This is a genomic window from Hymenobacter cavernae (assembly GCF_014641455.1).
Lineage (GTDB): Bacteria > Bacteroidota > Bacteroidia > Cytophagales > Hymenobacteraceae > Hymenobacter > Hymenobacter cavernae.
This window is the reverse complement of sequence record NZ_BMHT01000003.1, coordinates 181921-295127: the sequence shown is the minus strand read 5'-3', so window position 1 is coordinate 295127 and position 113207 is coordinate 181921. Positions and strand designations below refer to the sequence as shown.

Below are 113207 nucleotides of genomic sequence, written 5' to 3'. Positions count from 1 at the left end.
TGCTTTGGCAGCGCCGACGCATAAAGAATAGGGCTAGCATCCTGGGGCGTTTTCAGGGAAAGATTAGGGAGCAGTAAGCTGGCGAAAAAACATGAAATTTCCCACAACAAGTCAGGCCCCGCACCTAGGTCCGCTCACGCTATAACTTCTCTCGTTTTATGGGCATGGCGGCGGGCACCTGTTTCTACGCCTTCGGCAACCGGGTGGGCGGCCATTTCCGGAGCCGCAGTGCTGTATGCGGCCAGCCAGTTTCGCCGTACTCAGCCAGTGCCCGTAGGCTAGGTTTTGAGGGAGTATTTAGGCCATTGAACCTAATGATCCTCTTACCTTAATCTGCTTTCCTGCACCACTTCAGCAGGCATCTTTCCACTAGTCACGACTAATGCGTGGCGTTTACGCCAGAACAGAACGGCCAGGACCAGGCACACCACGGGCAAGGCGATGCCGAATTCATCAATAAAATACTTGGTGGGTCCGGTGTCACGGGTGAGGGGCGTAAAAACGGTTTGCACGAAGAGATTGTGACTGGCGTGCAGCAATACCCCCGTCCACAAGCTACCAGTTTTGAGCCGAAACCAGGTATACACAAAGCTAATGCTCACGACCAGCAGCGTAAAGCAACTGAGCCCATACCAGGCGGGCGCCCCGTTGTTGTAGTCACCGTAGAGCAGAATCGGAAAATGCCAGACGGCCCAGATAATGCCCGTAATCAGCGAAACCTGGGTGTAACCAGCGCCCCGGGCTAGCTCCGGCACCAACAACCCGCGCCAGCCAATTTCCTCTCCCAGCGCCGTGGCCATGCCGGGGATCATGCCCCAAATGGCATTGAACAGAAAAAGGCAAGGCACGAACAGCCAAGCTGGCAGCTTCCCCCAGCCCAGAGCCACGGAGGCCTGGGCCACAAAATCCTGGTTGGGAAAGCCGCCCCAGCCCCCGAACCAGACGAGCAGGTAGGCCGCAAGTGTATAAAACAGCGGGATGAGATAACACCAGGCCACAATCGGGGTGCGGGGCCAGCTCCAGCCCAGGCCCGACACGTCGCGCCGGAATAACCTGGCCGTCAGCAGCGCCGCCACTCCGGGGCTCCACATCACGCCGTAGTTGTAGAGCCGCCCGGCCGACGGGGCTATTCCATGCGTCAGGAAATAGTAAAAGAAGGCGCTGAGTAGCCCTGTCAGGAAAAAAAATGTGAGCAGAACCGCGTAGCGCGGCTTTGTTGTGGATTCTGGCATTGCGTGCTGATGGGGCTGAAAAGGAGCCTTGATAAAAGGTGCGGGTGGGCTAGTAGATGCGTTCGTGTTGTCAGTGGTTGCCTGCGTGCGCAGGCTTGTGCCAAACTGCCTGGCTAAAACAGAAGGCCGCCCACCAGCCGCTGGTTGAAGCAGGCTAGCTGATCTACCGTTAGACCTAGCTTGCCCGTTCAGGCAATGCTCGTTTACTTGTGCTTGATGGCCTGCAACATAGCTGCTAAATCTTGGCGCGAATAGGCTTTGCCGCGGGAAACTACCGTGTTGATTTTCCGGATGTTCTGAATGTCTGCAAACGGGTTCTGCGCCAGCAGCAGCAAGTCGGCGTTTTTGCCGACGGCAATGGTGCCCGCCGTACTCTCCACGCCCATAAACCTAGCCCCGTTTATGGTCGCCGCCCGCAATGCCTGCGCCGGCGTGAGGCCCGCCTGCACGAGCATTTCCACCTCCCCAACCAGCGAAGCACCGGGGTACGTAAACGAGTTGAACGCGCCGCTGTCGGAGCCGGCCAGCACCACTACGCCCGCCGCTTGCAGCTGCGGCACGAGGCTCATGAAGCGCGTTTCCAGCTTCTTGCGGAACTGGTTGGCTTCCGTCGACTGGCCTTTGGCGCTGCTCAGGCGGCGCGTATAGGTCCTCCGGATCTTCGGGTCGATGTAGGCGAGCATTGTGTCGCGGGAGTGGTCGGTGTCGGGTAGCTCGGCCAGTGTTTTGCCGATGAACAGCGTGGGTACGGCGGCCGTTTTGCGGGTGGCCATCAGCTTGAAAATGCGGTTTGCGGCAGCTTGACTGTAGGTGGCATCTACCGCCGGCAGCATGGCAAATAGCCCCAGGGGCTTGCTCGTCGTCAGGCTTTTCTTAACCAAAGCGGTGAGGCTGTCTTCCTTGCTGGAACAGGCTTTGAACACGTAATACAAGTGCTCGGTGGCATCCAGACCCCGCTCCACGGCCTCACTCAGCTTCACGGAGTACGGCATGTGACCCGTGGTTTTCATGCCGCGTTTTTCGGCTGCCGCAATGACATTCAGGTACGCATCGCCCGATATTTTACTATCGTAAATCTTAACGTAATCAACCTTCAAGGCCTGCAACGAATCGAGAGCCTTGGCAATCTGGGCGGGCGTTTCCACTTCCAATGAGCCCGGCCAGTACGCCTGCGGACCGTCGATTTTGGGCCCCGAGGTGAAAATGCGTGGCCCGGCCAGCGTGCCGGCCTGCATCTGGCGGCGCCAGCTGAAAAGTGCCGGCGTCATGTCGCCGCCCGCGTCGCGCACCGTCGTAATGCCGTGGGCCAGGTATAGCGGCAGCAAGTTCTTATTCACCTGAATCAGACTGTCCCCGCCGCGGAAGTGTACGTGCATGTCCCACAGGCCGGGCATCAGGTATTTGCCTTTGGCATCGAGGTAGCGCTTGGCTGCATATTTTTTCGAGCTGGCTTTTTCGACCAGTTTGATAACGTCGCCGCGTACAGCCACTACCTGATCGGGGCGTACGTTGCCGGCCACGACATCAATTACGTTAGCGTGGGTGATTACCAAGTCATAGGGTGCCTCTTCCACCCTGCCTCCGTTCGCCATGAGCAGGCCCGCCGTAAGCAGACCTAGGATACTGCCTACAAGGCCACTACGAAATTTCATACGTGCAAAGTAAAAGCTAGCTGGGTGCAGCGTTTCAGGCAAACTACCGGCAGGCTGCTCCAAAAAAAATCCCGTTGTAAATACGGGATTTACAACGGGATTTGCACGTTTCCGCACCTAGGTTGGCGCGCTGTACCTAGGTCAGCGCTTTTCCAGCATGTAGACGGTTTCGGTGGATGCCCCCACGCCCACGGTGCTTTGGGCAATACTTACCAGTTGCCAGCCTTTGGCGTATAGCCGATTCAGAGCCAGCAGTTCGGCGTGATGCACCTCGATGGCGCCTTCCGGGGTAGGCCCTTCCTTGCCCACCCAGATGTTTTCAAGCTCCTGTACCTGCCGCTTGCCATCCGGATAGATGGTCGTGATTTCCGCCGATCTGGTTTTTCCCGGCCGGCCGCTGCCCACGAGCATCAGATAGCCGCTTGAAGCTGCCGCTTTGGGGTAAAAGGACCAGGAGCCTGCTGCCACCAGCCCGAGTGCGAGGAAAAAAAACAGCTTTTTCATGATGAGAGAAAGAGGAAGAGAAGTTGGTAAAAACCCTTTCAAAGCCGGGTGACTTGGCTGGAACGGCACAACTTATGTTTTAGGCTAGGCAACTGAGCCTTAACTGCTTTTGCCTTGATTATGGTTTATAATACGGCTCGTGCAAGTGCACGGGTCCGGCCTTGCTTTTGCGCCGCATGCGGATATTCACCATTTCCACGATCAGCGAGAAGGCCATGGCGAAGTAGAGGTAGCCTTTCTCAATTTCCTGGTGCGCGGCTTCCATCACCAGCATCACGCCAATCAGAATCAGGAAAGACAGGGCCAGAATTTTGATGGTTGGGTTCCGGTTGACAAAATCCGACACAACGCCACTGAAAGCCAGCATCACGCCCATGGAAACCAACACGGCCACAATCATCACCAGCACGTTGTCGACCAGGCCCACGGCCGTCAGCACGGAGTCGAAGCTGAACACGAGGTCGATCAGCACGATTTGCAGCACCACCTGCGACAAGTTCACGCGGCCGCCCTGGGCTTCCTGCTCTTCCTCGCCTTGCAGCTTGTTGTGGATTTCAGTGGTGCTCTTATAGAGCAAAAACAAGCCGCCCACCAACAGAATCAGGTCGCGCCCGCTCACGGCCAGGGGTTCGCTCAGCCAAGCCAGCGGCAGCTCAAACAACGGCGCGCGCAGCCCCACAATCCAGGAAATACTCAGTAGCAACGCCACCCGAAACACCAGGGCCAGCAGCAACCCGATAGTTCGGCCGCGCGCCTGCTGCTCGCTGGGCAGTCGGCTGACCATAATCGAGATAAAGATGATGTTGTCAATCCCCAGCACAATTTCCATCAGCGTCAGGGTCAATAAGCTAACCCAGGTTGCAAGCTCAGTGAAAGCAGCAAAATCGTACATGAGAAATGGCGTTTGAAAGCGTTATGCAAGCAAAAATGCTCTTAAGCAACTGTGGCCCGACCTAGGTTGAGGTCGGAGCCAGTACAGGCTAGCCGCTCACCGACGTGGCGGCCACTTTACTGGCGGCCTCGGGCTGGTAGAGAATAGCTTCCACGCGGTACGTAACCGTGCCCTGAGGAACCGGCCAGCACACCTCATCGCCCACGCGGCAACCGAGTACGGCGGTAGCCACGGGCGCCAGAATCGAGATTTTGCGCGCCCCTACATCCGCATCTTTCGGGTAAACCAGGGTTACGTCCAGCTCAGTACCGCTTTTCAGCTCCCGGAGCCGCACCCGCGAGTTCATCGTGACGACGTCGGCTGGGATGTCTACCGAGGCTACCAGCTCCGCCCGCTGCAACTCGTGACTGAGAGTTTCTACCGCACGATTTCCGAAGTGCACGCGGTGGGCCATTACGAACAGGTGCAGCTGCGCATAATCAGCATTCGTTAACCAGATGGGCTTCATAGGACGAGAGTAGGTGGGTGAGAATTTCTTTTTTCCTGTTTTCCTGCGCAACTACCGCCAGAACCTAGGTTAAAAGGCGCCGATCGAAAGCTGGTGCGTAGGAAGTCCTGTAAAGAAGCTACTGCGGTATAAGAATGAGATGAGAAGCGTATTAAAAAACATTAAGAACAGCATAACTTACAGATAATTAATCATCTATCTACTTTCTAACAACTTTCTTTTCTGGGCGGTGGTAGGAACGCGCCACAGCGCGTTCGTCGTTGAACGATGCCGCTTAGCATCTTTTGTGGGCAAGTGGTCCGGACCAGAACGCGCCGTGGCGCGTTCCTACTGCACCCGCGCTTAATGCCGCTACAAAGGCGCGGCGGGCAGCCACACCGAGGCCGTTGTGCCCTGCCCCGGCGCGGCCACGATTTCCAGGCGGCCGCCGTGGCGCTGCACAATGCGCTGGGTAAGCGGCAGCCCTAGGCCATAGCCTGGACGGGCCAGCGCACCGGCGGCCCGGTACAACGGCTCGTAGATGTGGCGCAGCTCATCGGCGGAGAGCCCCGGCCCGGTATCGGTCACGCGCACGCACAGGGTATGGTCGTCGGCATAGGCCAGCGCCGTTTGCACCGGGCCGGTAGAGTACTTGCCCGCGTTGTCGAGCAGGTTCAGCAGCGCGGTAGTCAGCAACTCCGCGTTGCCGCTCAGCATAAATAGGTCTGCCTCCGTTTTGGCGGGCAGCGTGCCGAAAGCTAAGCGCCATTCGCGGCCGGGATACTGCATCCGCACGGCCTGTAAGGCTAGGTTCAGGCATTCATCCAGCCGAACCGGGGTGAAAGCGGGCAGAGCGCCATCCACTTTGGCCAGGTTCAGCAACCCGTTGGTGAGGGCTGTCAGGCGCCGCGCCGCCTCCAGGCTCTGGCTCATGCTCTGCCGGGCTTCGGCCAGGGAAGTATCGTATTCCAGCGCCGTTTCCAGGGTACCGGTCAGGGTCGTGAGCGGGGTGCGCAGCTCGTGCGAGGCGTGCGCCAGAAAGCTTTTCTGGGTTTCAAACGCCTGTTCCAGCCCGGCCAGCATGGTATTAAAGATCTGCGCCAGTTGCGCCAGCTCATCACGTCCGTTGCCTTCCGACAGGCGCCGACCTAGGTTGGTGGCCGAAATGCGGCTGGCCTGCCGGCTGATGCGCGCCACCGGCCGCAAGGCCGCCCGCGCAAAAAACCAGCCGGCCAGAATCGTCAGTACCAGCGCCCCCACGTTGCCTAGCACCAGCAGCAAACCTAGCTGCCGCAGCTGCGCCCAGCCCGCCCGGTCTTCCGCCGACACAAAAATGCGGTAGTTGGCATTCGGCGCTTCCGAAAACACCAACCCAACCGTTTCGCGCCGCCCTACCCGCGGAAAGCTTGTGAGCTGGCCCGGCGTCAGGCGCCCGAGTCGCGCCCGGTTAGTGGCCTGGTCAATGTTATCGGAACTGCTGTAGCGCAGCGAGTTGTCGGGCCCGTAGATACTAATTTGCTCCAGCGGCAGCGTGAGCAGGTCGCGTCGGTGCAGGCTCCCGAGCATACCGACTTCCAACTTGTGCGTGCGCACCAGCACCCGCCCGGCCAGCGTAGCACTATTGGCCAGCCGGAACTCGAAGCGCTGCGCCCGCGTGCGGGCATTGAAATAATAAATAAAAGATGAAAAGCCGAGCTGAATGCCGAGCACCAGTAAGGTAAACTGAAGCATCAACTTATTGCGAATCAACACGGAAGAATAACTGAGTAGTTGAGTAACTGAGTAAGGGTGGCTTCGTCGGAGTAACGAAGTAGCTGCGTAGCGGAGTAAGTGTTTCTTGAGCGCAGTTGCTCAATTACTCAGTTACTCTCTAGCCTTCGCGCATTACGTAGCCCATCCCGACCACCGTGTGAATGAGCTTGGGAGAAAAATCACGATCAATTTTCTTCCGCAGGTAGCCGATATACACGTCGATGATGTTGGTCGTGGTGTCGAAATCCACCTCCCACACGCGCTCGGCAATATCTACGCGCGAAACAATGCGGCCTTGGTTGAGCAGCAGGTGCTCCAGCAGCGAATATTCCCGGGTAGTAAGGTCGATGCGCTGCCCGGCCCGCGTTACGATTTTAGCACCTAGGTTTAATTGCAAATCAGCGAGTTGCAGAATCTGCGGGGTGCTGGTTTCGGCGTAGCGCTTGGTCAGGGCCCGCACCCGCAGGAGCAGCTCCCGAAAAGCAAAAGGCTTCACCAGGTAATCGTCGGCACCTGCCTCGAAACCGGCCTCCTTGTCGGCCAGGCTATCCAGGGCCGTAAGCAGCAGCACAGGCACGCGGTGCTGCCCCTGCCGAATGCGCCGGCACAGCTCCACGCCGTTGAGGTAGGGCAGGTTCACGTCGAGCACCACAATGGCGTAGGGCTGCTGCTGGTAGAGCCCCCAGCCAGCGCGGCCATCATAGGCGACCGTCAGCTCATAGCCTTCATGCTCAAACCCTTTCTTCACAAAGGACGCTACCTGCGGATCATCTTCAACGAGTAAAATCTTCATGTGCGTGGGCGGCTGAGGCCATTTGCCTGCTGAGCTTACCAGGCCGGGCAAAAGTAAGCACGGTTTGATCAGCACCGCGGCATCCGGCCCGGCGAAAACCTAGGTCTGCAAGCCGGATCACTGCTAGTAATACAGGAAGCAATGAATTATCCTACTTCTGCGTTAGCATACATATGAGAAAGCTGCTGTTGATCCTGGTGCTGCCAGCCCTGCTACTAACCGATTGCACGAACCGCTACCGTCAACTTAATACCGGCGGTGGTCGCCACACCCGGAGTAATTTTCACCGCCATCCGTAGTGCTTTTAAGTCATGCTAAGCTGGTCGAAGCATCTCTACCGCTTCGTTGCGCTGGTAGTAGGATTTACTTTGGCAGTAGAGATGCTTCGACCAGTTCAGCATGACCGGAACAGCTTCTAGGTAAACTAGAGCAAAGCACCTAAGACAGCTTATCTGTCTTAGCAGACTAATAAAAAAACGCGCTGCAAACGAAGTGTTTGCAGCGCGTTCTAAGGCAATGAGCCCCCAGCCGGGATCGAACCAGCGACCTACTGATTACAAGTCAGTTGCTCTACCAGCTGAGCTATGGAGGCGAATTGGTGATGCAAAACTAGCTAAGGAATCGTATTTCGCAATCTAAGCAAACGAATTTCTCCCGATTTTTTAATTAAAAAGGAGCCATACTCCTGATTTTAAAAAGATTAAAATTCAGGCTACGTCGTAGAAATATTCATCAGGAGGTTGCACAGCAGCCGAAATTAGCGCAAAAAAGGCACTTGACCGTAAGCCAAGTGCCTTTTTTGTCAGTAGAACAACAGGCAACTACCCTAGCTACGCACGACTTTCAACTGCCTTTTCAGCCCTTCAATTCGGGTTTTGGCTTCATCGATGCGGCCCTGGTACTCAGCGCGGAGCTGATCGGCGTTCTTCGAGCGGGCGAAGAAGTCGAGGTTGGTTTGCAGGGTAGCAATGTCGTTTTCGAGCTCGTTGATCTCGCGGCGCAAGCCTTGTTCTTTCCGGTAAAGCTGCTGCTGGGCATCAGGGCTGGCTTTCAGGCGCTCTACTTGCAGCTGGAATAGCAAATCATTGCGCTCGGCGTACGACAGGCCCGGAACCGTATCCAGGTACTTACCCATCAGGGTCTGGAACTTCTCCTCAGCCCGCTCGGCTGCACCACGCGGGCCCGCGGCCGCACCTTCGAAGGTGCGCCACTCGGCTACGTGCTGGCGGAAGGCCTCAAGCGTGCCGGGGTTGTCCACATTCAGCCCGGCCACGGCATCAGCCAGGCGGTCGAGGTGGGCAGCCTGCTCGCTGGAAACCTGCTGGGCTTGCTGCTCGCGCTGCTTGACCTCCTGGTTTTTACGATCGAAGAACGCGTCGCAGGCGGTGCGGAAGCGGTTCCACACTTTGTCGGACTGCTTTTCGGGTACGCGGCCGATGAGCTTCCACTCCTTCTGCAACCGAATCACAATTTCGCGGCCTTCTTCCCAGTTCGGGTTGTGCAGCGCTGCTTCGGCTTGTTCGCACAGCTCCAGCTTGCGCTTCAGGTTGGCGTTTTTCTCTTCGTCCAGCGCTTTGAAGAACTGGTTTTTATGCTGGAAGAAGCCTTTGTAAGCCGCCCAGAACTGCTTGTTCATCTGCTCGGCCTTGTCGCGGGGCACCAAGCCGGCGGCATCCCAGTCATTCTTCAGCTTTTGCAGCTCATCGGTCTTAGAGCGCCACTCGTTTACGCGCTCCGTATGGAAGTCGGCGTAGGGCTTGATCTGCTCCAATAACTCGGACTTGCGGGCTAGGTTGGCATTCTCCTGCGCCGAGCGCACATCCACAAACTCCTTCTTGCGGTTGTGTACTTTTTCCGAAGCCTGCAAAAAGCGGTTCCAGATGGGCTCGCGTTGCTCATTGGGCACCGGACCAACATGCTTCCACTCCTCATGCAGCTGACGCAGCTCCTGCAGGGCTTTGTTGATGCTGCTTTGCTGACCTAGGGCCTCAGCGCGCTGAATCAGCACTTCCTTGGCTTCGAGGTTGCGGCGGCGGTCCAGTTCCTTCATTTCGAAGAACAGACCGCGGTTGTTATAGAAGATATCGAGCAGGGCGTGGTAACTGTTCCACAGTTCCTGCGCATCCTTTTGCGGCACGGGGCCGGTCACCTTCCAGTCGTTTTGCAGGGCTTTGATGCGGGCCGAGCTGTCCTTGGTTTCGGAGGACTCTACCAACTGTCGAAGCTGCGAAAGCAGATGCTGCTTATGGGCTAGGTTGCGGGCGCGCTGCTCATCCTCCGCCTTGGCATCGCGGGCGCGGCTTTCGCGGAACTCCTGCAAGGCTTTGGCAACTTCCTGGTAACCAACGGGACTCTGAAAAACAAATGCCTCTGCCTCTCCACCCTCGGCCGTGAAGCGCTGACGAGCGGCATTGCGCTCCGCGGCTACTGCCTGCTCATACTGACGGTTCAGGTCAAAGATCTGCTTACGGTTCTGGCGCGCATCGGGGCGACGCAGCAGGTCGAGCAGGTAGGCACCCTGAGCACCTAGGTCGAGCTGCGAGAAATCGGGGCCGCTCGTTTCGGGTACGTAGTCGTCTTCGTCGCCGCTGGCTTGCAGGTCGTGTAGTTCCGCGGCAGCCTCGGCGGCGCCTTCATTATCGGAAGTAGGAAGCGCAGCCAGCTCCATCGGCGCATTGTCGATGTCTTCGGCCGAAGCCAGCGGGAAAGCGGGCAATGTAGTGGTAGCCGGCGCATCGGGAGCCGTAGCAGGCGTTTCTGCTCCTGCCACGCCGGACAGGGCTTCCGGGTCGGGTGTAGTAGCGGGTTCCAGCGAGCTTGCCTCAGCGTCCGAGTTCCCCGACAGGGATTCAGGCTCCGGCGTGACCGCCACATCCGAAGCAGTTGGCTCGGCAGCCAGGGCATTCACTACACCAGGGTTTTGGGTGCCATAATGCTCTTCCGCCCGAGCCAGTGGAGCAGAAGCTTCTGCGCTGGGGCTCGGCGCCGGCACTTCGCCGACAACCGCGTTAGAAGGCTCAGCATGCGCCTCGGCCGTACCGGCACCTAGGGGCTGCCCGGCTGCGGGAGCCGGGGCACCTTGCGCCGGCAACTCCGTAATGTCTTCGGGCGCGGTGGGCACGGCAGCAGTTGTTTCGGCCGGCACATTGGCGGGAGCAGATCCCTGAGCAGAAGGCGCAGGCTCTTCCGCCTGACTTTGTTTAGATTGGATTTCCGCCAGACGGCGTTCCAGAATGCTCATCGGCGACTCCGACGCGGCGTCGGAGTGGTTGGGGGCGGTGTTTTCGTTTTCAGGTACCATGATTCAGCGGAAAGGCCCGCAAGGTAGGCAGCGGGCAGTGGAAAGCAGGGCGGCGGGGCAGATTAGTTCAGGCGTGGGTCCACGGGGTAATTGGACAAGACGCGGAAGCGGCCGCCTTTTTCGCGCAGGATGGATTGCCAAAAGGCATCATTATCCAAAGTAAATACTTTCCCGGCAGCATTCGGGTGCACAATCCAAACATTTTCCCCCACTTCGCCCGTCAGCTGCCCGGCCGTCCAGCCCGAGTAGCCGACATACAGGCGCACATCGTCGGCACCTAGCTCGCCGCTTAGCAGCAAGCCGAGCAGCACCTGAAAGTCGCCACCCCAGTACACATCCTGGCCCAGGGCTACCGCGTCGGGAATATCGGGGCGCTTGTGCAGATAGTGCAGAGTATCAGGCTGTACGGGTCCGCCCAGCCCAAGTGGCACGTGCGCGGCGGGCGAAGCTTCGCCATACGGCAGCTCCAGCACGTCGCCGAGTTGGAGGTTGGTCTGGCGGTTGAGCACCAGGCCAAAAGACCCTTCTTCTTCCGAATGCCGGCACAGTAAAATAACGGTGCGCTCGAAATTGGGGTCGCCCAGGAAGGGCTGCGAGATGAGGAGGCTACCTGGTTTCATTGCTCAATTATTAGTTCTTTTTATTGACAAACACCACTGATTCAGGCGAATCACGGCACTTGTGCCTGCTACAAAACAGGTGGGCAGCGGGGCGTGAAGCACAACCTAGGTTCTCTCCCCACTCACTGTTTGCGCAGCCTCTTTATTTGTCTTACGTCGGTTCGCGGGCTACAGGTTCCCGGCGCGGCCACATTTGCTACCTTGCGCCTTTTCCAGCGTCAGTACCAGTACCGGTTGGTGGTGTGCCAGCATAGGCTTAGCACGATGACAACCGGATCGACCAGCTGCTGGTTAACTGTCAAACGCACCTGACTTGATGACAAACGATCAATACCTAGCCGACCTGCGCAGGACGTACGCCCAACGCACCCTCACCGAAAACGACGTCGCGCCGGATGCCGTGCAGCAGTTTCGCACCTGGCTGGATGAAGCCCTGGCCGCCCAGCTCGACGAACCCACGGCCATGACCCTGGCTACTGTTGGCTCTGATGGTCAGCCTTCTACCCGCGTAGTGCTGCTCAAAGGTCTGCCCGAAGACGCAGGCTTTCTTTTCTATACAAATTATGACAGCCGCAAAGGCCAGGAGCTAGCCCACGAGGCCCTGGCGGCTATCAACTTCTTTTGGCCCGGCCTGGAACGGCAGGTTCGGGTGGAAGGCAGAGTCGAAAAAGCGCCCGCCACTATGTCGAACGCCTACTTTCAAAGTCGGCCGCGGGGCAGTCAACTGGGCGCCTGGGCTTCACCGCAGAGCCAGGTAATCGGCAGCCGGGAGGAGCTGGAGCAGCGCGAAAAGGAGGTGGAAGCACAGTTTGCCGACCAGAACCCCTTGCCCCGCCCGCCGCACTGGGGTGGCTACATCGTGCGCCCCACCCGCATCGAGTTCTGGCAGGGCCGCCCCAGCCGCCTCCACGACCGAATCTTATACGAAAAAGAGGGTGAGGGCTGGAAGCGCAGCCGCCTGGCACCATAAAAGAAATTTTGAGTGTTGAGTTTTGAATGTTGAATGATCGTGCTTAGAAGCCAGTCATACAATTATTCAACACCTGACACTTTCAGCCTTTTCATTCAAAACTCAACATTCAAAACTCAACATTTCCGAGTGGCTGAAATTCGACCCGTGCGCGGCTGGCGCTACAATCCGGAGCTAGGTGCTGCCATCGACGCGTATGTTTCGCCGTTGTTTGATGTGGTGTCGCGGAAGCAGCGCGAGGCGCTGTATCACAACCCGTTGAATAGCATCCACCTTTCGGTGCCGCGCGGCGAGGATGCGGCGGGTGAAGCCGTGCGCACCTTGGCCGACTGGCAAAAGACCGGCGTGCTGCGCCAGGATGAGTTGCCGGGCGTGTACGTGTACTACCAGTATTTCCGGCTGCCGGGCAGCGCGCGCGAGTATTGCCGCAAGGGTTTCATGTGCCACATCCGGGCGTATGATTGGAGCGAAAACGTGGTGCTGAGGCACGAGAACACACTGCCGGTTTCGGTGAACGACCGCGCCGAGCTGCTGGCCCGTACGCAGTTGCAAAGCAGCGCCACGCACGGCCTCTACCGCGACGACACGTTCGAGCTGGAGCGCTACATGGACGAGGCCATCCAGGACCCGCTCTACCAAACCGAGGAGGACTACCAGGGCGCCCGCGACGTGCTGGCCATGATTCAGGACCGCGACATAATTCACCGCTTCCTGGCGTTGCTCGCCGATAAGCAGGTGATTCTGGCCGATGGGCACCATCGCTACGAAGCTTCCCTGGTGTATCGTCAGGCGCGGCAAGTAGCTGATCCAAAAGCGACTGGCTTTGAACTCTGGAACTATCACTTGATGTACCTCACCAACGCCGCGGCCGACGACCTGCGCATTCTGCCGACGCACCGCTTGCTGCTGGAATTTCCTGGTGAGCTTTCCAATGAGGAATTTCTGAAGCGACTTGCTCAGTTCTTTACCGTGCTCGGGCAGGATGATGCGTATGACTTGCCGGAAATTATTGCTGGCAAGCGCTGGGCCTTCGGGCTGTACCTAGGTGGGCAGGCCTACAAAATCCGGCTGAAGCCCGAGGTGCACGCGCAGCTCGCCTGGGATACCACGACAGAAGTTAAAGCGTTGGATCTGACGGTGTTGCACTACTTCGTACTGGAGCGGGTGCTTGACGTGGTTGGGCCAGATGCGCAGCGCAACTGGCCGGGTGTGGCCTACGTGCGCAGCTTCTCCGAGTGCTTGGCGCAAGTAGACCGCGGCACGGCCCGCGCGGCGTTCATTACCAACGAAGTAACGATGGATGAGGTGGAGCGCGTGTGCCACTCCGGCGCCGTGATGCCGCCCAAGTCCACGTTTTTTTACCCCAAAACCATCGTGGGCTTCCTGTTCACCAGCATTCGCGACCAGGAAGCCGACAACCCATTTCTGCAATGCGTTTAGTATTAGCCTCCAACTCCCCGCGCCGCCGCCAGCTTCTCACCGACCTAGGTTTGCGCTACGAAATTCGTTTGCTGGAAGTAGACGAAAGCTTCCCGGCTCACCTGGTGCGCGCCGAGGTGGCAGAATACCTGGCCGCCCACAAAGCGGAAGCCTACCGCGCGACCCTGGCCCCCGACGAAGTGGTGCTCACCGCCGATACCATCGTGTGCCTCGACGATGACGTGCTGAACAAGCCCGCCGACGAAGCCGAAGCCAAGCAGATGCTTACGCGCCTGCAAGGCCGCGCCCACGACGTGTACACCGGCGTGTGTCTCCTCACCGGCGACGGTCGCCGCATCGTGTTTTCCGACCAGACGCGCGTGTATTTCCGCACCCTCTCGCCTGCCGAAATCGAGTTTTACGTCCGGAACTACAAGCCTTTCGACAAAGCCGGCGCCTACGGCGCGCAGGATTGGATCGGCATGGTGGCCGTAACCCGCTTAGAAGGCTCTTACTTCAACGTAATGGGCCTGCCGGTGCACCGGGTTTGGGAGGAGCTGGAAAAGCTAGGTGTCAGCATTAGCTGACTAAGAACGTCATTTCGACCAACGGGAGAAGCGTGCTGATGTTGAACGTCATGCTGAGCTTGTCGAAGCATCTTGCAGGCTGTCGTTGTGGTAGTAATCCTGACGATTGGACTTACCATTGCACGCGAGATGCTTCGACAAGCTCAGCATGACGTTCTGGTATTACGGATTTGGCTCCGCGTCTAACCTGGCTAACAAATCCTTTTGGGCGGCTTCCCACACGTCAAGCTGCTTGTTCTCCGTCCACATATTGCGCGGCTCTGAGTCTTTGAGCACGGCTTCCACGGCTTGCTGGGCCAGCTCTATTAGCTCATCTTCGTCGCTTATATCGAGGCGCTGCACCACAGGCAGCAAGCCGGGCAGAAAATCGGTGCCGGGGTGCCCGCGCCAGGCGGCCACAATTTCGGCAGCGGCCAGCGCGGGCAAAGCCACTTCGGCTTCTACAAATTCTTCCTCGTCGGCAGCAGTAACCAACGTTTCGAGCAGCAGCACTTCGCTGCCATTGTTCATGAACTCGCCGGCAAAATCGGTGGCGTCGTCGTTATCAAAGTTGTAAGGTCCCCAGGCGGCCATAGTCGTGGTTCAGTTTGCGGTTTGAACTCTGATACGTTTGTAGCCGCAGAACGAACAACCTAGCCTTAAAATTAGGCTAGCTACTTGGCCTTTTCGCGCGGCCCTTGTCCTGCTCTTGCGTACTGATAGGCAGCGAGTTCCTGCACCGTATGATAAGCATCGAGCCCGGAAATAGCCACGTCGCCGGCGCCGTTCAGATCCACCGTTCCATCGGGGCGCAGCAGGTTTTCGGGCAGATACAAGTCGATAACTTTGCCCACCAGCATGATCGTGCCGGTCGCCTGCACGGGCACTTCTTCCACCAACTCCAAGCCCATCTTGATCTGGCTTTCTTGCACATACGGCGCTGAGAAGTCATTCAGATACTCCGGCGTCAGGCCGCAGGCGGCAAACTCTGATTCCTCGCGCGGGAAATCGGCGGAGGTGTAGTGCGCCTGCGCCACAAAGCTCGCCTGCACGTGGTTGATGGTGTAGCGGCCGCTGGCTTTGATGTTCTCGTAGGTGTGGCGCGGCACCGTCGTGGGGCGCGTGAACATGCCGATAAACGCCGGATTAGAACCTAGGTGCACTACCGAGCTGAAGATGGCCAGGTTCGTTGCGCCGTCGTTCCCAGCCGTGCCGATCAGGTTGGCCGGCTTATAGCCCGTAATGGAGTTAATCAAATTCAGGCGGAATACTTTTTCCATGCCCTGAATGTCCTGCTCGGTAATATGCTTCATGTAGAGATTTGATAAACATCTGTCATCCTGAGCGCAGCAACGCGGAGCGAAGGACCTGCCTCTAATGTGCGAAAAGCTCATCTATTATACCCCGAGCCTTCTTTCGTACTGCACCAAAGCTAGCTTGAGAGCTTGAAGGTATTGGGTGTTTGGTAGAGCTTTTCGCTTCTCAGAGGTAGGTCCTTCGCTCCGCGTTGCTACGCTCAGGATGACAGACAAGAATAGCGGCGGATTGTTATTGTTATTGCTACAGCTTCGCCTTCGTTGCAACCGTGGCCGTGGCCATGCCCATGATGGCCACGATAATGAACGACACGCGCAGGCTCGTTGCGCCGGCAACCAGCCCAATCATCGGCGGACCTAGCAGAAAGCCCAGAAAACCAATAGTGGAGACGGCAGCCAGGGCCGAACCGGGCGACATCGTTTTGGACTTGCCCGCCGCGCTGTACACCAGCGGCACCACCGAAGACACCCCAAAGCCCACCAGGAAAAAACCGAGCACCGCCGTGGCAAACAGGGGAATCACCACCGCCAGCAACAAGCCGCCAGCCGTGAGGGCACCACTAAGCTGCAAGGTGCGGCGCAGTCCGAAGCGGTCTTTAAACCAATCGGCCCCGAACCGGCCGAGCGCCATCGTGCTCATGAACGCGGTGAAGCCGGCTCCCACCAACGACGGTGCAGGCTGTACGATTTTCTTGAAATACACGCCGCTCCAGTCGAACATCGCCCCTTCACAGATCAGCGAGAAGAAGGCAATCAGCCCTAGGGTAAGCAGCTCTTTATCGGGCTTGACGAAGATCGGCTGATCAGGATTAACGTTATGATCTTCAACTAGTAAGTAGCGCGAGCAGATAGCCGCGCCGGCTACTCCGGTCGCCATAATAAACAGAAAGTGCTGCCCCGGCACAATACCTAGCCCAATCATGAACGTGCCGATGGCCGCGCCCGCAAAGCCCGCCAAACTCCACAGTCCGTGAAAAGAGGCCATGATGGATTTGCCATACAGCGCCTCCACTCCCACGGCTTGCGTGTTAACGGAGATATTGGCCGTGTTGCTGGCAAAGCCAAACACGAACAGGCACAAAGCCAGTTGCATGATGTTCTGGGCCCAACCTAGCCCTACCAGCGTGACCGAGTAAAGCAGCAGCGCCGCGACAATCACCTTCCGGCTGCCTTCCTTGGCAATCAGCCAGCCGGCTATCGGCAGCGAAATCATCAGCCCGACGGGCATGGCGAAGAGCACCAAACCAAGCACCGCGTCGGAGAAACCTAGCTTCTGCTGAATGCTCGGAATGCGCGACGCCCAGCTGGCAAAACACAAGCCCAACAGAAAAAACATGGCGCCCACGGCAAGCCTGTGGGTGCGCTTCGGAACGTACGCGGGTGCTGAAACGGAAAGCATAAGATCGGGTATTTTGCCAGATGCACAGACATCCAAAGTTGGAAGTTTGTTGCGCCGGGCACATAAAATCGGCAGAACCTAGGTTCCCGCAGAGGTATGTGGGAACCTAGGTTCTGCTCAGTAAGAAAGAGCTAGTGCCCACGCGCCAGCAACACGATGCCGCCCACAATCAGCAACAGACCTAGGCCTTGCGGCAACGTGAGCGTTTCGCGCGCCACCACCAGCCCCAGCACGGCCGTGAGTAGCACCGAGCCGCCCACAATCACCGGCGTGCCCACCGACGACGGCACGCCCCGGCTGAACACCACAAAGGTCAGAATCTCGGCTAGCCCCACTCCTAGCCCTGCCAATGTTGCCAGCAGCAAGCCTTTGCCGGTGACAGGTAGCGGCTGCCCTTGCAGCTTGAGCTTCAGCAGCCACGCGGCACCTAGGCCAGCGGCCACAAGTTGCAGCACTACCGCGCCCACTGCCGCTGGCAACTGATCAGAAGCTAGCTTGATGAAGAAGTTGTAGAGCGCCAGGCAGAAGGCGGTGAGCAGAGCGAGGAGAAGCCAGGGCATAGTCTAATATATTTGTGATATGAACTGGTTTTTTACTATTTGGGCGCTGGTCATCATAGGAATGGCAACTCGACATATTTTCAAAGAGAAGTTGCGAACCAAGAACTTACGCTTGCATGGTATTCGGGCGCAGGGAGTTGTTATCCGGAACAAGTTTCACTTAAGTCGTATCTCCGTATTTCGACCAGTTATTCAGTTTCAAACTCAGCAGGGAGAGGTTATCGAAGCAGACGATTTACACGGATGGGCAATGGCTATTCCTAGGTTTTCCAAAGGGGAAAAAGTGACGGTTCTGTACGAAGAAGGTAATCCAACTAATTTTGAGTTGGTGTAGGGAGCGTGGGTTCCTACGATACCCGATTTTGATTACTCGATATTCCTACCGAAACTTCTCCTTCAACAGCTCAATTTCTACGGCCGGCGCTACCTTCTCGTACAGCACCCGATACGCGGCGTCGGTGATGGGCATAAACTCCTTAAGCTTCTTGTTCAGCTCGTGAATGCTCTTGACGGCGTAGTAGCCCTCGGCCACCATGTTCATCTCCATCTGCGCCGATTTCACCGAGTAGCCCCGGCCCACCATGTTGCCGAAGGTGCGGTTGCGCGAAAACTGCGAGTAGGCCGTCACCAGCAAATCACCTAGGTAGGCCGAGGCCGACAGGTCGCGCTGGCAGGGGCTGAGCGCGTGCAGGAAGCGGCGGATTTCCTGCACCGCATTGCTCACCATCACCGCCTGGAAGTTGTCGCCGTAGCCGAGGCCGTGGGCGATACCGCAGGTCAGGGCGATGATGTTTTTCATCACGGCGCAGTACTCAATACCGTCGAGGTCGGCGCTGGCGTGGGCCTTCACGTAGCGGTTGCGCAGCAGCGCGCAGAAGTCCTCGGCCAAAGCGAGGTCGGGGCCGCCGATGGTGAGGTAGCTTTGCTTTTCCAGGGCTACTTCTTCGGCGTGGCACGGGCCGGCCACTACGCCCAGTTGCTCGGGCGCGAGGCGAAAGCGCTGCGCCACGTAGTCGGTCACTAGCACATTTTTGGCCGGAATCATGCCCTTAATGGCCGAAATGATACGCTTGTTTTTCAAAGCGTCGCGGTCGAGCTTGTCCAGTACAGGCTGCACGAAGGCGGCGGGCACGGCCAGCACCAGCCAGTCGGCCTCAGCTACCACTTCGGCCAAGTCGGTGGCGGGAAACACATGACCTAGGTCGAAGGCCACGGAGGACAAATAGCGCGGATTATGGCGCGTGCGCTGCAAGTGCTGCACGTCGTCTTTGTGGCGCAGCCACCAGCCCACGCGGCTACCGTTTTCCGATAAGATTTTGGTGAGTGCCGTGGCCCAGGAGCCACCACCGATCATGGCAATTTTGTGCATTGGAGTTGATAGCAGGGCGTATGCGGGCGGGAATGAGCGGCTAAAGTACGATTTCCCTTGTCATCCTGAACGCACCAGAGCGGAGTGAAGGGCCTGCCTCTAAGAAGCGAAAAGCCTAATTCGAAGCTCCAAGCTATTGCCCAACCTAGGCTGTAGCGCAGAACGGATTTCCGAGCTACAGCTCCCAAATTAAGACTTCTCAGGCTACATATACGTGTGATGCGCGCAATAGCAAAACCTGCTAAGCAGCAGTAATTCAGCAGATGCAATCACATATTCATGTCCGAGTAAATAAATGATAGTGAGAATGTTGCGGCGTAAACTTGCATCACATTTACACAACGCCACAACATTTCAACCTCTCATACTTCCTCCATCATGAACAAGTTTTCCTTCACCCTCTGCGCCATCCTAGCCACCACCCTCTCGCTGTCTTCCTGCGACACCAACAAAGACAAAGAAGAAGCCAAGCCCGCCACCAAAACCGAAATGCTGACCGATAAAACCTGGATGCTGTCCGCCCTGACTACCAACCCGGCCCGCACCATGAATGGCAAGCAGGTAACCGATCTGTTCCCCTACGTGGAAGACTGCACCCTCGACGATGTACTGAGCTTTTCCAAGCCGAACGTGTACCACTTCGAAGAAGGCGCGACCAAGTGCAGCACCAACGACCCGCAGTCGCTCACGGGCAGCTGGGCTTTCCAGGAAGACGAGACCGTGCTGGCCACCACCTTCCCCGGCTACACCGGAAACACTTATAACATCGTGAGCCTCGACAATAGTACGCTCAAGCTCAAGGCCATCACGACGATCAATGGCACCAAGTACACCCAGACCTTCACGTACACGAAAAAGTAACCTAGCCTGACGCTCTGGCAAAAAGCAAAACCGCCTTTCTCCTGGAGAGAAAGGCGGTTTTGCTTTTTGTAATGTAGGAGAACCTAGCTCCAGAGCGCTACTTACTGTCGTCGTCAGCGTCTTCTTTCAGCGCGGCTTTGTTGATGGTTTTGGCGTCTTTTACCACCACGGCGCCACCATCTTTTAGGGTCTTGGCTACGGCCCGGAACGGCCCACTCACTACCTGTTCGTCCGCCTGTAAGCCGCTGCGAATCTCGATGTTAGCAAAATCGCTGATGCCGGTTTTCACGGGTACCATCATCGCTTTGCCGTTGCGCACCACGAAGACTACTTCCTGCACTTCCACCTTCGGAGCGGGCTTGTCGCTGGCGGCTGTGGGCGCAGGACCACCACCTTCCGGCTTAGCAGCTTTCGTAGCGGCGCTGTCGGAGCGGGTCGTGACGGAAGCCAGCGGCACGCTCAGCACTTGGCTTTTACGGTCGGTGATGATGTCGACCGAAGCCGTCATGCCAGGGCGGAACGGAACCACCGTGCGGCCGTTCACGGTGCGCAGCAGGTGGCGGTACGACTCCGGCAGCAGGCGAATGCGCACCTCAAATTCTGTCACAGCTTCGGCCGTAAGCGCATCTTTGGCCGTGTTGGCAATGCTGGTCACGAGCCCGCGGAACTTCTCGTCCTGGTTCGCATAGCTGTCCACTTCCACGTCGGCCGAGTCACCTAGGTGCACGTTGATGATGTCGTTCTCGTTCACGTTCACGCGCACCTCCATCGAGTTGAGGTTGGCAATGCGCATGATTTCGGTACCCGCCATCTGCGACGTACCCACTACCCGCTCGCCCTTCTCCACGTTCAGCTTGCTGACAGTACCGCTTACGGGCGCGTAGATCGTGGTCTTATTCAGGTTCTTACGAGCTTCCTCCAGAGCGGCCTGGGCGCTGGTTACGCTGCTCTGCGCCGCCCGGATGCTGGCGCGGGCGCTATTCAGCTCCTCCTGCGAGGCATTGTAAGCCGCCTGGCTAGCCTCGTAGTCTGCCTGCGAAATCACCTTTTGCTTGTAAAGCGAGGCGTTGCGCCGATAGGTCAGCTCGGTTTGCTTGGCATTGGCAATGAGCTGCTGCAACCTAGCCTGGGCCTGGCCCACGTTGGCGCGTTGTGTGCCCACCACAGCCGACTGCTGGCTCACCATTGCCTGGTAGTTATCGGGGCGGATGCGCAGCAACAACTGGCCTTTCTTCACGGAGTCGCCTTCGGCCACGTACAGCTCAATGATTTCACCCGACACGTCCGGCGAAATCTTCACTTCTGTTTCGGGCTGCACCTTGCCCGAGGCACTCACCTTCTCTACGATGTTGGCCGGCGTAGCCTTCGCCACAATCACTTCCGTGCCGGCCGGCTTCCCGACGAGGCCCTTCTTCTTGGCCACGACAAAGCCCCCTAGCCCCACAATGATAATCCCCAGCAGAATGTAGAGTAAGCGGTTGTTTTTCATACTTCGTCGAGTGACTGAGTGACTGTGTGACTGTTTGAGCAGAACACTACGTCACGGAGCTTTTTAATAGTTAAGTATCGGAGAGAAGAATGACTGAGTGGCTTCCCACTGAGTAAGGTCGTTGAACAACACTCAGTGCGAAGCCATTCAGCCGCTCTATAAAGTGAGTGGCTTGCCCTGGTAGAAATCCAGCACTTTGCGCCGGAAGATGAAGCTGTATTTCGCCTGAATCATGCTGGACTCGGCCGCGGTGAGGTTGTTCTTGGCAATGTTGAACTCCGTGCCGTTGAGCAGACCGTTGTTGAAGCGGATTTCCGAGTTGCGGTAGGATAAGGTCAGGGCGTCTACCTGCTGCCGTGCGGCAATGTACTGCCGTTGAGCCGCCAACGCATCGGCGTAAGCTTGCTGAATGCTCTGACGCAAGGTGAGGCGAGCCTGATCTAGGCGCAGCTCGGCCTGCTTCACCGCAATCAGGGAGCGTTGTACGGTCGTGCGCGTCTGCAATCCATTCAGAATCGGGATCTGCAAGGCAAACTGTAACGACCGACCTAGGTTGTTTTTGAGCTGATCCGGGAAGTCGCTGGACGCGGAGCTGCGTACTGGCTGCTTAGGCGACAAGGCCACAAAGGGAGTGGACACGGGCTGCCCCGTGGCGGCATCGTACTGAAAAACCGGCAGCGGAAGCTGAACAGAGTCTCCCGTCACAATGGGACGGGTATAAAGCGAGGAATAACCCGTAAAAATGCTGGCGCCAAACGTCAGACGAGGATAGTAGGCGCCGCGGGCCACTTCTACGTTCCGCAGGGCGGAGCGTACGCGCAAGTCGGCCGCTTTGATTTCGGGCAAGGCTGCCTGGGCCAGCTCAAACGTTTCATCCGGCTGCGCATCGGCCAACGACTGTTCGTCGGGGTCGGGCAGGTCGGGAGTTGTTACGGACAACGCGCGCGTAGCTGCGGCATTCAGGTTCATAAACTGAGCTAGCTGCAACCGGGCTAGGTCCAGCTGGTTTTGGGCCGTAATAACGTTGTACTGATCGGTAGCTAGCTGGGCTTGCAGATCCAACAAGTTGCTTTCCGCTACGCTGCCCGCCTTCAACAGCACCTTCGTCCGATTTACCTGCTGCTGCGTGCTGTTCACGCGTACTTGGTTCGTGCGCAGCAGCTCGCCCGCTAATACCGTTTGCAGAAAAGCCGACGCCACGTTCAGCGACAGATCGTTGCGGGCCTGCTCTACATCCTTTAGCCCGGCCTCGTAATCCAAGGCGTTGCGCTTTACAATGTTACGCAGCTGAAAGCCCGCAAATAAAGTTACCTGCGCCGTACCCGAAAAATTATTCGTGCGCGTGGTCTGATCCTGGAAGATGTTCGTCAGCGGGTTGATGTTGGTACCGTAGTTCCAGGCCTGCGTGCCCGAGAGGTTCGCCGTGGGCAGCAGCGCCGCCTTGCTCTGCCGCAAGGTCGCCGAAGTCAAATCGGCCGTCAGCAGGCTCTGGCGCACCGTTAGGTTGTTCTGCAAAGCATAATCGACGGCGCCTTGCAGCGTCCAGGGTCCTGAGGGGGCTGCCTGTATGGCTCCGGCCGGCGGCTGAGTGGGCGGGGTAGTCTGGGCCACGGCGCCCGCATGCACTACCAGCCCTAGCCCTAAGCCGACGCCAGCCCTAACCAGGGAGCGAATAAGCAAAGTAGAATTTTGTTTCATGGGCTAAAGGCAACTATAAATCGATGTTAGGAATATAGGTAACGCGGTGTACCCAACTTAATTGGCGCAAATAAGCCAACGTAATGTCCTTGATACCCGAATCCATTTCAATAAACTGCCGGGCGACGTCGTGCTTGCCTTTGCGCGAGACAAACATGGTGGCAATGTTGCAGTCATCGTGGGCAATGACGGAGGCAATGAAGGCAATGGAGCCGCGCCGGTCGTCGGCATCCACGATGAGCGTGTGCAGCGAGGCGGAGAAGTCGGCCGGGAAGCCATCCACCTCCACAATGCGAATCACGCCGCCGCCCCGGCTCTGCCCAATCACTTCGGCCGTCTGGCCGGTGCGCTCGTCGCGCAGCTGAAGCTTGATCGTGTTCGGGTGCATGGTCGAGGCATTGCCCACGCTCTGGAAGGTGTAGTGCAAACCCGCCTCTTTGGCGTGGTCGAAGGCGTCGCGGATGCGCTTGTCGTCGGTGGCGTACCCGAGCAAGCCGGCCACAATAGCGCGGTCGGAGCCGTGGCCTTCGTAGGTGCGGGCAAAGGAGTTGTAGAAGGTAATGACTGCGTGCGTCGGCAACGACCCTAGGATCCGGATGGCGGCCCGGGCAATGCGCACCACCCCGGCCGTGTGCGAGGAGCTAGGTCCAATCATCACGGGCCCGATCATATCGAAAATACTGCTTTTCTCCGCCATGTACGCGGTAAAGGTATTGGATTCAGAGAGAAGAACAACGCCCGGAAGCGCGTCTGTTCATTAGATGTTTATGTCCGGGTTTAGGTTGCCTCTGCCGGACTGATTTGGTTGGTTTTTCGTTCTTTGCAGCGTCGGCTGTCGTGCGAAGCCTGTGCTTCGCGTGTCATGGAACAACTTGCACTAGCCAGACCTAGGTTGAATCGTTCCATGACACACGAAGCACAGGCTGGCTAGCGCCTTCCTGCGCTTCACGCTCCACAGTTGCGGGTTCCTTTCCGCGTTGCTTTCTCATGTCTGAATCTATCTCCGAATTCTCACCCGAAGTACTCGCCCAGCTTCGCCGCCTTCAGCAGAAGTATGCTGCTGATGGTCAGGACCTAGCTGCTTACCTTGAAGGCCTGTACTACGCCGACTACGTCAATTACTGGGACTATATCGAGCTTGACACGCTGCTGAGCTTGCAACGGCCGCTCACCCAGATTCCAGACGAGCGGATTTTCATTATGTATCACCAGATTACGGAGCTGTATTTTAAACTCTGCCTGTGTGAATACGAGCAGATTGGCGCCCTGCAACAGCCAACTCTCAGTGAAATCGTGCTGCGCGTGGGCCGCATCAACCGCTACTTCGAGAACCTGATTGACTCCTTCGATGTGATGGTCGACGGCATGGACAAGCAGCAGTTCCTGCAATTCCGTATGGCCCTGATGCCGGCCTCGGGTTTCCAGAGTGTGCAGTATCGCATGATCGAAATTGCCAGCACCTCCCTCGATAATCTGCTCGACAAAGAAAAGCGTCGCCTGCTCGGCGAAGCCGCCGCCCACGACGAGCTGATGGGCTGTATTTACTGGAAAGCCGGCGCAACGGTGGAAGACACGGGCGCCAAAGCCCTCACGCTCATTCAATTCGAAGAAAAGTATACGCAGCAGCTCACCGCCCACGCCGCCGAATACAAAGACCGCAATCTGTGGAGTGTGGTGCAGCGCCTGCCCGCCGATGAGCGCCAGCACCCGCGCCTGCTGCGCCAGCTCAAGCAGCTCGACGTGAACGTGAACGTCAACTGGCCGCTGATGCACTTCAAATCGGCCGTGCGCTACCTCCAGCGCGACCCCACCGACGTGCCCGCCACGGGCGGCACCAACTGGAAGAAGTACCTACCTCCCAAGTTTCAGAAGCGCATTTTCTACCCCCAACTTTGGAGCGCGCAGGAAATGGAAGATTGGGGTAAAGGCTGGGTGGAGAGTATTTTGGAGGATAAGCGGTAAGTCAAACATCGACGGATACGATCTTTAGGTATGAAAACTATCCTCTCCGACAAGAGCTTCCGCCTGGCTATTATCATCTCGCTTAGCTTTCTATTAATTGGTTTCTTACTACTTCACTACCACCTAATTGCTTACGGCTGGGCGTTTTTTATTTTATTACCCATCGTTACGGGCATTGCCATCGGGGCGCTGCCTAGCATCAAATGGGCGTATCGGGGGCTAGCCGTTAGCCTAGCTATTTTTCTGATACTCTTGCTAGTAGGTAAGTTAGAAGGCATGATTTGCGTTCTGATGTCGCTGCCGATTATTGTGCCGCTTCTGTTTCTGGGGAGCGTTATTTCCCTGCTACTGAAGCGGTATGAACAGCTAAACGAATCGACCAATTTAAATACCCTAGCTCTCCCCTTTCTAGTGTTTCTGCTGTTTGCACCTGTTGATAAAAAGCTCAACTCAGCGCTCGAAACGATAGAAGTCTATTCAAGCACTGTCCTACCCTATTCGGCAGAGCAGGTTTACGAACAGATTAAATCTGTTGACACGCTTGATACCTATAAGCCATTTCTACTGCGCATTGGCTTGCCTATCCCGCAAAAATGCGTGCTGGAACAGGAGAAGGTAGGTGGTTTGCGAACCTGCTATTTCGAAGGAGGAAAAATAGTAGAACGGATTACCGCTCTTAAAAAAGGCGAGCTCCTGAAAATGGATATTATCGACTACCAGCTAACAGGCAGGAAGTGGCTAGGATTTAAAGAAGCCATCTATCTCTTTGAGCCAACCAGAAACGGGCAGACGAAGCTTACCCGAATCACAACGTATACCTCCGAACTAAAGCCTAGGATGTATTGGGAGCCTTTGGAGAAAATAGCTATTGAGCAGGAGCACCAATACGTTTTTGACAACCTAGCCCAGGATCTACAGAGCGCCTACGAAATCATGCCTGAGCATTAAGCACCTCCTGACACAATGATGCATCGTGCGTGGGTCTATTAAAAAGGAAAACCTAGCTTTCACCTCCAGAGGAGCGAAAGCTAGGTTCAAGCACGATTCAATGTTTTTCAATGGTAATTACGCCATTTGCCAGACCGCTACAAATCGCATGCTGGCAGCCGTTTTCCCGAGAATCAGGCAGCTAGTTCAGAAGCCTACATCGACGACTTACCGCCGCTGCTTACCGTGAAATCAACTTCCGTATTTTCCCACAGCATGGCCACTTTGCCCGTCTTATCCAGGTTGATGGTGAAGACCTCCGTGAGTTGGGCGGTCTTCTTGGGCTTCACTTTCACGCGTAGCGCATCCTGCGCGGCATCGTACTTGTAGGCGCCCCACTGGTCGGCGGTTTTGTTGAAGATGATGGTCCACTCGGTTTCGCCGGGGATGGTGAACAGGCCGTATTTGCCGGCGGGCAGCGTCTGGCCTTCGATTTTCACGTCTTTGCTGACCTCAAAGGTGGTGGCCTCGTTGGCACCCGTGCGCCACACTTTGCCATAGGGCTCCAGTGTGCCAAAAATTTTGCGGCCTTTCACCGACGGCCGGCTGTAGTCGATGGTAACGGTGGCACCGCCTACTGTGGCCGTTGCTTTGGCAGGCGGGCTTGGTCGCTTGGATTTATCTTCCGGTGCTTTGGTGGTTTGGGTGGCGGTCGTCGTCTGGGCGAGGCTGGTGGTAGTTGCGGCCGCGAGCAGAAACAGCGTCAGGCCCAGGCTTGGGGCAAGGCGGTTGGCGAGAAAGTTTTTCATAGGAGTTGTTTTGGGAAAGAAACCGTGTGCGGATACAAAGGTTAAGTACCTGACTTTATTGCTCAAAGTAAGCGGTTTTCTCGTTGCGGGCAGCAGGCACCTAGGGTTGCGAAGCTGAGCGCTGGAAACCTTCGGGGCGTGAGGCGGTAATACGAGGCAATCGGATTTATCTCCGCGCGCTGGCCGCTACGTTCCTTGGCCGGGCGCGTTTTACTACTCTCAACTTCATGGCAGCAAAACTTTTCAGCCCGTTCCGTCTGCGGGGCATTGAGCTTAAAAACCGCATCGTAGTTTCACCGATGTGCGAATATTCCAGTCAGGATGGCTTTGCTAATGACTGGCACCTAGTACACCTGGGCAGCCGGGCCGTGGGCGGCGCCAGCCTCATCATCTTCGAAGCCACCGGCGTATCGCCCGAAGCGCGCATCACCCCCGACGACCTAGGTATCTGGAAAGATGAGCACATCGAGGGCCTGAAGCGTATTACCTCTTTTCTGGAAGCGCACGGCTCGGTTTCCGGTATCCAACTGGCTCATGCGGGCCGCAAGGCCAGCACCTACAGCCCCTGGACGGGCGAAGGCGCGGTACCCGAAAACCTAGGTTGGCAGACGGTAGCGCCCAGTGCCATTCCGTTTTCCGACACCTATCCCCTGCCCGTTGCTCTTGATCAAGAAGGCATTCAGAAGGTAATCGACGATTTCCGGACGGCCACGCAGCGCTCCTTGGCGGCTGGCTTTAAGGTCATTGAGATTCACGCGGCCCACGGCTACCTACTCCACCAGTTCTGCTCGCCGCTGAGCAACCAGCGCACCGACGAATACGGTGGCTCCTATGAAAACCGCATTCGGCTGCTGCTCGAAGTAACCGAAGCCGTGCGCGAAGTGCTGCCCGCTGATCTTCCGCTTTTCGTGCGCATCTCGGCCACCGACTGGACCGAGGGCGGCTGGACGCTCGAAGATTCTATTGCGCTGGCTAACATTCTCAAAACCAAAGGAGTCGATCTGATCGACGCTTCCACCGGCGGCAACGTTCCCCAGGCTAAAATTCCTGTGGGGCCCGGCTATCAGGTGGAATTTGCGGAGCGCATTAAGCAGGAAGCCGGCATCCCGACCGGCGCGGTCGGCATCATCACCAACGCCCAGCAAGCCGAAGCCATCCTCGAAAACAACCAGGCCGACCTGATTTTCATGGCCCGCGAGTTCCTGCGCGACCCGTACTTCCCGCTCCACGCGGCCCAGGACCTAGGTGTGGATGTGGAATGGCCCGTGCAGTACCAGCGCGCTAAGCGCGTTAAGTAACTCATAGATAAGCATTTTAACAAACAGCCGGATCTGATAAGTCCGGCTGTTCTGTTTATGTCCGAACCTAGGTTATGACGCCAGTTGCCTTCATTTATCGGGGCTTTCAGGTACGTTGACCGGGTGAGTAGCTGCCCTGTGCCTCTCCTACGCGGTGCTTCCCTGGGGTGCGTTTAGGAGGTGCGTGCAACCAAAGAGTGCTAAATTGCCTCTCCATATAAAACTGCACCCCTAGTCGTACCATGAAAAACACGCTCATAGTGTTTGCCTGCTTTTTACTGGCCAGCTGTAGCCTAGGCTCCGAGAATACCTGTCGTGGTAGCGCTGTAACGTACATAGCGCAGGCAACAGGCCCCAGAACGAGCCGGGCTAATGAGGATGTTAAATTCACGGTTTCTTTTGCAGCCGAGAACAGCTGTGGCAAGTTTGACAAGTTTATTCAGGAACGCGTAGGCGACTCGGTGAAGGTAGCGCTAAGTGTCAGCTACGACGGCTGCGTCTGCACGCAGGTTGCGGTGCCTATTCAAGCAGATTACACGTTCAAACCAACCCAGCCGGGAACGTATTACCTCAAATTTTTGAGTGGCCCCACGACCTATACAGTCGATACCCTGACGGTACAGTAACGAAGCCCGAACTACTCCAGCAGCTTTGTTGTCTGCTTAACAACCTGGTTTAAAGGTTAACTCCCTTTCGCCCATTTCATGTCTGAGAAAAAAGAAATAGAAGTGCTGCTTCCGCCGGAAGTGGCCTACGATGAGTTTGCGCGCTACCGGGCGCTGCTGGAAGCCGCTGGTCTGCGACCCGGCCAAGCCGATTTTGTGCACCTGCGCCGCCGCTCCATCGATGCGCGCGGCCGGCAGCCTCTGGTGCGGCTGCGCGCCGATGTGTGGCTTTCGCCGCCTCCTACCGACCTGTTTGGCCCCTGGTTTCGCTACCCCGACGTCAGCCACGCCCGGCGCTCGGTGCTGATCGTGGGGGCAGGTCCGGCCGGTTTATTTGCCGCGCTTCGGGCTATCGAGCTAGGTATCAAGCCAATTGTGGTAGAGCGGGGCAAAGACGTGCGCACGCGTCGCCGCGACCTGGCTGCGCTCAACAAGGAGCATATCGTTAATCCGGATTCCAACTACTGCTTCGGCGAGGGTGGCGCAGGCACCTATTCCGACGGCAAACTGTACACGCGCTCCACCAAGCGCGGTGATATTCAGCGCATTCTGCGCATCTTCGTGCAGCATGGTGCTACGCCCGACATTCTGGTGGACGCCCACCCGCATATCGGCACCAACAAGCTGCCGTTGGTGGTAGCCGCCCTGCGCGACTCGGTGCGGCAAGCCGGCGGCGAAGTGCGCTTCGACACGCGCGTGACGGATCTTGTTCTGGAGCAGAACCACCTACGCGGCGTAGTCACGGCCACCGGCGAAAGCATTGAAGCCGACGGCGTTATCCTGGCTACCGGCCACTCGGCCCGTGATATTTACGAGCTGCTCCACCGACGCGGCGTGCTCATCGAAGCCAAGCCTTTTGCCCTGGGCGTACGCGTAGAGCACCCCCAAACCCTCATCGATCAGGCCCAGTACCGCCGTGCCGACCGCGGGCAACTACCGGCGGCTTCGTACTCGCTGGTGCACCAGACGCAGTGGAAAGGCAAGCAGCGGGGGGTGTTCTCATTTTGCATGTGTCCGGGCGGCTTTATCGTGCCGGCGGCCACGGCCCCCGGCGAAGTCGTGGTGAATGGCATGTCGCCGTCGCGCCGCGATTCACGCTTTGCTAACTCGGGCATCGTGGCGGCTATCGAGCTGGAAGACATGGACCTAGGTCAGCACGGACCACTCGCCGGCTTACGTCTGCAACAGGAAATCGAGCAGCGGGCGTGCGCGCTGGCGGGTAATACGCAGCTGGCGCCGGCGCAACGGCTGGGCGACTTTTTAAAGAATAAAGTCTCGCCTGAATTGCTGGGAACCTCCTACCAACCTGGTCTCGTGCCCGTGCGCATGGACGACGTGCTCGGCCTAGGTCTGGCCGAGCGCCTGCGCCAGGGCTTCCGCGATTTTGGGCAGAAGATTCCCGGCTACGCAACCAACGCCGCCCAGATTGTGGGCGTGGAAAGCCGCACCTCTTCCCCCGTGCGCATCCCCCGCGACCGGGATACGCTCCAGCATCCCAACATCCAAGGCTTGTTTCCCTGCGGCGAAGGGGCTGGCTACGCTGGAGGCATCGTGTCGGCGGCCATGGATGGTGAGCGGTGCGCCGAGGCAATGGCAGCTTTAGCTGTTAGCTGATGTTTTTTCGTACTAGTACTGAAAAACTGTTTGATTTCAACCTAAAAAGCTAACAGCTAACCGCTCCTTATGAAAAAGACCGTCGTCATCGGCGCCAGCGATAATCCTGACCGCTACTCCTACCGCGCCGTTAATATGCTCAAAAGGCATGGCCACGAAGTGGTGCCGGTGGGCATCCGCAAGGGACAGGTAGCCGGCCTGGATATTCACACCGACCGACCCGCCGAAGAAAGCGTCGACACTGTGACGCTTTACGTGGGGCCGCAAAATCAGCCCGCCTGGTACGATTACATCCTAGACCTCAACCCCAAGCGCATCATCTTCAACCCCGGCACCGAGAATGAGGAGCTGGAGAAAATGGCACAGGCCAAAGGCATCCGTACCGAAGAGGCTTGCACTTTGGTGATGCTGTCGATCGGCAATTATTAACTTTTCTTACGTCGGTTCCCGCAGAGGAGCGCGGAGGAGACGCAGAGGTCCGCAGAGTTCTAACGTATAAATCGTTGTGCTCTGCGGACCTCTACGCTTCCTCCGCGCTTCTCTGCGGGAAATTATTTTTACGGCCCCAGGCAACCCCAACCTAACCTCCCTCATCTACCCCACCAAACGCCACTTATCGCCTAAAACCTTTACCCTCCGTGACCGAAGCCGACCTCATCGCCGCCTGCCGCCAAGGCAGTGGCCGGGCCCAGAAACTGCTCTACGAACGGTTTGCGGGTCTGATGCTAGGTGTGTGCATGCGCTACCTGCGCCAGCGGGAAGACGCCGAGTCGGCGATGCTGGGCGGATTTGTGAAAGTGTTCCGGGCCTTGGATCAGTATCGGCATGAGGGCAGCTTCGAGGGATGGATTCGCAAGATCATGGTCAATGAGGCCCTGGGCCAGCTCCGCCGCAAGGAGCCCCTGCACCTCGCCATCGACGACTACCCCACCGACCTGGCTACCACGCCCGCCGACGCGGAAAGCCAACTAAACGCCGCCGACATGCTAGCGGTGCTGGCTGAGCTGCCGGCGGGCTACCGCACGGTATTCAACCTCTACGCGCTAGAGGGCTACTCGCACCCCGAAATTGCTGAGCTGCTGGGCATTTCGGAAGGCACTTCCAAATCGCAGCTGAGTAAGGCGCGGGCCATGTTGCAGCGCCGTCTCGCCGTCGCCAACTCCCAGGCGTCGGGGTCAAACTCCTCACCCAAAGAATATTATGCAACCGGAAGATATTGATAAGCTGTTTCGCGATAAGCTTCAGCACCACGCGCCTACCCCGCCCGACTACCTCTGGACCCAGCTCGAAGAGGAGCTGCAACCCGCCAAAAAGCGGCCGGTGATGTGGCTTTATGCCGCGGCGGCCGTGATTGCGCTGCTGCTCGTGGTGGGCGCCGGCTGGCTGCTGCGCGTTCCAAACCTAGGTAACTCGACGCCGGAGCTAGCCACCGTCACAACCCAGAAGCAAACCGAAAAAAATTCTCTCAATCAGCCAACCACCCAGGCAACCGCTCCTTTGGAAGCTGCATCTAAGAAGTCAGAAGCAAGTTCGGAAAGGCTAGCCGCCACTGCTTCCACGGCTCAGGAACCGGCTCCGGCAGTGCACACCGGTCGGCCCTTAGCTCCCGCTCCTGGGTTGCGCCGCGCTGTGGCTCGCACTACGCCCTCCGCTCGCCCCCACACACCTACGTCTGTTTCTACTAGCTCGGCACCGGCTCAGGCAGTGGCCGTTGCGACACCCGCCGTTGCGCATCCGGAGCGCCCGGCAGTTGTCCCCGCGACCCTACCTAGCCCTGAGCCGACTAGTACCCCCGCCTTGGTGGCCGCGGCCGCGCCATCGGGCCCGATCATCGTGGAAGTACGCCGCGAAAGTGCCACGCCGGGCGCCACGGCTTACGCTGCCGACGGCGAAAGCGGGCGTCGCAAAGGACTGGGCAATCTGCTCCTGAAAGCCAGCAAAAAAGTAGGCAACGTCGTGTTGGATGGACGCCAGATCAACCTACCCAAAGTGGCTCTGCCCGAAGTAATTACGGCCCAAGTGGAAGCCTACACCACCGCGCCGCACCCGTAATCAGTTGCCAGTTACCATCTACCAGTTACCAAGCAAGTGTAAACTGGTCCGCACCGAGCAAAAGATGGTAACGGTAGCTAAAACTGAAATTGATAACTGTTAACTGATAACCGACATGAAACGCTTCTTCTCGCTGCTGGCTTTTTTGCTGCTGACGCTGCTGGCCGCGCCTTCCTTCGCTAGAACCACAACTTCGTCTCCGTACACCGATACCATCGTGGTGAAACTGCCCAACCAGGCCGTTATGACGCTGTACGTCAAGAACAAAGAGCAGCTGCGCCAGATGCGCAGCTACAAGCTCGATTCGCTGATGATTTTGCTTGACACCTACATCACGCAGGCCGAAGCTGCGGGCAAAAACTCCAAAACCGGCCAGGTGACGATGGAGTTCTACCCCGCCAAAGACCAGCCCGGCAAGGCCATGCCCGAGCAGATCCGCGTGACCGTGCGCAACGCGCAGAAATCCGCCAGCAACGACCACGTAGAAGTGCGGTTGGGCCCTTCTTTTGGAGTGGTAGTAGACGACAATGACGACGGCGACAACGTGAAGGTGCACGTCGGCCGGTTGGACACCGGCACCCGCGACTCGTTGCGCAAAGTGAAGGCCGAGACAAAGTTTAACCGTCCGCACCACAGCAACTTCAGCATGGACCTAGGTTTGAATACGCTGGTGAATCGTGGCAGCGCTAACTCAGGCCTTGACGTACCATTCGACTTGCGGCCACTAGGCTCCCGCTACATCAGCTTTCAGTGGCGTCACTCCTGGCGGGTAGGCAAAGTAGGCAGTCCGTTCTACATCGTGTCGGGGCCGGAAGTTGCTTTCAACAACTACATGTTCGACAACAATCGTCGGCTGTTTGCCGCTGATTCCTCCGTGTCCTTTATCAGAAAGGAGTCTTCGTTCAATCTGCAAAAGAGCAAGCTAGCCACCACCACGCTCAACTTGCCGCTGATGGCGCAGCTTTATTTCCGCGACCAGAAAGGCCACGAGTCGTTCCGCCTAAGCGCTGGCGGTTTCGTGGGCTACCGCCTCAGCAGCCACACCAAAATCAAGTATGACCAGGATGGCAGCACCAAGAAAGACAAAGACCGCGGCAGCTACAACCTGGAAGACTTCCAGTATGGCCTACAAGGCGTTATCGGCGTGCGCGGCATTGATTTGTTCGTAAAATACAACCTCAACGACTTGTTCAAGGAGAACCGCGGTCCGCAGGCCCAAACGTTGAGCTTCGGTATTTCCTTTCTGTAAGCAGGTAGCGCGAAGCGCAGGCTTCCCGCTGCATTACTAAAAAGCCCGGCAGATGCATCTGCCGGGCTTTTTTTGTGTCAGATACACCACCACCTAGCTCATCTGAACTACAGCTGAAAGCGCTACTTTGGTTTTAATTGCACCTCTCACTTTTACTTTTTCTGCATGAACAACGCCGCTGCTGCCGGCCGCTGGTTGCTGCTGAGCGCTTTACTAGGAACGTTCCTGGAAGGCTGCCAGCCGAGCAACAAATCCACCGCTTCGCAACCCGATTTGCTGAAAGTGAACCTCGACACCACCGTTCGCCCCGGCGACGATTTTTTCACCTACGCCAACGGAACCTGGCTCAAGAAACACCCGATTCCAGCCTCTGAAAGCGCCTGGAGCATTGGCGCGGAAGTGCAGGAGGAAGTGTACGCGCGCTTAAAGGTCATCAACCAGGAGGCGGCCCAGGCCAAAGCAACCGAGGGCAGCGTGCAGCAAAAAATCGGTGATTTCTGGGCCACGGGCATGGATTCCGTGCGGGCCGATAAGCTAGGTATCCAGCCCCTGAAGCCCGAGCTGGACCGCATTGCCGCCCTCCGCACGCCCGAGGATGTACAGAACGAAATTGCCCGCCTTAAGCCACTGGGCGTAAATGCTCTGATTGGCTTATATGTAGCCCAGGACGCTAAAAACAGCGAGAAGATGGCCTTGCAACTCGGGCAGGCTGGCCTAGGTTTACCCAACCGCGACTACTACTTCAACAAGGACAAGCGCACGGCCAACATTCGCAAGGAATACGCGAAGCACGTCACCCGCATGTTTCAACTCCTCGGCCAGGATTCGGTGACGGCCAAGGCCAGCAGCGCCCAGGTGCTGAAGCTGGAGACGACGCTGGCCGGCTCTTCGCGCAAGCTGGAAGCCCTACGCGACCCCTACGCCAACTACAATAAAATGACCGTGGCCGACCTAGGTAAGCGCACCGGCCTCGATTGGCAGACATGGCTCGCCAAGATGGACTTAACCAAAGCCGATACCGTGATTGTGGGGCAGCCGGAGTTCTACAAAACGGCCGGACAGCTCTTGAAAACCACACCCATTGCGGCCTGGCAAGCGTACCTGCAATGGCACCTGGTGAATGCCTACGCCGACAACCTGAGCCGCCCGCTCGACGACGAGCATTTCCACTTCTACGGCACCATCCTGCGGGGCCAAAAGGAACAGCGCGCCCGCTGGAAGCGCGTGCTCGACCAGGAAGAAGATGCTATGGGCGAAATGCTAGGTCAGCTTTTCGTGAAAGAGTACTTCAAGCCCGCTACTAAAGACCGCTACGAGAAGCTGGTGACCAACGTGGTTTCGTCTTTCCGCGAGCATATCCAGAAGCTCGACTGGATGAGCGACTCCACCAAGCAAAAAGCGCTAGTAAAGCTCAGCAAAATCACGCCCAAAGTAGGCTACCCCGATAAGTGGAAGGATTTCTCGGCTCTTAAAATAGACCGCAGCTCTTACGCCCAAAACGTGATGCGGGCGCACCAGTGGTGGTACCAGTACAACCTCGGCAAGCTAGGTAAGCCCGTCGACCGCACCGAGTGGGAAATGACGCCGCAGACATACAACGCCTACTACAACCCCAGCAACAACGAAATTGTGTTGCCGGCCGCCATCTTCGCCGTTCCGGGCCTGAAAGATGAAGACGCCGACGACGCCATCATCTACGGCTACGCCGGCGCCTCTACCATCGGTCACGAGCTGACTCATGGCTTCGACGACGAAGGCAGCCAGTTTGACGAGAAAGGCAACCTACGCAACTGGTGGACGAAGAACGACCGCAAGCTGTTCCAGCAACGCGTAAACGGCATTGTGCGCCAGTTCAATGGCTATCAGGTACTCGACTCCTTGCACATCAACGGCAAAGCTACTGCTGGCGAAAATATTGCGGACCTAGGTGGTATCGTCATTGCCTTGGATGCTTTCAAAAAGACGGATGAGTATAAGAAGGGCGAGAAAATAGCGGGCCTTACGCCCGAGCAGCGCTACTTCCTCGGCTATGCCCTAGGTTGGCAAGGCCACCAGCGCGACGAAGTGCTGGCTCAGCGCGTGCTCACCGACGTACATTCGCCCGCCAACTTGCGCGTAAACGGCCCCTTCGCCGACGTGCCGGCGTTCTATCAAGCCTTCAACATCCAGCAAGGCCAGAAGCTCTGGCGCCCTGACAGTGCCCGCGTGAAGATCTGGTAAGCTGCTTTTAGAAGTGACACAACAAAAAAGCCTTTCCTCAGCAGTGAGGAAAGGCTTTTTTATATAACTAAGACTGTCATGCTGAGCTTGCCGAAGCATCTCTACCGCAATGGTAACTTCTAACGTCCGCAACGAAGCGGTAGAGATGCTTCGGCAAGCTCAGCATGACGGCCGATTGATTCTGCCCTAGATCAACTTATCCGGCGTAATCGGCAGCTCACGGATGCGCTTGCCGGTCGCGTTGAACACGGCATTGGCAATGGCTGGCGCCATACCAATAATGGCAATTTCGCCGATGCCTTTGGTGCCCAGGGCATTCACGTGCGGGTCGGGCTTGTTGACGAAGGCAAATTCCATGTTCGGCGCGTCGGCATGAACGGGTACGTGGTAGTCGGCCAGGTCCTTCGTCACGTAACGACCAAACCGGTCATCAATTACGGCGCCTTCGGTCAGGGCCATGCCGATGCCACCCACGGCGCCGCCCATCATCTGGTTGCCGGCCGTTTTCTGGTTGATGATGGTGCCGGCGTCGGCGCAGGAAATGATTTTCTTCACACGCACTTCGCCGGTGAGCGGATGCACGTGCACCTGCACAAAGTGCACCGAATACGAGTACATCGAGTACTTGTCCCGGTCGTTGCCCGGCTTCGATTCGGTCACGACTTCCACCTCTGCCTCGTTGTTCTGCTTGAGCAAGTCGGCGTAAGCCGCTTTGGCGAGTTTGTCGCTGGCAAGGCTCAGGTGTCCTTCGCTAATGACAATGTCTTCGGGCTTAGCGGCGTTGAACGCAGCGCCGTTCGGCGTAGCAGAAGCTAGCTGCTGTAGCTTCTTTCTCAAGGCAATACAAGCATCCTGCACGGCCGCGCCCACTGTATTCACCGTCGAAGAGCCACCTTGCGAAGGCGCCTGCGGGAAGGTGGAGTTACCTAACTGAAACGTAATCTTTTCGGGCGGCATACCTAGGGTGGTGGCGGCAATCTGCACCATAGCTGTACCCGTGCCGGGGCCGATGTCCGTCGTGGCGCTTTGGAGCACCAGCTGTCCGTTCTTTTGCAACCTAGCTCTTACCGTCGCGGCTCCCCGGTGCGCGCCAAACGTGCCTACGCCCATACCGTAGCCCACCAGCCAATCGCCGGCGCGCACCGCGCCGGGTTGCTGCTTACGGTTTTTCCAGCCGATGCGCTCAGCGCCCATTTGAAAGCATTCTTTCAGGTACTTCGTCGACCACGGCTTGCCGTTGTCAGGGTCGGTGTCGGTGTGGTTGCGCACCCGGAATTCCAGCGGGTCCATGTTCACCGCGTAGGCCATTTCGTCGATAGCCGACTCCAGGGCGAAGGCCCCGGTGGCCTCCCCTGGTCCACGCATCCAGATCGGCGTGCTCACGTCGAGGGAGGCAATGCGGTAGCGGGTCGTCACGTTGGGGCTCGTGTACATCATCCGCGTCTGCTGCAGCGTCGACTCGGTAAATTGCTCGTAGCTAGATGTTTGCCCCACGGATTCGTGCGTAATAGCCGTCAGCTTGCCGTCGGGCGTGGCGCTCATTCCGATTTTCTGCCAGGTGTACGGCCGGTAGCCGACCATCGTGAACATCTGCTCACGCGTCAGCACCACTTTCACCGGGCGACCTGTCTTCTTAGCGGCAATAATGGCAGCAGTTTCGTGAGGCCAGTTGTGCAAACCATTACCGAAGGCTCCACCTACAAACGTCGCAATGACCTTCACATTCGCCTCTGGAATGCCCCAATCCTTGGCAAACGCCCGCTGGGTACCCATTACGGCCTGTGTCTTGTCGTATACCGTAAGCTTGTCGGGCGCTTCCCAATGCGCAATGATGGCTTGCAGCTCCATCGGGTTGTGCATCTCCGTCGGAATCACGTACTCAGCTTCAAGCTTAGTAGCACCGTTTTTATAGGCATCTACTTCGCCGCGCTGATAATCCGCCAGCGGCGACTTGGGGTTCTTTTTAGCTTGCACGGGCAAGAACCCTTTGTCTAGGTTCGCTTCTAGATTCGTCTGGTGCTTGTCCTGGTCGTACTGCGTTTTCACCAGCGACGCTGCGTACCTAGCCCGCTCCAGCGTGTCGGCTACCACAATGGCAATCGGCTGATCGTTGAACAGCACCTTATTATCGTGGAAAACCCGCAGCGGCTGCCCGGCCGTGGGCGGCTCGGCGGGGTGGTCGCGCTCGGCAAAACCCGGCACTTTGGGAGAGTTCAGGTACGTAATAACGGCCAGCACGCCCGGCGCCCGCTCGGCTTGCCGCGTATCGATGCTTTTGATGGTACCTTTGGTAATAGTGCTGCCTACTAGTACGCCATGTACGAGGCCAGGCAATTCATACTCAGCTGAATACTTTGCCGCGCCGGTTACTTTCAGCCGACCATCAACCCGGTTCATCGGCTCGCCAATTGCCCCGCTTTGTTTTGGAGATTGTTCTTTCATAACGCAGATTAGGCGACGGCGGCCGCAGTTTTAAGGGCCTGAACAATAGAGTTAGGGGCCAGCTTCAGCTTGTACTGGTTGTACTTGAAGGCTTTAGCGCCGCGCATAGCGACCTCAGCTGCCTGCCGGAAGGTTTCCTCCGTGGCCGGCTTGCCCACCAAAGACTTCTCGGCTTCCGTCAGGCGCCAGGGCTTGTGGGCCACGCCGCCCATTGCCAGGCGTGCATCCTTAATGGTGTTGTTTTCAATGTTTAGCGCCGCCGCTACCGACACCAACGCAAAGGCATAGCTAGCCCGCTCGCGCACCTTTAAGTAATGCACATTCTTGGTAAACGGCGCATCGGGAATATCGACGGCAGTAATCAGTTCGCCGGGTTCCAGGTTCGTGTCCTTTTGAGGCGTGTCGCCGGGCAGGCGGTGGAAGTCGATGAACGGAATGCGCCGGTCACCTTTCGGGCCGCTTACCAGCACGGTCGCATCGAGAGCCACGAGAGCCACGCTCATGTCGGAAGGGTGCACGGCAATGCACTTGTCGCTGAAGCCAAAGATGGCGTGCATCCGGTTGAAGCCTTCTAAGGCACCGCAGCCGGAGCCGGGCTCTCGCTTGTTGCAGGGCAACGCCGTGTCGTAGAAGTAGTGGCAGCGCGTGCGTTGCAGCATGTTGCCGCCCACGGTAGCCATGTTGCGCAGCTGCGCCGAAGCGCCTGCATTGAGTGCTTGAGCGAGCAAGGGATGCTTTTCCAGCACCAGCTTATCTTCCGCCACCACTCCATTGAGAGCTAGGGCACCAATTCGGGTATTGCTCCCGTCGCGCTCTATTTTGTTAAGCGGCAGCTTGTTGATATCCACCAACTTCTGGGGCGCCATCACGCCGCGCTTCATCAGGTCGATGAGGTTGGTGCCGCCGGCAATAATCTGGGCATTGGCGTCTTTAGCCAGCGCGTCAATGGCAGCTTTCTGCTTGGTGGGCCGCACGTATTGGAACTGGTTCATACCTTCTGGCCTCCGTTTTTAACCTCCTGAATTGCACTCACAATGTTGGCGTAAGCGCCGCAGCGGCAGATGTTACCGCTCATGTACTCGCGGATTTCGTCGTCCGAGTCGGCGTGGCCTTCCCTAATGCACGCCACTGCCGACATAATCTGGCCGGGTGTGCAGTAGCCGCACTGGAAACCATCGTGTTTGATAAAGGCCTCCTGCATGGGGTGCAGCTTGTCGCCGTTAGCCAGTCCTTCAATGGTCGTGATTTCCTTGCCTTCCTGCATCACCGCGAAAGTCAGGCAGGAGTTCACGCGCTTGCCGTCGATGTGCACGGTGCAGGCACCGCACTGGCCGTAGTCGCAGCCTTTTTTAGTGCCGGTCAGACCTAGCTGTTCGCGCAGCAGGTCGAGCAGCGTGGTGCGCGGCTCAATAGATAGCTTGTGTTTTTGGCCGTTAATGTCGAGCCGCACGGGTACTTTCTCGAATGCGGAGGCTACTTTTTCGTCTATTTCGGCAGCCGCGGCTTGCAGCACCGGGCCGGGCGTGAAGGCAAAGGCTGTGAGCAGCGACGACTGCTTGAGGAACGTTCGCCGCGCCTCGTCGTGGTTTGGTTGTTCGGGTTCAGGGTTCATAGCTGTGGGACAAGAAGTATAAGATGGCTTGTAGAACAGAGCAGCAACGTTCTGGGTCAAGCGCTGCAAGGTCAAAGACAAGATAAAACGCCAAGAATTGCCTTCCGGCAGGAAAGCCGCTGGTAGTTGTGAGCAGTGAAACCTAGGTGCGCTCTGGTTAGGTGTGAAGTAGCAGGTCTGCCCTAGATTTGCAACAACTCGTAGGCCAGTAGGTTAACGAAAAAACCAATAATCTGCGTTTTATCCTTCGCGTAGCACCTGAATTTAGCGGAAGATAAAAAATGTAGCAGTATCAACGCCTCCGACCATCTTTGAAAGTCAGTGTACCGCGAAAAGCTATAGCAGGTTGCCGACGAGCTGCTCGCTGAAAACCTAGCCTCAGCTAGGTGCCAACTACGTACTGCCTTACAGCTCGCGGTGAAAGTTATCGAGCAGGATGGCAGCGGAAACAGCCACGTTCAGGCTTTCGGCGCCGCCCGTGCCCGGAATGTAGAGCCGTTGCGTGAGGCGCGCCAGCACCTCCGGCCGCGGACCGTGCGACTCGCTGCCCATGATGAGCACGCCGCTTGGGCGCAGATGCAGGCGGTGCACGTTGTCGCCTTCCAGGTGGGCGCCGTAGCGCGGCAGGTCGGCCGGTAGTGCATCGAGCCAGGCGGGCAGCTCGCGTTGCCAAACCTGCACGCGGGCAAATGAGCCCATCGTGGCGGCCACGGTTTTGGGCGCCCACGGGTCGGCGCAGGTATCGGAGCAGACCACGCCAGCCAGGCCGTACCAGTCGGCCAGGCGAATCAGGGTACCTAGGTTGCCGGGGTCGCGCACTTGGTCGAGGGCCAGCAGCAACGTATCAGCGGCGGGCTGCAAGGGGGTTTCGTCGGGCAGACGTGCAATAGCCAGTGCGGTGTTGTTGGTCGTCAGCGTACCCAGGCGCGTCAGCTCGTCCTCGGAAATAACCTCAACCGGCACGTTTTTAGGCAGTTCCGCCTGGATTTTAGCCGCAAACTCCAACGTTAGAAACAAACGCTCCGTGGTGAGAGCAGAATGCAGCAACTCCCGGACGCTTTTCCCTCCTTCCACCAGAAAAGCCCCGTGCCGAAGCCGGTATTTCTTCTGTTTCAGTTGTTCTACGTAGGTTTTCTGGGCTTTGGAAAGCATAAAAGAGGACGGTAAATGCGGCCCTAAAGTACGACTTAACCTAGGTTGCAGCGTAGCCCCGATGAGGCGGCATATCGGCAGATCAGGATCCGCACAAATACTCGAGCCCCAGCGGGGCGGCACCGGTCGTTGAAACCTAGGTGTCGCCCCGCTGGGGCTCGGTTGGTTATGTGCTCGGCCAGTTACTACCAATATATTGCCCCGCTGGGGCTAGGTCGTAACCTAGGTTACTTATAAAGCCAGCTAGGTTTAAACCGACCACCTAGCATTGGTAGACGACTGCATTGATGTTCATGCCCGCCCCAACGGAGGCCAGCACCACATGGTCGCCGGCCATAAGGGCCTCACTATCAAGCTGGCCTTTCTGTAGCAAGTCTACCAACGTAGGCAGCGTCGCGACGGAGCTGTTGCCTAGCCAGCCAATAGTCATCGGCATCAGGTCCAGATTAGAACACACCTCGCCATACAGTTGGAACACGCGCTGCAAAATGGCGACGTCCATTTTTTCGTTGGCCTGGTGCAGGAGCACTTTCTTCACCTGATGCAGCGATACGCCTGCCTTATCCAGAGCCGTTTTCACCACGGTTGGCACGTGCTGCAAGGCAAACTCGTACAGCTTACGGCCCTGCATTTTCATGAATCGATCCGCTTCACCTTCGTAATCAGGCGAGTACGACTTGCCCATGCTCAGTAAGCCGGCGTACTCGTGGGCGTGCGTTTGGGTATGGTGGGCCAGAATGCCAGCGTTGCCAGTCGAGCTGGCTTCCAGAATCACGGCTCCGCTGCCATCACTAAACAGCATTGTGTCCCGGTCGTGCGGATCGACGATGCGCGATAGGGTTTCGGTACCAATCACCAGGCAGCGGCGCGCATCGCCCGACCGGATGTAGTAGTTGGCCTGAATAACGGCTTCCAACCAACCAGGACAGCCAAAAGCTAGGTCGTAAGCAACGCAGTTAGGGTTCTTTATTTCCAGCCGCGCTTTGATGCGGGAAGCCAGCGACGGCACCAGATCCACCCGATTGCTACCTGCGGTTACATCACCAAAGTTGTGCGCTACAATCAGATAATCAATACTTTCCGGATCGATTCCTGAGCTACTCAAGGCATCGGCAGCGGCCAGCCAACCTAGGTCAGAGGCGGCTTGGTCGGGGCGGGCGTAGCGCCGCTCCCGAATGCCGGTGATGGCGCTAAACCGCTCCAGCGTGAGCGTAGGATCTTGCACGATGGCCGCGCCGGCAGCCGTGAAGAACTGCGCCGTAGCGAAATCCTGGTTGGGAACAATGAGGTCGGGGATGCAGCTACCAGTACCGGCCAGCACAGCTCGGGTCATAGGCTAGAGGGGAAATAGCCACGATAAGCACGGGCTCAATGAATTGGATATGCGCCGGATCTGACAGGCGGGAAACTCGTTTTATTTAACGCGTAAAAACCCAAGCCAGTACCAGCGCGACGCTAAAGATAAGGGTTCTTGTTCAGCTATCGGCTCCCGCAGAAGAAGCGTTGCCCTAGGCACCTAGGTTTTCCCTACGTAAAAGCTTGAAACTCTAGCCACTAAAACGTTCAAAAGCCCGGATTACACCTGAAGCAGCGTAATCCGGGCTTTTGAACGTTTTAATAAGGATGTTAGGCCTTCTTGGCGGCTTCGTAGCGCTTGCCCGCCTCCGACCAGTTTACCACGTTCCAGTAGGCTTTCACGTAGTCGGGGCGCTTATTCTGGTACTTAAGATAGTAGGCGTGCTCCCACACATCGAGGCCCAGTACTGGCGTGCCGCGCTGAATACCAGGCAGATCCATTAGCGGATTATCCTGATTCGGCGTGCTCGTAATAGCTAGCTTACCGGCTTTGGCATCGTAGATAAGCCAGGCCCAGCCAGAGCCGAAGCGGCCGGTAGCGGCTTTGGTGAACTCCTCGTTGAACTTGTCAAAGGAGCCAAAGTCCTTGTTGATGGCGGTAGCCAGCGCGCCCGTCGGCTGCCCACCGCTTTTGGGCGCCAGCAGCTGCCAGAAAAAAGAATGGTTCCAGTGGCCACCCGCGTTGTTGCGGATCACGTCGGGCTGCTTGCTGGCGGAGGCTAACAGCTGGGCCAGCGTCAGCTTTTCTTCGGGCTTGCCCGCCACGGCCTCATTCAGTTTAGAAACATAGGTTTTGTGGTGGGCATCATGGTGAATCTCCATGGTGCGCGCGTCGATGTGCGGCTCCAAGGCATTGAAGGCATAAGGCAGCGGCGGCAACGTGAACGGGCCGTCGGCTATCGGGGTGGCACGGGCCTCGCGCAGGAGTTGCTCGTCGTGGGCGCGGGCCAGCACGGCCGGGCTCACCAGCGCTCCTACCATCGTTAGCAGTCCGTTTTTAAGAAAATCTCGCTTCAGCATGGATATTAAGGAGAAAGAGAAATAAAGAGTAAGCGAAACGCTTGAAGTGCTATTCTACGTAGGAAGCGCCAACCTAGGTCGAGCTTTCTGTTGGCCACAACCACCCAAGAGATTTTAGCAGCGAAATCTTTTATTTTTAAACTATGTACCTACATTTAATGTCTATACATTATACTCGCAGGCTGATTTGAATACAAACTAACAGCCGTTCGAAACGCTCTTAACGACTCACTGCTAACCTGGCAGTTTTACGCCACTTGGTGGCACTATCATTATGGAAACTACCACCTCCTACCCCGTTCATGAACTGATCCGCCAGCGCTGGAGCCCGCGTGCGTACGCAGCGCAACCAGTTGCGCCTGAGACGCTGGAGCAAGTTCTGGAAGCCGCTTCGTGGGCGTTCAGCGCCATGAATGAGCAACCCTGGCGCTACATCTACGCGCATAAGTCAGATACGGAAGCTTTTAACCGCCTGCTAAGCTGTCTGTTGCCCGCCAACCAGGCGTGGGCCAAGCACGCGCCCGTGCTGATGGTTTCGCTCGTAAAAACCCACTACGACAACGGGCAGCTGAACCGCACCGCCATGCACGACGTGGGCGCCGCCAACGCGACCTTGTTCCTGGAAGCTACAGCCCTAGGTCTGCACGGCCACGTGCTGGGTGGCTTCGATCTGGCGCGCACCCGCGAGGTGTTCCAGTTGCCGGAAGGTCTGGAGCCGGTCGTTTTCATTGCCCTGGGTTATGTGGGCACGCCTGATCAGTTGGATGAGCCCTTCCGCACCCGCGAAAGTGCGCCGCGGCATCGCAAGCCCCTTGCTGAGTTTGCCTTCCGCAACGAATTCCCGGACTAAGGCTGTTTTTGCTTTAGCTGATTGATTCTATTGCTTTTACATCAACAAGGCCCGTCATCGTGGTAGATGGCAGGCCTTGTTGATGTAAAAGCGAAAAGCTAGGTTAAGCAACTATACCAGAGCTAGGTGCCGCAGCGTTTTCCAGGCTGGCCCGCTACCTCTTGGGCAGTCTGCCGACGACTTTGCCTGGCAAGGAATGTGCTGCGTAGCAGGGTTCGGCAAAATCTCGGAACTTAGCAGCTCCCGGACGCTGTGTTTCCTCCTGAAAGGCACGGTGCCGGAGCTGGCACTTTTCTGGTGCAGCGCGTGTACGTATTTCGTTCCTGCTTTTGAAATCATCTTTGCCACTTCAGATCCGCCGGGCGCGGATTGTTTTTCTACGCCTCCACTGGCGCGGGCTCCTGGCGGGGTTGGCGCTGGTTGTGTTGTTTGTCGGCTGCTCCCCTATTCGGCTGTTGCGGCCGGGTCAGAATCTACTGAGCAAAATCAAACTGGAAGGCGTAAAGCAGGCTGATGCTGAGCGCCTTGAGGCTTTGTACCAGCAGAAGCCCAACTCGAAGTTTCCGCTGCCGAAGCTAGGTATCTACCAGCTCGGCACGGTGTTCTACGACTCCACGCGGCTGCGCCGCCAGCTGAACGAGGAGCGCGCCAAGTACGACGCCAAGATTCAGGCGGCGCGCCCTGATTCGGTGAAGGTCGGCAAGCTGCTGACCAAGCGCGAGCAGCACGTGCAACGCCACCAACTAGCCATCGACAAGGGCAACGCCATCATGCGGCTGGGCGAGCGGCCTGTGGTATACGACACAACACTCACGCGGCTTACCGTCCAGCAAATCAGCACGTTTCTGCGGTCGCAGGGCTTCTTTCGCAGCCACGTTGCGACCACCGACACGGTGCAGGACCGCCAGGTAACCGTGACGGTGCATGTCACGGAGAACAAGCCTTTTACCTACGAACGCCTCGACTACGACATTGCCGACTCGGCGGTGGCGCGCGTGGTACTGGCCAGCCAACCGGCCTCGCTGCTGCACCTGCACGACCGCTACAACGAGGAAGTAATCGGGCAGGAACGGGCGCGCATTGAAGCCTTGCTTAAGAATGCGGGCTACTACGATTTCCGCTCGCAGTACATCACACTGGAAGCCGATACGAGCTACACGCCCGGCACCGTGCGCCTGCGCACGTTCGTCGCCAACCCCGGCCCGAATGAGTTTCACCACGTCTACACCATTCGCAACGTCAACTTCCTGACGGATGCCGGCGCGACGCGCTTTGGGGTGCAGCGCGACACCATCGTGCGCGATTCGGTGCGCTACCTAGCTTTTCAGCACCGCTTCAATACCAAAGTGCTGGACCGCAAGCTAGCCATCCGGCCCAATCAGCGCTACAACCTTCAGAATACCCTACTGACGCAACGTCAGCTCGCCGACCTGGATATTTTTCGCTTCAACACCGTGACCTACCGCCGCGTGCGCACGGTAAGCGGCGACACCACCAGCCGGCAGCTGGATGCGTTCATCAACGCATCACCGACGAAGAAGTACCAGGAAACTACGGAGCTAGGTGGCACTTACGTATCAGGCAAACCGGGTCCTTTCGCTAATGTGCGCCTGAAAGTCCGCAATGTATTTGGGGGCGCTGAAATCTTGGAAATAGGATTACGTGCTGGTTTTGAAGGTCAGTATAACCGTATAACAGGAAGGAGTATCCTTACCACGCAGCTAGGTGCCAACGTCAGCCTCATCTTGCCGCAATTTTTAGTACCCTGGCGCCCTGATCGTTTTCTGACTCGTTACAACCCTAAGACGCGCTTCAATGGTATCTACACCTATGTGCGGCGCCCCGAGTACACCCGCACCAACCTAGAGGGCACCTACGATTATATCTGGCAGCGCTCAGTTTATCATCAGTACGTGCTAACGCCGGTGGACTTAAGCCTGGTGAATGCCAGTCGGATTGCTCCTTATTTCCAGAGCTTGCTCGACTCGCTGGCCCTCACAGGTAGTCCGCTTATTCGCAGCTTCACGCAACAGTTCGTACCCAGTATGAACGCTACTTCTCTTTATAACTCCAACGACTTCAACCAAACCCGAGACGCCCGCTATTACCGTTTGTTTGTGGAAGTAGGCGGTCTGACTCGGTCGTTGTATCAGCAGGTGCTCAACGACCGTAATATCCAGGTGTACAACTTTGCCCGCTTAGCCCTAGACTACCGACGCTATATAAAGCTGGGGCCGCAGTCATTTTTTGTATATCGCTTTAATGGCGGTGTCGCCCATGCTCTGAGCAGCACTGAGGTAGAGCGAACGGACCCTGTTACCAAAGAGACAACGAAGATCAGGCAGTATATTATTCCTTATGATAAATACTTCTTTGCCGGGGGTGCCTCTAGTGTGCGTGCCTGGCGGCCGCGGCGCCTAGGTCCTGGGAGCTATGCCACGACTTACAATGTGGATCAAGATGGGCAATCTGTATTAGTTCGCAACTACAACGTGGAGCAGCCTGGTGAAGTCTTGCTGGAAGGCAACTTGGAATATCGCTTTCCGGTGTACAGCTTTATTAAAGGAGCTGTTTTCACTGATTTTGGCAACGTCTGGAGTTTACAAAAAAACGAATATCGAGAGGGCGCAGAATTTAAGGCAAATGGGTTCTACAAGCAATTTGCCGTAGGCTCAGGCATTGGTATCCGCCTGGATTTTACCTTTCTGATTCTGCGTCTGGATGTTGCTACCAAGGTGTATGATCCTTCAGCCGAAGGCAGCAATTGGGTTTTGCGTAAATTCAGCTTACGCAGCGGCAACCTTAATAATATTAACCAAGACGCTCCAACCGCCTTCAACCTAGGTATCGGGTATCCTTTTTAGGAATGTTAAAGGTTGAGTGTTGAATGGATGTTCTAGTTATGCAAACTTCCCATTCAACACTCAACCTTTACCACTTAAAACTTCAAAAGCTCCGCCAGTGCGGCGGCTACTTTTTCGGGCGTGGGCAGCATCTGGCGTTCCAAATCTACGTTCAGGGCAATGGCAGGCAGATTGGCCGCGCCGAGTGTGAAGACAGGAGCATCCAGGTCCCAATAACACGTGCGCTGAATACGGCCTGCCAATGATTCGGCGAAGGAGTTTAGCAGCGGCTCCTCGGTGAGCACCAGCACTTTGCTATGCGTGCGCACGGCTGCTTCGACGGCCTCAAAATCAAGCGGATTGAGCGTACGCAGATCCAGAATTTCAACCTGCCCAGCAAACGGACGACTTGCCGTTTTGGCCCAATGCACGCCCATACCGTAGGCGATAACCACGCACGTAGCGCCGCGCCGTAGCTGCTCGGGGTCGGCGGCTTGGGCTACAGCGGCTTTGCCCAGCGGAATGACGTAGCCGGCAGCCGGCTCAAGCGTTTTGGCGTCTTCCGTGCCCGGCACTTTGCTCCAATACAGACCTTTATGTTCCAGCAATACTACCGGATTCGGATCAAGAAAGGCCGAACGGAGCAGACCCTTCATGTCGGCGGCGTTGCTCGGATACACCACTTTGATACCCCGAATGGTGAGCAGCGTGCTTTCAATAGAGCCGGAGTGATACGGCCCGCCGCCGCCGTAAGCCCCCACGGGCACCCGAATGAGCGACTGCACCGGAAACTGCCCGTTGGAGAGATAACAGGACTTGCTTAGCTCCTCTACTAGCTGGTTCAGGCCCGGCCAGATATAGTCGGCAAACTGAATTTCCACGATGGCCTTCGCGCCCACCGCCGACATACCGGCCGTGGAGCCAACGATATACGCTTCCTGAATGGGCGTGTTGAACACGCGGGCGTCGCCGTACTTTTTGGCCAGCAGCGCGGCTTCACGGAACACGCCGCCTAGCTCCCCACCCACATCCTGCCCGTAGAGCAGCGCCTCCGGAAACTCACTCAAAATTTCATCTACTGCGTGCAGCGCGGCATCGACCATCAATACTTTTTCGGCACCTGCCGGAGCACGCTCACCGGTTTCCTGAGTGACGGCGGGTGGGGCAAACTCGTGGTCGGCGAAGGTGGCCGGGTCGGGTGATGGTGCGGCTAGGGCGCGTTGGTAGTCGGCCAACACCAGGGCGCGGGCGTCGTCGGCGAACCGCTGTAGCTCGGCTTCTGCAATACCTAGGTTCAGCAGTTGCTGGTGCAGGCGCGGCAGCGGGTCGAGAGGAGTGTGCGCGGCTAGGTTGTCGCCGCGGTACCACTCGCGCCGCACGCCACTGGTGTGGTGGCCCAGCAACGGGCACTTGGCATGCACCAACACCGGTCCGCGCGTACGCCGCACGTAGTCGAAGGCCCGAGCCAAACCAGTGTAGCTGCTGCCAAAATCAGCGCCATCGACCCGTAGCCGGTGCAGCCCCTTGAAACCGGCGGCAAACTCGTAGGCATCCATCGCGCGCATCTCACGCCCCGTGGCCGAAATGCCCCAGTCGTTGTCCTGCACCAGGTAGATGATGGGCAGCTGGTGCAGCACCGCCATTTGCAATGCCTCCGACACCTCGCCCTCCGTCATGGCGCCATCACCAATGGAACACAGCACGACTGGCTTCGCCGAATGATCAGTGAACAAAGAAGACTGAGCAATGCCGTTGGCCGCCCCCCCTAACCTAGGCTGCTCCAATTGTTCATTGCTCGTTGTTGATTGTTCATTCTTCAAAATCCCTTGGCTTTCCAAGTACTTGATGCCGTGCGCCATACCGGTTGCCGGAATGGCCTGCATGCCCGTAGCCGAGCTTTGGTGCGGAATAGTGGGGAAACCAGGGCGCCGCAGCGAAGGGTGGCCGTAGTAGGTGCGGCCGCCGGAAAACGGGTCGTCGCGCTTGGCCATGAGCTGAAGCATCAGCTCGTAGGGGGTCAGACCTAGGCCTAGCAGCAAGGCGTCGTCGCGGTAATAAGGGGCGGCATAGTCGGTGGGGCGCAGGTGGAAGGCCGCGGCTAGCTGGATGGCTTCGTGGCCACGGGCCGTGGCGTGTACGTAGCGGCTCGTAACTGCCTTATTCTCTTCGTAAAGGTGGGCTAGCTCGCTGGCCACGCGCATGAGCCGGTAGGCGCGCAGCAGCGTTGGGCGGTCGGGCGCATCGGCCGGGCGAAGAAAGGATGCAGCAGAAAAGCTAGGTTCGGGGGTGGCGTTGGGCGAGGTCGACATGGGCGGAAATAGAACGGAACGAATTTACGGCTTCGCAGCCAGAGTTGACGGCTAGCAGCGTTTTCTGCGTAATTTTGCGGCTGTTTACGCCTTTCGGTTTGTCAGGAACACCTTGAGGCACCTAGCCTCGCAATCCTGATTTATCTATTGCCTAACCAGCAGTAACCACCTGACTTCCAGCCTGTGGAATCTTCAATTTTGTCTTCTCCCTCCACTTCCATCCCAAACTTGCGTACTGCCGTTGAAGACTGGATGCGCGATTTTCAACGCCGGCTTTGCGGCCAACTAGAGGCTGCCGACGGTGGAGCTAGCTTTCAGACCGATATCTGGGAGCGACCCGGAGGCGGAGGCGGCACTTCCCGCATATTAGAAGGCGGCGCCATCCTGGAAAAAGGCGGCGTTGGGTTTTCGGCCGTGCATGGCGAAATGAGCGCCCAAGCAGCTAAGGTGCTGCTGATGCCGAATCCGGAATTCTTCGCCACGGGCGTATCCGTCGTGATGCACCCGCGCAGCCCACGCGTGCCGATTGTGCACATGAACGTGCGCTACTTCGAAGCTGGCAACGGCGAGGCGTGGTTTGGTGGCGGCATCGACCTCACACCTATTTACGTGGATGAGCAGCAGGCCCGCTGGTTCCATGAGCAGTTGCGAGCCGTATGTGAGCAACATGATCCTAGCTATTATTCCCGCTTCAAAGCCTGGGCCGACGATTATTTTTACCTGCCGCACCGCCAGGAAACGCGTGGTGTGGGCGGCATCTTCTTCGACCGCCTCACGGTGGGCAAGGATGGGGAAGCCGAGCAGCTGTTTGCCTTCGTGCGAGCCGTGGGCGATGCTTTCGGCCCTATCTACACCGAACTAATGCGCCAGAACAAGGACTTGCCCTTCAGCGAAGCAGAAGAAAAGTGGCAACTGGTGCGCCGCGCCCGCTACGCCGAGTTCAACCTAGCTTTCGACCGTGGCACGCGCTTTGGCCTGGAAACCGGCGGACGTACCGAGAGCATCCTGATGAGCCTGCCGCCACGCTGCGAATGGCACTACAACCTTCAGCCCGCTCCTGGTTCACCCGAAGCCACTACCCTGGCCTGGCTCCGTAAAGGCGTAGACTGGGCCGCATTACCCGCCGAGACTTCCGCTTCCCTTGATTGAGTCCTTACGAAACCTGGATCGGTGGCTGTTAGTCGCCGCCAACAACCATCACTCCCCTTTGCTGGATAAGTGGATGGTTTTCTTTTCCGAACGCTTCGTTTGGTTTCCGGCGTACTTGGTTATTCTGGTCGTGCTGGTGTACCTGTTTCGCCGGCGCGCGCTGCTGCTGCTGCCGTTGCTCGGCCTGAGCGTAGCGTTGGCTGATTCGGTATCAAGCCGCTTTTTCAAGCCCTACTTTGCCCGCCTGCGCCCCTGCCACGATCCGGAGCTGTCGGCCATGCTGAACCTGGCCAACGGCTGCGGCGGCCAATTCGGCTTTATTTCCTCGCACGCGGCCAACTCTTTTGCGCTGGTGGTATTCCTCTGGATTGTGTTGCCCCGGCGCTATTGGGTGGCCAATGTTCTGCTCCTGATCTGGGCGATACTGGTGTCGTACAGTCGCATGTACCTAGGTGCCCACTATCCCAGCGACGTTGCGGCCGGCGCTACGCTGGGCAGTTTGCTGGCCTGGCTTTGCGCCGAAATCTACCGGCGCAGCGTCGTACGGTGGTGGCCCAGCCTCTCCCAACTTGCCTAATATTAGCAGGCGGTGCCCTAACCTTTCACTACAATCTTCCACAATTAGGAAAACAGTAGGTTAGGCATAGGTATAAAGACAAAAAGCCGCTGCTATAGCATTAGCAGCGGCTTTTTTGTGTCATATATTACTTAGCCGGCTTGCGGTTGCCGGTATGACCGTCGCCCCGGTCACCTTGCCCGGGCTTGCTGGTGACCTTGGAGTTCTTGCGGTCATCGTCCGACAGGGAACGGTGCAGGTCTACTTCGCTGGTGAACTGGCCTTTTGCATTACGCCGCACGTAGCGCTTATCACCGGGATTAGGCTCGATTAATTCTCGCTTGGACTTCGACATAGTAAGTTGATACGCTTGGCATTAGGCAAAAGTTTGGTCCAGAAGTCGCATTTGCCAATCCCCAAATAAGGACTGTTATCTTCTATACCTCTAAGCCGTTAAACCGGTTCAGAAATCACAGTTCAACTACCGCCAGGCAAACTTGTTGTGCCTACGGTAATGCGTTGTCTCCACCCCGTATGGTGTGGCTTGCTGAACCGCTGGAATCGACGTGCTTACCTATCCTTTCCGTGCCGGAATTGACCATTTGCAACATGTAAAAGGAGTTATGTCCTAGGGTTATTGCGGGAAGTAGCGAGGTGCTTTATTATCAGACTGATAACGCTCATTTACGCGAGGGCCTTTTCGCGGGCGCGCCGTTGGTACTTCTCAACGGCTGCGGCTTTCCCAGCCTGGAGTTCTGCCAGCAAGCCAGGGTCGACGATGGTGGGGCAATGCTTGGTTCCCCACAACATAAGCTCGACAATAATCGGGATGGTATCCACGCCTTTCTCCGTCAGGCGGTAGGTGAACTTCGATTTCTTATCGGCAGCCACGGCCTTGGTTAAGAGGCCTTGCGATTCCAGGGTCGCTAGGCGGTCAGCCAGAATGTTGGTCGCCATTTTTTCCGCCGACTGCAGAAATTGCCCATAGGTAGACTTCCCGGCAAACACCATGTCCCGGAGAATGAGCAGGATCCATTTGTCCCCCAGCACGTCGAGCGATGTGCTCACGGGGCAGGTAGAACGCTGTTTGAGCACATTCATAACAAAAGGTTTTTCACTTGCTTTTTGCAAGTATTTCACAATACCTTTACACTTGCAATTCGCAAGCAAATATACGCAGGTTTTGCTCTCAACATCACAGGGAGCCCGCTTGGCTTAACCTAGGCAGTTTCCCTATTTATTTAACAACACTCTTAATTCTTTTCACCATGATTTTAGTAACCGGAGCCACTGGTGGGTTAGGCCACGATACTATTGACTGCTTGCTTACAACTACCCCGGCCGCAGAAATCGCCGCCCTCGTGCGCGACGTCAGCAAAGCCACCGACCTCGTGCAGCGGGGCGTCGACGTGCGGCAAGCCGACTACTTTGACTACCCCGCGCTGGTGCAAGCCTTTCAGGGCGTCGAGAAGGTGCTGCTGGTTTCTGCCGTGGCCTTTACCGACCGGGTGCGCCAGCACCGCAACGTCATCGACGCCGCGAAGCAAGCCGGGGTGAAGCACCTGTTCTACACCAGCATCCAGCGCAGCACCAATTTTGTAATGCAGGAAGTCACGGAAAGCGACCTGGCCACGGAAGCCTACCTCAAAGCGTCCGGGCTGGTCTACACCATTCTCAAAAACGGCTACTACTTCGAAGGCCTTAGGTACGTGATTGGGAGCGAAATGCCGGACGCAGAGATACGTTTCCCGGCGGGAGAAGGCAGGATAGCATTCGTCACGCGGGCCGACCTGGCCGCCGCCACGGCCGCCCTGCTGACCAGCGAAGGGCATGACAACCAGGAGTATACCCTGACCGGGAGCGAAGCCTACTCGTTTCACGACATCGCCCGGGAACTCTCCGAGTTAGCGGGCCGGCCCATTGCGTATAACAGCAGCGAGCTGGCGCCCTACACCGTGCAGCAAGTAGCCGCCGGCTTCCCTGAAGCCGTCGCTGGCTTCCTCGCCCAATGGGGTGCCGCCGCCCAGCACGGCATGCTGGCCGGCACGCACGATACCGTCGAGCGGCTTTTGGGTCGCAAGCCAACTTCGCTGCGCGAGTACCTGAAAACAACTTATTTTCCGGGCACCTGACCGCTCGTAGCGGCGGACGATACCTAGGGCATCAAACCAACCGGGCCAGGCAAGTGAGTTCCCATGGAAACTCACTTGCCTGATTCCAGCCGAACCCTACCCGGCTGTTTCTCGGGCAGGCCCTGCACGGCCCGCCCACTTGTTGCTACATAGCTACTGCTAAGTAGTTTGGCTATTTGCCCAATAGTTTGGCCACATACTTCCCCACGATATCAAACTCCAGGTTCACCGTGTCGCCGGGAGCTAGGTCCTGGAAGGTGGTGTGCTCGTAGGTGTAGGGAATGATGGCCACCGAGAAGCTGTCGTCGGTGCTGTCGAAGCACGTCAGGCTGGTGCCGTTGATGCAGATGGAGCCTTTCTCCACCGTCACGCGGCCGGAGCCGGGCTCGTGGCGGAAACGGTAGAGCCAGCTGCCGTTTTGGTCTTCCACGCTTTCGCACACCGCCGTCAGGTCGACGTGGCCCTGCACGATGTGCCCGTCGAAGCGGCCATTGGCGGAAAGGCAGCGCTCCAGATTCACGCGCTTGCCCGGCGCCCAATGACCTAGGTTGGTTTTCTGCAACGTCTCATCAATGGCCGTTACGACGTGCGTACCGGCCGCCGCATCTACGGCTACTACCGTGAGGCACACGCCATTATGCGCCACGCTCTGGTCGATTTGCAGCTCGGCTGCGAAGGGCGAGGTAATGGTAAAATGGCGGTTGGTAGCTTCCGTGCGAACATCCGTGACGGTGCCCAGGGCTTCTATGATTCCAGTGAACATTTCTGAAATGTTGAGTTTTGAGTGTTAAGTGTTGAATGAACTAACGTCTTCCTATACCGGTACACGTCCGATTAACTCAACACTTAACACTCAACATTTAAAACTTCATTTTCCTCTTCCTTCCACGATGATTTTCAGCGTGTAGAGGAACACGCGGAAGTCCATGGCCAAGCTCATATTTTCAATGTAGAGGATGTCGAACTTGAGGCGCTCCACCATCTGCGGGACAGTTTCGGCGTAACCGTATTTCACCTGGCCTAGGCTCGTGAGGCCGGGGCGCACACGGTGCAGGTGGCGGTAGTGCGGCGCCACTTTCACGATCTGGTCGATGAAGAACTGCCGCTCGGGGCGCGGCCCCACCAGGCTCATGTCGCCCTTGAGCACGTTCCAGAACTGCGGTAGCTCATCCAGCCGGACTTTCCGCATGAAGCGGCCCCAAGGCGTGATGCGCGGGTCGTGGTCGGAGCTGAGTGCGGGGCCCATCTGCTCGGCATTCACGTACATCGAGCGAAACTTATAGATGCGAAACGGCACGGCGTGCAGCCCAATTCGATCCTGCGAGTAGAACACGGGGCCCGGCGACGAAAGTTTGACCATCACGGCCGTGAAAGCGTACACCGGCCAGGCCAGCACCAGAAACAACGCCGATACGATTACATCCAACGCCCGCTTGGTTACTTCCTGCCACAGCGGCAGCAAATCCTGCTTGATTTCGATCAGCGGCGTACCGAATAGGTGGTTCACCTTCACCGACCCGAGCAGCATCTGATAGAGGTCGGGCAGGATGCTCACGCGGGCGGGCGTGCCTTCCAGCAGGGTCAGAATCTGCTGAATCATGCGGTGCTCGCTCGGCTCGATGCTGATAACAACCTGCTCAATTTTCAGGGCTCGAATGAGCGCCGGCAACCGCAGATAAGAGCCTCGTGCTGGCAACTCGGCGGCTAACTCCGCATCCACCGTGTCGCCTACTGGCGCAAACCCTACGAGCTTCAAACCTAGGTGGCGGCCGGTGCGTTGCAGCTCGTGGTAGGTGTCACGGGCCAGGGCATTCGAGCCGACCAGCAGCGTATTAAAGGAAATAGCCCCGCTATACACCAGCTTCTGCACGCTCGATACAGCCCACGTCCGCAGTACCGCCGTGATGGTGAAGTGTAGCACGAAGTAGGCCGTAATGGTCTTATAATAAAGCTGATAGTTCTTTACACCCTGGTCATCGAGCAACAACACGAAGAAGATGATGACCGCCCCAATGATCGATACCCTAGCCAGGCGAATAATCTCGGCCAGGCGCGACTTGCGAAAGATGTCCCGGTACTCGCCAATCAGCGCGTAGAGCACCGTCCAGAACACGGCAATCATCGCGGAGGAGCCGACCAGGAAGAAAACGGCGCTTTCGGTGAAATGATATCCTTCCATCATTTCGCTGAGCAGGTACTTGCGCAGCAAAAAGAAAAAAATCCAGGCCAACAAAGCTGCTCCGAAATCGGCAGTTATCAGCTTCAGTTTTTGGAAGGTACGGATCAAGGGTGGTAGCGGCCCATCCGGACGGCCCCGGCAGGCAAGTTGATTTGTGAGACGGAAGCCGTATTTTCGCGGCTGGCGCTGCACTGCGGGGCTTTTCGCCTGCTTTGCACCGCCGCAAAGGTAGGGCAATAAACCGGAACCCGACAATGCCTCCGCCACTCTTCCCCATGCACGCTGATAGTTACCGCCACCGCGGTTTGCGCCGTGCCCTCGTGGCCGAGCTGCGCCGCAAAGGCATCCACGATGAGCAGGTGCTGGCGGCTCTGTCTGTGGTGCCGCGCCACCTGTTTTTTGAGTCCGCTTTCCAGGAACACGCCTACCAGGACAAGGCCTTTCCGATTGGCGAAGGCCAAACGATTTCGCAGCCTTACACCGTTGCTTATCAGACGCAGTTGCTCGACCTAGGTCCGCACGAGCGGGTGCTGGAAATCGGCACCGGCTCGGGCTACCAGTGCTGCGTGCTGCTCCAGATTACGCCCCACGTATACAGCATTGAGTACCAGCCCGTGCTGTTTGAGCGCACGCGCCGTCGCTTGGCTGGCCTGCACCAGTCGGCTCACCTCTTCTGCGGCGACGGCTCCCTAGGTTTGCCTCAGCACGCGCCCTTCGATAAGATTCTGGTTACGGCCGGTTCGCCCAACCTACCACGACCGTTACTCCAGCAGTTGCGGGTGGGCGGCTCTTTGGTTATTCCGGTGGGTGATGCGCAGGCACAGCACATGATGCGCGTGGTGCGCGAAACAGAACATGAGTTTTCGCGGGAAGTGTTTGAAGAGTTTCGTTTTGTGCCGCTGCTGGGGAAGGCGGGGTGGCAAGGGTGAGGCTAGGCTTAGAATAATCAACTTTCTAAATCCTACCTATGCGTTTTTTTGCTTTACTCAGTATAGCAGCTATTATCACTAGCTGTACTCCTAGCACAGATGATAAGATTAAAAACTTTTGGACATGGTTCGTAAACAATAAAGAGAGCTTTGAACATCTCAACGAGTCTAGTCGAGATGAGAAGCTAGACCTAATAATCGAGCACCTTCAACCTATAACTGACGGCTTAGCAGTAGAGGTTTCTAGTGAGATTAAAAAGACACGGGCACTAGTAATTTCACCAGAAGGAGACAAGACAAAATTCTCAGTCGTCCGCAGGATCGTAGATGCAGCACCTTTAATGCAGGGATGGAAAGTAACAGCGTTTAGGCAACGAGACACGAGCGATTTTATCCTGGAGTACCGCTCTCTTAAGTTCACGCCGTCTGAAATGTATTTTCATCCTCTCGTAGAAGGCGACTCGCTCGATCTGATCATCTACTCTAAAGGGATTAAAAACCACAATCCCGATACAGTAGCATTGTACGGGCTCATTACTCTGGATAACGTATTAGGAGAATACGACTGTGTAATGGAAGTGCGTGATTACGACTTTCAAGATCTGGATGATGAAAAAGATAAGAGCGACTTAAGGCCATTGAAGGAACTGCCTAGGTTTGTTGACAATTTTCACCGGACAAACAAGTAAACCGCCGCATCTGCCACTCTCCTATCTTTGCGCCACATTTTCCCGCTGAATAACCTCCACCTGAATGCGCAAACAGAAGCCCGTTAAAGACTCGTTCGTGATTATGACCGAGTTGGTGCTGCCCAACGATACCAATACGCTCAACAACCTCATGGGCGGCCGCATGATGCACCTGATGGACATTGCCGCCGCTATTTCTGCCCAGCGCCACTCCAACCGCATCGTCGTTACAGCTTCCGTTGATAACGTGTCGTTTCAGGCGGGCATTCGGCTAGGTAATGTTATTACGTTGCAGGCCCAGGTTACGCGCGCGTTCAGCTCGTCGATGGAAGTGCACATTGAGGTGTGGTCGGAAGACGTGCCGAACGGGACCAAGTTCAAGTCGAACGAAGCCTTCTTCACCTTTGTGGCCGTAGATCAGTCGGGCCGCCCGATTGACGTGCCGGAGGCGGTGCCGGAAACAGCTGAAGAAATCAGCTTGTACGAAGGAGCGTTGCGTCGGCGGCAATTGCGCTTAGTGCTGGCCGGGCGCCTGCACCCCCGCGACGCCAACGAGCTGAAAGCCCTTTTTGAACTCGAATAAATTCTGTATTCCGTGGATCAGCAGGCCGCTTTAGCCTTTTTCTCAACGTTTTATACGAATACGTCGCTCTACGTGGTAGCGGAGCCGGATGCGGAGCTATTGGCTCCGGCCGCACCCGTAGAAGCTGTTGTGCCGCCGCCTGCTCCCATACCGGTGGTAGCGGCACCAGAACCTAGGCCTGTGGTACCAACTGCTGCGCCTGCGCCAAAGCCAGTTACTTCGCCTCCACCCATTGCACCGCCAGCGCCCGGCAAGCTACCCTCACTGGCAGGCTTAAACCTACAGCCAAGTCCGGCGCCAGCGCCGAAGCCAGTTCCCGAGCCCACACCGGCTCCCGCGCCGCCACCCATACCGGCGCCTAGCGCTCCACGCCAACCTACTGCCACCTCTTCGCCGGTAGCAAATACGCCATTTTCTACCCTAGGCAGCAACCCAAACGGGCTCGTCATTCTGGTGCGCCTGGACCCTGTGCGGTTTCAACGTTTGCCCAGGAACGTGTTCCTCAACAACGTTCTGAAAGCTATCCGGCTGATTGTGGAAGATGTAGTATTGGTTAATGTGGAATCCCATTTACCGGTAGCACTCAGTACCTTGCGCCAAACGTTGGCGGCCAAGCAGATTATCGGATTCGGCAAAAACCTGCTCGACGTTGCCGTGTACAAAACACAACTCTACGAACCCGTGCTGCTGGTCAACGACGTCGCCTACTTACCCGCCGCCGAAATCGAGCTGATTGAGGAAGACAACAGCCGGAAGAAGTTGCTGTGGCAAGCCATGCAGCGAATGTTCCTGAGCTAGGTTTCTTTCTGTAGCGCGAAGCCTGAGCTTCGCGTATCGCTGAACGACTTGGATTAGCAAGACCTAGATCCGGTCGTTCAACGATACGCGAAGCTCAGGCTTCGCGCTACAACTGCATTATAACAAAAGCGGCGGCCTCTTCGGGCCGCCGCTTTCATGTTGCAAAGTTTACAACCTTACGCGCCAGGAATGAGCGAAGCTAGCTTGGCTTCCAGCTCAGGGCCGCGCAGGTTTTTGGCGATGATGCGACCTTGCGGGTCGAGCAGCACCGTTTGCGGAATGGCTTTCACGCCGTAGGTCTGACCAGCGGCGCTTTCCCAACCTTTCAGGTCCGAAACCTGCGTCCAGGTGAGCTTGTCGTTGGCAATGGCTTTGAGCCACTTAGCGCGGTCCTGGTCGAAGGAAACGCTGTAGATGGCGAAGCCTTTATCTTTGAACTTGTTGTACATGCGCACCACGTTCGGGTTTTCCTGGCGGCACGGGCCGCACCACGAAGCCCAGAAGTCGATTAGCACGTACTTGCCCCGTAGCGACGACAGCGCCACTTCCTTTCCGTCGGGTGCCGCCAGCTTGATTTCGGGCGCTACCACGCCAACGGCGGTGGAGCGTAGCGGATCTAGCTTGGCAGCCAGCACTTTCGTGTAGCGCGAATCGGGCAACGCCTTCTTGAACTGCGTCGCCATCGAATCGGCGAAGGTGAACTGCTCATCGGGGTTCAATAAGCTACTCACAACGAACGCCGCTACCGGAGAAGTCGGGTTCTGCCGCACCAGCTGCTTGGTTGCCGCCGTGTTCTGGGCCTGAATGGCAAACGCCGACGCCTGAATTGCCTGCATGGAGTCGGCTTTGCCGGTCTGCGCAGCCTGCTCGTAGCGCTGCTCCAGCTTACTCATGGCCGTTTTCGAGCTTTGCATGATGCGCGTGAGCTGCTGCATCAGCTCAGAATCCTTGGAGCCCTGCACCGAGTAGGTGTCACCTAGCTTTTGGGCGTCGCCGCGGAGTTGCAGGTTGGCGCCATTGCTCAGCATCACAAGCACCTGGTTGGCGTCGTTCACCTTCACCTGGTACACGCTGGCTTCGGGCGTAGTGCCTTTGAGCGTGAAGCGGCCTTTATCATCAACGGTTGCCGTATCGCGCGACAGGAACTGGTTGTCACCTAGCTCGGCCAAATACACTTTCGTGCCGGCGGGCGCATTCGTCAGCTCGCCGCTCACTTCGTAAGCACCTCCGGCTGAATTAGTTGGAGGCGTGGCTTTGTTACAGGCATTGGCCATACCCAGCAGGGTGCCAACTAGCAGAAGACTTTTCATGTTGTGCATCATCTCGGATGAATCGGCCAGCTAGTTACCGGCGAATCGGTTTGCAAAGGTCAGTATTTAGAACGAGAAGTCGCATGGATTGGATAAGAACCAGATGATCCTAGCCTATACCAAGAACGCTAAAGGCCAGTCATTTCGACCAACGGGAGAAATCTCGCGTGCTGACGTTGTGGTTACTAGCCAACGTCAGCACGCGAGATTTCTCCTCCTTGCTTGATGCGCAACATGGTCGAAATGACAAAGACTCCAGGCGCCGCCTGACGTTTTGCGCTTTCTGGTTGAGCTAGCGCTTAAACAAGGCTAGGCCGCGTCTAGTTTCTGGCGCAGCAACTGATTTGCCGCTTTTGGGTCGGCTTTGCCACCGGTGAGCTTCATCAGCTCGCCCATAAACATGCCCGTGAGCGACTTTTTGCCGGCCCGGTACTCGGCCACTTTCGCCGGGTTGGCGTCGAGCACCTGCTGAATCAAGGCTTCCAGCTCGCCCGCATCCGACTGCTGCAACAGCCCTTGCGACTCGGCCGCAGCGGCGGCCGTTTGCGTGGGGTTTTCCAGCAAGTACGGGAAGAGCTGCTTGGATGCCACCGAGTGACTGATCTTGTTATCATCAATCAATTTGATGATGTCGGCGAGGTGCTGGGGCGTGAGCGGAAAGTTTTCCATCGTCACGGCGCGCTCGTTCAAATACGACTTCACGGGGCCTTGCACCCAGTTGGCAGCCGCTTTGGCGTTGGTGGTCAGGCGGCTCAGCTCGTCGAAGAACAGGGCGACTTCCTTCTGATCGATGAGTACGTTGGCGTCATAATCCGACAAACCTAGCTCGCGGGTGAAGCGGGCATAGAGCTGCTGCGGCAGCGCCGGCAACTCGGCCTGCACGCGGTGCAGCCACGCGTCGTCGATGATAACGGGCGTCAGGTCGGGCTCGGGGAAGTACCGATAGTCGTTCATCGTTTCCTTGCTCCGCTGGCCGTTAGTAGTGCCGCTGGCCGCGTCGAAGCCGCGGGTTTCACTGGTCACTTCCTCACCGGCTTCCAGGATGGCAATCTGACGCTCGATTTCATGGTCGATGGCGCGCTGCACGTTGCGGAAGGAGTTCATGTTCTTCACTTCCACCTTCATCCCGAACTGCTTGGCGTCCTTCAGCATCACGGAGATGTTGGCATCGCAGCGCAGCGAGCCTTCCTCCATATTGCCGTCGCAGACACCTAGGTATTCCACCAGCTTTTTAATCTCGGTAAGATAGGCATATGCCTCGTCAGCAGTACGCAGGTCGGGCTCCGACACAATTTCGATGAGCGGCACACCGGCGCGGTTCAAATCCACCAGCGTCTCTACCTCGCCCGCCAAGTGCATCGACTTGCCCGCGTCTTCCTCCATGTGAATGCGCGTCAGGCCGATCTTCTTCTCCGTACCATCGGGCAGGCGAATATCAACGTGACCGGCGGTGCAGATTGGCGTCTTATCCTGCGTGATTTGGTAGCCCTTGGGAAGGTCGGGATAGAAATAGTTTTTGCGCGCAAAGATGTTGTTGCGCGTGATCTGGCAGTTGGTGGCCAGGCCCATCTTAATGGCGTAGTCCACGGCCGTGCGGTTCACGCGGGGCAGCGTGCCGGGGTGACCTAGGGTAATCACGCTTAGGTTGTTATTAGGCAGGGCGCCGTACTCATTCTCGTCCGACGAGTACATCTTGCTGTGAGTCAGCAGCTGCGCGTGTACTTCCAGACCGATAACGGGCTGGTATTTAGCTTTTATCGTTTCGTCCATACTAGTAGGCAATGGGCGCTTTGCTTGATAAGCGACGCTCAAAATTCACTATTTAATCCGAAAGGTAACAGGTACGGTATAAGAAACATCCACGGGTTCCCCATCTTGTTTGCCCGGCGTAAAGGCCTTGAGGTGGCGTACGCCAAACATGGCGGCCTTTTGCAGCTCCTCGTACACGTCCCGCAAATTAGCCGGCACTTCGGCTTCCAACGTCTTCTTATCCGGTCGCACGTTCTGCACCTTGCCGTTCTTATCCACGACAAACAAGATCCTCACGACACCATTCACATGCCGGCACATTGCCTCTAGTGGATAATGCACGTTTTCCATTACGGCCTGCATCACAGCATCTTTGTCGCCGGCTCCTTCCGAATATACCGGCATTACGTCGTAGGAAAAAAAGGCGATTGGGGCACCATCCGGCCCATAACATTCGCCCGACACAAATACGCCCTTCTCGTAGCTTTCCTTGCGCCTGGGCTTGCCATCGGGGTAGAAAGTCAGCCGCTGGCCGTGGAGTTTGCCGCCCACATAATCTTCCTGCATCCGAACCTGTCCGCTCTCGTAGTAGTAGCTGCTGACACCGTGATGAATATGCCGTCTGATATTCAGGTAAGGCACATACGACCGGAGCTTGCCCGACGGATAAAACACGCGCACCGAGCCGCCGACACTGTCTCGGTAGGTAGTCTCGACACGATGATCGGCCCACTTTTCCGACGTTACTTTCACCCTATTGACATCGAAGTACTCAATAACCTTTTGCGGGTCAGTTGAGGGCGCCGTTGATTGCGCCGTTGATTGCGCCGTTGATTGCGCGTAAAGATTGCCACTGCTTGCGCAAAGGGCCATGAGCAACAATAATCTGTTTACCATTTATAATATCCTCTTTTACAGGCAATTTGTTGACGCAATATAAAGCAAAGCTTTATCTAGTACAGAAACCTAGGTTAGCCTACCACCGTCGTATCAATCAACCGTATGGTGCAGGCTACTTCCGCGTATTCCGTCCGGCGAATTAAGCTTAACAGTACCTGCGGACCTAGGCCGGGATTGATAATTTTTCGGGCCAGATTGCACACCATCATATCCATCACTGCGATGTGCGCGTGCTGTTGCTGCGGAGGAAGGTTGGCGAGCAGCGTGGCATTGGCCCACGCCGTTTTGCGTGCCACCCCGATGCTGAAGTTGAGCACGCTGACTTGCTGGGTAGCAGCCACGCGGGTCAGCCAGCGCATGGGCCGCCATACTTCCTCCAAGCACTTCTGAATGTCATCCACCAAGGAGGCAATGACGTCGTTGATGCGGTCGAAATCATTCTTCAGCGCCTTGATTTGCGAGCCCGGCGCGACAGTTGCAGCCGCAATAGCTAGGTCCAGGTTGATGTGCGTGTTGATGCCGAGCACCAGCTGCTGAATGACGGTGAGCGACTGATTAAGGCAGCCGTCAAACGCGTATTTCCACGAGGCGCTGCACGCGGCTTTCTGGCCGTACGCCTGCCAGGCACCTAGGTAGCGCTACGCAAACACGATATCTAGCTTTTCCATGCGGGTCCCATCTTCGAAAGCGCCTGCCGCAATGCCTTCGGCTACAGCCATCGTCATGTGCTTGTACAGAGTGGCGAAGTAGCCCGCTCGGTTCTGCGTCTGCTCGCAGGTTTGCACAATGGTGTCGATGGCCTCTACGACGTCGGAGATGCGGTGCAGTTCCATGGGTACCTAGCTTTGGTGGGAAAACAGGATAAGCTTACACGCCGCAATCAATCAGTATGCAGGCAATATCTAACTCCTGCACGAACTATTCAAATGATTGATTATAAGCGAAAAGGCTAGCACCTTCCTGCCTGTTAGTTGCAGGGAAGCGCCAGCCTTTTGCTTGTCTTACTATGTTGCTTAACCTAGGTTCTTCGCTACAAGCTCTTCCGCTTTGCCAATTGCAGCATCCAGGCCAGCCGCGTTCTTACCGCCAGCGGTAGCGAAGAACGGCTGACCACCGCCCCCACCCTGGATTTCCTTCGCCAACTCGCGCACTAGCGTAGAAGCATTGAGCTTACCGGCTTTGGCAACTTCGTCGTCGAGCATCACGGCCAATTGTGGCTTGCCGTCGATTTCGGAACCGAGCACGGCCACGAGGTTAGGTACCGCCTGCCGCAGGTCGTAAGCTAGCTTCTTGAGCAGATCAGCCGATGATACGTTCACCTTAGCAGCCAGGAAATTAACGCCGTTCAACTCCTTCGCCTGAGCAGCTAGCTGCTCCTTCTGGGCCGTCACGTTTTGTAGCTCAAATTGCTCCAGCTGCTTGCGCAAAGTGGTGTTCTCCTCGCTCAGCTTCTGGATACTGGTCAGCAGGTGCTGTGGGTTGCCGAGAGCTTCGCGCACGGCCGTGAGTTGGTCGAGTTGAGCCTGCACGAAGTTCTCAGCGGCTTCGGCTGTCACCGCTTCGATGCGGCGCACGCCAGCTCCTACGGCGCTTTCCGCCGTGATTTTGAAGAAGCCAATGTCGCCGGTGGTGCGCACGTGCGTGCCGCCGCAGAGCTCCACCGAGAAGCCAGGGTCAAAGGTGATAACGCGCACGAACTCGCCGTACTTCTCGCCGAACAACGCCGTGGCACCTAGGTTCTTGGCTTCGTCGATGGGTACATTGCGGCGCTCGTCGAGCGGGATTTGCTGCCGGATGCGCTGGTTTACCAGCGTTTCCACCTGGCGCAGCTGGTCGTCGGTCACTTTGGTGAAGTGCGAGAAGTCGAAGCGCAGGAGCTTGTCGTTCACCAACGAGCCTTTCTGCGCTACGTGGCTACCAACTACTTCGCGCAGCGCTGCTTGCAGCAAGTGAGTGGCCGTGTGGTTCTTGCGAATCAGCTCGCGGCGGGCGTGGTCGATGCGGGCAAAGAATTCGCCACCTAGGTCTTCCGTGTCTGGCAGGTCGAGGACGGTGTGCACGATGAGGTCGTTTTCCTTTTTCGTGTCAATCACGCGCACTTTCGACAGGCCCGACTCGATGTAGCCGGTGTCGCCAATCTGCCCGCCCGACTCGGCGTAGAACGGCGTTTGGTCGAGCACCACCTGGTACTCAGTTTTGCCTTTCTGCGTCAGTTTGCGGTAGCGCAGGATGCGGGCGGGGGCTTCTTCCAGGTCGTAACCTACGAAGGCTGGCTGCTCGTCGTCGGCGTGCACGATGGTCCAGTCGCTCTGCTCGGCTTCCTGAGCGTTGCGGGACCTAGCTTTTTGAGCAGCTAGCTCTTGCTGAAAACCGGCTTCGTCTACCGTCAAGCCCTTCTCGCGGGCAATAAGCGCCGTAAGGTCAAGCGGAAAACCGAAAGTATCCGACAACTCGAAAGCAGCCTTGCCATCGATGGTACTCCCTTGACTCTTAAAGCTTTCTTCTAACGCATCAATGCGACGCAGACCATTTTCCAGCGTTTTCAGGAAGGCAATTTCCTCTTCCTCAATCACGCGCTGTACAAACTGCTGTTGCTGCTTCAGCTCGGGGAAAACACCGGCCATCTGGTCGGCCAGCACCGGCACAATCTTGTAGAGGAAAGGCTGCTTCTGCCCTAGGCTCGAAAACGCGTAGCGTACAGCACGGCGCAGAATGCGGCGAATCACGTAGCCAGCCTTCACGTTGCTCGGCAGCTGACCATCGGCGATGGTGAAGCTGATGGCCCGGATGTGGTCGGCAATGACGCGGATGGCAATATCCGTTTTTTCGTTCTCAGTGGCGGGTTGGTCGTTCACCGTAGCAGGCGACGTACCGTGGTATTCTACGCCGGCTTCCTTGGCAATGAACTGAATGAGCGGCTGAAAAACGTCAGTGTCGTAGTTGGACTTCACGCCCGACACAGCCATCATCAAACGCTCGAAACCCATACCCGTATCAACGTGTTGCTGAGGCAGTTTTATCAGCGACTTATCAGCCATGCGCTGAAACTCCATGAACACGTTGTTCCAGATTTCAACCACTTGCGGGTGGTCGGCGTTGATCAGCTCACGGCCGGGTTTCTGAGCTACTTCCTCCTCGCTACGCAGGTCAATGTGGATTTCGGTGCAGGGGCCGCAGGGGCCCGTGTCGCCCATTTCCCAGAAGTTATCCTTCTTGTTGCCGGGCAGAATCCGATCGTCGGTTGTGTACTGGCGCCAGAGGTCCTGGGTTTCGGTATCGGCCGTAAGATTGTCGCCTTTGTCGCCTTCGAAGTAGGTTACGTAGAGGCGGTCTTTCGGCAGCTTGTATACTTCGGTCAGCAGCTCCCAAGCCCAGGCAATGGCCTCCTTCTTGAAGTAATCGCCAAAGGACCAGTTACCTAGCATCTCGAACAAGGTATGGTGGTAGGTGTCGTAGCCTACCTCTTCCAGGTCGTTGTGCTTGCCCGATACACGCAAACACTTCTGCGTGTCGGCAACGCGCTTGTAGGGCGCGGGCTTGTTGCCCAGGAAATAGTCTTTGAACGGGGCCATGCCGCTGTTGATAAACAGCAGCGTGGGGTCATCTTTCACCACCAGCGGCGCCGAGGGCACAATGTGGTGGCCTTTCGAAGCGAAGAAATCGAGGAATTGCTGGCGGACGTGAGCGGCAGTCGGTTGAGACATGAGGAAGGAGTAAGAACACAGCGTCGGATTGGCGACGACGGCAATTTTGGCTACTTTGCGACTTTAGGAACCCAAATAACTGAGCTACAAAGGCACTTTTGCAAAGGTAGCCACTTCGTCCCGAAGTCGGAACGCCGTTGTGGTGCGGTTGCCTAGCTCACTTTTCACCTCTTGTCCATGAAATCTCCCTTTTCGCGGCGCCCTGTTGCCATTCTTTCCCGCTGGAAGCCGCAGCTGCTCCTAGGTGTGCTACTTGTGCTGCTAGATTTCACCCTGCACGCCGAAATGCAACCGCTTCATTACGAGCAACTAGCGCCTGCGCCCAAGCCCAGGAAAAAAATTGGGAAGATGCTGGGCGCGGATATTTCCTTTCTGCCACAGCTGGAAGCCAGAGGAATTACGTTCTCCGACAAAGGCCAAACCAAGGATGCCATTGAGATTCTGAAAGATCATGGCTTCAACTATATCCGACTGCGCATCTTCAATAATCCGGCGGCCGATAGCGGCTACTCGCCCCAGAAAGGTTTCTGCGACCTAGCCCACACCCAGCAGATGGCTAAGCGCATCAAAAAGGCCGGCCTGAAGTTCCTGCTCGACTTTCACTACAGCGACACCTGGGCCGATCCGCAGAAGCAGTTTAAGCCCGAAGCCTGGAAGGATCTGCACGGCGCGCAGCTCACCCAAGCCGTGCACGACTACACCCGCGACGTGCTGCTGTCCCTCAAAGCCCAGGGCACCTCGCCCGATATGGTGCAGGTCGGCAACGAAATTAACCACGGCATGCTCTGGCCCGACGGCGACATTCACAGCGCCGACAGCGTAGCCCGGCTCGACAACCTAGCTGAGCTGCTGAAAGCTGGCGTGGCCGCCGTGCGCGAAACCATTCCTAAGAGCTTGATAATGATGCACATTGCCCTAGGTGGTCAGAACGAGCAGTCGGTGTACTGGCTCGACAACATGCAGAAGCGCGGCGTGACGTTCGACGTTATCGGCGAATCGTACTACCCGCAGTGGCACCGCACCATCCCCGACTTGCAGCGCAACCTTACGGACCTAGCCAAGCGCTACCCGCAAGATGTGGTAGTAGTAGAATATTCAGAGCGCAAGCGCGAGGTGAATGATGTTGCTTTTAATATTCCTAACAACAAAGGCCTAGGTACTTTCATCTGGGAGCCGCTGAACACCTGGGAACAGATCTTCGATAAGCAAGGCAAAGCCAATGACCTGCTGATGGTTTATGATGAGGTCAGCAAGAAGTTCAGGATCAAGTAGCTAGGGCAGTTCTTACCTAGCTACTGCGGGCCTTGACAAACTAGGCCCATGTTTTGAGTTTATTTATAAGCTAGCTTTTTGCGGCTCTCCTCCTTCACGCCTCTACCATCTCCATGCCCTACAAAGAGCACGAAATTGAAAAGCAATACTTCACCATCGGCGAGGTAGCGGCGCAGTTCAACGTGGCGCCATCGCTGATTCGCTTCTGGGAAACGGAGTTTGACGAGCTGCGCCCCCGCAAAAGCAAGAAGGGCAACCGCCTCTACACCCCGCAGGATATTGATACGTTCCGCACCATTTACCACCTAGTGAAGGAGCGCGGCTACACCATCCCCGGCGCCCGCGACATGCTCAAGCAGAAAGGTCCGCAGCTCAAGGAAAAGATCGACGTGATTCAGAGCCTGGAACGGATGCGCGGGTTTCTGGTGAGCTTGAAGAAGGAGATTGATGAGCGGGGTAAGGAGCAGGGATAAATAAAGAACGTCATGTCTCCCGCTGGTCGACATGACGTTCTAAAGTTGCACGCGAGATGTTTCAACAAGCTCAGCATGACAACCTAGCTTAGTTCATAGTTACAGTATTTATTCAATGTCTATTTCTACCCTCAACGATACTCTCCTTTACGAAGTCGCCCTTACATTATTCCCTGGCATCGGGCCGCAGCTCACGCGGCAGCTGATGAGCTACGGTGGCTCGGCCAAAAACGTGCTGCACCTACCGCCGGGCAAGTTGCGCAAGATCCCAGGCGTGGGGCCGACGACCGTGGCAAATCTTACCGGTGCTGAGCGCACCCTAGCTTTGCGCAAAGCGGAAAACACGCTGAAGAAAGCAGAGCAAGACGGCGTGCAGCTGCTTTTTTACACCAGTAAAGCCTACCCTAGCCGCCTCAAGCAAATCCCCGACGCGCCGGCCCTGCTCTACTACCAAGGTACCAGCGACCTGAACTATCCAAAGACCGTGGCGCTCGTGGGCACGCGCCAGGCCACGGACTACGGCCGCGAGCAAACCGAGCGCATTGTAAAGGGCTTGGTACCGCATCAGCCGTTGGTTATCAGCGGGCTAGCGTACGGCATCGACATTGCGGCGCACCGGGCGGCCTTGCAGGAAGGCTTGGCTACGATTGGCGTGATGGCTACGGGGCTTGACATTATCTACCCCCACGCCCACCGCAAAACCGCCGAGAAGATGCGCGAGCAGGGCGGCTTGCTCACCGAGTTTCCCTTCGGCACCCAGCCCGACCGCTACAACTTTCCGGCGCGTAACCGCATTATCGCCGGGCTGGCCGACGGCACCGTGGTGGTGGAAGCCGCCAAGAAAGGCGGGGCGCTCATCACGGCGGAAATAGCGCTGAGCTACAACAAAGACGTGCTGGCTGTGCCCGGCAACCTCACCAACCTGACTTCGGAAGGCTGTAACCATCTCATCAGGAGCAACAAAGCCGCGCTCTACGCCGAGCCAAAGGATTTGGAAGAGTTGCTCAACTGGGATGAAGCACTGCACCCGCTGGGCAAGTTCGGCCCTACTTCCACCTACGACCCGGCCGATTTCACCGCCGAAGAATTTGCCATCATCACCGTTCTGCAAAACGCTCCCAACCGCGAAGAGCACCTCGACAACCTAGCTTGGAAAGCGCAACTACCAGTGCACCAGGTAGCGTCGTTGCTGCTGGGATTGGAATTCCGGAGCGTGGTAAAGTCGCTGCCAGGCAAGAAGTACGTGTTGAGCTAGCCTATGTACCTAATCTACAACGGCCGCTTACTAGCGCAGCAGGAGTTCAACCTAGCTTTGCCTAACCGCGGGTTCTACTTTAACGACGGCTTCTTCGAAACACTGATCTGGGCGGATGATGCTATTCGGTACGGGTCGCACCACATATCCCGCATGCGGCGGGCAGCCGCTGTGCTCGGCTTGGAGCTGCCGGCAGCTCTGCGCGACCTAGGTTTGCTGGAAGGTTTGTTTCGCCAATTAATAGCAACTGATTCGCTGCCGCAAGCCCGCCTGCGGCTACATATCTGGCGCGGCGGCGGCGGCCTCTACACCCCCGAAACAGGCGCGGCTGAGTTTCTGATAACGGCGCAGCCATTTGCGCCACACCCGCTGGCCGCAGCCCGCGCCGACTTCGCGCATACAGTGCGAACCCAGCCTTCGACATGGGCTTTCTGCAAGGGCCCGAATGCACTAACGTACGTGCTGGCCGGCCAGGAACGGCAGCGCCGCGGCCTCGACGAGATAATCTTGCTGGCTCCTGACGGCAACCTGGCGGAAGCGGGTGCAGCCGCTGTTTTCTGGATTACGGACGGGCAGCTCCACACTCCTGCTTTAGCTACTGGCTGCGTAGCCGGCGTGCGGAGGGCACACTTGCTAGCCGTAGCGCGCACGCACGGAATCTTGTGCGTTGAAGGCCTCTATCAGCCGGCTGAACTACTGAGAGCCGAAGCTGCTTTTACCGCCAATGTGGCTGCTATTCGCCCCCTGGCGCAGGTAGCAGATGCTCACCTGGCTTCGGCACAGCATCCGCTTCTGCGCGAGCTATGCACCTGGGAAGCCAGGTAGCACCCACTCCGGAAGCGCTGAGCAGATTTCACCCAAACGCCAGGGTCTTATGCTGCCCGATCAATGTTGCGGCAGCGTAATTGCATCCAGCTCGCCTCAAACTCAGCCAGATCTTCTTCTGTCACATTGTTCAGGCGCAGTACATCGGGGCGGGCCCACTGACCTAGGTCTAACGCATAAAGCGCCACCCAGGCGCGGTGCCGCCTCGACAATAAGCTTGGCGCCGACGCAACTAGCGCAGAAGTAGGGAAAGACGCTGTAGAAGTAGAGAGTAGCATATCGAGAAACTAATTCAGCCTACATACGGCAGAAATGATGCGTGCAGATGTGAGATTCTAAAAATAATTAAAATATATTTATTTTATTATATAAAAAGCAAGCACAAAACAAATCAACCGTCAAATCGACTTCTTTGCCTTGTCCTTCAGATAGTTAATTAACCTAGTTCAACGAGAAGCTAGCTGTCAGCTCTTCCACGGAAGCCCGAGTAGCGGGTTCGAAACGCAACATTCGGAAGATGCGTTGGGCTTCATCGGCCAACGACTGCATGGCGGCCACGGGCACGGTTTCCCGGCGGCCAGCTACCACTCTTGGCTGCATCGCCACCACCGACGTTTTGCTCACCATCCCGTCCGGCTTTATCTCTAGCTTTATCACCACGCTACCCTCCGCACCCGCTTTCTGCGCGGCCACGGGGTAGCGGCTGTTTTCCCTGAAGAACACCATCGAAACGCTGTCTTCCGCCAGCGGCTTATGCTCGCGCACCCGTTGCGTCAGGCCGCGCTTGATCAGCTTCGACTGCTTGACTACCGGCTCTTCCACTGGCTGGGCAGCAGGAGCAGCTTCGGTTGCCGGGGGGGCTACTTTGGCAGGCCGCACCTTTTTAGGAAGCGGCGTAATAGGAGCCGCTGGGGCCGCCGTCCAGATATTGAAGCTGTTCTGAGCCTGCACGGCGGGTACAGCTAGTAGTAGAGCTGCCAGGGCGTAAAACCACTTTCTCATACCTTCTTCTTGTAAATGACACCATCACAGCCGCTCCTACGCATCCTTACTTTTGCGGCAGCGCTATATAAACGTTAAAAGCAGCTGAATAGGTGCCAGGTTGCGCACTTCCCCGGAAAAATTCGCTATTCCGCGGCCCGGTTGCAAAAGCAGGCCGTTGGCGCCGTGCCCGGCAACGTGGCTACTGCATCACATACCGTACGGGTACCTCTTCCAGCGTTGCGGAGGGTGCCGGCTCGAAGCGCAGGCCCCAGAGCAGCTGCTCGGCGTTGTGGCGCATGGCCTCCCGACCAGCGGTAGGAGAAGCTCCCTTCTCCGGGTGCGCACTCTGGTGAATGTCGTCGCCGGTTACGACGGATTTCGTTACGCCGCCATCGGGGCTTACCTCTAGGCGCACCATCACCTGCCCGGTCAGGCCGGCGCGCAATGCCGTGGGCGGAAACTGCAAGTGCTGCCAGGCGAAGTCATAATAGCCTGCATCTTCCTTGCTGTAGGCACGTTGCCGCAGCCGCTGACCTAGGCCCCGGCGCAAGGTAACCGACTTACCATTTGCCACTTGCAGGGAATCCTGCTCCCGGCGTTTAGCCACTGCCTGCGCTTTTTCTTCCTCGCGTGCTTTTGCTTTAAGTCCGGCGTTACCTCGCATGCCGGGCGCTTTACCAATCGTTGGTGGCGTAACGGGCGCGGCTTCCCAGCGGTTGAACGAGTTCTGAGCGAAGCTTGCCTGAGTAGCCAGCAACAAGGCGCCAGCCAACACAAGCCGAACCGATTTGGGTGGAGTTGCGGGTAGGTTATTTACGAACATAGCATTGGTACGTTAACGTTGATCAGGGCACTGACTACCCCCCTTTTCTACTACATCAACGCACTAAAGTTCTATTCCGGTATACGGCGGAGGGCTTTTACACCGCTACCGGTGCCTTGATGGCCGACCAGGGATCATAATTCTCCAGCTTGAAATCGTCGTACTGAAAGCCAAAAATATCCTTCACGGCCGGGTTCAGGTGCATCGTTGGTAGCGGGCGCGGCTCGCGGGTGAGTTGGAGCTGTGCTTGCTCTAAGTGATTGGAATACAAATGCGTATCGCCGCCCGTCCAGATGAGTTCGCCGGGAGCTAGGTCGGTTACCTGGGCCATCATCAGCGTGAGCAGGGCGTAGCTGGCAATGTTGAACGGCACACCCAGGAACACGTCGGCGGAGCGCTGGTAGAGCTGGCAGGAAAGTTTGCCGTCGGCCACGTAAAATTGGAACAAGGCATGGCAGGGCATGAGCGCCATCTGATCGAGTTCGGCCACATTCCAGGCGCTGACCAGGATACGCCGCGAGTCGGGCGACTGGCGTAGCTGCCGCACGACTTCGCTGATCTGGTCGACGTGGGAGCCATCGGGCTTGGGCCAGTTGCGCCACTGCTTACCGTACACCGGACCTAGCTCGCCATTGGCATCGGCCCACTCGTCCCAGATCTTTACACCGTGCTCTTTCAGGTACGCAATGTTGGTGTCGCCTTTCAGGAACCATAGCAGCTCGTGGATGATGCTCTTGAGGTGCACCTTTTTGGTGGTCACCAGCGGAAAGCCATCGGCCAGGTTGAAGCGCAATTGCGGCCCGAAGATGCTGAGCGTGCCGGTGCCGGTGCGGTCAGTTTTTTGGGTGCCGTGGTCAAGAATCTGGCGGACGAGAGCTAGGTATTGTTGCATGAGGCCAATTGGGATCTAGCCCCAAAAGTAAAGAAAGTAGCCAAAGCCGCCTCTATCCTACTTGTTACTTGCTGGTAGCTTCCCCTAACTTTTTGAGGTGGTCTACCGCCCCCGTGTTTTGCGGATTGAGCGTTAAGGAGCGCTGGTAGTTTGCAATGGCGAGGGTCTTGTTACCAGCCATTTCGTAGGCTTCACCTAGGCTGTCGTAGGTGTTCCAACTCTTGGGGTAGAGAGTAGTATTCAGCTTAAATAACTCGATGGCTTGCTTTGTTTTTCTTTCCCGCGCCAGCTTGTATCCCCATTCATTGATGTATTCCTCCGACAAATAAAATTCGCGGTGGTCTGCCTTTACTGCTTTATAGATAGCGACGGCTTGCTTGTAGTCTTGAGCGAGTAGCTGGTGCCGAAAGGCTTTCAGCGCCGCAGGTGTTCCGTAGATGCCTTCAACAATCTTATCCGACAAGTCATACAGGCTGCCTTGCGTGTTTCTGTCCGATTCGTTTGTTAGGAGCACAATACCAAACCCTAGCTCAGGATAGAAGGCACAATAGCTGGCAAACCCGAATGTGCCGCCCGAGTGAAACAGCTTCCGCTTGCTATTGACGGTTTTTGCACTATTCCAGTTGAAGCCAATAGCTTGTCCGTCAGCAGTTCCCCACGTTGTTTGATGAGTTAGCGCTACTGCTTTATTGTGTTCATCGAGTTGGTGTTGCAGGTACTTGACCATATCGGCGGTGCTGTAGCGCAAGCCGCCCGACGCTTGCATGGTTGCTACAGAATAGCTAGCCATTTTGCTCCCATTCTCATTGTAGCCCGTTGCCAACAAGCTAGCATTCGTTGCGAAAGCGCGCACGCCCCGCATACCACAGGGCTTTTCGATGTACTTGTCAACCAGCTCGCTATAAGAAGTTTGGTAAACACCTTCCAGAACGTACGCTAGTAGCTGCGTCGCTACGTTGGAATGGCGCGGCACCAAGCCAGGAACCGTATCTAGTTTAACACGATGCAGATCTTCGTAGAAGTTTTGCTTTGTATAATTCTTGAGTTTCCTGTTTGCAACGACACCCACCGAATCAGGATTTACCTGTTGAAACAAGGCCGATAAGTCAGGTAGATTATCAGGTAATGAAGAGGTAGTATTGGCCAAATGGATTAACTGAATGGGCTTACCATTATAAGCTAGGTTTTCATAGCCGGCACCTAGGTATTTTCGAATATCATCTGTCGCTTTTACCCTTTGCTCTGTAACGGCATGCGCCAGGAGCAGGCTAGCAAAGGTTTTGCTAATTGATCCGATTTCGTAAATAGTATTTTGCGTCGGAGCCTGCTTTGCGCCTTTTTCAGCCTCCCCAAAATTATAAAAGTACGTTTGGCCGTCTTTGATGATGCCAATGGATATTCCTACTCGTGCAGGCTGCGCGATAAAGCTATTTCCTAGCCGTTGAACAACAGTATCAACTTGCGTTTTTCGCTCACTATCAACTACGTTGTTAGTAGGCTGACTGAATGCTAATTGAATAGAGAAGGCAAAGAATCCGGCAAGGACAGACAGGCGCTTCATGGAGGAGAGTTAGATAATTTCAGCGGTACACTCTCACTCGCAGAAGAAGTTACAGTAGATGCGTCACTTATTCACAAAGCAGTATAGCAGAGTTAGGCTCATAATTCTTCAATCGATTTCAACTCTAAATACTCAAAGGATTGTCCGCCGAATACGGGCTTCGCTGGGCCATTATACTTGCGGTAAGTACCACTAAACTTCACCTTTTTGCCTTCTTGCTGAAACTCTTCGGGTAAATTGCAGACGACGCCATAGATCTGAGAATCAATCGTTCGGGGGATGTGATAGGCAATGGCATACCGCTGTTCTTCCGCAACATAACGCACATAGCCTTCATACTGATTCGCTTTTCCAACAACCTCTGTTTCTATTGAACATGCTGCTAAGCTTGTTAATGAGTCGTCATCATCTTTCTGGCAACTGCTACTGATCATTAATGTCAGCACGGCCAGTGCGTAAATACCGTTCTTCATGATAGTTGCTTTTAATGATAATGCAGTATTGGGTAGAGCTTATTGAAGCCTAGATGGTTGCAAACCATCAAACAGCAAAAAGCCTTCATCTTGTTAGATGAAGGCTTTCTAATTACTTATACCCTTTACAGCGACTTCTGCGCGGCCGTAGCCGTTGGCGCACTCGTTTTCACGGCAGCGGTTTTGGTGCTTTTCTTGGCGCAGCAGGCGGGCACGCCGGCGGGGCTGCCAGCCATAGCGCAATGCGCTTTCATTTCAGCGGAGCAGGTTTCTTTCTTGGCTTTTTTAGCCTTGTCATCTTTGCCGTCGTGGGCGGAAGCGGAGCCTACGAAGGCGAATAGTGCAAGGGCGAGCAGGGCGTTTTTCATAACTACAACAAAGAAGGTGAGGTGAAACAAAAGCTTAGCGGGCGTGGTTGGCTTCACGCTGCCCTAAAGTACAAAAGACCAGGGTAAGTAGCGCGGGCTTTGTCGTCCGCGTTTGCTCGTTACTATGCGCGGATTACAAAGTCCGCGCTACACAGACCATGTCCGCGGACGCTTGTCCGTGCTCTTATGCCGCTTCGCAAGCTTAGTTACCTCGCGCTCTGTATCTTAGCCCTGATTTCGGCGGTGAGCGTGTACCACGTGGCGCACCTGCGCTTCAACTATAATTTCAACGACTTCTACCCCGCCGGCGACTCCGACCTAGCTTATTACGAAAAGTATTCGGCGCGCTTCGGTAACGACAACGACTTCGTGCTGCTGGCCTTGGAAGCTCCCGAGAGCCGCACGGTATTCAACGGACCTTTCCTGAGCCGCGTCGATTCGCTCACGCGCTTTGCCCAGCGGCAGCGCCATGTGGTGCACGTCGTGTCGCCGACCAACGCCACCAACCCCGTGGTAGAAGGCCTGGGAGTGTTCAACCTCCCCTATTTGCACCCCGCCGAACCCGCTCGGCTGGCGGACGACTCGGCGCTGATTTATCGCACGCCGGGACTGGTCGACAACCTTTTTGCCCGCGACGGCCGCGCCGTAACGGTTCTCATTCAGTCTTCGCCCGAGCTGAAAAAGCCGGCTGGTGACTCGTTATTAACGAGCATTAAGACCAAGCTTGAGGACCTAGGTTTTGCTGAGAAAGACTACCACCTCGCCGGACGACTCGTAGCGCAGTCGGTGTTCGTGGATCGGTTGCAGTGGGAGCTAGCCGTGTTTATGTCGCTGTCGGTGGTGCTCGTGACGGTGCTACTGTGGTTCACGTTCCGGACGTGGTGGGGCGTGGTGCTGCCGCTGGTGGTCGTGCTCGGAGCCATTCTGTGGGGCCTGGGGCTGATGGCAGCCTGTGGCATTAGCATCGACCTGATGACGGCCTTGCTGCCGGTGATGATGTTCGTGGTGGGCATGTCCGATACCATCCACATCATCACGCGTTACGTGACGGAGCTAGGGTACGGCGCCAGTAAAAAGGACGCTTTAATTACTACGATTAAGGAGTCGGGGTTCGGCTCAGGTTTGTCGGCCCTCACGACTAGCATTGGCTTTTTCACGCTGATGACCAGCACGATAAAGCCGATTCACAACTTCGGGTTGTTCACGGGTATTTCGGTGCTGCTGGCGTTTGTGTTGTCGTTCACGCTGCTACCGGCGCTGCTGATGCTACTGCGGAAGCCGCAGCTGCGAGTGCCGCGTGCAGAAGGCCATAGCTGGGACGGCGTGCTAGGTCGGCTGTTCCGTTGGGTGCTCGTTAGGCGGCGGCTGGTGTTCACGGTGGCTAGCCTGATCTTGGCGGGCTCCCTCTTCTTTGCCATGCAAATCCGCATCAACTCGGCGCTGCTCGACGACCTATCCGATAGCGACCCGGTGAAGCAAGACTTCCGCTTTTTCGATCAGCGCTTTGCCGGCGTACGGCCGTTTGAGCTGGATTTGCAGCCGGTCCCAGGGCGCAGCATTTACGACCTGGCTGTGCTGCAACAGATTGAGCGCATTGAGAATTACCTCAAGAAAGACTACGAGTTGCGCGTGGCAACTTCGCCGGTTACCATCATCAAATCGGTGCGCAAAGCGCTGAATGGCGGTGGCGTGGAAGAGTACCGCTTGCCCAATTCGGAGGCCGAGCTGCGGCGTATCGTTAACAAGGTCAAGCTCTTTCGCAAAAAGCCGGAGTTCCGCGCCTTGGTGGTACCCGATGGTAGCGAAGGCCGCCTGACCGGCCGTATGCCTGACGTGGGCAGCATTCGCGCCGACGCTCTGAACCTAGGTCTGCGCCGGTTCCTGCGCCAGCAAATCGACTCTACCGTAATGCGCACGCGCCTGACGGGCTCGGCTAACCTCATCGATAAAAACAACGAAAGCCTGACGCTCAACATGATTCAGGGCATGAGCATCGATATTGTGATGGTGGTGCTGATCGTGCTGGCCTTGTTCCGCTCGTTGCGCATGACGGTGGTGGTGATCGTGCCCAACCTCGTGCCTATCATCATTGTGGCGGGTGTGATGGGCGCTTGCGGCGTCGCTATGAAGGTGAGTACCAGCATCATCTTCACCATTGCCTTTGGCATTGCCGTCGACGATACCATTCACTTCATCAGCAAGCTTAAGCTCACGCTCTTGCACGAGCCTACCTTATTCCGGGCGGTGCGCAAAACCTACCTCATGGCCGGCAAAGCGGTTATTGTCACGTCGTTGATTCTGGTTGGGGGCTTCTCCACGCTCATCTTCTCCCGCTTCGATGGCACCTTCTACGTGGGCGTGCTCATCGGCCTGACGCTACTTTTCGGGGTAGTAGCCGAGTTGACGCTGCTGCCGTTGCTGATTTTGTTTTTCTACAAGCACAAGCCGCGCGAAATTCGAGAGCAGGTGCCGGTGTTGGGCGGGTAGAACCTTCCTGCTAACGCAACGGTACAGAGCAGCTATTCAGGAAACCGGCTATTTTGCCGTATGAAATTTCTGGTTCTCGCCCTCCTCCTTCAGCAGCCTACCCCTGCTAACGACCCTGTTCCTCAACTAATTCAGGAGCGCGAAGCGCTGGTGCGGCAGTACGAAGAAGCTAATGCTCAACGCAATAGCCTTTTCGGCAACAAACCTAGCAAGCGCGACTTGCAGGAAGTGGTAGATGCGCTGAAAGGCATCATCCGCAAAGACAGTGAGCTGATTCAGGCGGTGAAAGAAAGTAGTCTGCGCCGCACGGCGGGTATCGTTGCCGAGAAAACCCTCGCCGAGCGCCAAGCCAGCCTAGCCCATGGCGACCAATCCTCCACGCGCGAACGTTTCTACGACCTGCAAAACCAGATTCAAGACCTCCAACTCCGCGATAAGCAGCGCCAAAAGAAGCTAACCGAGGCCCAGGAACAACTCGCCACCGCCGATGCCACCCGCACCAGCCGCGAGTTGGTTGCCGCTGCGCTAGCTTTGCTTAGCGCAGGGCTATTGCTGTACGTGTACCGGCTGCGCCAAAAGCTGCCCGTACGTCGGGCGCGACGCGGGTAGGTCACGCCAGCACAACCACCAACCTAGCTTTCCATGCTCATTCCCGCCGCCGACTACCTGACGTACGCCGAGGCAGTAACGCTGTACAATGAGCTGCGGGACGCGGAAATTATTGCGTTAGTCAAAACCGCAGGCCCACCCTCCTTCCCTTTCGGCGACGGACTTTACTACCAGCTCCTAATCGAGGAAGACGAAGCAGAAGCCGCCCAGGAGATTGTAGCTGAATTTGAGCGCCAACGCGCCGCCATCAACCCGCACCGTTGTCCCCGCTGCAATTCAACCGACCCCACGCCCGTCTCGCACATGAGGTGGTGGAAACGCCTGTTTTACGCCGGCACGACCTTATACCAGTGCCCAAACTGCGGGGCTGAGTTTGCAACGTAGCAAGCTGGTTTTTGAGGATTGTTGGACAGTCGGTAAAAGAAAGAACGTCATGTCGACAATAGGAGACATCTCGCATGCAATGGTAATCCCAATAATATAGGTTTACCACTTCAACGACAGCACGCGAGATTCCTCGCCCTGATCGGAATGACGTTCTGACACTACTATAAATTTTAGTAAAATATTTCTAATATCTTTAGCATACATTCTCAAGCCCAACTACTACTTTAAGGGCCTCATACGAAGCTGACCTCTACGCCGCAAACGGCCTTTTTGAGTTGATCTGGACGGAAGAACAAGTACGCGCGCTGGTAACCGACACCGGCACGCTCAAGCGAGGGCTCGACTTAGCAATGCCCCCGAAGTGGAGCAACCTAGGTCGGACCGACACAACTGCTTGGGGCGAGTGCGCCGGCAGTGGCTCCAAGCCTTACCAAGTCGGCATCGACCTGACGGAGCCCGCTTTTAAGTGCTCCTGCCCAAGCCGCGTATTTCCCTGCAAGCACGGTGCGGGCTTGCTACTCCTGATGGCCCGCCAAGCTGAACTCTTCACGGGCACCACTCCGCCGCCATGGTTGGCTGAGTGGCTCGATAAACGGCAGCAAACCCAAAGTAAGAAAGCCACGCCAGCACCCGCCGCAAAAGCGACAGCCACCGAAACGGCAGCACCTAGCTCCACTGCAACCGCAGATGTAGCCGAACCGGAGGTTGCTGGTCTAGTCAGTGAGGCGCGCTTGCAACGTATGCAGCGTGGCGCGGCAGAATTGCTCATGTGGTTGCAAGATCTCATCAGTGCAGGCCTGGCCCAAACCGAAAATCAGCCGCGTACCTTCTGGGAAAACCAGGCTGCTCGCCTTGTTGACGATCAGTTGCCCGGCTTGGCGGCCGTACTGCGTGAGCTGGCCACGTTGCGCTACGCTGGCCTTGATTGGCCCGAGCGCTTGTTAGCTCGCCTCGGCGAATTGTACCTGCTGGTGCGCGCTTTTCTGCGGCTAGCGCAACTACCCCCTGAGCTTCAGCAAGATGTTCTTCAGCTCGTTGGCATCAACATCAAAAAGGAAGACGTGCTGGCCCAGCAGCCTACCGTGGCTGATACTTGGTTGGTGGTGGGGCAAGTCACGAAGGAGGAGGAACGGCTGCTGGTCCGCCGCACTTGGCTGTGGGGCCAGGCGACGAACCGCTACGCGCTAGTACTAGAGTATTCCTTTGGCGGACAAGCTTTTGCCACGGCGCTGGTGCCCGTGGGACAATACGTTGGCAGCCTAGCTTTTTACCCCAGCGCCTGCCCACTCCGCGCCGTCCCGACCGGCAGCTGGACATTCAACGGCATTCGGCCGCAAATCAAGCCTGCTAGCAGCTCCGTTGCTGATTTCCTCGATGCTTATGCCGCGGCGCTCGGCCAGTTGCCTTGGTTGCGCGAATGGCCCGTAACCCTGCATGAGGTAGTGCCCCAACTCAGCCCTAACGAGCAAGCGACCCTCTACCGCCCTGCCGAGCAACTACAGCTTCCCTTACGCTGTGACGCGGAGCAAGCCTGGCAACTCCTAGCTATCAGCGGTGGGCACCCACTCACGGTGTTCGGCGAGTGGAACGGCCATGCCTTCTTTCCCATCATGCACTGGACTGCTCCGGTGGTAGCCACAACCGCCGTTTCCGCATGACCCCCCAAACCGACTGGCAACAACTGCTGCGTGTGGCGCTCCTTGGGACTCGCCAAAGTGGTGAAGCAATACCTAGCTTCCCTGATCTGCCCGTACCGGCACCCCGCGAGGAACAAGTCTTATTAGCAGCGGGCTCATTTGCCTTGGTGCGCAAAGCCGGCTTCAAGGCGCCCGTTGCCGCGCCTTTCGAAACGCAGCTGGCTCTGGCTGAAACTGCCCCGACCCTAGGTCCAAACGGCCAGGATGCGTTGCAGCAGTTGCTCATGGAACGTTACCCGGCTTTACTGTCCGACTACTTAGGCAGCCTGGCGCAAGTGGGGCGGCGCGTGCCGCACCGGCTGTTGGTGCCGCTGCTGACCTACGTGCGTACCCGCTCTGAGCTGCATGCTCCGGCTGCGGCGGTGCTCGGTGAGCGAGGCCGCTGGCTGGCCCGCCTCAACCCCGAATGGCAGCCAGTGCTAGCCGCTTCGGACGCGCCTGATTTGGAGGCTTGGGAAACCGGCACGCTGAGCCAGCGGCAAAACTACCTGCAAGCCTTGCGTCGCCAAAACCCTGACCAAGCGCGGGAGCTACTCGTCGCTACCTTACCCCAGGAACCAGCCAAAACGCACGTCGCGCTGCTCGCTACTCTGGGTTCTACCTTGAGCGCCGCCGATGCACCGTTGCTGGAACAATACCTAGGGTCGAAAAGTAAGGAAGTGCGCCAAACGGTGGCGCCGCTGCTGGCCCGCACGCCCAGCAACACCCTGGTCGAACGGTTGTGGCAGCGCGCGTTGCCTCACTTGGAGCTGAAAAAGCCGCTGTTGGGCCGCAACAAGGTAGAGGTTTCCTTGCCCACGACTTGGTCGGCGGAGTGGCAGGCGGATGGCATTGAGCAGAAAGACAGCCGCTTCGCCGGCGAAAAGACGGCATGGCTGGGCCAAATGCTAGCCCTAATTCCGCCCGAGCGATGGACCGCGCACTGGGACATCTCCCCCACCGACTTGCTTACCCTGGCCGCTAATAGCGAGTGGGCCTCCGAGCTACTCTCCGCCTGGAAACAGGCGCTGCTGCTGCACCGCTCCGCCGCCTGGGCCTTGGCGTACCTAGGTTTGCAGCTCACCCACGACAACGCGCCGCCACTCACCGGCGCCGAGACCACGCAAATAGCTAGCCTGGCGGAAGTTACGCAGCTGCTCTTGGCGCACTTGCCGCGGCACCCGCGTTTCACGCAGCCCGAAGCCCGTTGGGAAAGCCTGCTGCTAAACCTCCCCGGTCCCTGGCCGGAAGCGCTTACGATCAAGGCCCTGGAAATCATTGAAAATACGCTTACCGTCGCGCCCAGCTCGCAGCAGTATCTTCTTACATATCGGCTCACCCAGCTCCTGCGCCACATGCAGCTAGTGGTGCCGCCCACGCACTATTCTCTTTGCGCCAATGCCTTGCGCGACCTAGGTCAATTAGTACCGTCCATAAACAACGCCGCCGAGCAGTTTCTCAGCGCCCTCTACTTCCGCCAACAACTCCACCAAACCCTCACCGAGCCACTCGCCCCCGATGGCTGAACGGTGTAGAGACGCAATAGTTGGAGTCTCCTCGTTGAACAATCATAATAGACCGTCATGCTGCGCTTGTCGAAGCATCTCTACCGCCAAAGTAACTTGATTACCATTGCAGTAGAGATGCTTCGACCAGCGCAGCACGACAAGTGATACTTCTACCCCTAGCTTTTCCATGTCCCTCAATCCTTCCTCCGAAATCCTGCGCCCGCACGTCGAGGTGCAATACGCCGAAGAGCTCGCCGCCCTCACGGCCCTCGACGACCACCCCAAGCCGCCCAACTGGAAACTCTCGCCTTGGGCTGTGGTCACGTACCTGCTCGGCGGCAAGCTGGATAACGGCTTTGAAATTGAGCCCAAGTACATCGGGCAGCGGCGCCTGATGGAAATTGCCGTAGCGACCCTCGCCACCGACCGCGCCTTGTTGCTGCTCGGCGTGCCTGGCACGGCCAAAAGCTGGGTTTCGGAGCACCTGACGGCAGCTATCAGTGGGCACTCCAACCTGCTCATTCAGGGGACGGCCGGTACTTCCGAGGATGCCATTCGCTACTCCTGGAACTACGCTCGCCTTATTGCCGAAGGGCCGTCGGCGGGGGCGCTGGTGCCTTCACCCCTGCTCAAGGGCATGCAGGAGGGCGCCCTGGTGCGGGTGGAAGAACTCACGCGCATCCCCTCCGACGTGCAGGACACGCTCATCACTGTGCTCTCCGAGAAGGTGTTGCCCGTGCCCGAGCTAGCTACCGAAGTGCAGGCCACACGCGGCTTCAACGTGATAGCCACCGCCAACGACCGCGACAAAGGCGTGAACGAGCTGAGCAGCGCCCTGCGCCGCCGCTTCAACACGGTCGTGCTGCCCCTGCCCACCTCCGTAGCTGAGGAAGTGCAGATTGTGCACTCGCGGGTGGAGAAAACCGGCCGCGCCCTGCAACTGCCACCCACCACCGCCGCCCTGGAGCAGATCAGTCGTCTCGTGACGATCTTCCGCGAACTGCGTTCGGGCGTGACCGAAAACGGCAAAACCAAGCTCAAAAGTCCCAGTGGCACGCTGAGTACCGGCGAGGCTATTTCGGTGCTCAACAGCGGCCTGGCCCTGGCCGCCTACTTCGGCGACGGCACCCTGCAAGCCGCCGACCTAGCCGCCGGCCTCACCGGCGCCGTTATCAAAGACCCCGTGCAAGACCGCGTAGTGTGGCTGGAGTACCTCGAAACCGTGGTGAAAGAGCGGGATGGTTGGAAGGATTTGTATCGGGCGTGCCGGGAAGTGGTGGAGTAAGGCTAGCTTTTCAGCATATCTTTTATGGCAATAGATCTTGAATTTCTTTTATCCCGCCGGCCCGTTTCACATCAGGTGAAACGCCGAACTAATCTGCAAAGCTGGAAGAGTTTTGTGCGAGCTGAAGCGCAAAGCGTTTGGGGAGCACAAGCTGCTTTAGCCATCCCTTGTCAGTTAACCTTGGTTTACTTTTATCAGGAGAACCCAGCTGACATTGACAACATTATCAAGCCTATCCAAGATGCTTTGGTCGGTTTGGTGTACGTAGATGACTTTTACGTTACAGATGTAGACAGTCATCGTAGATTATTAACAGATCAATTTGATCTTACCAGACTGCCACCACTGATTCTACAAGCCATTGCTACGGCTCAGGAGTGCGTGTACGTCCGAGTCACATCTTCTCAACCTATTGAATCCTACTTATGAGCACGTCCAAACAGCAACATGATGCCAGAGTGCAAGCCTTGGCCAGTGAATACCAACGGAATGGCTACCAAGTGCATATCGAACCGTCGAATACGGCATTCCCATTTGATTTAGCAGGCTATACGCCAGATTTGCTGGCCGAAAAGGGAGATGAGCATCTACTCATCGAAGTCAAAAACAGCACGACGCCAGTTTCCATTAGCCGCTTCCGCGACTTGATAGAGAATGTGAAGCAGCAACCTGGCTGGCGCTTTATTTTGGTCAATACCTTGCCGGAGAATGAACCGGTGAGGCTTCCACAGGAACCCTTATCCTGGCAAGACATTACTGCCAGAATCACCCAAGCCAAACGCCTACATGAAACAGGCGAGTCAGCAGCGGCTATCCTGCTTTTCTGGCCGGCCTTAGAGGCGCTATTGCGGCGTCACGCCGAGAATGTAGGTCTGCCTATTGAACATCTTTCCGTCCGTGCTTTACTAGACTATCTGTATTCAGAAGCCGAGCTTTCATTCGAACAGTTTGAAGCCGCGAAGAAACTGCTTCCTCATCGGAACCAGCTAGCGCACGGTTTTCAGATTCAAGACGCAAAGGAAAGTGCAGCTCAATTGCAAGGGCTTATTGATGAACTATCGAACGAGTGGCTGCAAACTCGTCAGGCCTCTTAGAACTATACCAGTGCGCAGACCTAAGCCTAACTACACTGACCTAGGTTTTTCCAGCCCTATGGGACCTCAACTACGCGAACTGGTCGAGGGACAGCTCATAACTGATTTAAAGCATTATGGCATTGATAAAGTAGCTTTAAAATTCGACTGGTCAGAAAGCTGTATGGAAGGCCATGATGCAGTATATCTAGATAGCTACTTTGAGAATTATTCAGGCATTGCTGCTTTTGATGAAGCCGACTGTATAGTAGCTGATGGTTGGATGGACTTTGTTCTAGCAGGTGACTTCTTACTTGTCTACTGGGATTTCCTAACGACTTGGGATGGAGAAAAGCAGCTTATCAATAAAAACAAACCAGGAATTCCAGATCATATCTGGCAGCAAATGCCAGATAATATCAAGGGCAATTACAAGAATGAGCGGATGAAACAACCGCCATTTAGCTCATCTTATTCATAGAGCATTTACCCACTGTGACTTCGCAAACAGGACACCTAGGTACCTGTTGAATGCAATAGCAATTTATTAATCTGATTCCCAATGGATAAGCACACGAAAACCCAGCTACTAGACCACCTGACGCAGTTACTTGAACAGGGTAACGCCCATGTCACCTTCGGGCAGGCCTGCGCCGATGTTCCCTCGCAACTGCTGAACCAGCAGGTTCCGGGGCTACCCTATACTATCTGGCAGCTGGCCGAGCACGTTCGCATTGCGCAATGGGACATCGTGGAATATTGCCTCGATCCGCAGCACCAGTCGCCGCCGTGGCCCGAGGGCTACTGGCCCAAGCCCGACCAACAGGGCGATGCGCAAAGCTGGAGCGCAACCCTGGCTCAGGTGCAAAAGGACCGGCAACGACTCCTTGATTTATTAAAGCAGGATTCGTCGGATTTGCTGGCTTCATTGCCGAACGACAGCGGCCACACGCTCCTGCGCGAAGCCCTGCTCATTGCCGACCATACCGCTTACCATACCGGCCAGATTATTCTGGCGCGACGCCTGCTGAAGGATTGGGAATAGCAGCTGAGTTATTTCATCTGCCAAGCAAGCCTTATTGCCATTCAATAGCGGACCAAGCACTTAATGCCTACTGATCTTCGCCTTTTCGGCATTCGCCACCACGGCCCCGGCAGCACGGCCAGCCTGCTCAAAGCCCTCGACGCGTTCCGGCCCGACGTCGTGCTGCTGGAATGTCCCGCCGACGGCGAGAAGGCCCTAGGTTTAGCGGCCAATCCAGAGTTACAGCCGCCGGTGGCGCTGCTCCTCTACAATCCCAAGCAGCACGCGCAGGCCGCTTTCCTGCCCTTCGCCCACTTCTCGCCCGAATGGCAGGCCGCGCAGTGGTGCGAGCAACACGGCGCCCACCTGCGCTGCTTCGATCTGCCGATGGCCTTGCGCTTTGCCTTACCCGATACGGTGGAGCACGTACCCGGCTCGTCCCCGCGTGAACTTCTGCAAAGAGAAGGCGGAGCATCTAGCCCTAGCTCGGACGAAGTAGCGGAACTAGAACCGGAAGAATCAGAAGCTAGCCCTTTATCTCTTGATAATCAGGAGCAAGAGCCCGAAGCTGCGTTTCGGCACGACCCCATCGCCCACCTCGCCCGCCTCGATGGCTACACCGACGGCGAGCGGTGGTGGGAAGCGCGCATCGAGCACAGTACCGGTCACGCCGACACCTTCGAAGTGGTGTTGTCGATGATGACGGCTTTGCGCGAGGAGCTGGCCCAGCCCGAATCGGAGGAAACCTTGCTGCGCGAGGCCTACATGCGTGAAACCTTGCGCAACACACTCAAGCAGGGCTACCAGCGCGTGGCGGTGGTGTGCGGGGCCTGGCACGCGCCGGTGCTGCGCGCCGAAGAATTACCGCGCTACGCCAAAGACGACAAAGCCCGCCTCAAGGGCCTGAAGAAAGTACCCACCGAGGCCTCCTGGGTGCCCTGGACCTACGAGCGACTGGCTTTTCAGTCGGGCTACGGAGCGGGCGTGCTCTCGCCGGCCTGGTACGAGCTGTTGTTCGCCGAGCCCCGCGACCGGGTCGTGACGCACTGGATGGTGCAGGCAGCGCACCTGCTACGGGAGCAGCAGATTGATGCGTCGTCGGCGCATGCCATTGAGGGCGTGCGGCTTGCAGAAGCCTTGGCTGCCGTGCGCGGGCTATCCTTGCCGGGCATTGCAGAGCTGGAAGAGGCAGCGGTGTCCATCTTCGGGGGCGGCTACGCGGAGGCGCTGCATTTGGTGCATCAGCAGCTGGTTATTGGCGAAAAGCTAGGTGAAGTACCAGCGGAATTGCCCGCTTCGCCTTTGCAGCAGGACCTGGCTTTGCAGCAGAAAATGTTGCGCCTCAAGCCCGAAGCCGCCAGCAAAACGCTCGCCCTCGACCTGCGCAAAGACCTCGGCCTAGGTCGGAGCCACTTGCTGCACCGCTTGCAGCTGCTCGGCATTCGATGGGGACAACCGCAACGGGTGCAGGGCAAAAGTGGCACCTTCCACGAAGTGTGGGAGCTGCAATGGCGGCCCGAAATGGTGCTTGGCGTGCTGGAAGCCAGCCGTTGGGGCAACACCATTCTGGCCGCGGCCAGCCGCGCCGCCAGTCACCGCGCACAGGAAGCTACTGACCTAGGTCAGATCAGCCAGCTGCTGGAAGAAGCCCTGCGCGCCGACCTAGGTCCGGCCCTGTCTGCGCTGGTAGCCCGCCTCGAAACGCTGAGCGCCGGCACCCGCGACATGGTGCACCTGCTCACGGCCCTGCCGCCGCTGGTAAACGTGCTGCGCTACGGCAACGTGCGCCGCACCGAAAGCGCTCAAGTCGCGCAGGTAGTTCACCATTTGGTGCCGCGCCTATGCATCTCCCTGCCTCTCGCCTGCACCAGCCTTGATGCTGATGCTGCCCGGCAATTATTAGAGCGAATCGAAGGTGCGCATCAGGCCATCCGCTTGCTACCCGATGAAGCGCAGCAAGCCGATTGGTACGCCGCGCTACACACCATTGCCCGGCAACCCGCCAGCAGCGGCCTGCTTGCCGGGGCCGCCACCCGCCTGCTCTTCGACGCCCAGCACCTAGCTTCCAACGACACGGCCACGTTGCTCGGCTTGGCCCTCGCGCCTGCTCAGCCCACCGAGTACGCTACGGCCTGGATTGAAGGCTTCCTGCGCGGTAGTGGCCTGCTGCTCATCCACAACCGCGTGCTGTTCGACCTGCTCGACGCATGGCTGACAGGTTTGGACGAAGCTGTTTTTCAGGAAATTGTACCGTTGCTGCGTCGCTCCTTCGCCGATTTTAGTCGGCCCGAACGGCAGCAGGTGCTTGCCTTGGCAGTAGGAGGCCCGGCGGTTCAGCAGCGGCAGGAGTTGGATATCGACCTGAAACGCGGGCTGCGGGTGCTGCCGGTATTGCAGGAGCTTTTAGGAGCAAGCTAGAGCAACGTAAAATAAGTTGACCAAGAACATCATAGCGACATTCTCTTAGAATAACTGCCGCCTATTTATCTGGTTGTCAGATTCCTCCAAGCGGATTTCAGCCACAATATCCACTATTCGCCATAGATTCCACCTAATGACAAACACCTATCCGTTCGTTCTTACCCACATGGGTGAACATGCCACACCCGAACGCCAGTACGCCGTTTTGGCGAATGTTGCAGGCCTGGATGACTATTACACCTTGTTCGAGAAGTACGGCTTCGGGGGCGATGGGACTTCCTGGGCGGAGCACATTGAAACAATTGTGGAAGAACATAAACCAGAGCTATTAGACCATCTGGAGCTTGCCGCTACGCGAGACAGGTTTTTAGTTTATGCTGATAGTCAAGCTGCTGCTGAGCAATTGTTAGCGCTTATTCACCCAATCTTTTCTGACCTGAGTGCCCTCCGTAACTACCTGGCCCAAACTGATCCGGGTGACTTTTTTGAGTAAGCCCTTCCCATGAACGAATCATCTGCCGCCCGCTGGAAACTTGTGCTCGGCTCGCCCGCCGACGCGGAAAATCGAATTGCTATGTCGCCTGACTACGGCCGCATGGATGACGTACTCACCGCCCTCTACGATCAGGAAAGCAAGGAGCGCGGCGCGGGGCTAGGGGGTTCTTCGCCGCGCGTGTCGCGCTGGCTGGGCGACATTCGCCAGTACTTTCCTTCCCCGGTGGTGGCCGTGATGCAGAAGGATGCCATGGAGCGGCTCGGCCTGAACCAGATGCTGCTGGAGCCCGAAATTCTGCGCACGGTGCAGGCCGATGTGCACTTAGTGGGCTTGCTGATCTCGCTGGGGCGCGTGATGCCGGCCAAAGTGAAGCACACAGCCCGCGAGGTAGTGCAGCGGGTGGTGCAGGACTTGGAAAAGCGCCTCACCAACCCACTCCGCCAAGCGGTGCAGGGTGCCCTGAGCCGCGCCGTGCGCAACCCTAGGCCGCGCTACCACGAAATCAACTGGGCGGCTACTATCCGGGCCAACCTCAAGCACTACCAACGTAGCTATAAGACGATTATCCCGGAAAAGCTGATCGGCTTCGGCAAGCGCGGGCAGGCGCTTAAGGAGATTGTGCTGTGCGTAGACCAGAGCGGCTCCATGGCCTCGTCGGTGGTGTACGCGGGCGTGTTTGGGGCGGTGCTGGCGTCGCTGAAAGCCGTACGCACCCACATGGTAGTATTCGACACCGCCGTAGCCGACCTCACCCAGGATCTGCAAGACCCTGTAGACTTGCTGTTCGGCATCCAGCTCGGCGGCGGCACCGACATCAACCTAGCCCTCACCTACTGCCAGCAGCTCATCACTCACCCCACCGACACTATCCTTTTACTCATCAGTGACTTATACGAGGGCGGTAACTCGGCTGAGCTGCTCAGGCGAGCCGCAGCCCTCAAAGCGGCTGGCGTCACGTTCGTGGTGCTCCTGGCCCTCAGCGACGACGGCGCCCCCAGCTTCGACCGGCACACGGCTGAGAAGCTAGCGGCCATGGGCATTCCTAGTTTTGCCTGCACGCCGGATAAGTTTCCGGAGCTAATGGCCGCGACTATTCAGGGCAAGGAGTTGCAGCCGTTCTTGTAAAAGTAAAAGCAACTCCTATCAGTATAGAGGGAAGAACGTCATACTTTGGCAAGCACAGCACAACGTTCTTCTTTACCAGCCGCTCTACTCTACGCTGCTAAAGTTAATTTTCTCCCCGACCTTCAGCCACCCTTTTGCCGTTTTCGTTGTTACCAACGATCCGATAACGAGTACCATTCCATTGCCTGACCAACCTACCTATACCGACCCCTACGCGCTGGAGAAAGAACTGCGCAAAGTCCAGGCGCTCCTGAAGCTAGAGCAGCAGGAAGACCTGGAGCAGTTCAAAATCAAGAGCGCCAAGACCAGCATTGCCGAGCGGCAGCACCGCGGCCTGACTTGGTATCCTGTCAAAATCACCAAAGAAGAAATTGGCTTCGGCGGCAAGCTGGTGCTGGAACTGGAGCGCCCAGCGAGCCAGAATAGCCTACACCTGTTCCAGGTGGGCCGCAACGCTGCCCTATTTGGCAACATTCCGAACCGCGCCGCTACCGACCGCCCCACGCTCAACGGTGTGATTACGGCCGTGCGCCGCAATAAAATTCTACTGGCCACCAACAAAGAAGATCTGCCCGATTGGATTGACGAAGGCAAGCTAGGTGTCGACCTGACTTTCGACGAGGTGAGCTACCGCGAGATGGAGCACGCCTTACAGAAGGTGATGGGCGCCTACGAAAACCGCCTCGCTGAGCTGCGCGACATTCTGCTAGGTGGTAAGCCCGCCCGCTTCAAAGATGAAAGCGAAGCCACGCTCTACTACCCTAGCCCCCTGAACGAGTCGCAATTGGCGGCCGTGCGCCACGTGCTGGCTGCCAAGGACGTAGCCATTATCCACGGCCCGCCCGGCACTGGCAAAACGACCACGCTGGTGCAGGCCATTCTGGAAACCATCCGGCGCGAGCGGCGCGTGCTGGTGTGTGCCCCGAGCAACACCGCCGTGGATTTGCTCACGGAAAAGCTAGCCGAGCGCGGCGTAAATGTGATTCGCATGGGCAACCCCTCGCGGGTATCAGACCTGCTGCTGGAACACACGCTCGACGCGCAGATTATGGCGCACAAAAGCTACCCCGAGCTGAAATCGATGCGCCAAACCGCTGAGCAGTACCGCGAAGCGGCCGGTAAGTTCAAGCGTCATTTTGGCTGGGAGGAGCGCGAGCAGCGCCGCATGCTGAAAGAGCAAGCCCACCAGATGCTGCAAGATTCCGACAACCTGGAGCGCTACATCACCGAAGACCTGCTCGACAAAGTGCAGGTGCTGACCTGTACGCTGGTGGGGGCCGGCAACCGCGCCATTCGTCACCTCACCTACGAAACGGTGTTCATCGACGAGGCGGCGCAAGCATTGGAGCCCGGCTGCTGGATTCCCATCACGAAGGGCAACCGCGTGGTGCTGGCCGGCGACCACCAGCAGCTGCCGCCCACCGTGAAGAGCGAGCAAGCCGCCCGCGACGGTCTGCGCGAAACGCTGTTCGAGAAGTGCATCACGCGCCAGCCAGAGTCGGCGCGTATGCTGACGGTGCAATATCGGATGCACGAGCAGATTATGGAGTTCAGCTCGGAGCAGTTCTATGGCGGCAAGCTCATAGCCGCGCCCAGCGTAGCCCACGCCGACCTAGCTGAGTACGACCTGCGCTTCGCTCCCGACCTAGCCGTGGAGTTTCTTGACACGGCCGGTTTCGGCTTTCAGGAGCTAGGTATTCCCGAAAGCCGCTCCGTAGCAAATCCTGAAGAAGCCGATTTGCTGCTGCGCCGCCTCTCGGAGCTGCTGAGCGTGTATGTGCCCGACGACCACCTCACCGATTTGCTCACCGTGGGGGTCATCGCGCCGTACCGCGCTCAAATCAACTACCTGAAAGACAGAGTAGAAGACAGCCCTGAGCTGGCCGAAATGGTAACCCACCGCCTGCTTTCGGTTGGTACGGTCGACTCATTCCAGGGCCAGGAGCGCGATATCATCTGCATCACCATGACGCGCTCCAACGACACCGGCGACATCGGTTTTCTCTCCGACATCCGCCGCATGAACGTCGCCATGACCCGCGCCCGCCGCAAGCTCCTCATCGTCGGCGACTCTGGCACCCTAGGTCGCCACGAGTTCTACAAAGCTTTCTTGGATTACGTGGAGAGCATCGGCGCCTACCGCACGGCCTGGGAAATGCAGTAAACCACACGTTTGTCATCCTGAGCGCAGCAACGCATTCCGCGCATCAGGATGACAAACGTGTGGTTTACTGCAAGTCAATGTACGACTCTGTGTGCGGCGCGTCGGACTTCTGGTTCACAAAGTTCTTCTCGGGTTTGTCGAAATCGGAAATGTACAGGCGGTTGCCTTTCAGCAGGACTTCGGCAGGCTGATCGAGCTTGCCACCGGCGCCGTCGGTGTCGCCGTTGCGGGCCAGGGTTGTCACGGTGCCGTCGGGAGCAACTACCTGGATGGCATTTTCGCGCGAGTTGCACACGTACACTTTATCCGTTTTACGATCCACGATCAGGCCGTCGATGCAGGGAATCTTCTCGCCTTTCACGGCTACGATTTCTTTGCTGGCAAAGCTGCCATCGGGCTTGAGAGTGATGCGGTAAAGCGTGCCGTCGCCGAAGGAGCCCGTATACAGACGGCCTTTGCTGTCGTAGTCGATGCCGTCGGCGCCATTGTCGACGCCGGTTTCGTTCACGGCCGTGGTGAAGGTGGTCAGCACGTGCGGGTCCATAGTTTTGGGCTTCAGCTTGATACCGCCTTTCGTCAACTCGCTCAGGGTGAAGTGCATAATGGCGCTGCCCTTGGGGTCATCGGGCAGGTCCCACTGGCTGTCGGTCACGTAGAGGTCGTTGCCTTTCCAGACCACGCCGTTAGCCAGCGCGAAGTTCTCCACTACGGTTTCCACGCCGCTGGGCTTGCCGCCGCGTATGCGCACCCGCATCAGTCGTGATTTAAAATCTTTGTCGTTTTCGTACTGATTTTCAGCGTAGTAGAGGTTGCCATCCGGCCCGAAAGCTAGGTCCATGGGCGCGGCCTTCTTTGTATCGGGCTGCACGGGCAGGTTGGTCAGGAAAAGCCGGGCACTGTCGCCCACAATTTCCAGTAGCGCGGCCGGGTACTTGTTATCGGCTAGGTTTGGCACCGACAAGATCAGGTTGCCGTTAGGCGCTAAGGCCAGGCCGTCGGGCGTGTTGTACTTATCGGGGAGCTTAAACAGCAGCTTCGGCGTGGCGCCCACGCGGGCCGACGTATCCACGGCCGCCGCGGCCGAGTCAGTCGCGGCGGCTTTCTGTTCTTCCTGGGGCGTGTTCTTTTTTTGCTGGCAGCCAGCCAGGAGCGCTCCGCTCAGGAGCACCATCATCAGCTTGTGATTCATGTAAGTAGGGTGCTATAAACTTTGTTTGGGCTTCTGTCTACCGCCTTCCCGGTAAGACCAGCCGCCAGAATAGGAGAAAGTTGACCTAGCTTGTTAGTCAAGTGCTTAATCCCATTTTAATGCTCAGCTTAACGCAGCGAAGCTGAAGCAGTTAGCTAATGCCAAAATTTTGCATCCTGCCGGTTATGCCACCTTTATTTAAGCATCGCTACTCAGCCTGAACGACACTTTACCGGTTATTTCCGTAACTAGCTATTCCAATTGCCTAATCCAACACCCAAAAAACGGACACCCCGTCCACCCCTGTAGTATGGCCCAGATCAGCCCCAACAAAGTCGTCACCATCACCTATGACCTGAGCGTGACGGACGAAAACCAAGAGAAAGTATTAGTAGAGTCGGCTGAGGCCGACGCGCCGATGGTGTTCATTTTTGGCCACAGCGGCCTTCCCGAAGAGTTTGAAAACCAGCTAAGTGGCAAAGGCGCCGGCGACTCGTTCAGCTTCTCCCTCACCCCCGACCAGGCCTACGGCGACTACGATCAGCAAGCCGTGGTAAGCATCCCGAAGCAGGTATTCGAAATCGACGGCAAAGTCGACGAGGAGATGCTGCAAGTGGGCAACTTCCTGCCCATGGCCGACAACGAAGGCAACCACATGCAAGGCAAAATCGTGGAAATCGGCGCCGACACCGTGCAGATGGACTTCAACCACCCGCTGGCCGGCATGGTCATGCACTTCGACGGCAAAGTGGAAGGCGTGCGCGATGCCACCAAAGAAGAGCTGGACCACGGCCACGTACACGGCGAAGGAGGGCACCATCACTAAGAATTGCGTTTTGTTTTAAATGAAAACGGGGTCCTAGGACCCCGTTTTTTATTCTACTTGCCGATCTTCTCGATCGAACCCTTGAACCGGCGCGAGCTACGGCTGCGCTAAACGCGCGCCGGTTCAGGAAAATAGGCGCTCTTAGCAGCTAGTCCGCTTCAAAGCTTAGCTCTGTCTACCAGTTTTTCACTCTCCCTTACCTTCGCGCAGCCGACCACCGCGCCCCACATGCCAATCTTACAGTTCGAAGACTTAACAATTGAAGTCGTTCGCAAGAACATCCGCTCCTTGCGCCTTACCGTTTATGCCCCCGACGGGCGGGTTCGGCTTGCGGCGCCCACGCGCGCACCAGCAGCCTCGATTACGGAGTTCATTTCAGCGCGGCAGGCGTGGATTCGGCGGCACCAAGCTAGGTTTGCGGCACGGCAGCAGCCCGTAACATTGCGCTACGACTCGGGCGAAACGCACTTCTACCAGGGCCGCGGCTACGAGCTACAGGTTCATCCGGCAACCGGACGGGCGCGCGTTGTATTGCGTGAGGAGGAGCGGCAACTGGAGCTACACATGCCCGCGGAGAGTACCGCCGAGCAACGCGAGCAGGTGCTAGCGGCCTGGTACCGGGCGCGCCTGAAAGAGCATCTGCCCGCGCTGGCCGCCAAATGGGAACCAGTAGTAGGAGCGCAGGCCAAGACGTGGGCTATCAAGCAGATGAAAACGCGCTGGGGCACGTGTAACATTCAGGCCCGGCGCATCTGGCTCAACCTGGAGTTGATTAAGCAGCCGCTCCCCTGCCTGGAATACGTGGTTGTGCACGAACTGGTGCACCTGCACGAGCGCCTGCACAACGCGCGCTTCTGGGGTCTGATGGATCAGTTTATGCCCAATTGGCGGCAGCACAAAGCCACCTTGAACCAGGTTATGCTCGCCCCGGCCGGCGCCGATGCTTGCTGAGTTCTTGTACCTAGGTCTGGCTACTTATTTAGTCGCTTACTGCTAGCTGCAAGCGCTTCAGCAGCATACAGTTCACGGCGCAGTTTTTGCAAAAAGCCTGCTGCCTGCTTGTACCTTCAGCAGCATACATCACCTCACATTTAGCTGTGCCAGCGCATGTATTCCAGTACTGAGGAGCCATCGGGGGAACAGGAATCCTCGCCTGTGTCGGGTAAAGACAATCAACTGACGACCAACGCGCCTCCTCAACAGGAGGGTCCGGGTAGCGGCCGGCGGCACCGGGTCAGCGGGGCCGTAATCGTGGCGGCTACGCAATTGCTGCCGCTGGTGAAGCTTCTCGATGCCATTCAGCCGCAGGTAGCCAGCGAGTCGGTGTTTCATACACGGCGTAAAAAGATTCAGGCGAGCTTCGCGGTGGCTTACCAGGAGCTGAAAGCCGAGCGGCCCAAGCGCAACGCCCTGACGCACGCCTTCCAGACCATGAGCGACTTAGTGCGGGAAGAAAGCCACGATATCAGCCAGGATGAGCTGAAGCAGGCGGCCAAAGAAGTTGTGCTGGCCACGCTCAAGAATGCGCCGGCTTTGATCAGCGCGGCGCATCAGGCCCGCTTGCTGTCGTAGCACAGGCAGGTTCCTATAACCTGGCTACCGCCGCTTGCAGCTCCGGCCAAAACTCCTGAAAATCTGCTTCATACGCTGGTAGCTCTGCTAAAAACGCCGCGGCCCCGGTTGCCAGCACCCCGGCATTTGGCACGCGGCGGCTCAGGCCTTGCAACGACCGCTCGAAACCTTCCACCTGCGCGTAGCCCGTCAGCCAATCGTGGCGGCGCATGAACTCGAACATCTGTTGCAGGCGCTCCGGCAGCTCGTGGCGGCGGGCTTGCAGCAGGGCGTAGAGGCGCTGACTGAAAGCAGGCAGCGCCTCGGTGGCATCGTAGTGATAATGAGCGAAGTCGCGGGCCAGCAGGTGGTCGTAGCCAACATCCGACACGACGCCGGCCCACTTACCCAGGCCTGCTTCGCGGAGGCGGGCGGTGGTGCGCCGCACGATGGGGTGAGAATCCGTAAACGAATCAATAAAGCGGTGCAGCCGGATGCCCCGCTGCACGGCCGGCGGGTAGGCCAGCAAGCCGGCGCGGCCCCGCACGGCCTCAGCGGCAAAGTTGCCGACTACTACATCGGCGTAATCGGGGGCGGTGGGCGAGCCGGAAAGCAGCAGGTGCGCTAAGAAATTCATGGACCCGGAAGGTACGCCGAAAACCGGAACCCCAACCCTTCAGCCGACTCCGCCGTATTTCTCCCTACTCTCCCTCACCACCAAAACCCTTACCAGCACCTACCACTATGGCAGAGCAAGTCGCCCAAAGTAACGATGTTACCAAGCTGATTGATAGAATCAAAGACATCAAAATTGCCATGCTGACCACGGCCGAAGCCAACGGTCATCTGCACAGCCGCCCGATGTACACCCACAAGCCTGAAGAAGACGGCACCCTGTGGTTTTTCACTGAGCAAGATTCGGCCAAGATCGACGAGGTGCAGCACGAGCGCCACGTCAACCTAGGTTACTCGAAGCCTGAAGACAACCTGTATGTCTCGATTTCGGGTACGGCCACCGTTGTGAACGACCGCACGAAAATCAAAGATCTATGGAGCGAAGGCCTGCGCTCCTGGTTCCCGAAAGGATCAGACGATCCGAATATCTCGCTGCTCAGAATCGACATTGAGCGCGGCGAAGTGTGGGACCAACCCAGCAACGTATTGGTAAACGCCTTCGGCTATGTGAAGGCGGTGGCCACCGGCGAGCGGTACCAGCCCACCGGCGACGAGCACGTACAAGTGACGCCTAAATAAGGAGTTGCACGTACAGAAAAAAGGGCGGGAAGCAATTCTCGCCCTTTTTTGTTGGTAGATCGTAGCGCGAAGCTCCCGTTTCGCGTATCGTTGAACGACTGGCACCTAGGTCTTGCTAACGTAATCGTTCAAGGATACGCGAAGCGGGAGCTTCGCGCTACATTCGCCCATTAATCCCTCCCGTTTGCACACCACTCTTTCCATTTTCGGCCTGAAACCGGGTCAAGCCCGTTGGGGCTTAGCCCAGATGGGCACCTCGCAGCAGCCGTTGCACCGGGTGCCGGGGCTAGGTTTCTTCAAGCTGCTGGGCAGCGGCGCCGACAATGGCTTTGGTTTCCTCCCCAACCTGCACCGCTACGGGCTGATGGCCGTGTGGGAGTCGCGGGAAGCGGCCGAGGAGTTTTTCACCATGCATCCGCTGTGGCAGGAATACCAGCGCCGCAGCGCCGAAATCTGGACGGCAGAGCTGGCCCCGCTGAAGTCGCACGGGCTATGGGATGGAGCTAATCCCTTTGACTATCAATTAGAAAACCTAGGGCTGGATGGTCCGGTGGCAGTGCTCACGCGGGCCTCCATCCGGTTGCGCAAGACACCTAGGTTCTGGAAATACGTGGCGCCTACCAGCGCGGCCGTGGCGCACGCGCCGGGCGTACTGGCCTCTATCGGCCTGGGCGAATTGCCGATTGTACGGCAGGCCACGTTCAGCATCTGGGAGTCGGCGCAGGCCATGCAGCAATACGCCTACCGTGGCGAGCTGCACCGAGAGGTTATTCAGCGCACCCGCCAGGAAGGCTGGTACAGCGAGGAGCTATTTGCGCGGTTTCGGGTACTGCGGAGTGCGGGAACGTGGGATGGCCGACAGTTGCCGTAGGAACGCGCCACGGCGCGTTCGTCGTTGAACATCTCCGCTGAACGACCCGCAAGCATGCAAACGACAACGTTCAACGAGGAACGCGCCGTGGCGCGTTCCTACAAATTTGGCAACACTTTTTGCCGGTTCCTAGTCTTCCAGGGTTTTCCCGTAATTTCGCCCGGTTAAAAAGTCGCACTATCCCCATTGCTTATGCCCGGTTATCGTCCCGAGGAAATTGAGAAAAAGTGGCAAGCCCACTGGAAAGAGCATAACACGTTCAAGACTGATAATCAGTCGGGTAAGCCCAAATACTACGTGCTGGATATGTTCCCCTACCCATCGGGAGCGGGGCTACACGTGGGGCACCCACTAGGCTACATCGCCTCCGATATTGTGTCGCGCTACAAGCGCCTACAAGGCTACAACGTGCTGCATCCCATGGGTTTCGACTCGTTTGGCCTCCCCGCTGAGCAGTACGCCATCCAGACGGGCCAGCACCCAGCCCTCACCACGGAGAAGAACATTGACACCTACATCAAGCAGCTTAACAGCCTAGGGTTCAGCTACGATTGGAGCCGGGAAGTTCGCACCTCCGACCCTGCTTATTACAAGTGGACACAGTGGATTTTCCTGAAGCTGTTCAACGCTTGGTACAACCTCGACTCCGATCGCGCCGAGCCGATTGAAACGCTTATCGCGCAGTTTGAGCAGAACGGCAACGCGGGTATCCGTGCCGCCGGCGACGACGAAACGCGGCCTAGCTTCACGGCCGAGGAATGGAAAGCCAAATCGGAGCCAGAGCAAATGGCGACCCTGCTTTTTTACCGTTTAGCTTATCAGTCAGATACTTACGTTAACTGGTGCGCGGCCCTGGGTACGGTACTCTCCAATGACGAAGTAAAAGACGGCGTGTCGGAGCGCGGCGGGTTCCCCGTGGAACGTCGATTGATGCCGCAGTGGAACCTGCGCATCACTGCCTACGCCGACCGCTTGCTCACGGGCCTCGACACCATCGATTGGCCCGAGGCAGTTAAGGAAATGCAGCGTAACTGGATCGGCCGCTCGGTGGGCGCAGAAGTGGTGTTCCCGCTGCAAAACGATGCCAGCCAAAACATTAAGGTGTACACCACCCGCGTCGACACCATTTACGGAGCGACGTTTATGGTGCTGGCGCCGGAGCACGAACTGGTCGAGCAGCTTACTACATCGGAGCAGTGCGAAGCTGTAGAAGCCTACATCGCACAGAGCAAGCACCGCTCGGAGCGCGACCGGATGGCCGACGTGAAAACCGTATCGGGCGTGTTTACGGGTAGCTATTGCCTCAACCCGCTTAACAACGAACCCGTGCCGATCTGGCTAGCCGACTACGTATTGGCGGGCTACGGCACTGGCGCCGTGATGGCTGTGCCCAGCGGCGACCAACGCGACTGGAACTTCGCCAAGCACTTCGGCTTGCCGATCATCCAGGTGCTCGACGCCCAAAAGGATATTGAGAAAGAAGCCGACCCCACCAAGGAAGGCCGCTTTATTAACTCAGGCATCGTGGAAGGCCTAGGCTATAAAGAGGCCACAACCAAGCTCATCGGCTGGCTCGAAGAGCGTGGCCTTGGCAAAGGCAAGGTGAATTTCCGGGTGCGCGACGCCATCTTTGGGCGCCAGCGCTACTGGGGCGAGCCTATTCCGATTTATTACAAAGACGGCACCGCCTATGGTTTGCCCGAATCGGAACTGCCGCTGGTGTTGCCCGAAATCGACGAGTACAAGCCCACCGAAACCGGCGAGCCGCCTCTGGGTCGCGCGCAAGACTGGAAGTACGAGGGCAAGTATGAATATGAGCTAAGCACCATGCCCGGCTGGGCGGGCTCGTCGTGGTACTACCTGCGCTATATGGACCCGCATAACCAAGAGCGGTTTGTGGGCCAAGAATCCGAGGAGTACTGGAAGACCGTAGACCTCTACATGGGCGGCGCCGAGCACGCCACGGGTCACTTGTTGTACTCCCGCTTTTGGTACCTATTCCTGAAAGACCTAGGTCTGGTCAGTGGCCACGAGCCATTCCAGAAGCTGATTAATCAGGGAATGATCCTAGGTCGGTCGAACTTTGTGTATCGTATCAACGGCACCAATCAATTTGTGACGCTAAGCAAAAAAGGTCAGTATGACACTACGCCGCTTCACGTTGATGTCAGCATCGTAGATAATGATGTGCTCGATCAAGAAGCTTTTCGCAAGTGGCGTCCTGATTACACAAATGCTGAATTCGTCACGGAAGACAACGGCACGTACGTCTGCGGCACCGAAGTCGAGAAGATGTCGAAGAACAAGTTCAACGTCGTTAACCCTGACGTTCTAGTTGGTCAATACGGCGCCGACGCGCTTCGCCTTTACGAAATGTTCCTAGGTCCGCTGGAGCAGTTCAAGCCCTGGAATACCAGCGGCATGAGTGGCGTATCCGGCTTCCTGAAGAAGCTCTGGCGCCTCTTCCACCCCGAAGACGGCAACCTGGCCATCACGGACGAAGCTGCTACGCCCGCCGAGTTGAAGGCGCTGCACAAGGCCATCAAGAAGGCTGCGGACGATATTGACAAGTTCTCGTTCAACACGTCGGTCAGCATGTTCATGATTTGCGTGAACGAGCTGACGGCCCTGAACTGCCACAAGCGCGCTATCCTAGAGCCACTCACGGTCATTGTTTCGCCCTACGCGCCACACCTCGCCGAGGAGTTGTGGGTGGAGCTAGGTCACGAACCCGGCAGCATCAGCTCCGCCAGCTTCCCCGAGTTCAAGGAGGAATATTTGGAGGAAGCCACCGTGGAATACCCGATTGCCTTCAACGGCAAGATGCGCGGCAAAATGACTTTTGCCGCCAATGCCCCAACGAGCGACATCGAGAAGGAAGTGCTAGCGTCGGATGTGTTCGAGAAGTTCGGCGAAGGCAAAACGCCCAAGAAAGTGATTGTCGTGCCCGGCCGCATGGTGAACGTGGTGCTGTAAACTCATTCTGCCTCTGTTACTTGGACCACATTTCCCGCCCGGAAGTGTGGTCCATTTTTTTAGACCTAGGTCGTGAGCGAAGAACCGGCCGCCACGGTTTACCTGCTTTTACGCACCTTGCCGACTCGCCTATCTGATGCCTCTATTTTCTCCTCCTTCAGCCTCGCGCTCCGCTACGTACCGACCTGAGTTGGATGCTTTTCGGGTGGTGCCGGTGCTGCTTGTTATTGCCCAGCATTGGGTGCCGGTGGGCTGGGTACGCGTGGCTTCCAGCTCCGTAGGCGTCACGACCTTCTTTGTGCTCAGCGGCTATTTTGTGACTAACATTCTGCAACGGGCTCAGGGTGCCGGCACATTCTGGCAGGTCGCAAAGCCTTTTTACATCCGGCGTAGCCTGCGCATTTTGCCGGCTTTCTTTCTGGCGCTGGCCGTGTCTTGGGCCTTGGATCTGAGCTTCGTACGCGAGTCGTGGGCGTGGTTTGTCCTGCAAGGGTCCAACTTCCTGTTCTTCCGCAAACAAGCATGGGGCGAGGGCGCGGGGCATTTCTGGTCGTTGGCGGTCGAAGAACAATTCTACCTGCTTTGGCCGGCAGTGGTGCTGTTCACGCCCGCACGGCGGCTTCCGGTTTTGCTGGTTGCCCTGGTTTTGCTAGGTCCGGTTTGGCGGTGGCTCCTGCTGCATCTCACCGGCACCAGCTTCTCCCTCACGCTTTTACCCGCTCACCTCGATTTGTTTGCGGCTGGCGGTTTACTAGGTTTGATCATCAAGCAAAGCCAATGGCCCGCTCGTTATTGGAGCTGGAGTGCGGCCGCGCTGCTCGTTGCGTGCGCTGTGTTGAAAGTAGTTGATGGCCTCGGTGAAGCCATCTTCGGACCTAGCTTGCTGGCCTTGTTAGCGGCAGCAGCACTAGCGGCCGTCATCACGACTACATCCGATTCGGTTCGCCGCGGGCTGAGCCACCCGGTGCTGGTATGGCTGGGGCAACGCAGCTACGGCCTCTACCTGTACCATCTGTGCCTGCCCGTTGTTCTGCACCGCGTACTGCACCGGCTGGCCCTTTGGCAGGGCGCCAATCCGGCTAAGTACACGCACATTATGCAGTGGGAGCAAAGTCCGCTGGCGTTGCTGCTGCTGCTTGCAGCTCTGGTAGTTATGGCGGCCGCCTCCTGGTCGTTGGTAGAACAGCCGCTGCGCAACCTAGGTCGGCGTTTTGCCTACCCCAAAAGCTGATCCTCAAAAACAAAAACGGCTGCAACACATAGGTTGCAGCCGTTCTTCGTTATAAAACTTCCTTATTCTTCATTCCAACTACCGGCAAGTGCGGCCCGCTGCGCTTTGGGCAACGAAGCCAGCACCAGGTCATACGAATGATCGACCCAGCTCTTGAGTTGCCTGGCTGTGACGCCGGTGCCGATGAGCACGGTGTTCCAATGTTTCTTATTCATGTGAAAGCCCGGCAGCACGTAGTCAAACTCGTCGCGGAGTTGGGTGGAGCGCTCCGGGTCACACTTCAGGTTGACGCTCGCGTAGGTGTTAATGTCGGTGAGTAAGAAGATCTTACCGCCTACCCGAAACACGAGCGTATTCTCACCGAAGGGCATGTCTTCTGTTACGCCAGGTTTCAGCAGGCAGTAGTCACGCAGGTCTTCGATGTTCATTTTCGGCAGAAATTAACGCGTAAATAAGCGGTACAGCATCACCAGCAGACACACCAGGAACATACTCATCGAGAGCTTGTTGATGAAGTGCATGGTCCGCAGGTTGAAGTTGGTTTTGCGGTTCGGGTCGTGCTTGCGGAAGAAGTAGCCAAACACTTCACCGAGGTTAAACAAGTTGCGGCCGTTCATGTCAGTTGACTTTTTGGTACACGATAATAACACCGGCAAGCCCGGAAAGATTTGATGGCAAGATAAATAGATCAGAGAATTTAGATGCTGTTGTCAAGCCTGATTTAAGCCTGAACGTCATGCTGAGCTTGTCGAAGCATCTCGCATGCAGTACTAATTCTAGTAAAAGGAGTTTACCATTGCGGTAGAGATGCTTCGACAAGCTCAGCATGACTTCCTAGGTAGCGAAAAGCTAGCTATACAGCGCCTCAATTCGCGGTAAGTTATTGGCAGTTATAACTTTACGCTTCACCTTCATGGTAGGCGTCAGCTCGCCGGTTTCCACGCTCCATGAAGTCGGCAGCAATACTACTTTCTTCACCTGCTCCCAATGGGCAAAGCTGGCATTGTACTGCTGCACCAAGCCTTCGTAAAGCTTCTGAACTTGCGCGTGCGCCGTCAGCGCAGCGTCGGAAAGGTTGGTGGGCAGGCCGTGGCTTTCGGCCCAGGCGCGCAGCTCGGCAAACGCCGGTACCAGCAGCGCCGACGGAAACTTCTGGTTCTCCCCCACCACCATGCACTGCTCAATCAGCGGCGACTCAGCTAGCTTAGCTTCAATTACTTGCGGAGCAATGTACTTGCCGCCGGAAGTCTTGAACATCTCCTTCTTGCGGTCGGTAATTTTCAGGAAACGACCTTCCAAAAACTCGCCAATGTCGCCGGTGTGGAACCAGCCGTCGGCGTCGATGGCTTCGGCCGTGAGGTCGGGGCGGTTGTAGTAGCCTTTCATCACCGAAGCCGAGCGGGTCAGGATTTCGCCGTCGGGCGCAATTTTAACCTCGATGTGGGGCAGCACCGGGCCCACGGTACCGATGTAGTTGTTCTCCGGCTCGGGGCGGCAGGCGGCAATAACGGGCGAGGTTTCGGTGAGGCCATAACCTTCCATCACCCGCACGCCCGCGGCCCAGAATACGCGCGCCAGCCGCGGCTGCAAGGCCCCGCCACCCGACACGATAAACTCCACTTTGCCGCCCATAGCCTCACGCCATTTGCTGAAAATCAGCTTGTTGGCAAGCGCCAGCTGTTTGTTGTAGAAGAAACCCAGGTTCTTCTGCGTGTCGTACTTCAGACCTAGGTTCAGAGCCCAGAAGAACAGTCGCTTCTTCACGCCCGTCAGCTTGGAGCCCGTTGCCACAATCTTGTCGTAGATTTTCTCCAGCAGGCGCGGCACCGTGGTAAATACCTGCGGCTGCACTTCGCGCAGGTTGTCGGCGATGCGCTCCATGCTCTCGGCGTAGTAAATCGAGAACCCGAGGATGAGGTACAGAAAGGTCGCGGTGCGCTCGAAAATGTGCGACAACGGCAAGAAGCTCAGCGCTTTCGATTGTTCGGGCAAGGGCAGGTAGCTAGTCAGGTCGCGGCAGTTGCTCAGCACGTTGTCGTGCGAAAGCATTACGCCCTTGGGCCGGCCGGTGGTGCCGGAGGTGTAGATGAGCGTGAGCAGATCGTCGGGCTGCACGGCGGCTTTCAGCGGCTCCAACGTGGTAGCGCTTTCCAGCTTGCCCATGGATAGCAGCTCGCCGAAGTGCCGGGTGCCCACCACTTTATCGAAAGTAAAAATGTGCTCGGGCGCTTCGGCCAGGTCTTCGGTGGCTTCGTGCACGCGCGCCAGCAGCTTCTGATCGGATACCAGCACTACTTTCACGTCGGCATCGGTGAAGATGTGGCGGTAGTCGTCCACGGTGATGGTGGGGTACATGGGCACGCTCACGGCCCCGAGCTGGGCAATGCCAAAGTCGGCCAGCATCCACTCAGGGCGGTTGGCGGAGATGATGGCCACCTTGTCGCCGGCCTCAATGCCGAGCTGGTGCAAACCTAGGCTCACGAGGTTGGCCTGCTCCTGCACCTGCTGCACGCTGAGCGGCTGCCATTTGCCTTTAGCTTTGGCTACCAAGCAGTTAGCTTGCGGAGCGCGGGTAGTGAGGTGCGTCAGTATGTCGAACGTGCGACGAATTTCCATAATTGGTACAAGCAAAAGGCCTGGGCAGAAACTGGCAACAGCACAGTTTCTGGTACACAAACTTAACCGCTCAGGTTTTGCTCCCAGAAATCAGCACATAATTTTACCGTTCTGCTCGTCGGCGTGCTGTAGCGCGAACCGGAGGAAGGCGTAAGCCAAGCTCCTGCTTCGCGTATCGTTGAACGACTCGTACCTAGGTTTCTGCAAACGTAATCGTTCAACGATACGCGAAGCAGGAGCTTCGCGCTACATTCTCCTTTATAAAGCTTACACTATGAAGAAGCTATTACTTCCACTGGCGTTCGGCCTCAGCATCAATGCTTTTGCCCAACAACCCGCCTCCGAAACGCAAGCCGTTAAAAAGACGGTCTCCACGTTCTTCGACGGCATGCGGCGCGGCGACAGTACGCTGGTGCGCAGCACCTTGGCGCCAGGCGTGGTACTGCACACCATCAGCAACCGCAATGGCACCACGCAACTTGGTGTCGAAAAGACCAACGACTTCCTGAAAGCCGTCGGCACGCCGCACGCGGAGGTGTGGGACGAGCGCATCACCTTCGAGCGGGTGCTCATCGATGCTAACCTAGCCAGCGTCTGGACGCCGTATCAGTTCTACCTAGGTAGTAAGTTCAGCCACTGCGGCTACGATTCGTTTCAGCTGGTGAAGTACGCCAGCGGCTGGAAGATCGTCCACATCATCGACACCCGCCGCAAGGACAAGTGCCAGTAGCTCGCACCTAGATAGGTCAGAAAAGCGGAATGTGCTTCAGGGGCGAATAATCTGTTTTCCAGCTGTCTAGCTCGTACAGCGCTCCTTCCTGATCGAGGTAGAGGGACACGAGTACCGGCACGCCATCTTCATCCAGGAAATGCGTATCCGCTATTTTTTCTCCGAGGTGCTGGTCTGGTTTGTCGCACAGGAATCGTAGGCTCCCCATTCCGCCGTCGTCCAGGTCTTCCACTTCAACGGTTACCAGTTTCGTTAAAAGCTCGTCGGCGTTAGGCTTTCCGCGTAGCATGAAAATCAATAGACTTAACTCCGACAGCGTCAGCAAACGCCCTTTCATAAGAATATCCAGGTGTAGCAAAAACTAACCTAGGTATACGTCGGGACACTGAAAACGGAACGTCATTCCGACGCCAGGAGGAATCTCGCGTGGCATACTAACTCCAATCGTTGGCGTTTGCCAGCCAACATCAGCACGCGAGATTCCTCCCGCTGGTCGGAATGACGTTCCAAGCAGCTGGTTTCTTCAATCTTTGGCCAGCGCCACAATATCCGGCACTTCCAGCACCGGCTTCGAATAGCCTTTGCGCACGACGTTAATCATCGCCAGACCTAGCTCTTGCAGCGTGGATACGTATTGCGGCAGAAACCTGCGCAGCGCCGGGTAGAGCCAATCAAAGTATTTATAGTAGGGCAAAACGTTCTTCAGGCCCGGCGTTGCCTTCATAAAGCCGGGGCGGAACATATAGGCCTGGCGAAAACCTAGGTCCAGCAATTTATTCTCCGTCTGACCTTTAACCCGCGCCCACATGCTGCGGCCGTGCCCCGTGGTATCGGTGCCGGCGCCGGACACGTAGCAGAACGTGAGGTCGGGGTTGCGGGGCAGCAGCGTCTCGGCGAAGTGCAGCGTGAGGTCGTAAGTCAGGCGGCGGTACTCCGGCTGCTTCATGCCCACCGACGACACGCCCAGGCAGAAAAAGCAGGCGTTGTAGCCGGTAAGCTGGTCCTGAATAGGCGTTAGATCCTGAAAGTCAGCGTACACGATTTCGCGCAGCTTCGGGTGCGTCACGCCGCTCGGCCTGCGGCTAACGGATAGTACCTGCTCCACCTCGGGGTGGTTCAGGCATTCGTGCAATACTCCCTCTCCCACCATGCCGGTCGCGCCGGTTACAATAGCTTTGATCTTCATGGTGAGATAGACGAATGAGGGGCGGTTATGTTTTAACTTCTACAGCCTTTCGTATACTGTATCTTGTTTGCAATAAACTATACGACCGCTACTTCTATCCTGGTAATACTTACCCATTATCTTTACAGAAGCGCTATCATGTTTGCTATCTATGGAAACAGAAAAAGGTATAGTATCCTTCTCTATTAATTTATTTCTCTCAAACCAAATACTGTATCCATTAGCATGGCCTATGGTATCTTGAAACTGCCTATTAGCCATCATTTGATCTTTGATAGCAAACATAAAATCAGGGGTTTCAATGAATGCTTTTAATAACATTCCTCCTACAAAAACAAACAGAATGGTTATTGTTGCAACTAATATTACAGATTTTATTGTTATAAAATATTTATAATTCCTGATTATTTTGTCAAGCATGTTAGATAAATTTTTTATTTTTTATATTTATTTGTTTATATTATATGTAATTTACATTAAATATAATACTACATTAACTCAATCGCCAAACGCTAGTACTCCTGATTTCGCATCAATAGCCTTTTGCAGAACAGTAGAAAACTCCTTCTCTTCTTTCTGCAAAGCCGCTGATTTAGGCCTCTGTTGTAACTTCAAAAATATACGAGCTACAATCTCACTTTCCCAACGAAAGTCGCTATAGTAATCAAACCACGACTCAATAACACCTTCTGTTTGCAGTCGATAAAACAAGTCAGCTCTAATTCCACCGATATATTCTAGGTTAAATTCACGATTATTCGGCTCGGACTGATCATCAGCAATCAAGTAAAAGTCAAGCATCATTAAATCCTAGATAAAGAAAACGGGACTGAATAATTAAATTCAATCCCGCTGCATTCTTTCTGTTCAGCAATATCTACACTCCTACCGGCTCTTCCAACTTCACCGGCTCAATCCACTTCCCATCCTCGCGCATTAGCTCGATTAAGTCATCTACAGCCTGCGCTTCAGGGACGGATTTCTTGATAACCTCTTGGCCGCGATAAAGGGCAATTTTGCCTTTACCCACACCTACGTAGCCGTAGTCGGCGTCGGCCATTTCGCCGGGGCCGTTCACGATGCAGCCCATGATGCCGATTTTCACGCCCTTCAGGTGGTCGGTGCGCTTGCGGATCATGGCGGTAGTTTCCTGGAGGTCGAACAGGGTGCGGCCGCAGCTTGGGCAGCTGATGTACTCAGTCTTACTCATGCGCGTGCGGGCGGCTTGCAAGATGCCGAAGCTGAGCTGGTTGAGCTGATCGAGGGTGGTGAGCCACTCCTCTTTACTGCGTTCGGAGAGCAATTCGGTGCTCAGTACCACGCCGTCGCCCAGGCCGTCGAGGAGCAGGCCGCCCACGTCGGTAGCGGCGTAGAGCTGGGTTTGCTCGGCTTGCAGCTCCGGGTATTCGCGCTTGATAATCACCGGGCAAGTCACGCCAGCGTTGATCAGTTCGAAGAATGCCCGCCGGATTTCAGGCATGGCGTGGGCATTATCGGTGTGCAGAATGACCACGGCGGTGCTGTCGGCCCGGAGCTGATCCAGGGCGGCGGGCGTGAGCGAACCTAGGTTCTGAAACACGAAGTTCAGCTGCGGGTGGCGGGCGGCAGTTACAGCGTACTCAGCCGGCGTGAGGGCCGGGAAGTGCTCGGCGCGCTGACCGGCATCCAGCCACGCGCTGTAGTCCACAATTTCCTTGAGGCCGTTGGGCAGCATGAACGGCACCGGGCGCTGACCGCTGTAGAGGTAGTCGGCACCTAGGTCGTTCATCTGAAACTTATCCAGAAAGGCCGAATACAAGTGCCCAGCGCACCGCAGATCGGCGTACTCCACCGAGGGCAGGCGCGACACATCGGCAATGACGCGCGGCACGTTTTGCCCCCCTAGGTTCAGCACCTCGCGCGTGTAGCGACGGAAGTACTGGAACGGGTCGATGGGTGAGCTGTCATTGTCGGAGCTGTTAGCTGTTAGCTGCTGGCTGTTAGCTTCTTTCCCCGAAGAGCTAGCAGCTAACAGCTGAGAGCTAACAGCTACTATCGGTTTGGCTTCGGCGGCGCGGTTCGTGTAGCGGTCAATCAGCATCTTCGCTACCGGCGCCTCGGCTTCGGGCGCTTCGGTGAGCGACACGCGCACGGTGTCACCGATGCCGTCTTCCAGCAACGTACCGATGCCCACGGCACTCTTGATGCGGCCGTCTTCAGCCTCACCAGCTTCCGTGACACCTAGATGCAGCGGGTACGGTTGCAGGCCTTCCTCATCAAGCTTTTGCACCAGCAGGCGGTAGGCTTGCACCATCACCTGCGTGTTGCTGGCTTTCATACTCAGCACCACGTCGTAGTAGTTTTCCTCTTCGCACAGGCGCAAAAACTCCAATGCCGACTCCACCATGCCCAGCGGCGTATCACCGTAGCGCGACAGAATCCGGTCGGACAACGAACCGTGATTCGTGCCGATACGCATGGCAGTACCGTATTGCTTGCAGATCTGCACCAGCGGCCGGAACCGCTCCCGAATGCGCTCTACCTCGGCAGCGTAGGAGGCATCGGTGTACTCAATGATGTCAAATTTCTTCTTATCGGCGTAGTTGCCGGGGTTCACGCGCACTTTCTCCACGATGCGGGCGGCTAGCTCGGCGGCGTTGGGCGTGAAGTGAATGTCGGCGATGAGCGGCACGTTGCAGCCTCGCTTACGCAGCTCCTTTTTGATTTCTAATAGGTTCTGCGCCTCCTTTACGCTGGGCGCCGTGATGCGCACGTATTCGCAGCCGGCTTCGACCATGCGCAAGGTTTGCTCCACCGAACCTAGGGTGTCCATCGTATCGACGGTGGTCATGCTCTGCACCCGAATCGGGTTGAGGCCGCCCATCGGCACATCACCGATTTTCACTTCCCGGCTAAGGCGGCGTTTGTACTCGGTGAGGCTAGGGCAATACGTCTTGTTCATAAGCTAAAAACCAGCGGCAGCGGGCTAAAGTTGCGGTTGAGTACAAAGGTACAGCTTCGCCAGAGTAACTGAGTAGCGGAATAACTGCGTAAAAGTTAGAAACGAGCTTTTTAGGGGTTCGTTAATAGGCTGAGCCGTCTGTGTGCCCTGTCCCTTCTGACTCATCGCTCCTACTCAGCGTCCCTTACTGAACTTGGCTATATTGCCAGCTGCAACCCAACCGCTCCCCTCTCTTCCCCATGACCGACCCAACCCACTCGCGCCGTAATTTCCTGAAATTAACCAGTCTAGGCATGGCAGTACTGCCGTTTGCCGCGCAGGCGGCCTTGGCAAAGAAAGAACAGACGTATCTGGTGTACGTTGGCACCTTCGCCCAACCCGGCGCCGAGAGCATCTTTCTCTACCGCCTCAATCCAGCCACGGGCGCTCTTACCCGCGTAGGCGCGACGAAAGCGGGGGCTAATCCCACCTATTTTACGCTCGACCCCAAGCAGCGCTTCCTCTACACCGTCAACGAAACCAACGAGTACAAAGGCGGCAAAAGCGGCTCCGTTCGCGCGTATAGCGTTGATAGAAAGACAGGTGGCTTAACACTGCTGAATGAGCAATCATCTTTCGGTCCCGGTCCATGCTACATCAGCCTCGACCACACCAATAAAGAAGTGCTGGTGGCCAACTACGCCGGCGGCAGCATCTGTGCCTTGCCTGTGCAGGCCAACGGCCAGCTCGGCGCTCCTTCGGCTACCGTGCAGCACACGGGTTCCGGCCCGCACAAAAACCAGAACGCACCCCACGCGCACTGCTTCCTCGCTGACCCCGCCAATAAATTTGGGCTGGCCGTGGACCTAGGTTTAGACAAAGTGTTGGCTTACCCACTGGAGCCTGCCAGTGGCAAGTTTTCGACAAACGCCACCACGGCCTTTGCTACCGCTCCGGGCGCCGGCCCGCGTCACCTTACCTTCCACGCCAATAACCATTGGGCTTACCTGATCAACGAGCTTAACTCCACCGTCACGGCGCTTACGTACGACGCAGCCAAAGGCGCCTTCACCGAGCTTCAAACGTTGTCATCACTACCAGCCGATTTCAAGGGCGAGAATTCCTGCGCAGATATTCACGTTTCACCCAACGGCAAGTTTCTCTACGGGTCTAACCGCGGCCACGACAGCCTTGTTGTCTATGCCATCGACCAAAGCAGCGGCAAGCTCACGCTTGTGCAACATATTAGTACACAAGGAAAGACACCCCGCAACTTCACTCTCGACCCTAGTGGCCGCATTGCCCTGGTCGGCAATCAAAACACCAACAACATCGTCACCTACCGCATCGACGGCCAAACCGGCAAGCTTACACCAACGGGCGTTTCCATCGAGGTACCCGCTCCCGTTTGCCTGAAAGTTGTCCCGGATTTTCTCGGTGCATAGGCGGATATAGCGCGAAGCTCCCGCTTCGCGTATCGCTGAACGATGACGTTAGTAAAACCTAGGTGCCAGTCGTTCAACGATACGCGAAGCAGGAGCTTCGCGCTACATCGTGCTAATCAATCCGCAGCATGATCTTGCCGATGTGGGCGCTGCTTTCCATCAGTCGGTGTGCTTCGGCCACTTCGCTGAGCAGAAACACTTTGTAAATTATTGGCTTGAATTTACCAGCCGCTAGCAACGGCCATACATGTTTCTCAATATCAGCGGCTAGCTCGGCCTTGAACTCGGCGCTGCGTGGTCGCAGGGTGCTACCGCTTAGCGTCAGCCGCCGCGTCATCAGGTCCATCACGTTGATTTCAGCAACCGGACCTTGCATCGCGTTGATAAACTCCAGCCGCCCATCGGACCGTAGCAGGCGGATATTCTTGGCAATGTAGTCGCCGCCAATCATATCCAGAATCACGTCCATGCCCTCGGCTTTCAGCTCCGCCTCGAAGTCGTGCGTTTTATAGTTGATGCAGCGCGTGGCACCTAGGTCTTCGCAGGCTTGACACTTCTCGTCGCTGCCAGCCGTAGCAAAGACGTTAGCCCCAATGGCCACCGCCAACTGAATAGCTGTGATGCCGATGCCGCTGCTACCGCCGTGCACCAGGAAGTTTTCGCCGCTTTTAAGCTGGCCTTTCTGAAACACATTGTGCCATACAGTAAACACCGTTTCGGGCAGAGAAGCAGCTTCTTCGAAGCTCCAACCCGCAGGCACGGGCAAGCAATGACGAGCATCAACTACCGCGTATTCGGCGTAGCCACCCTGGGCCACTAGCGCGCACACGGCATCACCTGGGTTCCAGCGGGGCACCTCTCCCCCAACTTTCACCACTTCGCCCGCAATTTCCAGACCTAGCACCATGCCGGGTTCGGTGGGCGCGCCGCCGTATTTCCCCTTGCGCAGAAACACGTCCGGCCGGTTGACCCCGGCCGCGTGTACTTTGAGTAAGAGTTGATTGGGCGCCGGCTCAGGCGTCGGCTTTTCTTGTTCCCGCAACACCTCCGGTCCGCCCGGCTGCGTCACCACGACTGCTTTCATAGATAATTAGAAATCTGATAGCTAGGCTTCTACGACTGGGCTAGATACGTAGAATACGCCTGTCTGCCGCGTGTACTGCTTGGCCCACCAGATCAGGACGAATTGCAGCGGGATACGCAGAACATGCACCCACAGATAGGCACTCTGGTTGTGCCAGGCATCGATCAGGGTCTGGATATGTACCGGCAAGAAGACGATGAGCATCAGAATAATCAGGCTGGCGGCAAGGCGACGGGTAGCAATCGGTAGCAGAAACAGCCCCAGGAAAACTTCGCAAACGCCACTCAGCAAGACCAGCCCCCCGTGCCAAGGCATCCACGACGGCATAATGGCCTCGTAAAAGGAGGGATGCACGAAATGGTTAATTCCCGTCGCTATGTAGAGCAGCGACATCAGGCAGAGCAGAAGCTGTTTCATAAGTACTTGAATTGCGATTTTCTATGATTACGAGCAGTAAATGAGGAGGTTGGCTTTTATCGGCCACTTTGTAGCCTATTTAGCTTTTCACTCGTTAAGAAGAGGTACACTTCTGCGAATGTTCCCTCATCCCTAATGAGAAAGCACGTTATTCTTCCCGCGATACGCAACGCCGCCCGCGCTACCGGGCTGGCTACCTGGCAAACCGGCCGCTTATTTCGCAAGACTGCGCAGAACGCACTTGAAGCTATTCAGGACGTGCTGCGGGCGGAAGTGCAGAAAGGTAACGTGCAGCTGGTAGCCGATTTCCTCGCCAACAAGGCTCTTCCTGCCGCGAAGGTGCTGCTCCTGGAACGGATGGCAGCCCGCATGCTAGTGCGCATCGGTCTGCGCGGGGCCTTGGCAACCAACGTAATAGGCTGGGTTTTGCCGTTTGCGCTGGAAGCCCTGGTTCGTGCCGGTCACAAAACCGGCTTCTTTGAGAAGCTCAAAGCCAACGCTACCATCTCCGACGCATTGCACCGCCTGGAAGAGCTGAAACAAACTGCCTGGAAAACCCTGGCTCCGGACACGGACGCTAATGCAGAAACACCGGCAGACGATGCTACGCTCTTACCCGCGGAAGGCCCAAACAATACAATAGCTATTACAGCATCCTAGGTTTGATGGGGCACAAAAAAAGCCGTCCCACCCGGAACGGCTTTTTCGCGTCTCGACACGCGGAGAAAATTCCCACCCAACTCCGGGTCGAGCCCGTCCGCGGGCTTAGTGCCGGAACAGCAGTTCACGGTACTTCACCAGCGGCCAGTCCTCATCGGCCACCATCAACTCGAGCTTATCTACGGCGCGGCGAATGGGGTCGAAATGTGCTTTCACGGTGTCGCAGTACACAATGGCCCGCTCCCGTGTATCTTCAATCTTGTTGGCTGTCTTGCGGCTATTGACCATCGCGTCTGCTTCGGTCTTAATGGTTGCAATGTGGCGCGAAATGGCTTTAATCGTGTCAATTGTTACCTGAGCGCTTTCGTCATCCAGACCTAGCTCACGCAAGCCCCGCACGTTGGTAATCAACTTGGTTTGATACTCAACGGCCGTGGGAATGATGTGGTTGATGGCCAAATCACCCATCACGCGGCTCTCGATCTGGATCTTCTTCAGGTACTCCTCCAGCAGAATCTCGTGGCGGGCGTGCAGCTCCACGGGCGAGAAGATGCCGTGGCGGGCAAACAGGGCCTCGGCTTTCTGCGTGACCAGCGCATCCAAGGCCTGCGGCGTAGTGGCCACGTTCGCCAGCCCCCGCCGGGCCGCTTCCTCTTTCCACTCCGGCGAGTAGCCGTTGCCCTCGAAGCGCACATCCTTGGAGCTGATCACGTACTCGCGCAGCACGTCCACAATGGCGACTTCCTTCTTCTTACCCTGCTCGAGCTGCGCATCCACCGCCTGCTTGAACAAAATCAGCTGCTCGGCCACAATGGCGTTGAGCACGGTCATGGCCGAGGAGGAGTTAGCGGAGGAACCCACCGCCCGCAGCTCAAACTTGTTGCCGGTAAAGGCAAACGGGGAGGTGCGGTTGCGGTCCGTGTTGTCGAGCAAGATGGCCGGGATCTTGTCGATGCCCAGCTTGAGGTAGATGTTGTCGCCCTTGTCCAGCGGCAGCTTGGCCGTGCGCTCCAGCTCGTTGAGCACGTTGTCCAGCATCGAGCCTACGAACACACTCATAATCGCGGGTGGCGCTTCATTAGCTCCCAGCCGGTGATCATTCGAGGCCGAGGCAATGCTGGCGCGCAGCAGT

106 protein-coding genes, 1 tRNA gene and 1 pseudogene are annotated in these 113207 nt (G+C 57.0%); 53 read left to right on the top strand and 55 right to left on the bottom strand.

The window, feature by feature from the left end:
- Positions 1 to 323 precede the first annotated feature (323 nt).
- The 7 genes from IEX74_RS09520 to IEX74_RS09490 all read right to left on the bottom strand — a co-directional run bounded on the left by IEX74_RS09520 (position 324) and on the right by IEX74_RS09490 (position 7312).
- Positions 324 to 1232: a CPBP family intramembrane glutamic endopeptidase gene (locus IEX74_RS09520; RefSeq protein WP_188813484.1), complete on the bottom strand. Its 909-nt coding sequence runs from the start codon at positions 1230 to 1232 to the stop codon at positions 324 to 326.
- A 203-nt stretch (positions 1233 to 1435) separates the two neighbouring features.
- Positions 1436 to 2884 (bottom strand): amidohydrolase family protein, encoded by a 1449-nt coding sequence (locus tag IEX74_RS09515; protein WP_188813482.1) that lies wholly within the window; start codon positions 2882 to 2884, stop codon positions 1436 to 1438.
- 141 nt (positions 2885 to 3025) lie between these two features.
- Entirely contained in the window at positions 3026 to 3388 is a 363-nt protein-coding gene (locus IEX74_RS09510) for a hypothetical protein (protein ID WP_188813480.1), read from the bottom strand.
- Positions 3389 to 3506: 118 nt separating this feature from the next.
- Positions 3507 to 4280, bottom strand: a complete 774-nt coding sequence (locus IEX74_RS09505; protein ID WP_188813478.1) for a TerC family protein — start codon at positions 4278 to 4280, stop codon at positions 3507 to 3509.
- 88 nt (positions 4281 to 4368) lie between these two features.
- Complete coding sequence (rnk, locus tag IEX74_RS09500) at positions 4369 to 4788, bottom strand: nucleoside diphosphate kinase regulator (protein WP_188813475.1); 420 nt, start codon at positions 4786 to 4788, stop codon at positions 4369 to 4371.
- 351 nt (positions 4789 to 5139) lie between these two features.
- Positions 5140 to 6519: a HAMP domain-containing sensor histidine kinase gene (locus tag IEX74_RS09495; RefSeq protein WP_188813473.1), complete on the bottom strand. Its 1380-nt coding sequence runs from the start codon at positions 6517 to 6519 to the stop codon at positions 5140 to 5142.
- A 118-nt stretch (positions 6520 to 6637) separates the two neighbouring features.
- Complete coding sequence (locus IEX74_RS09490) at positions 6638 to 7312, bottom strand: response regulator transcription factor (protein WP_188813471.1); 675 nt, start codon at positions 7310 to 7312, stop codon at positions 6638 to 6640.
- 173 nt (positions 7313 to 7485) lie between these two features.
- Between IEX74_RS09490 and IEX74_RS23355 the strand changes: the two genes are divergently transcribed.
- On the top strand, positions 7486 to 7611 hold the full coding sequence (locus IEX74_RS23355; protein WP_262892031.1) for a hypothetical protein: 126 nt from the start codon (positions 7486 to 7488) through the stop codon (positions 7609 to 7611).
- 220 nt (positions 7612 to 7831) lie between these two features.
- On the opposite strand, the gene IEX74_RS09485 is transcribed toward IEX74_RS23355, so the two are convergent.
- The 3 genes from IEX74_RS09485 to IEX74_RS09475 form a co-directional block, all read right to left on the bottom strand.
- A tRNA-Thr gene (locus IEX74_RS09485) sits at positions 7832 to 7904 on the bottom strand.
- A gap of 234 nt (positions 7905 to 8138) precedes the next feature.
- Complete coding sequence (locus IEX74_RS09480) at positions 8139 to 10613, bottom strand: DUF349 domain-containing protein (RefSeq protein ID WP_188813469.1); 2475 nt, start codon at positions 10611 to 10613, stop codon at positions 8139 to 8141.
- A 62-nt stretch (positions 10614 to 10675) separates the two neighbouring features.
- Complete coding sequence (locus IEX74_RS09475) at positions 10676 to 11233, bottom strand: YqgE/AlgH family protein (protein WP_188813467.1); 558 nt, start codon at positions 11231 to 11233, stop codon at positions 10676 to 10678.
- Between the two features lie 316 nt (positions 11234 to 11549).
- On the opposite strand from IEX74_RS09475, the gene pdxH reads away from it, so the two are divergent.
- The 3 genes from pdxH to IEX74_RS09460 all read left to right on the top strand — a co-directional run bounded on the left by pdxH (position 11550) and on the right by IEX74_RS09460 (position 14209).
- Positions 11550 to 12203, top strand: coding sequence for a pyridoxamine 5'-phosphate oxidase (gene pdxH / locus IEX74_RS09470; RefSeq protein WP_188813465.1), 654 nt, complete (start codon positions 11550 to 11552; stop codon positions 12201 to 12203).
- 129 nt (positions 12204 to 12332) lie between these two features.
- A complete protein-coding gene (locus tag IEX74_RS09465; protein ID WP_188813463.1) occupies positions 12333 to 13643 on the top strand; it encodes a DUF1015 domain-containing protein in 1311 nt (436 codons plus the stop codon).
- Entirely contained in the window at positions 13634 to 14209 is a 576-nt protein-coding gene (locus IEX74_RS09460) for a Maf family nucleotide pyrophosphatase (protein WP_188813461.1), read from the top strand. The genes IEX74_RS09465 and IEX74_RS09460 overlap by 10 nt, the downstream gene beginning before the upstream one ends.
- 162 nt (positions 14210 to 14371) lie before the next feature.
- Here IEX74_RS09460 and IEX74_RS09455 read toward each other — a convergent pair whose 3' ends face one another.
- The 4 genes from IEX74_RS09455 to IEX74_RS09440 all read right to left on the bottom strand — a co-directional run bounded on the left by IEX74_RS09455 (position 14372) and on the right by IEX74_RS09440 (position 17463).
- The gene (locus IEX74_RS09455; protein WP_188813459.1) at positions 14372 to 14782 is read right to left on the bottom strand and encodes a DUF4259 domain-containing protein; all 411 of its coding nucleotides are present in this window, start codon (positions 14780 to 14782) and stop codon (positions 14372 to 14374) included.
- Positions 14783 to 14862: 80 nt separating this feature from the next.
- Positions 14863 to 15501, bottom strand: coding sequence for a flavin reductase family protein (locus IEX74_RS09450; protein ID WP_188813458.1), 639 nt, complete (start codon positions 15499 to 15501; stop codon positions 14863 to 14865).
- 247 nt (positions 15502 to 15748) lie between these two features.
- A complete protein-coding gene (locus IEX74_RS09445; protein WP_188813456.1) occupies positions 15749 to 16903 on the bottom strand; it encodes an MFS transporter in 1155 nt (384 codons plus the stop codon).
- Positions 16904 to 17034: 131 nt separating this feature from the next.
- The gene (locus IEX74_RS09440) at positions 17035 to 17463 is read right to left on the bottom strand and encodes an EamA family transporter (RefSeq protein ID WP_188813454.1); all 429 of its coding nucleotides are present in this window, start codon (positions 17461 to 17463) and stop codon (positions 17035 to 17037) included.
- A gap of 19 nt (positions 17464 to 17482) precedes the next feature.
- Here IEX74_RS09440 and IEX74_RS09435 point away from each other — a divergent pair, with 19 nt between their 5' ends.
- Positions 17483 to 17797 (top strand): DUF3592 domain-containing protein, encoded by a 315-nt coding sequence (locus IEX74_RS09435; protein ID WP_188813452.1) that lies wholly within the window; start codon positions 17483 to 17485, stop codon positions 17795 to 17797.
- A 45-nt stretch (positions 17798 to 17842) separates the two neighbouring features.
- Here the strand turns inward: IEX74_RS09435 and IEX74_RS09430 are convergent, their stop codons facing one another.
- Positions 17843 to 18832 carry an NAD(P)H-dependent glycerol-3-phosphate dehydrogenase gene (locus IEX74_RS09430; RefSeq protein ID WP_188813450.1) on the bottom strand — a complete coding sequence of 330 codons (990 nt, stop codon included), beginning with the start codon at positions 18830 to 18832 and terminating at the stop codon, positions 17843 to 17845.
- 378 nt (positions 18833 to 19210) lie between these two features.
- Between IEX74_RS09430 and IEX74_RS09425 the strand changes: the two genes are divergently transcribed.
- The gene (locus tag IEX74_RS09425; RefSeq protein WP_188813448.1) at positions 19211 to 19693 is read left to right on the top strand and encodes a lipocalin family protein; all 483 of its coding nucleotides are present in this window, start codon (positions 19211 to 19213) and stop codon (positions 19691 to 19693) included.
- A 97-nt stretch (positions 19694 to 19790) separates the two neighbouring features.
- Here the strand turns inward: IEX74_RS09425 and IEX74_RS09420 are convergent, their stop codons facing one another.
- The 3 genes from IEX74_RS09420 to sdaAB form a co-directional block, all read right to left on the bottom strand.
- A complete protein-coding gene (locus tag IEX74_RS09420) occupies positions 19791 to 21182 on the bottom strand; it encodes an efflux RND transporter periplasmic adaptor subunit (RefSeq protein WP_188813446.1) in 1392 nt (463 codons plus the stop codon).
- Between the two features lie 156 nt (positions 21183 to 21338).
- The gene (locus IEX74_RS09415) at positions 21339 to 22880 is read right to left on the bottom strand and encodes a TolC family protein (protein WP_188813444.1); all 1542 of its coding nucleotides are present in this window, start codon (positions 22878 to 22880) and stop codon (positions 21339 to 21341) included.
- 13 nt (positions 22881 to 22893) lie between these two features.
- Entirely contained in the window at positions 22894 to 23577 is a 684-nt protein-coding gene (gene sdaAB, locus IEX74_RS09410; protein WP_188813442.1) for an L-serine ammonia-lyase, iron-sulfur-dependent subunit beta, read from the bottom strand.
- A 290-nt stretch (positions 23578 to 23867) separates the two neighbouring features.
- Here sdaAB and IEX74_RS09405 point away from each other — a divergent pair, with 290 nt between their 5' ends.
- Both IEX74_RS09405 and IEX74_RS09400 read left to right on the top strand, forming a co-directional pair.
- The gene (locus IEX74_RS09405; protein ID WP_188813440.1) at positions 23868 to 24842 is read left to right on the top strand and encodes a tryptophan 2,3-dioxygenase family protein; all 975 of its coding nucleotides are present in this window, start codon (positions 23868 to 23870) and stop codon (positions 24840 to 24842) included.
- Positions 24843 to 24872: 30 nt separating this feature from the next.
- On the top strand, positions 24873 to 25790 hold the full coding sequence (locus tag IEX74_RS09400) for an SRPBCC family protein (RefSeq protein ID WP_188813438.1): 918 nt from the start codon (positions 24873 to 24875) through the stop codon (positions 25788 to 25790).
- A gap of 194 nt (positions 25791 to 25984) precedes the next feature.
- On the opposite strand, the gene IEX74_RS09395 is transcribed toward IEX74_RS09400, so the two are convergent.
- Positions 25985 to 26578: a DUF2911 domain-containing protein gene (locus IEX74_RS09395; protein ID WP_188813436.1), complete on the bottom strand. Its 594-nt coding sequence runs from the start codon at positions 26576 to 26578 to the stop codon at positions 25985 to 25987.
- Positions 26579 to 26805: 227 nt separating this feature from the next.
- On the opposite strand from IEX74_RS09395, the gene namA reads away from it, so the two are divergent.
- From namA to IEX74_RS09355, 8 genes are all read left to right on the top strand, one after another.
- Positions 26806 to 27876 (top strand): NADPH dehydrogenase NamA, encoded by a 1071-nt coding sequence (namA, locus tag IEX74_RS09390; protein ID WP_188813435.1) that lies wholly within the window; start codon positions 26806 to 26808, stop codon positions 27874 to 27876.
- Positions 27877 to 28118: 242 nt separating this feature from the next.
- The gene (locus IEX74_RS09385) at positions 28119 to 28502 is read left to right on the top strand and encodes an adaptor complexes medium subunit family protein (RefSeq protein ID WP_188813434.1); all 384 of its coding nucleotides are present in this window, start codon (positions 28119 to 28121) and stop codon (positions 28500 to 28502) included.
- Positions 28503 to 28580: 78 nt separating this feature from the next.
- Entirely contained in the window at positions 28581 to 30155 is a 1575-nt protein-coding gene (locus tag IEX74_RS09380; protein WP_188813433.1) for an NAD(P)/FAD-dependent oxidoreductase, read from the top strand.
- 69 nt (positions 30156 to 30224) lie between these two features.
- A complete protein-coding gene (locus IEX74_RS09375) occupies positions 30225 to 30584 on the top strand; it encodes a CoA-binding protein (protein WP_188813432.1) in 360 nt (119 codons plus the stop codon).
- A 209-nt stretch (positions 30585 to 30793) separates the two neighbouring features.
- Complete coding sequence (locus tag IEX74_RS09370) at positions 30794 to 31375, top strand: RNA polymerase sigma factor (RefSeq protein WP_188813431.1); 582 nt, start codon at positions 30794 to 30796, stop codon at positions 31373 to 31375.
- Positions 31356 to 32207, top strand: coding sequence for a hypothetical protein (locus tag IEX74_RS09365; RefSeq protein WP_188813429.1), 852 nt, complete (start codon positions 31356 to 31358; stop codon positions 32205 to 32207). Before IEX74_RS09370 ends, IEX74_RS09365 begins: the two co-directional genes overlap by 20 nt.
- A 115-nt stretch (positions 32208 to 32322) precedes the next feature.
- Positions 32323 to 33456, top strand: coding sequence for an outer membrane beta-barrel protein (locus IEX74_RS09360; protein ID WP_188813427.1), 1134 nt, complete (start codon positions 32323 to 32325; stop codon positions 33454 to 33456).
- 165 nt (positions 33457 to 33621) lie between these two features.
- Positions 33622 to 35676 (top strand): M13 family metallopeptidase, encoded by a 2055-nt coding sequence (locus tag IEX74_RS09355; RefSeq protein ID WP_188813425.1) that lies wholly within the window; start codon positions 33622 to 33624, stop codon positions 35674 to 35676.
- 186 nt (positions 35677 to 35862) lie between these two features.
- On the opposite strand, the gene IEX74_RS09350 is transcribed toward IEX74_RS09355, so the two are convergent.
- The 6 genes from IEX74_RS09350 to IEX74_RS09325 all read right to left on the bottom strand — a co-directional run bounded on the left by IEX74_RS09350 (position 35863) and on the right by IEX74_RS09325 (position 43258).
- A complete protein-coding gene (locus IEX74_RS09350) occupies positions 35863 to 38118 on the bottom strand; it encodes a xanthine dehydrogenase family protein molybdopterin-binding subunit (RefSeq protein ID WP_188813423.1) in 2256 nt (751 codons plus the stop codon).
- A gap of 8 nt (positions 38119 to 38126) precedes the next feature.
- Positions 38127 to 39110, bottom strand: coding sequence for an FAD binding domain-containing protein (locus IEX74_RS09345; RefSeq protein ID WP_188813421.1), 984 nt, complete (start codon positions 39108 to 39110; stop codon positions 38127 to 38129).
- Complete coding sequence (locus tag IEX74_RS09340) at positions 39107 to 39730, bottom strand: (2Fe-2S)-binding protein (protein ID WP_188813419.1); 624 nt, start codon at positions 39728 to 39730, stop codon at positions 39107 to 39109. The genes IEX74_RS09345 and IEX74_RS09340 overlap by 4 nt, the downstream gene beginning before the upstream one ends.
- A gap of 405 nt (positions 39731 to 40135) precedes the next feature.
- The gene (locus tag IEX74_RS09335; RefSeq protein ID WP_188813417.1) at positions 40136 to 40882 is read right to left on the bottom strand and encodes a TrmH family RNA methyltransferase; all 747 of its coding nucleotides are present in this window, start codon (positions 40880 to 40882) and stop codon (positions 40136 to 40138) included.
- A gap of 262 nt (positions 40883 to 41144) precedes the next feature.
- The gene (locus IEX74_RS09330) at positions 41145 to 42215 is read right to left on the bottom strand and encodes a 3-oxoacyl-ACP synthase III family protein (RefSeq protein WP_188813415.1); all 1071 of its coding nucleotides are present in this window, start codon (positions 42213 to 42215) and stop codon (positions 41145 to 41147) included.
- 293 nt (positions 42216 to 42508) lie between these two features.
- Positions 42509 to 43258, bottom strand: coding sequence for a superoxide dismutase (locus tag IEX74_RS09325; RefSeq protein ID WP_188813413.1), 750 nt, complete (start codon positions 43256 to 43258; stop codon positions 42509 to 42511).
- A 274-nt stretch (positions 43259 to 43532) separates the two neighbouring features.
- On the opposite strand from IEX74_RS09325, the gene IEX74_RS09320 reads away from it, so the two are divergent.
- Both IEX74_RS09320 and tamL read left to right on the top strand, forming a co-directional pair.
- Entirely contained in the window at positions 43533 to 44108 is a 576-nt protein-coding gene (locus tag IEX74_RS09320) for a nitroreductase family protein (RefSeq protein ID WP_188813411.1), read from the top strand.
- Positions 44109 to 44437: 329 nt separating this feature from the next.
- The gene (gene tamL / locus IEX74_RS09315) at positions 44438 to 46972 is read left to right on the top strand and encodes a translocation and assembly module lipoprotein TamL (protein WP_188813409.1); all 2535 of its coding nucleotides are present in this window, start codon (positions 44438 to 44440) and stop codon (positions 46970 to 46972) included.
- Between the two features lie 74 nt (positions 46973 to 47046).
- Here tamL and IEX74_RS09310 read toward each other — a convergent pair whose 3' ends face one another.
- Positions 47047 to 49260, bottom strand: coding sequence for an alpha-ketoacid dehydrogenase subunit alpha/beta (locus IEX74_RS09310; RefSeq protein WP_188813407.1), 2214 nt, complete (start codon positions 49258 to 49260; stop codon positions 47047 to 47049).
- A 228-nt stretch (positions 49261 to 49488) separates the two neighbouring features.
- Between IEX74_RS09310 and hemF the strand changes: the two genes are divergently transcribed.
- Complete coding sequence (gene hemF, locus IEX74_RS09305) at positions 49489 to 50409, top strand: oxygen-dependent coproporphyrinogen oxidase (protein ID WP_262892030.1); 921 nt, start codon at positions 49489 to 49491, stop codon at positions 50407 to 50409.
- Positions 50402 to 50986, top strand: a complete 585-nt coding sequence (locus IEX74_RS09300; RefSeq protein WP_188813404.1) for a phosphatase PAP2 family protein — start codon at positions 50402 to 50404, stop codon at positions 50984 to 50986. The genes hemF and IEX74_RS09300 overlap by 8 nt, the downstream gene beginning before the upstream one ends.
- A 127-nt stretch (positions 50987 to 51113) precedes the next feature.
- Here the strand turns inward: IEX74_RS09300 and IEX74_RS09295 are convergent, their stop codons facing one another.
- Positions 51114 to 51320 carry a hypothetical protein gene (locus tag IEX74_RS09295; protein ID WP_188813402.1) on the bottom strand — a complete coding sequence of 69 codons (207 nt, stop codon included), beginning with the start codon at positions 51318 to 51320 and terminating at the stop codon, positions 51114 to 51116.
- Positions 51321 to 51649: 329 nt separating this feature from the next.
- Entirely contained in the window at positions 51650 to 52033 is a 384-nt protein-coding gene (locus IEX74_RS09290; RefSeq protein WP_229755178.1) for a winged helix-turn-helix transcriptional regulator, read from the bottom strand.
- A 200-nt stretch (positions 52034 to 52233) separates the two neighbouring features.
- Here IEX74_RS09290 and IEX74_RS09285 point away from each other — a divergent pair, with 200 nt between their 5' ends.
- Positions 52234 to 53097: an SDR family oxidoreductase gene (locus IEX74_RS09285; protein ID WP_188813398.1), complete on the top strand. Its 864-nt coding sequence runs from the start codon at positions 52234 to 52236 to the stop codon at positions 53095 to 53097.
- 172 nt (positions 53098 to 53269) lie between these two features.
- Here IEX74_RS09285 and IEX74_RS09280 read toward each other — a convergent pair whose 3' ends face one another.
- A complete protein-coding gene (locus IEX74_RS09280; RefSeq protein WP_188813396.1) occupies positions 53270 to 53860 on the bottom strand; it encodes a riboflavin synthase in 591 nt (196 codons plus the stop codon).
- Positions 53861 to 53965: 105 nt separating this feature from the next.
- Positions 53966 to 55384 carry a sugar transferase gene (locus IEX74_RS09275; protein ID WP_229755177.1) on the bottom strand — a complete coding sequence of 473 codons (1419 nt, stop codon included), beginning with the start codon at positions 55382 to 55384 and terminating at the stop codon, positions 53966 to 53968.
- Between the two features lie 167 nt (positions 55385 to 55551).
- On the opposite strand from IEX74_RS09275, the gene IEX74_RS09270 reads away from it, so the two are divergent.
- From IEX74_RS09270 to IEX74_RS23185, 4 genes are all read left to right on the top strand, one after another.
- The gene (locus IEX74_RS09270) at positions 55552 to 56205 is read left to right on the top strand and encodes a protein-L-isoaspartate(D-aspartate) O-methyltransferase (protein WP_188813394.1); all 654 of its coding nucleotides are present in this window, start codon (positions 55552 to 55554) and stop codon (positions 56203 to 56205) included.
- A gap of 38 nt (positions 56206 to 56243) precedes the next feature.
- Entirely contained in the window at positions 56244 to 56894 is a 651-nt protein-coding gene (locus IEX74_RS09265) for a hypothetical protein (protein ID WP_188813392.1), read from the top strand.
- Positions 56895 to 56958: 64 nt separating this feature from the next.
- On the top strand, positions 56959 to 57477 hold the full coding sequence (locus IEX74_RS09260) for an acyl-CoA thioesterase (RefSeq protein ID WP_188813390.1): 519 nt from the start codon (positions 56959 to 56961) through the stop codon (positions 57475 to 57477).
- A gap of 12 nt (positions 57478 to 57489) precedes the next feature.
- Positions 57490 to 58275 carry a hypothetical protein gene (locus tag IEX74_RS23185; RefSeq protein WP_229755176.1) on the top strand — a complete coding sequence of 262 codons (786 nt, stop codon included), beginning with the start codon at positions 57490 to 57492 and terminating at the stop codon, positions 58273 to 58275.
- A gap of 176 nt (positions 58276 to 58451) precedes the next feature.
- Here IEX74_RS23185 and IEX74_RS09245 read toward each other — a convergent pair whose 3' ends face one another.
- From IEX74_RS09245 to alaS, 5 genes and pseudogenes are all read right to left on the bottom strand, one after another.
- Positions 58452 to 59585 carry a TlpA disulfide reductase family protein gene (locus IEX74_RS09245; RefSeq protein ID WP_188813384.1) on the bottom strand — a complete coding sequence of 378 codons (1134 nt, stop codon included), beginning with the start codon at positions 59583 to 59585 and terminating at the stop codon, positions 58452 to 58454.
- Between the two features lie 309 nt (positions 59586 to 59894).
- A complete protein-coding gene (gene gatB / locus IEX74_RS09240) occupies positions 59895 to 61355 on the bottom strand; it encodes an Asp-tRNA(Asn)/Glu-tRNA(Gln) amidotransferase subunit GatB (protein WP_188813381.1) in 1461 nt (486 codons plus the stop codon).
- Between the two features lie 48 nt (positions 61356 to 61403).
- Positions 61404 to 62207 (bottom strand): energy transducer TonB, encoded by an 804-nt coding sequence (locus IEX74_RS09235; RefSeq protein ID WP_188813379.1) that lies wholly within the window; start codon positions 62205 to 62207, stop codon positions 61404 to 61406.
- A gap of 98 nt (positions 62208 to 62305) precedes the next feature.
- Positions 62306 to 63067: pseudogene (locus IEX74_RS23180) on the bottom strand (DUF5995 family protein).
- A 180-nt stretch (positions 63068 to 63247) separates the two neighbouring features.
- Positions 63248 to 65938, bottom strand: coding sequence for an alanine--tRNA ligase (gene alaS, locus IEX74_RS09220; protein ID WP_188813373.1), 2691 nt, complete (start codon positions 65936 to 65938; stop codon positions 63248 to 63250).
- 177 nt (positions 65939 to 66115) lie between these two features.
- Here alaS and IEX74_RS09215 point away from each other — a divergent pair, with 177 nt between their 5' ends.
- From IEX74_RS09215 to IEX74_RS09200, 4 genes are all read left to right on the top strand, one after another.
- Entirely contained in the window at positions 66116 to 67210 is a 1095-nt protein-coding gene (locus IEX74_RS09215; protein WP_188813371.1) for a glycoside hydrolase family 53 protein, read from the top strand.
- 113 nt (positions 67211 to 67323) lie between these two features.
- On the top strand, positions 67324 to 67683 hold the full coding sequence (locus IEX74_RS09210; protein ID WP_188813369.1) for a MerR family transcriptional regulator: 360 nt from the start codon (positions 67324 to 67326) through the stop codon (positions 67681 to 67683).
- 115 nt (positions 67684 to 67798) lie between these two features.
- Positions 67799 to 68938, top strand: coding sequence for a DNA-processing protein DprA (gene dprA / locus IEX74_RS09205; RefSeq protein ID WP_188813367.1), 1140 nt, complete (start codon positions 67799 to 67801; stop codon positions 68936 to 68938).
- A 3-nt stretch (positions 68939 to 68941) separates the two neighbouring features.
- Positions 68942 to 69763, top strand: a complete 822-nt coding sequence (locus tag IEX74_RS09200) for an aminotransferase class IV (RefSeq protein ID WP_188813364.1) — start codon at positions 68942 to 68944, stop codon at positions 69761 to 69763.
- 47 nt (positions 69764 to 69810) lie between these two features.
- Here IEX74_RS09200 and IEX74_RS09195 read toward each other — a convergent pair whose 3' ends face one another.
- The 7 genes from IEX74_RS09195 to IEX74_RS09165 all read right to left on the bottom strand — a co-directional run bounded on the left by IEX74_RS09195 (position 69811) and on the right by IEX74_RS09165 (position 74864).
- Entirely contained in the window at positions 69811 to 70041 is a 231-nt protein-coding gene (locus IEX74_RS09195; RefSeq protein WP_188813362.1) for a hypothetical protein, read from the bottom strand.
- 163 nt (positions 70042 to 70204) lie between these two features.
- On the bottom strand, positions 70205 to 70765 hold the full coding sequence (locus IEX74_RS09190; RefSeq protein ID WP_188813359.1) for an energy transducer TonB: 561 nt from the start codon (positions 70763 to 70765) through the stop codon (positions 70205 to 70207).
- Between the two features lie 181 nt (positions 70766 to 70946).
- Positions 70947 to 71570, bottom strand: a complete 624-nt coding sequence (locus tag IEX74_RS09185) for an energy transducer TonB (RefSeq protein WP_188813357.1) — start codon at positions 71568 to 71570, stop codon at positions 70947 to 70949.
- A gap of 97 nt (positions 71571 to 71667) precedes the next feature.
- On the bottom strand, positions 71668 to 72462 hold the full coding sequence (locus IEX74_RS09180; RefSeq protein ID WP_188813355.1) for a thymidylate synthase: 795 nt from the start codon (positions 72460 to 72462) through the stop codon (positions 71668 to 71670).
- Positions 72463 to 72526: 64 nt separating this feature from the next.
- Complete coding sequence (locus tag IEX74_RS09175; protein WP_188813354.1) at positions 72527 to 74023, bottom strand: serine hydrolase; 1497 nt, start codon at positions 74021 to 74023, stop codon at positions 72527 to 72529.
- Between the two features lie 98 nt (positions 74024 to 74121).
- Complete coding sequence (locus IEX74_RS09170; protein WP_188813352.1) at positions 74122 to 74496, bottom strand: hypothetical protein; 375 nt, start codon at positions 74494 to 74496, stop codon at positions 74122 to 74124.
- 125 nt (positions 74497 to 74621) lie between these two features.
- Positions 74622 to 74864, bottom strand: a complete 243-nt coding sequence (locus tag IEX74_RS09165; RefSeq protein ID WP_188813350.1) for a hypothetical protein — start codon at positions 74862 to 74864, stop codon at positions 74622 to 74624.
- Positions 74865 to 75050: 186 nt separating this feature from the next.
- Here IEX74_RS09165 and IEX74_RS09160 point away from each other — a divergent pair, with 186 nt between their 5' ends.
- From IEX74_RS09160 to IEX74_RS09095, 14 genes are all read left to right on the top strand, one after another.
- Positions 75051 to 77351 carry an efflux RND transporter permease subunit gene (locus tag IEX74_RS09160; RefSeq protein WP_188813348.1) on the top strand — a complete coding sequence of 767 codons (2301 nt, stop codon included), beginning with the start codon at positions 75051 to 75053 and terminating at the stop codon, positions 77349 to 77351.
- A gap of 60 nt (positions 77352 to 77411) precedes the next feature.
- Positions 77412 to 77960, top strand: coding sequence for a hypothetical protein (locus tag IEX74_RS09155; protein ID WP_188813347.1), 549 nt, complete (start codon positions 77412 to 77414; stop codon positions 77958 to 77960).
- 33 nt (positions 77961 to 77993) lie between these two features.
- The gene (locus IEX74_RS09150; protein ID WP_188813346.1) at positions 77994 to 78344 is read left to right on the top strand and encodes an eL43 family ribosomal protein; all 351 of its coding nucleotides are present in this window, start codon (positions 77994 to 77996) and stop codon (positions 78342 to 78344) included.
- 278 nt (positions 78345 to 78622) lie between these two features.
- Positions 78623 to 80005 carry an SWIM zinc finger family protein gene (locus IEX74_RS09145; protein WP_188813345.1) on the top strand — a complete coding sequence of 461 codons (1383 nt, stop codon included), beginning with the start codon at positions 78623 to 78625 and terminating at the stop codon, positions 80003 to 80005.
- Positions 80002 to 81549 (top strand): DUF5691 domain-containing protein, encoded by a 1548-nt coding sequence (locus IEX74_RS09140; protein WP_188813344.1) that lies wholly within the window; start codon positions 80002 to 80004, stop codon positions 81547 to 81549. Before IEX74_RS09145 ends, IEX74_RS09140 begins: the two co-directional genes overlap by 4 nt.
- Before the next feature lie 169 nt (positions 81550 to 81718).
- Positions 81719 to 82816, top strand: coding sequence for an ATP-binding protein (locus IEX74_RS09135; RefSeq protein WP_188813343.1), 1098 nt, complete (start codon positions 81719 to 81721; stop codon positions 82814 to 82816).
- A gap of 24 nt (positions 82817 to 82840) precedes the next feature.
- Positions 82841 to 83245, top strand: a complete 405-nt coding sequence (locus tag IEX74_RS09130) for a RusA family crossover junction endodeoxyribonuclease (RefSeq protein WP_188813340.1) — start codon at positions 82841 to 82843, stop codon at positions 83243 to 83245.
- Positions 83242 to 83910, top strand: coding sequence for a hypothetical protein (locus IEX74_RS09125; RefSeq protein WP_188813338.1), 669 nt, complete (start codon positions 83242 to 83244; stop codon positions 83908 to 83910). The genes IEX74_RS09130 and IEX74_RS09125 overlap by 4 nt, the downstream gene beginning before the upstream one ends.
- A gap of 58 nt (positions 83911 to 83968) precedes the next feature.
- Complete coding sequence (locus IEX74_RS09120; protein ID WP_188813337.1) at positions 83969 to 84370, top strand: hypothetical protein; 402 nt, start codon at positions 83969 to 83971, stop codon at positions 84368 to 84370.
- An 81-nt stretch (positions 84371 to 84451) separates the two neighbouring features.
- Positions 84452 to 84934: a DinB family protein gene (locus IEX74_RS09115; RefSeq protein WP_188813336.1), complete on the top strand. Its 483-nt coding sequence runs from the start codon at positions 84452 to 84454 to the stop codon at positions 84932 to 84934.
- Positions 84935 to 84997: 63 nt separating this feature from the next.
- Positions 84998 to 87331, top strand: a complete 2334-nt coding sequence (locus tag IEX74_RS09110) for a DUF5682 family protein (protein WP_188813335.1) — start codon at positions 84998 to 85000, stop codon at positions 87329 to 87331.
- Between the two features lie 136 nt (positions 87332 to 87467).
- Complete coding sequence (locus IEX74_RS09105; RefSeq protein ID WP_188813334.1) at positions 87468 to 87827, top strand: Imm51 family immunity protein; 360 nt, start codon at positions 87468 to 87470, stop codon at positions 87825 to 87827.
- Between the two features lie 9 nt (positions 87828 to 87836).
- Positions 87837 to 88955, top strand: a complete 1119-nt coding sequence (locus IEX74_RS09100) for a VWA domain-containing protein (RefSeq protein WP_188813333.1) — start codon at positions 87837 to 87839, stop codon at positions 88953 to 88955.
- 181 nt (positions 88956 to 89136) lie between these two features.
- Positions 89137 to 91119 (top strand): AAA domain-containing protein, encoded by a 1983-nt coding sequence (locus tag IEX74_RS09095; protein WP_188813331.1) that lies wholly within the window; start codon positions 89137 to 89139, stop codon positions 91117 to 91119.
- Between the two features lie 64 nt (positions 91120 to 91183).
- Here IEX74_RS09095 and IEX74_RS09090 read toward each other — a convergent pair whose 3' ends face one another.
- Positions 91184 to 92308: an NHL repeat-containing protein gene (locus tag IEX74_RS09090; RefSeq protein ID WP_188813329.1), complete on the bottom strand. Its 1125-nt coding sequence runs from the start codon at positions 92306 to 92308 to the stop codon at positions 91184 to 91186.
- 310 nt (positions 92309 to 92618) lie between these two features.
- On the opposite strand from IEX74_RS09090, the gene IEX74_RS09085 reads away from it, so the two are divergent.
- The 3 genes from IEX74_RS09085 (at position 92619) to IEX74_RS09075 (ending at position 94706) form a co-directional block, all read left to right on the top strand.
- A complete protein-coding gene (locus IEX74_RS09085; protein ID WP_188813327.1) occupies positions 92619 to 93134 on the top strand; it encodes an FKBP-type peptidyl-prolyl cis-trans isomerase in 516 nt (171 codons plus the stop codon).
- Positions 93135 to 93362: 228 nt separating this feature from the next.
- Positions 93363 to 94085 (top strand): M48 family metallopeptidase, encoded by a 723-nt coding sequence (locus IEX74_RS09080; protein ID WP_188813325.1) that lies wholly within the window; start codon positions 93363 to 93365, stop codon positions 94083 to 94085.
- Between the two features lie 156 nt (positions 94086 to 94241).
- Entirely contained in the window at positions 94242 to 94706 is a 465-nt protein-coding gene (locus IEX74_RS09075) for a hypothetical protein (protein WP_188813323.1), read from the top strand.
- A gap of 13 nt (positions 94707 to 94719) precedes the next feature.
- On the opposite strand, the gene IEX74_RS09070 is transcribed toward IEX74_RS09075, so the two are convergent.
- On the bottom strand, positions 94720 to 95322 hold the full coding sequence (locus IEX74_RS09070) for an acyl carrier protein phosphodiesterase (RefSeq protein ID WP_188813321.1): 603 nt from the start codon (positions 95320 to 95322) through the stop codon (positions 94720 to 94722).
- Between the two features lie 107 nt (positions 95323 to 95429).
- Here IEX74_RS09070 and IEX74_RS09065 point away from each other — a divergent pair, with 107 nt between their 5' ends.
- The 4 genes from IEX74_RS09065 (at position 95430) to IEX74_RS09050 (ending at position 101017) form a co-directional block, all read left to right on the top strand.
- Positions 95430 to 95939: a pyridoxamine 5'-phosphate oxidase family protein gene (locus IEX74_RS09065; protein ID WP_188813319.1), complete on the top strand. Its 510-nt coding sequence runs from the start codon at positions 95430 to 95432 to the stop codon at positions 95937 to 95939.
- Between the two features lie 184 nt (positions 95940 to 96123).
- A complete protein-coding gene (locus IEX74_RS09060) occupies positions 96124 to 96810 on the top strand; it encodes a spheroidene monooxygenase (RefSeq protein ID WP_229755175.1) in 687 nt (228 codons plus the stop codon).
- 192 nt (positions 96811 to 97002) lie between these two features.
- Positions 97003 to 99786, top strand: a complete 2784-nt coding sequence (leuS, locus tag IEX74_RS09055; RefSeq protein ID WP_188813317.1) for a leucine--tRNA ligase — start codon at positions 97003 to 97005, stop codon at positions 99784 to 99786.
- A 136-nt stretch (positions 99787 to 99922) separates the two neighbouring features.
- Positions 99923 to 101017 (top strand): acyltransferase family protein, encoded by a 1095-nt coding sequence (locus tag IEX74_RS09050; protein ID WP_188813315.1) that lies wholly within the window; start codon positions 99923 to 99925, stop codon positions 101015 to 101017.
- A 62-nt stretch (positions 101018 to 101079) separates the two neighbouring features.
- On the opposite strand, the gene IEX74_RS09045 is transcribed toward IEX74_RS09050, so the two are convergent.
- From IEX74_RS09045 to IEX74_RS09035, 3 genes are all read right to left on the bottom strand, one after another.
- Positions 101080 to 101445, bottom strand: coding sequence for an MmcQ/YjbR family DNA-binding protein (locus IEX74_RS09045; RefSeq protein ID WP_188813313.1), 366 nt, complete (start codon positions 101443 to 101445; stop codon positions 101080 to 101082).
- Between the two features lie 12 nt (positions 101446 to 101457).
- Positions 101458 to 101634, bottom strand: coding sequence for a DUF6728 family protein (locus tag IEX74_RS09040; RefSeq protein WP_179197637.1), 177 nt, complete (start codon positions 101632 to 101634; stop codon positions 101458 to 101460).
- 232 nt (positions 101635 to 101866) lie between these two features.
- Positions 101867 to 103633, bottom strand: coding sequence for an AMP-dependent synthetase/ligase (locus IEX74_RS09035; RefSeq protein ID WP_188813311.1), 1767 nt, complete (start codon positions 103631 to 103633; stop codon positions 101867 to 101869).
- A 274-nt stretch (positions 103634 to 103907) separates the two neighbouring features.
- On the opposite strand from IEX74_RS09035, the gene IEX74_RS09030 reads away from it, so the two are divergent.
- On the top strand, positions 103908 to 104363 hold the full coding sequence (locus IEX74_RS09030; protein WP_188813309.1) for a nuclear transport factor 2 family protein: 456 nt from the start codon (positions 103908 to 103910) through the stop codon (positions 104361 to 104363).
- 16 nt (positions 104364 to 104379) lie between these two features.
- Here IEX74_RS09030 and IEX74_RS09025 read toward each other — a convergent pair whose 3' ends face one another.
- The 5 genes from IEX74_RS09025 to ispG all read right to left on the bottom strand — a co-directional run bounded on the left by IEX74_RS09025 (position 104380) and on the right by ispG (position 108490).
- Positions 104380 to 104700: a DUF6984 family protein gene (locus tag IEX74_RS09025; protein ID WP_188813307.1), complete on the bottom strand. Its 321-nt coding sequence runs from the start codon at positions 104698 to 104700 to the stop codon at positions 104380 to 104382.
- A 186-nt stretch (positions 104701 to 104886) separates the two neighbouring features.
- The gene (locus IEX74_RS09020) at positions 104887 to 105549 is read right to left on the bottom strand and encodes an NAD-dependent epimerase/dehydratase family protein (protein ID WP_188813305.1); all 663 of its coding nucleotides are present in this window, start codon (positions 105547 to 105549) and stop codon (positions 104887 to 104889) included.
- Between the two features lie 39 nt (positions 105550 to 105588).
- The gene (locus IEX74_RS09015) at positions 105589 to 105969 is read right to left on the bottom strand and encodes a hypothetical protein (protein WP_188813303.1); all 381 of its coding nucleotides are present in this window, start codon (positions 105967 to 105969) and stop codon (positions 105589 to 105591) included.
- Positions 105970 to 106047: 78 nt separating this feature from the next.
- Complete coding sequence (locus IEX74_RS09010) at positions 106048 to 106353, bottom strand: hypothetical protein (RefSeq protein WP_188813301.1); 306 nt, start codon at positions 106351 to 106353, stop codon at positions 106048 to 106050.
- Between the two features lie 73 nt (positions 106354 to 106426).
- Positions 106427 to 108490, bottom strand: a complete 2064-nt coding sequence (gene ispG / locus IEX74_RS09005; protein ID WP_188813298.1) for a (E)-4-hydroxy-3-methylbut-2-enyl-diphosphate synthase — start codon at positions 108488 to 108490, stop codon at positions 106427 to 106429.
- A gap of 239 nt (positions 108491 to 108729) precedes the next feature.
- Here ispG and IEX74_RS09000 point away from each other — a divergent pair, with 239 nt between their 5' ends.
- Complete coding sequence (locus IEX74_RS09000; RefSeq protein ID WP_188813296.1) at positions 108730 to 109914, top strand: lactonase family protein; 1185 nt, start codon at positions 108730 to 108732, stop codon at positions 109912 to 109914.
- Between the two features lie 112 nt (positions 109915 to 110026).
- On the opposite strand, the gene IEX74_RS08995 is transcribed toward IEX74_RS09000, so the two are convergent.
- Positions 110027 to 110998, bottom strand: coding sequence for an NAD(P)H-quinone oxidoreductase (locus IEX74_RS08995; RefSeq protein WP_188813294.1), 972 nt, complete (start codon positions 110996 to 110998; stop codon positions 110027 to 110029).
- Between the two features lie 21 nt (positions 110999 to 111019).
- On the bottom strand, positions 111020 to 111391 hold the full coding sequence (locus tag IEX74_RS08990) for a DoxX family protein (protein WP_505678222.1): 372 nt from the start codon (positions 111389 to 111391) through the stop codon (positions 111020 to 111022).
- Positions 111392 to 111550: 159 nt separating this feature from the next.
- On the opposite strand from IEX74_RS08990, the gene IEX74_RS08985 reads away from it, so the two are divergent.
- The gene (locus tag IEX74_RS08985; RefSeq protein ID WP_188813290.1) at positions 111551 to 112075 is read left to right on the top strand and encodes a hypothetical protein; all 525 of its coding nucleotides are present in this window, start codon (positions 111551 to 111553) and stop codon (positions 112073 to 112075) included.
- Positions 112076 to 112180: 105 nt separating this feature from the next.
- Here the strand turns inward: IEX74_RS08985 and IEX74_RS23175 are convergent.
- Positions 112181 to 113207 (bottom strand): glutamine synthetase III family protein (locus IEX74_RS23175; protein WP_505678208.1); only part of this gene is annotated, 1027 nt, incomplete at its 5' end.

What these genes read in the sequence shown, in the direction of transcription:
- IEX74_RS09520 (WP_188813484.1), bottom strand. Translation starts at nt 1,232, where the DNA reads ATGCCAGAATCCACAACAAAGCCGCGCTACGCGGTTCTGCTCACATTT.
- IEX74_RS09515 (WP_188813482.1), bottom strand. Translation starts at nt 2,884, where the DNA reads ATGAAATTTCGTAGTGGCCTTGTAGGCAGTATCCTAGGTCTGCTTACG.
- IEX74_RS09510 (WP_188813480.1), bottom strand. Translation starts at nt 3,388, where the DNA reads ATGAAAAAGCTGTTTTTTTTCCTCGCACTCGGGCTGGTGGCAGCAGGC.
- IEX74_RS09505 (WP_188813478.1), bottom strand. Translation starts at nt 4,280, where the DNA reads ATGTACGATTTTGCTGCTTTCACTGAGCTTGCAACCTGGGTTAGCTTA.
- rnk (WP_188813475.1), bottom strand. Translation starts at nt 4,788, where the DNA reads ATGAAGCCCATCTGGTTAACGAATGCTGATTATGCGCAGCTGCACCTG.
- IEX74_RS09490 (WP_188813471.1), bottom strand. Translation starts at nt 7,312, where the DNA reads ATGAAGATTTTACTCGTTGAAGATGATCCGCAGGTAGCGTCCTTTGTG.
- IEX74_RS23355 (WP_262892031.1), top strand. Translation starts at nt 7,486, where the DNA reads ATGAGAAAGCTGCTGTTGATCCTGGTGCTGCCAGCCCTGCTACTAACC.
- IEX74_RS09480 (WP_188813469.1), bottom strand. Translation starts at nt 10,613, where the DNA reads ATGGTACCTGAAAACGAAAACACCGCCCCCAACCACTCCGACGCCGCG.
- IEX74_RS09475 (WP_188813467.1), bottom strand. Translation starts at nt 11,233, where the DNA reads ATGAAACCAGGTAGCCTCCTCATCTCGCAGCCCTTCCTGGGCGACCCC.
- pdxH (WP_188813465.1), top strand. Translation starts at nt 11,550, where the DNA reads ATGACAAACGATCAATACCTAGCCGACCTGCGCAGGACGTACGCCCAA.
- IEX74_RS09460 (WP_188813461.1), top strand. Translation starts at nt 13,634, where the DNA reads ATGCGTTTAGTATTAGCCTCCAACTCCCCGCGCCGCCGCCAGCTTCTC.
- IEX74_RS09455 (WP_188813459.1), bottom strand. Translation starts at nt 14,782, where the DNA reads ATGGCCGCCTGGGGACCTTACAACTTTGATAACGACGACGCCACCGAT.
- IEX74_RS09450 (WP_188813458.1), bottom strand. Translation starts at nt 15,501, where the DNA reads ATGAAGCATATTACCGAGCAGGACATTCAGGGCATGGAAAAAGTATTC.
- IEX74_RS09445 (WP_188813456.1), bottom strand. Translation starts at nt 16,903, where the DNA reads ATGCTTTCCGTTTCAGCACCCGCGTACGTTCCGAAGCGCACCCACAGG.
- IEX74_RS09440 (WP_188813454.1), bottom strand. Translation starts at nt 17,463, where the DNA reads ATGCCCTGGCTTCTCCTCGCTCTGCTCACCGCCTTCTGCCTGGCGCTC.
- IEX74_RS09435 (WP_188813452.1), top strand. Translation starts at nt 17,483, where the DNA reads ATGAACTGGTTTTTTACTATTTGGGCGCTGGTCATCATAGGAATGGCA.
- IEX74_RS09430 (WP_188813450.1), bottom strand. Translation starts at nt 18,832, where the DNA reads ATGCACAAAATTGCCATGATCGGTGGTGGCTCCTGGGCCACGGCACTC.
- IEX74_RS09425 (WP_188813448.1), top strand. Translation starts at nt 19,211, where the DNA reads ATGAACAAGTTTTCCTTCACCCTCTGCGCCATCCTAGCCACCACCCTC.
- IEX74_RS09420 (WP_188813446.1), bottom strand. Translation starts at nt 21,182, where the DNA reads ATGAAAAACAACCGCTTACTCTACATTCTGCTGGGGATTATCATTGTG.
- IEX74_RS09415 (WP_188813444.1), bottom strand. Translation starts at nt 22,880, where the DNA reads ATGAAACAAAATTCTACTTTGCTTATTCGCTCCCTGGTTAGGGCTGGC.
- sdaAB (WP_188813442.1), bottom strand. Translation starts at nt 23,577, where the DNA reads ATGGCGGAGAAAAGCAGTATTTTCGATATGATCGGGCCCGTGATGATT.
- IEX74_RS09405 (WP_188813440.1), top strand. Translation starts at nt 23,868, where the DNA reads ATGTCTGAATCTATCTCCGAATTCTCACCCGAAGTACTCGCCCAGCTT.
- IEX74_RS09400 (WP_188813438.1), top strand. Translation starts at nt 24,873, where the DNA reads ATGAAAACTATCCTCTCCGACAAGAGCTTCCGCCTGGCTATTATCATC.
- IEX74_RS09395 (WP_188813436.1), bottom strand. Translation starts at nt 26,578, where the DNA reads ATGAAAAACTTTCTCGCCAACCGCCTTGCCCCAAGCCTGGGCCTGACG.
- namA (WP_188813435.1), top strand. Translation starts at nt 26,806, where the DNA reads ATGGCAGCAAAACTTTTCAGCCCGTTCCGTCTGCGGGGCATTGAGCTT.
- IEX74_RS09385 (WP_188813434.1), top strand. Translation starts at nt 28,119, where the DNA reads ATGAAAAACACGCTCATAGTGTTTGCCTGCTTTTTACTGGCCAGCTGT.
- IEX74_RS09380 (WP_188813433.1), top strand. Translation starts at nt 28,581, where the DNA reads ATGTCTGAGAAAAAAGAAATAGAAGTGCTGCTTCCGCCGGAAGTGGCC.
- IEX74_RS09375 (WP_188813432.1), top strand. Translation starts at nt 30,225, where the DNA reads ATGAAAAAGACCGTCGTCATCGGCGCCAGCGATAATCCTGACCGCTAC.
- IEX74_RS09365 (WP_188813429.1), top strand. Translation starts at nt 31,356, where the DNA reads ATGCAACCGGAAGATATTGATAAGCTGTTTCGCGATAAGCTTCAGCAC.
- IEX74_RS09360 (WP_188813427.1), top strand. Translation starts at nt 32,323, where the DNA reads ATGAAACGCTTCTTCTCGCTGCTGGCTTTTTTGCTGCTGACGCTGCTG.
- IEX74_RS09355 (WP_188813425.1), top strand. Translation starts at nt 33,622, where the DNA reads ATGAACAACGCCGCTGCTGCCGGCCGCTGGTTGCTGCTGAGCGCTTTA.
- IEX74_RS09350 (WP_188813423.1), bottom strand. Translation starts at nt 38,118, where the DNA reads ATGAAAGAACAATCTCCAAAACAAAGCGGGGCAATTGGCGAGCCGATG.
- IEX74_RS09345 (WP_188813421.1), bottom strand. Translation starts at nt 39,110, where the DNA reads ATGAACCAGTTCCAATACGTGCGGCCCACCAAGCAGAAAGCTGCCATT.
- IEX74_RS09340 (WP_188813419.1), bottom strand. Translation starts at nt 39,730, where the DNA reads ATGAACCCTGAACCCGAACAACCAAACCACGACGAGGCGCGGCGAACG.
- IEX74_RS09335 (WP_188813417.1), bottom strand. Translation starts at nt 40,882, where the DNA reads ATGCTTTCCAAAGCCCAGAAAACCTACGTAGAACAACTGAAACAGAAG.
- IEX74_RS09330 (WP_188813415.1), bottom strand. Translation starts at nt 42,215, where the DNA reads ATGACCCGAGCTGTGCTGGCCGGTACTGGTAGCTGCATCCCCGACCTC.
- IEX74_RS09325 (WP_188813413.1), bottom strand. Translation starts at nt 43,258, where the DNA reads ATGCTGAAGCGAGATTTTCTTAAAAACGGACTGCTAACGATGGTAGGA.
- IEX74_RS09320 (WP_188813411.1), top strand. Translation starts at nt 43,533, where the DNA reads ATGGAAACTACCACCTCCTACCCCGTTCATGAACTGATCCGCCAGCGC.
- IEX74_RS09310 (WP_188813407.1), bottom strand. Translation starts at nt 49,260, where the DNA reads ATGTCGACCTCGCCCAACGCCACCCCCGAACCTAGCTTTTCTGCTGCA.
- IEX74_RS09295 (WP_188813402.1), bottom strand. Translation starts at nt 51,320, where the DNA reads ATGTCGAAGTCCAAGCGAGAATTAATCGAGCCTAATCCCGGTGATAAG.
- IEX74_RS09285 (WP_188813398.1), top strand. Translation starts at nt 52,234, where the DNA reads ATGATTTTAGTAACCGGAGCCACTGGTGGGTTAGGCCACGATACTATT.
- IEX74_RS09280 (WP_188813396.1), bottom strand. Translation starts at nt 53,860, where the DNA reads ATGTTCACTGGAATCATAGAAGCCCTGGGCACCGTCACGGATGTTCGC.
- IEX74_RS09270 (WP_188813394.1), top strand. Translation starts at nt 55,552, where the DNA reads ATGCACGCTGATAGTTACCGCCACCGCGGTTTGCGCCGTGCCCTCGTG.
- IEX74_RS09265 (WP_188813392.1), top strand. Translation starts at nt 56,244, where the DNA reads ATGCGTTTTTTTGCTTTACTCAGTATAGCAGCTATTATCACTAGCTGT.
- IEX74_RS09260 (WP_188813390.1), top strand. Translation starts at nt 56,959, where the DNA reads ATGCGCAAACAGAAGCCCGTTAAAGACTCGTTCGTGATTATGACCGAG.
- IEX74_RS09245 (WP_188813384.1), bottom strand. Translation starts at nt 59,585, where the DNA reads ATGAAAAGTCTTCTGCTAGTTGGCACCCTGCTGGGTATGGCCAATGCC.
- gatB (WP_188813381.1), bottom strand. Translation starts at nt 61,355, where the DNA reads ATGGACGAAACGATAAAAGCTAAATACCAGCCCGTTATCGGTCTGGAA.
- IEX74_RS09235 (WP_188813379.1), bottom strand. Translation starts at nt 62,207, where the DNA reads ATGGCCCTTTGCGCAAGCAGTGGCAATCTTTACGCGCAATCAACGGCG.
- alaS (WP_188813373.1), bottom strand. Translation starts at nt 65,938, where the DNA reads ATGTCTCAACCGACTGCCGCTCACGTCCGCCAGCAATTCCTCGATTTC.
- IEX74_RS09215 (WP_188813371.1), top strand. Translation starts at nt 66,116, where the DNA reads ATGAAATCTCCCTTTTCGCGGCGCCCTGTTGCCATTCTTTCCCGCTGG.
- IEX74_RS09210 (WP_188813369.1), top strand. Translation starts at nt 67,324, where the DNA reads ATGCCCTACAAAGAGCACGAAATTGAAAAGCAATACTTCACCATCGGC.
- dprA (WP_188813367.1), top strand. Translation starts at nt 67,799, where the DNA reads ATGTCTATTTCTACCCTCAACGATACTCTCCTTTACGAAGTCGCCCTT.
- IEX74_RS09200 (WP_188813364.1), top strand. Translation starts at nt 68,942, where the DNA reads ATGTACCTAATCTACAACGGCCGCTTACTAGCGCAGCAGGAGTTCAAC.
- IEX74_RS09195 (WP_188813362.1), bottom strand. Translation starts at nt 70,041, where the DNA reads ATGCTACTCTCTACTTCTACAGCGTCTTTCCCTACTTCTGCGCTAGTT.
- IEX74_RS09190 (WP_188813359.1), bottom strand. Translation starts at nt 70,765, where the DNA reads ATGAGAAAGTGGTTTTACGCCCTGGCAGCTCTACTACTAGCTGTACCC.
- IEX74_RS09185 (WP_188813357.1), bottom strand. Translation starts at nt 71,570, where the DNA reads ATGTTCGTAAATAACCTACCCGCAACTCCACCCAAATCGGTTCGGCTT.
- IEX74_RS09180 (WP_188813355.1), bottom strand. Translation starts at nt 72,462, where the DNA reads ATGCAACAATACCTAGCTCTCGTCCGCCAGATTCTTGACCACGGCACC.
- IEX74_RS09175 (WP_188813354.1), bottom strand. Translation starts at nt 74,023, where the DNA reads ATGAAGCGCCTGTCTGTCCTTGCCGGATTCTTTGCCTTCTCTATTCAA.
- IEX74_RS09170 (WP_188813352.1), bottom strand. Translation starts at nt 74,496, where the DNA reads ATGAAGAACGGTATTTACGCACTGGCCGTGCTGACATTAATGATCAGT.
- IEX74_RS09165 (WP_188813350.1), bottom strand. Translation starts at nt 74,864, where the DNA reads ATGAAAAACGCCCTGCTCGCCCTTGCACTATTCGCCTTCGTAGGCTCC.
- IEX74_RS09160 (WP_188813348.1), top strand. Translation starts at nt 75,051, where the DNA reads ATGCCGCTTCGCAAGCTTAGTTACCTCGCGCTCTGTATCTTAGCCCTG.
- IEX74_RS09155 (WP_188813347.1), top strand. Translation starts at nt 77,412, where the DNA reads ATGAAATTTCTGGTTCTCGCCCTCCTCCTTCAGCAGCCTACCCCTGCT.
- IEX74_RS09150 (WP_188813346.1), top strand. Translation starts at nt 77,994, where the DNA reads ATGCTCATTCCCGCCGCCGACTACCTGACGTACGCCGAGGCAGTAACG.
- IEX74_RS09140 (WP_188813344.1), top strand. Translation starts at nt 80,002, where the DNA reads ATGACCCCCCAAACCGACTGGCAACAACTGCTGCGTGTGGCGCTCCTT.
- IEX74_RS09135 (WP_188813343.1), top strand. Translation starts at nt 81,719, where the DNA reads ATGTCCCTCAATCCTTCCTCCGAAATCCTGCGCCCGCACGTCGAGGTG.
- IEX74_RS09130 (WP_188813340.1), top strand. Translation starts at nt 82,841, where the DNA reads ATGGCAATAGATCTTGAATTTCTTTTATCCCGCCGGCCCGTTTCACAT.
- IEX74_RS09125 (WP_188813338.1), top strand. Translation starts at nt 83,242, where the DNA reads ATGAGCACGTCCAAACAGCAACATGATGCCAGAGTGCAAGCCTTGGCC.
- IEX74_RS09120 (WP_188813337.1), top strand. Translation starts at nt 83,969, where the DNA reads ATGGGACCTCAACTACGCGAACTGGTCGAGGGACAGCTCATAACTGAT.
- IEX74_RS09115 (WP_188813336.1), top strand. Translation starts at nt 84,452, where the DNA reads ATGGATAAGCACACGAAAACCCAGCTACTAGACCACCTGACGCAGTTA.
- IEX74_RS09110 (WP_188813335.1), top strand. Translation starts at nt 84,998, where the DNA reads ATGCCTACTGATCTTCGCCTTTTCGGCATTCGCCACCACGGCCCCGGC.
- IEX74_RS09105 (WP_188813334.1), top strand. Translation starts at nt 87,468, where the DNA reads ATGACAAACACCTATCCGTTCGTTCTTACCCACATGGGTGAACATGCC.
- IEX74_RS09100 (WP_188813333.1), top strand. Translation starts at nt 87,837, where the DNA reads ATGAACGAATCATCTGCCGCCCGCTGGAAACTTGTGCTCGGCTCGCCC.
- IEX74_RS09090 (WP_188813329.1), bottom strand. Translation starts at nt 92,308, where the DNA reads ATGAATCACAAGCTGATGATGGTGCTCCTGAGCGGAGCGCTCCTGGCT.
- IEX74_RS09085 (WP_188813327.1), top strand. Translation starts at nt 92,619, where the DNA reads ATGGCCCAGATCAGCCCCAACAAAGTCGTCACCATCACCTATGACCTG.
- IEX74_RS09080 (WP_188813325.1), top strand. Translation starts at nt 93,363, where the DNA reads ATGCCAATCTTACAGTTCGAAGACTTAACAATTGAAGTCGTTCGCAAG.
- IEX74_RS09075 (WP_188813323.1), top strand. Translation starts at nt 94,242, where the DNA reads ATGTATTCCAGTACTGAGGAGCCATCGGGGGAACAGGAATCCTCGCCT.
- IEX74_RS09070 (WP_188813321.1), bottom strand. Translation starts at nt 95,322, where the DNA reads ATGAATTTCTTAGCGCACCTGCTGCTTTCCGGCTCGCCCACCGCCCCC.
- IEX74_RS09065 (WP_188813319.1), top strand. Translation starts at nt 95,430, where the DNA reads ATGGCAGAGCAAGTCGCCCAAAGTAACGATGTTACCAAGCTGATTGAT.
- leuS (WP_188813317.1), top strand. Translation starts at nt 97,003, where the DNA reads ATGCCCGGTTATCGTCCCGAGGAAATTGAGAAAAAGTGGCAAGCCCAC.
- IEX74_RS09050 (WP_188813315.1), top strand. Translation starts at nt 99,923, where the DNA reads ATGCCTCTATTTTCTCCTCCTTCAGCCTCGCGCTCCGCTACGTACCGA.
- IEX74_RS09045 (WP_188813313.1), bottom strand. Translation starts at nt 101,445, where the DNA reads ATGAACATCGAAGACCTGCGTGACTACTGCCTGCTGAAACCTGGCGTA.
- IEX74_RS09040 (WP_179197637.1), bottom strand. Translation starts at nt 101,634, where the DNA reads ATGAACGGCCGCAACTTGTTTAACCTCGGTGAAGTGTTTGGCTACTTC.
- IEX74_RS09035 (WP_188813311.1), bottom strand. Translation starts at nt 103,633, where the DNA reads ATGGAAATTCGTCGCACGTTCGACATACTGACGCACCTCACTACCCGC.
- IEX74_RS09030 (WP_188813309.1), top strand. Translation starts at nt 103,908, where the DNA reads ATGAAGAAGCTATTACTTCCACTGGCGTTCGGCCTCAGCATCAATGCT.
- IEX74_RS09025 (WP_188813307.1), bottom strand. Translation starts at nt 104,700, where the DNA reads ATGAAAGGGCGTTTGCTGACGCTGTCGGAGTTAAGTCTATTGATTTTC.
- IEX74_RS09020 (WP_188813305.1), bottom strand. Translation starts at nt 105,549, where the DNA reads ATGAAGATCAAAGCTATTGTAACCGGCGCGACCGGCATGGTGGGAGAG.
- IEX74_RS09015 (WP_188813303.1), bottom strand. Translation starts at nt 105,969, where the DNA reads ATGCTTGACAAAATAATCAGGAATTATAAATATTTTATAACAATAAAA.
- IEX74_RS09010 (WP_188813301.1), bottom strand. Translation starts at nt 106,353, where the DNA reads ATGATGCTTGACTTTTACTTGATTGCTGATGATCAGTCCGAGCCGAAT.
- ispG (WP_188813298.1), bottom strand. Translation starts at nt 108,490, where the DNA reads ATGAACAAGACGTATTGCCCTAGCCTCACCGAGTACAAACGCCGCCTT.
- IEX74_RS09000 (WP_188813296.1), top strand. Translation starts at nt 108,730, where the DNA reads ATGACCGACCCAACCCACTCGCGCCGTAATTTCCTGAAATTAACCAGT.
- IEX74_RS08995 (WP_188813294.1), bottom strand. Translation starts at nt 110,998, where the DNA reads ATGAAAGCAGTCGTGGTGACGCAGCCGGGCGGACCGGAGGTGTTGCGG.
- IEX74_RS08990 (WP_505678222.1), bottom strand. Translation starts at nt 111,391, where the DNA reads ATGTCGCTGCTCTACATAGCGACGGGAATTAACCATTTCGTGCATCCC.
- IEX74_RS08985 (WP_188813290.1), top strand. Translation starts at nt 111,551, where the DNA reads ATGAGAAAGCACGTTATTCTTCCCGCGATACGCAACGCCGCCCGCGCT.